Annotated in this window: 101 protein-coding genes, 3 rRNA genes and 9 pseudogenes (1 of these 113 only partly in view); 63 read left to right on the forward strand and 50 right to left on the reverse strand. The window is 58.4% G+C overall.

Features of this window, described 5'->3' with window-relative positions; all coding sequences use genetic code 11:
* Positions 1–124 precede the first annotated feature (124 nt).
* The 3 genes and pseudogenes from CES87_RS00005 to CES87_RS00020 all read right to left on the reverse strand — a co-directional run bounded on the left by CES87_RS00005 (position 125) and on the right by CES87_RS00020 (position 4664).
* A 16S ribosomal RNA gene (locus CES87_RS00005) occupies positions 125–1651 on the reverse strand.
* A 598-nt stretch (positions 1652–2249) separates the two neighbouring features.
* Positions 2250–3469: pseudogene (locus CES87_RS00015) on the reverse strand (CaiB/BaiF CoA transferase family protein).
* Positions 3470–3482: 13 nt separating this feature from the next.
* On the reverse strand, positions 3483–4664 hold the full coding sequence (locus tag CES87_RS00020) for an acyl-CoA dehydrogenase (protein WP_128604426.1): 1182 nt from the start codon (positions 4662–4664) through the stop codon (positions 3483–3485).
* A gap of 157 nt (positions 4665–4821) precedes the next feature.
* Here CES87_RS00020 and CES87_RS00025 point away from each other — a divergent pair, with 157 nt between their 5' ends.
* The 12 genes from CES87_RS00025 to CES87_RS32755 all read left to right on the forward strand — a co-directional run bounded on the left by CES87_RS00025 (position 4822) and on the right by CES87_RS32755 (position 16519).
* Positions 4822–5721 carry a LysR family transcriptional regulator gene (locus CES87_RS00025; RefSeq protein WP_128604427.1) on the forward strand — a complete coding sequence of 300 codons (900 nt, stop codon included), beginning with the start codon at positions 4822–4824 and terminating at the stop codon, positions 5719–5721.
* A gap of 434 nt (positions 5722–6155) precedes the next feature.
* On the forward strand, positions 6156–7277 hold the full coding sequence (locus tag CES87_RS00030) for a Re/Si-specific NAD(P)(+) transhydrogenase subunit alpha (RefSeq protein WP_128604428.1): 1122 nt from the start codon (positions 6156–6158) through the stop codon (positions 7275–7277).
* Positions 7278–7288: 11 nt separating this feature from the next.
* On the forward strand, positions 7289–7645 hold the full coding sequence (locus tag CES87_RS00035; protein WP_128604429.1) for an NAD(P) transhydrogenase subunit alpha: 357 nt from the start codon (positions 7289–7291) through the stop codon (positions 7643–7645).
* Complete coding sequence (locus CES87_RS00040) at positions 7642–9078, forward strand: NAD(P)(+) transhydrogenase (Re/Si-specific) subunit beta (RefSeq protein WP_128604430.1); 1437 nt, start codon at positions 7642–7644, stop codon at positions 9076–9078. Before CES87_RS00035 ends, CES87_RS00040 begins: the two co-directional genes overlap by 4 nt.
* Before the next feature lie 216 nt (positions 9079–9294).
* A complete protein-coding gene (locus CES87_RS00045) occupies positions 9295–10788 on the forward strand; it encodes an acetyl-CoA hydrolase/transferase family protein (RefSeq protein WP_128604431.1) in 1494 nt (497 codons plus the stop codon).
* 319 nt (positions 10789–11107) lie between these two features.
* Positions 11108–11323, forward strand: a complete 216-nt coding sequence (locus CES87_RS00050) for a DUF1127 domain-containing protein (protein WP_128604432.1) — start codon at positions 11108–11110, stop codon at positions 11321–11323.
* 338 nt (positions 11324–11661) lie between these two features.
* Positions 11662–11982, forward strand: coding sequence for a DUF2388 domain-containing protein (locus tag CES87_RS00055; protein WP_085716020.1), 321 nt, complete (start codon positions 11662–11664; stop codon positions 11980–11982).
* Positions 11983–12089: 107 nt separating this feature from the next.
* A complete protein-coding gene (locus CES87_RS00060; protein ID WP_128604433.1) occupies positions 12090–12407 on the forward strand; it encodes a DUF2388 domain-containing protein in 318 nt (105 codons plus the stop codon).
* 27 nt (positions 12408–12434) lie between these two features.
* Positions 12435–12755 (forward strand): DUF2388 domain-containing protein, encoded by a 321-nt coding sequence (locus CES87_RS00065; protein WP_008002141.1) that lies wholly within the window; start codon positions 12435–12437, stop codon positions 12753–12755.
* Positions 12752–14713, forward strand: coding sequence for a DUF4105 domain-containing protein (locus tag CES87_RS00070; RefSeq protein ID WP_128604434.1), 1962 nt, complete (start codon positions 12752–12754; stop codon positions 14711–14713). The genes CES87_RS00065 and CES87_RS00070 overlap by 4 nt, the downstream gene beginning before the upstream one ends.
* A gap of 559 nt (positions 14714–15272) precedes the next feature.
* Entirely contained in the window at positions 15273–16391 is a 1119-nt protein-coding gene (locus tag CES87_RS00075) for a DUF2515 family protein (protein WP_256590804.1), read from the forward strand.
* Positions 16388–16519, forward strand: coding sequence for a hypothetical protein (locus tag CES87_RS32755; RefSeq protein WP_256590805.1), 132 nt, complete (start codon positions 16388–16390; stop codon positions 16517–16519). The genes CES87_RS00075 and CES87_RS32755 overlap by 4 nt, the downstream gene beginning before the upstream one ends.
* A gap of 78 nt (positions 16520–16597) precedes the next feature.
* On the opposite strand, the gene CES87_RS32275 is transcribed toward CES87_RS32755, so the two are convergent.
* The 3 genes from CES87_RS32275 to trpB all read right to left on the reverse strand — a co-directional run bounded on the left by CES87_RS32275 (position 16598) and on the right by trpB (position 18960).
* Positions 16598–16777, reverse strand: a complete 180-nt coding sequence (locus CES87_RS32275; RefSeq protein ID WP_178081355.1) for a hypothetical protein — start codon at positions 16775–16777, stop codon at positions 16598–16600.
* A 120-nt stretch (positions 16778–16897) separates the two neighbouring features.
* On the reverse strand, positions 16898–17710 hold the full coding sequence (gene trpA, locus CES87_RS00080; protein ID WP_128604435.1) for a tryptophan synthase subunit alpha: 813 nt from the start codon (positions 17708–17710) through the stop codon (positions 16898–16900).
* A complete protein-coding gene (trpB, locus tag CES87_RS00085; protein WP_128604436.1) occupies positions 17710–18960 on the reverse strand; it encodes a tryptophan synthase subunit beta in 1251 nt (416 codons plus the stop codon). The genes trpA and trpB overlap by 1 nt, the downstream gene beginning before the upstream one ends.
* 124 nt (positions 18961–19084) lie before the next feature.
* On the opposite strand from trpB, the gene CES87_RS00090 reads away from it, so the two are divergent.
* Complete coding sequence (locus CES87_RS00090) at positions 19085–20002, forward strand: LysR family transcriptional regulator (RefSeq protein ID WP_128604437.1); 918 nt, start codon at positions 19085–19087, stop codon at positions 20000–20002.
* Here the strand turns inward: CES87_RS00090 and CES87_RS00095 are convergent.
* Positions 19975–20301: a YqjD family protein gene (locus CES87_RS00095; protein WP_128604438.1), complete on the reverse strand. Its 327-nt coding sequence runs from the start codon at positions 20299–20301 to the stop codon at positions 19975–19977. The two genes, CES87_RS00090 and CES87_RS00095, sit on opposite strands and share 28 nt — an antisense overlap.
* Before the next feature lie 157 nt (positions 20302–20458).
* Here CES87_RS00095 and CES87_RS00100 point away from each other — a divergent pair, with 157 nt between their 5' ends.
* Together CES87_RS00100 and CES87_RS00105 are read left to right on the forward strand one after the other, a co-directional pair.
* The gene (locus CES87_RS00100) at positions 20459–20674 is read left to right on the forward strand and encodes a dodecin (protein ID WP_008027736.1); all 216 of its coding nucleotides are present in this window, start codon (positions 20459–20461) and stop codon (positions 20672–20674) included.
* A 123-nt stretch (positions 20675–20797) separates the two neighbouring features.
* A complete protein-coding gene (locus CES87_RS00105) occupies positions 20798–21019 on the forward strand; it encodes a DUF1161 domain-containing protein (RefSeq protein ID WP_128604439.1) in 222 nt (73 codons plus the stop codon).
* A gap of 65 nt (positions 21020–21084) precedes the next feature.
* Here the strand turns inward: CES87_RS00105 and CES87_RS00110 are convergent, their stop codons facing one another.
* A complete protein-coding gene (locus CES87_RS00110; protein ID WP_128604440.1) occupies positions 21085–22086 on the reverse strand; it encodes an LLM class flavin-dependent oxidoreductase in 1002 nt (333 codons plus the stop codon).
* Between the two features lie 240 nt (positions 22087–22326).
* On the opposite strand from CES87_RS00110, the gene CES87_RS00115 reads away from it, so the two are divergent.
* Together CES87_RS00115 and CES87_RS00120 are read left to right on the forward strand one after the other, a co-directional pair.
* Complete coding sequence (locus CES87_RS00115; RefSeq protein WP_128604441.1) at positions 22327–22758, forward strand: OsmC family protein; 432 nt, start codon at positions 22327–22329, stop codon at positions 22756–22758.
* 184 nt (positions 22759–22942) lie between these two features.
* On the forward strand, positions 22943–23176 hold the full coding sequence (locus CES87_RS00120) for a DUF1161 domain-containing protein (RefSeq protein ID WP_128604442.1): 234 nt from the start codon (positions 22943–22945) through the stop codon (positions 23174–23176).
* A gap of 6 nt (positions 23177–23182) precedes the next feature.
* Here the strand turns inward: CES87_RS00120 and CES87_RS00125 are convergent, their stop codons facing one another.
* Both CES87_RS00125 and CES87_RS00130 read right to left on the reverse strand, forming a co-directional pair.
* Complete coding sequence (locus CES87_RS00125) at positions 23183–23602, reverse strand: hypothetical protein (RefSeq protein ID WP_128604443.1); 420 nt, start codon at positions 23600–23602, stop codon at positions 23183–23185.
* Between the two features lie 40 nt (positions 23603–23642).
* Positions 23643–24065: a hypothetical protein gene (locus CES87_RS00130; protein WP_128604444.1), complete on the reverse strand. Its 423-nt coding sequence runs from the start codon at positions 24063–24065 to the stop codon at positions 23643–23645.
* A 58-nt stretch (positions 24066–24123) separates the two neighbouring features.
* Here CES87_RS00130 and CES87_RS00135 point away from each other — a divergent pair, with 58 nt between their 5' ends.
* Positions 24124–25215 (forward strand): aminopeptidase, encoded by a 1092-nt coding sequence (locus CES87_RS00135; RefSeq protein WP_128604445.1) that lies wholly within the window; start codon positions 24124–24126, stop codon positions 25213–25215.
* A gap of 108 nt (positions 25216–25323) precedes the next feature.
* Here the strand turns inward: CES87_RS00135 and CES87_RS00140 are convergent, their stop codons facing one another.
* Positions 25324–25974: an HAD family hydrolase gene (locus CES87_RS00140; protein WP_128604446.1), complete on the reverse strand. Its 651-nt coding sequence runs from the start codon at positions 25972–25974 to the stop codon at positions 25324–25326.
* A 28-nt stretch (positions 25975–26002) separates the two neighbouring features.
* A complete protein-coding gene (locus CES87_RS00145) occupies positions 26003–26548 on the reverse strand; it encodes a gamma carbonic anhydrase family protein (protein ID WP_128604447.1) in 546 nt (181 codons plus the stop codon).
* Between the two features lie 62 nt (positions 26549–26610).
* Here CES87_RS00145 and prlC point away from each other — a divergent pair, with 62 nt between their 5' ends.
* Together prlC and CES87_RS00155 are read left to right on the forward strand one after the other, a co-directional pair.
* A complete protein-coding gene (gene prlC, locus CES87_RS00150) occupies positions 26611–28689 on the forward strand; it encodes an oligopeptidase A (protein WP_178081356.1) in 2079 nt (692 codons plus the stop codon).
* Complete coding sequence (locus CES87_RS00155; protein WP_128604449.1) at positions 28686–28967, forward strand: YheV family putative zinc ribbon protein; 282 nt, start codon at positions 28686–28688, stop codon at positions 28965–28967. The genes prlC and CES87_RS00155 overlap by 4 nt, the downstream gene beginning before the upstream one ends.
* Positions 28968–29017: 50 nt before the next feature.
* Here CES87_RS00155 and CES87_RS00160 read toward each other — a convergent pair whose 3' ends face one another.
* The gene (locus CES87_RS00160) at positions 29018–29665 is read right to left on the reverse strand and encodes a tyrosine-protein phosphatase (protein ID WP_128604450.1); all 648 of its coding nucleotides are present in this window, start codon (positions 29663–29665) and stop codon (positions 29018–29020) included.
* 217 nt (positions 29666–29882) lie between these two features.
* On the reverse strand, positions 29883–30185 hold the full coding sequence (locus tag CES87_RS00165) for a hypothetical protein (RefSeq protein ID WP_128604451.1): 303 nt from the start codon (positions 30183–30185) through the stop codon (positions 29883–29885).
* Between the two features lie 231 nt (positions 30186–30416).
* On the opposite strand from CES87_RS00165, the gene CES87_RS00170 reads away from it, so the two are divergent.
* The 3 genes from CES87_RS00170 to CES87_RS00180 all read left to right on the forward strand — a co-directional run bounded on the left by CES87_RS00170 (position 30417) and on the right by CES87_RS00180 (position 34048).
* A complete protein-coding gene (locus CES87_RS00170) occupies positions 30417–31475 on the forward strand; it encodes a PA0069 family radical SAM protein (protein ID WP_128604452.1) in 1059 nt (352 codons plus the stop codon).
* A 243-nt stretch (positions 31476–31718) separates the two neighbouring features.
* Positions 31719–32450, forward strand: coding sequence for a carbonic anhydrase (locus tag CES87_RS00175; RefSeq protein ID WP_128604453.1), 732 nt, complete (start codon positions 31719–31721; stop codon positions 32448–32450).
* Positions 32451–32542: 92 nt separating this feature from the next.
* Positions 32543–34048, forward strand: a complete 1506-nt coding sequence (locus tag CES87_RS00180; protein ID WP_128604454.1) for a SulP family inorganic anion transporter — start codon at positions 32543–32545, stop codon at positions 34046–34048.
* Positions 34049–34157: 109 nt separating this feature from the next.
* On the opposite strand, the gene CES87_RS00185 is transcribed toward CES87_RS00180, so the two are convergent.
* A complete protein-coding gene (locus CES87_RS00185) occupies positions 34158–34808 on the reverse strand; it encodes a hypothetical protein (RefSeq protein WP_128604455.1) in 651 nt (216 codons plus the stop codon).
* A gap of 371 nt (positions 34809–35179) precedes the next feature.
* On the opposite strand from CES87_RS00185, the gene coxB reads away from it, so the two are divergent.
* The 4 genes from coxB (at position 35180) to CES87_RS00205 (ending at position 39582) form a co-directional block, all read left to right on the forward strand.
* Positions 35180–36307: a cytochrome c oxidase subunit II gene (gene coxB / locus CES87_RS00190; protein ID WP_128604456.1), complete on the forward strand. Its 1128-nt coding sequence runs from the start codon at positions 35180–35182 to the stop codon at positions 36305–36307.
* Between the two features lie 82 nt (positions 36308–36389).
* Entirely contained in the window at positions 36390–37982 is a 1593-nt protein-coding gene (gene ctaD, locus CES87_RS00195; protein WP_128604457.1) for a cytochrome c oxidase subunit I, read from the forward strand.
* A 135-nt stretch (positions 37983–38117) separates the two neighbouring features.
* Positions 38118–38669: a cytochrome c oxidase assembly protein gene (locus tag CES87_RS00200; RefSeq protein WP_128604458.1), complete on the forward strand. Its 552-nt coding sequence runs from the start codon at positions 38118–38120 to the stop codon at positions 38667–38669.
* 25 nt (positions 38670–38694) lie between these two features.
* Entirely contained in the window at positions 38695–39582 is an 888-nt protein-coding gene (locus tag CES87_RS00205) for a cytochrome c oxidase subunit 3 (RefSeq protein ID WP_128604459.1), read from the forward strand.
* A 96-nt stretch (positions 39583–39678) separates the two neighbouring features.
* Here CES87_RS00205 and CES87_RS00210 read toward each other — a convergent pair whose 3' ends face one another.
* A complete protein-coding gene (locus CES87_RS00210) occupies positions 39679–39882 on the reverse strand; it encodes a twin transmembrane helix small protein (RefSeq protein WP_096514058.1) in 204 nt (67 codons plus the stop codon).
* 70 nt (positions 39883–39952) lie between these two features.
* Here CES87_RS00210 and CES87_RS00215 point away from each other — a divergent pair, with 70 nt between their 5' ends.
* From CES87_RS00215 to CES87_RS00235, 5 genes are read left to right on the forward strand one after another with little or no spacing between them, the layout of a single operon-like run.
* Positions 39953–40693, forward strand: coding sequence for an SURF1 family protein (locus CES87_RS00215; protein ID WP_128604460.1), 741 nt, complete (start codon positions 39953–39955; stop codon positions 40691–40693).
* Positions 40659–41252: a hypothetical protein gene (locus tag CES87_RS00220; RefSeq protein WP_128604461.1), complete on the forward strand. Its 594-nt coding sequence runs from the start codon at positions 40659–40661 to the stop codon at positions 41250–41252. The genes CES87_RS00215 and CES87_RS00220 overlap by 35 nt, the downstream gene beginning before the upstream one ends.
* Before the next feature lie 10 nt (positions 41253–41262).
* Positions 41263–42336, forward strand: a complete 1074-nt coding sequence (locus CES87_RS00225) for a heme A synthase (RefSeq protein WP_128604462.1) — start codon at positions 41263–41265, stop codon at positions 42334–42336.
* Positions 42324–43223, forward strand: coding sequence for a heme o synthase (gene cyoE, locus CES87_RS00230; RefSeq protein ID WP_128604463.1), 900 nt, complete (start codon positions 42324–42326; stop codon positions 43221–43223). The genes CES87_RS00225 and cyoE overlap by 13 nt, the downstream gene beginning before the upstream one ends.
* A complete protein-coding gene (locus CES87_RS00235; protein WP_128604464.1) occupies positions 43220–43855 on the forward strand; it encodes an SCO family protein in 636 nt (211 codons plus the stop codon). The genes cyoE and CES87_RS00235 overlap by 4 nt, the downstream gene beginning before the upstream one ends.
* A 146-nt stretch (positions 43856–44001) precedes the next feature.
* Here the strand turns inward: CES87_RS00235 and CES87_RS00240 are convergent, their stop codons facing one another.
* The 3 genes from CES87_RS00240 to CES87_RS00250 are packed head-to-tail and all read right to left on the reverse strand — an operon-like array spanning position 44002 to position 46517.
* Complete coding sequence (locus tag CES87_RS00240; RefSeq protein WP_128604465.1) at positions 44002–44775, reverse strand: MetQ/NlpA family ABC transporter substrate-binding protein; 774 nt, start codon at positions 44773–44775, stop codon at positions 44002–44004.
* A gap of 60 nt (positions 44776–44835) precedes the next feature.
* Positions 44836–45510 carry a methionine ABC transporter permease gene (locus CES87_RS00245; RefSeq protein ID WP_128604466.1) on the reverse strand — a complete coding sequence of 225 codons (675 nt, stop codon included), beginning with the start codon at positions 45508–45510 and terminating at the stop codon, positions 44836–44838.
* Positions 45510–46517 carry a methionine ABC transporter ATP-binding protein gene (locus tag CES87_RS00250; RefSeq protein WP_128604467.1) on the reverse strand — a complete coding sequence of 336 codons (1008 nt, stop codon included), beginning with the start codon at positions 46515–46517 and terminating at the stop codon, positions 45510–45512. Before CES87_RS00250 ends, CES87_RS00245 begins: the two co-directional genes overlap by 1 nt.
* Before the next feature lie 208 nt (positions 46518–46725).
* Here CES87_RS00250 and katE point away from each other — a divergent pair.
* Positions 46726–48863 (forward strand): annotated as a pseudogene (gene katE / locus CES87_RS00255) (catalase HPII).
* Positions 48864–48982: 119 nt separating this feature from the next.
* Here katE and CES87_RS00260 read toward each other — a convergent pair.
* The 4 genes from CES87_RS00260 to zur are packed head-to-tail and all read right to left on the reverse strand — an operon-like array spanning position 48983 to position 51785.
* Positions 48983–49699, reverse strand: a complete 717-nt coding sequence (locus tag CES87_RS00260) for a PA5502 family lipoprotein (RefSeq protein WP_128604468.1) — start codon at positions 49697–49699, stop codon at positions 48983–48985.
* 37 nt (positions 49700–49736) lie between these two features.
* A complete protein-coding gene (gene znuB / locus CES87_RS00265; protein ID WP_128604469.1) occupies positions 49737–50525 on the reverse strand; it encodes a zinc ABC transporter permease subunit ZnuB in 789 nt (262 codons plus the stop codon).
* The gene (gene znuC, locus CES87_RS00270; RefSeq protein ID WP_128604470.1) at positions 50518–51303 is read right to left on the reverse strand and encodes a zinc ABC transporter ATP-binding protein ZnuC; all 786 of its coding nucleotides are present in this window, start codon (positions 51301–51303) and stop codon (positions 50518–50520) included. Before znuC ends, znuB begins: the two co-directional genes overlap by 8 nt.
* A complete protein-coding gene (gene zur, locus CES87_RS00275) occupies positions 51303–51785 on the reverse strand; it encodes a zinc uptake transcriptional repressor Zur (protein ID WP_128604471.1) in 483 nt (160 codons plus the stop codon). The genes znuC and zur overlap by 1 nt, the downstream gene beginning before the upstream one ends.
* A gap of 66 nt (positions 51786–51851) precedes the next feature.
* Between zur and CES87_RS00280 the strand changes: the two genes are divergently transcribed.
* Together CES87_RS00280 and CES87_RS00285 are read left to right on the forward strand one after the other, a co-directional pair.
* Entirely contained in the window at positions 51852–52772 is a 921-nt protein-coding gene (locus CES87_RS00280; RefSeq protein WP_128604472.1) for a zinc ABC transporter substrate-binding protein, read from the forward strand.
* A 143-nt stretch (positions 52773–52915) separates the two neighbouring features.
* Positions 52916–53983, forward strand: a complete 1068-nt coding sequence (locus CES87_RS00285) for an IS110 family transposase (RefSeq protein WP_256590806.1) — start codon at positions 52916–52918, stop codon at positions 53981–53983.
* A 95-nt stretch (positions 53984–54078) separates the two neighbouring features.
* Here the strand turns inward: CES87_RS00285 and CES87_RS00290 are convergent, their stop codons facing one another.
* Together CES87_RS00290 and CES87_RS00295 are read right to left on the reverse strand one after the other, a co-directional pair.
* Positions 54079–55029, reverse strand: a complete 951-nt coding sequence (locus tag CES87_RS00290) for a homoserine kinase (protein ID WP_128604473.1) — start codon at positions 55027–55029, stop codon at positions 54079–54081.
* 57 nt (positions 55030–55086) lie between these two features.
* Positions 55087–55377: a DUF2782 domain-containing protein gene (locus tag CES87_RS00295; RefSeq protein WP_128604474.1), complete on the reverse strand. Its 291-nt coding sequence runs from the start codon at positions 55375–55377 to the stop codon at positions 55087–55089.
* Between the two features lie 94 nt (positions 55378–55471).
* Between CES87_RS00295 and polA the strand changes: the two genes are divergently transcribed.
* Positions 55472–58255: a DNA polymerase I gene (gene polA / locus CES87_RS00300; RefSeq protein ID WP_128604987.1), complete on the forward strand. Its 2784-nt coding sequence runs from the start codon at positions 55472–55474 to the stop codon at positions 58253–58255.
* Between the two features lie 411 nt (positions 58256–58666).
* On the opposite strand, the gene yihA is transcribed toward polA, so the two are convergent.
* Entirely contained in the window at positions 58667–59308 is a 642-nt protein-coding gene (yihA, locus tag CES87_RS00305; protein ID WP_128604475.1) for a ribosome biogenesis GTP-binding protein YihA/YsxC, read from the reverse strand.
* A 191-nt stretch (positions 59309–59499) separates the two neighbouring features.
* On the opposite strand from yihA, the gene CES87_RS00310 reads away from it, so the two are divergent.
* The 7 genes and pseudogenes from CES87_RS00310 to CES87_RS00345 all read left to right on the forward strand — a co-directional run bounded on the left by CES87_RS00310 (position 59500) and on the right by CES87_RS00345 (position 66832).
* Positions 59500–59790: a cytochrome c5 family protein gene (locus CES87_RS00310; RefSeq protein ID WP_128604476.1), complete on the forward strand. Its 291-nt coding sequence runs from the start codon at positions 59500–59502 to the stop codon at positions 59788–59790.
* A gap of 44 nt (positions 59791–59834) precedes the next feature.
* Positions 59835–60464, forward strand: coding sequence for a cytochrome c4 (locus tag CES87_RS00315; RefSeq protein WP_128604477.1), 630 nt, complete (start codon positions 59835–59837; stop codon positions 60462–60464).
* Between the two features lie 200 nt (positions 60465–60664).
* Positions 60665–61306 carry a thiol:disulfide interchange protein DsbA gene (gene dsbA / locus CES87_RS00325; protein WP_128604478.1) on the forward strand — a complete coding sequence of 214 codons (642 nt, stop codon included), beginning with the start codon at positions 60665–60667 and terminating at the stop codon, positions 61304–61306.
* Positions 61307–61320: 14 nt separating this feature from the next.
* Positions 61321–62199 carry an endonuclease/exonuclease/phosphatase family protein gene (locus tag CES87_RS00330; protein ID WP_128604479.1) on the forward strand — a complete coding sequence of 293 codons (879 nt, stop codon included), beginning with the start codon at positions 61321–61323 and terminating at the stop codon, positions 62197–62199.
* Positions 62196–64249 (forward strand): annotated as a pseudogene (locus CES87_RS00335) (diguanylate cyclase). Before CES87_RS00330 ends, CES87_RS00335 begins: the two are co-directional and overlap by 4 nt.
* Before the next feature lie 112 nt (positions 64250–64361).
* A complete protein-coding gene (locus CES87_RS00340; protein WP_128604480.1) occupies positions 64362–65141 on the forward strand; it encodes an N-acetylmuramoyl-L-alanine amidase in 780 nt (259 codons plus the stop codon).
* Positions 65142–65218: 77 nt separating this feature from the next.
* Complete coding sequence (locus tag CES87_RS00345; protein ID WP_128604481.1) at positions 65219–66832, forward strand: EAL domain-containing protein; 1614 nt, start codon at positions 65219–65221, stop codon at positions 66830–66832.
* Positions 66833–66838: 6 nt separating this feature from the next.
* On the opposite strand, the gene CES87_RS00350 is transcribed toward CES87_RS00345, so the two are convergent.
* Positions 66839–68629: a KinB sensor domain-containing domain gene (locus CES87_RS00350; protein ID WP_128604482.1), complete on the reverse strand. Its 1791-nt coding sequence runs from the start codon at positions 68627–68629 to the stop codon at positions 66839–66841.
* Between the two features lie 10 nt (positions 68630–68639).
* Positions 68640–69986, reverse strand: a complete 1347-nt coding sequence (gene algB / locus CES87_RS00355; RefSeq protein ID WP_128604483.1) for a sigma-54-dependent response regulator transcription factor AlgB — start codon at positions 69984–69986, stop codon at positions 68640–68642.
* 404 nt (positions 69987–70390) lie between these two features.
* Here algB and CES87_RS00360 point away from each other — a divergent pair, with 404 nt between their 5' ends.
* The 4 genes from CES87_RS00360 (at position 70391) to CES87_RS00375 (ending at position 74416) form a co-directional block, all read left to right on the forward strand.
* Complete coding sequence (locus tag CES87_RS00360) at positions 70391–70678, forward strand: hypothetical protein (protein WP_128604484.1); 288 nt, start codon at positions 70391–70393, stop codon at positions 70676–70678.
* A gap of 84 nt (positions 70679–70762) precedes the next feature.
* Entirely contained in the window at positions 70763–70927 is a 165-nt protein-coding gene (locus CES87_RS00365; RefSeq protein WP_020798027.1) for a DUF1328 domain-containing protein, read from the forward strand.
* 714 nt (positions 70928–71641) lie between these two features.
* On the forward strand, positions 71642–72973 hold the full coding sequence (gene gltP, locus CES87_RS00370; protein WP_128604485.1) for a glutamate/aspartate:proton symporter GltP: 1332 nt from the start codon (positions 71642–71644) through the stop codon (positions 72971–72973).
* 213 nt (positions 72974–73186) lie between these two features.
* Positions 73187–74416, forward strand: coding sequence for a nucleoside recognition domain-containing protein (locus CES87_RS00375; protein ID WP_128604486.1), 1230 nt, complete (start codon positions 73187–73189; stop codon positions 74414–74416).
* A gap of 133 nt (positions 74417–74549) precedes the next feature.
* On the opposite strand, the gene CES87_RS00380 is transcribed toward CES87_RS00375, so the two are convergent.
* The 9 genes and pseudogenes from CES87_RS00380 to CES87_RS00420 form a co-directional block, all read right to left on the reverse strand.
* On the reverse strand, positions 74550–75170 hold the full coding sequence (locus CES87_RS00380; RefSeq protein ID WP_128604487.1) for an ABC-type transport auxiliary lipoprotein family protein: 621 nt from the start codon (positions 75168–75170) through the stop codon (positions 74550–74552).
* Positions 75167–76104: pseudogene (locus CES87_RS00385) on the reverse strand (MlaD family protein). Before CES87_RS00385 ends, CES87_RS00380 begins: the two are co-directional and overlap by 4 nt.
* A gap of 1 nt (position 76105) precedes the next feature.
* Positions 76106–76909: an ABC transporter ATP-binding protein gene (locus CES87_RS00390; protein ID WP_128604488.1), complete on the reverse strand. Its 804-nt coding sequence runs from the start codon at positions 76907–76909 to the stop codon at positions 76106–76108.
* Positions 76906–78054 (reverse strand): ABC transporter permease, encoded by a 1149-nt coding sequence (locus CES87_RS00395; RefSeq protein ID WP_128604489.1) that lies wholly within the window; start codon positions 78052–78054, stop codon positions 76906–76908. The genes CES87_RS00390 and CES87_RS00395 overlap by 4 nt, the downstream gene beginning before the upstream one ends.
* Before the next feature lie 55 nt (positions 78055–78109).
* Complete coding sequence (locus tag CES87_RS00400) at positions 78110–79138, reverse strand: DUF5924 family protein (RefSeq protein ID WP_128604490.1); 1029 nt, start codon at positions 79136–79138, stop codon at positions 78110–78112.
* 191 nt (positions 79139–79329) lie between these two features.
* Positions 79330–80706: a pitrilysin family protein gene (locus CES87_RS00405; protein WP_128604491.1), complete on the reverse strand. Its 1377-nt coding sequence runs from the start codon at positions 80704–80706 to the stop codon at positions 79330–79332.
* A 189-nt stretch (positions 80707–80895) separates the two neighbouring features.
* Positions 80896–82554 (reverse strand): Na/Pi cotransporter family protein, encoded by a 1659-nt coding sequence (locus CES87_RS00410; protein WP_128604492.1) that lies wholly within the window; start codon positions 82552–82554, stop codon positions 80896–80898.
* Between the two features lie 316 nt (positions 82555–82870).
* The gene (locus tag CES87_RS00415) at positions 82871–83638 is read right to left on the reverse strand and encodes a TerC family protein (protein ID WP_128604493.1); all 768 of its coding nucleotides are present in this window, start codon (positions 83636–83638) and stop codon (positions 82871–82873) included.
* Between the two features lie 84 nt (positions 83639–83722).
* Positions 83723–85030 (reverse strand): CitMHS family transporter, encoded by a 1308-nt coding sequence (locus CES87_RS00420; RefSeq protein ID WP_128604494.1) that lies wholly within the window; start codon positions 85028–85030, stop codon positions 83723–83725.
* Between the two features lie 446 nt (positions 85031–85476).
* Between CES87_RS00420 and CES87_RS00425 the strand changes: the two are divergent.
* A pseudogene (locus CES87_RS00425) lies at positions 85477–85560 on the forward strand (GFA family protein); the annotation flags it as partial.
* Between the two features lie 16 nt (positions 85561–85576).
* On the opposite strand, the gene CES87_RS00430 reads toward CES87_RS00425, so the two are convergent.
* Positions 85577–85903, reverse strand: coding sequence for a DOPA 4,5-dioxygenase family protein (locus CES87_RS00430; protein WP_128604495.1), 327 nt, complete (start codon positions 85901–85903; stop codon positions 85577–85579).
* Between the two features lie 82 nt (positions 85904–85985).
* Between CES87_RS00430 and CES87_RS00435 the strand changes: the two genes are divergently transcribed.
* A complete protein-coding gene (locus tag CES87_RS00435) occupies positions 85986–86648 on the forward strand; it encodes an NAD(P)-dependent oxidoreductase (protein ID WP_128604496.1) in 663 nt (220 codons plus the stop codon).
* Here the strand turns inward: CES87_RS00435 and CES87_RS00440 are convergent.
* Positions 86645–87595, reverse strand: coding sequence for a LysR family transcriptional regulator (locus CES87_RS00440; RefSeq protein WP_128604497.1), 951 nt, complete (start codon positions 87593–87595; stop codon positions 86645–86647). The genes CES87_RS00435 and CES87_RS00440 overlap by 4 nt on opposite strands.
* Before the next feature lie 114 nt (positions 87596–87709).
* On the opposite strand from CES87_RS00440, the gene betC reads away from it, so the two are divergent.
* The 3 genes from betC (at position 87710) to CES87_RS00455 (ending at position 91872) form a co-directional block, all read left to right on the forward strand.
* Positions 87710–89224, forward strand: a complete 1515-nt coding sequence (gene betC, locus CES87_RS00445; protein ID WP_128604498.1) for a choline-sulfatase — start codon at positions 87710–87712, stop codon at positions 89222–89224.
* Positions 89225–89240: 16 nt separating this feature from the next.
* Positions 89241–90161, forward strand: coding sequence for a choline ABC transporter substrate-binding protein (choX, locus tag CES87_RS00450; RefSeq protein WP_128604499.1), 921 nt, complete (start codon positions 89241–89243; stop codon positions 90159–90161).
* Between the two features lie 142 nt (positions 90162–90303).
* Entirely contained in the window at positions 90304–91872 is a 1569-nt protein-coding gene (locus CES87_RS00455) for a SulP family inorganic anion transporter (RefSeq protein WP_128604500.1), read from the forward strand.
* A 106-nt stretch (positions 91873–91978) separates the two neighbouring features.
* On the opposite strand, the gene aroE is transcribed toward CES87_RS00455, so the two are convergent.
* Both aroE and hemF read right to left on the reverse strand, forming a co-directional pair.
* Positions 91979–92800 (reverse strand): shikimate dehydrogenase, encoded by an 822-nt coding sequence (gene aroE, locus CES87_RS00460; RefSeq protein WP_128604501.1) that lies wholly within the window; start codon positions 92798–92800, stop codon positions 91979–91981.
* Positions 92801–92813: 13 nt separating this feature from the next.
* Positions 92814–93728, reverse strand: coding sequence for an oxygen-dependent coproporphyrinogen oxidase (hemF, locus tag CES87_RS00465; RefSeq protein WP_128604502.1), 915 nt, complete (start codon positions 93726–93728; stop codon positions 92814–92816).
* A gap of 163 nt (positions 93729–93891) precedes the next feature.
* Here hemF and CES87_RS00470 point away from each other — a divergent pair.
* A pseudogene (locus CES87_RS00470) lies at positions 93892–94868 on the forward strand (NADPH:quinone reductase).
* A 113-nt stretch (positions 94869–94981) separates the two neighbouring features.
* Here CES87_RS00470 and CES87_RS00475 read toward each other — a convergent pair.
* The 3 genes and pseudogenes from CES87_RS00475 to CES87_RS00485 form a co-directional block, all read right to left on the reverse strand.
* On the reverse strand, positions 94982–95539 hold the full coding sequence (locus CES87_RS00475) for an L-threonylcarbamoyladenylate synthase (protein ID WP_128604503.1): 558 nt from the start codon (positions 95537–95539) through the stop codon (positions 94982–94984).
* Between the two features lie 54 nt (positions 95540–95593).
* A pseudogene (gene dprA / locus CES87_RS00480) lies at positions 95594–96696 on the reverse strand (DNA-processing protein DprA).
* Between the two features lie 81 nt (positions 96697–96777).
* Positions 96778–97803: a LysM peptidoglycan-binding domain-containing protein gene (locus CES87_RS00485; RefSeq protein WP_128604504.1), complete on the reverse strand. Its 1026-nt coding sequence runs from the start codon at positions 97801–97803 to the stop codon at positions 96778–96780.
* A 171-nt stretch (positions 97804–97974) separates the two neighbouring features.
* On the opposite strand from CES87_RS00485, the gene def reads away from it, so the two are divergent.
* From def to CES87_RS00510, 5 genes are all read left to right on the forward strand, one after another.
* Positions 97975–98481, forward strand: coding sequence for a peptide deformylase (gene def, locus CES87_RS00490; protein WP_128604505.1), 507 nt, complete (start codon positions 97975–97977; stop codon positions 98479–98481).
* Positions 98482–98551: 70 nt separating this feature from the next.
* Positions 98552–99511, forward strand: a complete 960-nt coding sequence (gene fmt, locus CES87_RS00495; protein WP_128604506.1) for a methionyl-tRNA formyltransferase — start codon at positions 98552–98554, stop codon at positions 99509–99511.
* Positions 99508–100818, forward strand: a complete 1311-nt coding sequence (gene rsmB, locus CES87_RS00500) for a 16S rRNA (cytosine(967)-C(5))-methyltransferase RsmB (RefSeq protein WP_128604507.1) — start codon at positions 99508–99510, stop codon at positions 100816–100818. The genes fmt and rsmB overlap by 4 nt, the downstream gene beginning before the upstream one ends.
* 22 nt (positions 100819–100840) lie before the next feature.
* Positions 100841–102214: a Trk system potassium transporter TrkA gene (trkA, locus tag CES87_RS00505; protein ID WP_128604508.1), complete on the forward strand. Its 1374-nt coding sequence runs from the start codon at positions 100841–100843 to the stop codon at positions 102212–102214.
* A gap of 134 nt (positions 102215–102348) precedes the next feature.
* The gene (locus CES87_RS00510; protein ID WP_128604509.1) at positions 102349–102663 is read left to right on the forward strand and encodes a tetratricopeptide repeat protein; all 315 of its coding nucleotides are present in this window, start codon (positions 102349–102351) and stop codon (positions 102661–102663) included.
* Here CES87_RS00510 and CES87_RS00515 read toward each other — a convergent pair whose 3' ends face one another.
* From CES87_RS00515 to tag, 3 genes are all read right to left on the reverse strand, one after another.
* Complete coding sequence (locus CES87_RS00515) at positions 102664–102903, reverse strand: PilZ domain-containing protein (RefSeq protein WP_128604510.1); 240 nt, start codon at positions 102901–102903, stop codon at positions 102664–102666.
* A gap of 70 nt (positions 102904–102973) precedes the next feature.
* A complete protein-coding gene (locus tag CES87_RS00520; protein ID WP_128604511.1) occupies positions 102974–103861 on the reverse strand; it encodes a lysophospholipid acyltransferase in 888 nt (295 codons plus the stop codon).
* 40 nt (positions 103862–103901) lie between these two features.
* The gene (gene tag, locus CES87_RS00525; protein ID WP_128604512.1) at positions 103902–104459 is read right to left on the reverse strand and encodes a DNA-3-methyladenine glycosylase I; all 558 of its coding nucleotides are present in this window, start codon (positions 104457–104459) and stop codon (positions 103902–103904) included.
* Between the two features lie 81 nt (positions 104460–104540).
* On the opposite strand from tag, the gene glyQ reads away from it, so the two are divergent.
* The 4 genes and pseudogenes from glyQ to CES87_RS00545 all read left to right on the forward strand — a co-directional run bounded on the left by glyQ (position 104541) and on the right by CES87_RS00545 (position 108929).
* On the forward strand, positions 104541–105494 hold the full coding sequence (glyQ, locus tag CES87_RS00530; RefSeq protein WP_003213601.1) for a glycine--tRNA ligase subunit alpha: 954 nt from the start codon (positions 104541–104543) through the stop codon (positions 105492–105494).
* Positions 105491–107545 carry a glycine--tRNA ligase subunit beta gene (gene glyS / locus CES87_RS00535; protein ID WP_128604513.1) on the forward strand — a complete coding sequence of 685 codons (2055 nt, stop codon included), beginning with the start codon at positions 105491–105493 and terminating at the stop codon, positions 107543–107545. The genes glyQ and glyS overlap by 4 nt, the downstream gene beginning before the upstream one ends.
* A 6-nt stretch (positions 107546–107551) precedes the next feature.
* Positions 107552–108084: pseudogene (gene gmhB, locus CES87_RS00540) on the forward strand (D-glycero-beta-D-manno-heptose 1,7-bisphosphate 7-phosphatase).
* Between the two features lie 66 nt (positions 108085–108150).
* A pseudogene (locus tag CES87_RS00545) lies at positions 108151–108929 on the forward strand (lysophospholipid acyltransferase family protein).
* A gap of 180 nt (positions 108930–109109) precedes the next feature.
* On the opposite strand, the gene CES87_RS00550 reads toward CES87_RS00545, so the two are convergent.
* A complete protein-coding gene (locus CES87_RS00550) occupies positions 109110–110639 on the reverse strand; it encodes a HAMP domain-containing sensor histidine kinase (RefSeq protein ID WP_128604514.1) in 1530 nt (509 codons plus the stop codon).
* A 165-nt stretch (positions 110640–110804) separates the two neighbouring features.
* Here CES87_RS00550 and CES87_RS00555 point away from each other — a divergent pair, with 165 nt between their 5' ends.
* Positions 110805–111524, forward strand: coding sequence for a response regulator transcription factor (locus CES87_RS00555; RefSeq protein ID WP_128604515.1), 720 nt, complete (start codon positions 110805–110807; stop codon positions 111522–111524).
* Positions 111525–111692: 168 nt separating this feature from the next.
* Here CES87_RS00555 and rrf read toward each other — a convergent pair.
* A 5S ribosomal RNA gene (gene rrf, locus CES87_RS00560) occupies positions 111693–111808 on the reverse strand.
* A 138-nt stretch (positions 111809–111946) separates the two neighbouring features.
* A 23S ribosomal RNA gene (locus tag CES87_RS00565) occupies positions 111947–112500 on the reverse strand (it continues 2337 nt past the right edge of the window).

Consider the following 112500-nt stretch of genomic DNA (forward strand, 5'->3'; position numbering starts at 1 on the left):
CACCCTTATCAGGGGTGCGCTCTAACCAACTGAGCTACAGACCCAATTCGGGCTGCTTCTTATCGTCTTCTTCAATGAATCAAGCAATTCGTGTGGGAGCTCATGGTACAGCTGAGTCGTCGATTAAGGAGGTGATCCAGCCGCAGTTCCCCTACGGCTACCTTGTTACGACTTCACCCCAGTCATGAATCACACCGTGGTAACCGTCCTCCCGAAGGTTAGACTAGCTACTTCTGGTGCAACCCACTCCCATGGTGTGACGGGCGGTGTGTACAAGGCCGGGAACGTATCACCGCGACATTCTGATTCGCGATTACTAGCGATTCCGACTTCACGCAGTCGAGTTGCAGACTGCGATCCGGACTACGATCGGTTTTGTGGATTAGCTCCACCTCGCGGCTTGGCAACCCTCTGTACCGACCATTGTAGCACGTGTAGCCCAGGCCGTAAGGGCCATGATGACTTGACGTCATCCCCACCTTCCTCCGGTTTGTCACCGGCAGTCTCCTTAGAGTGCCCACCATTACGTGCTGGTAACTAAGGACAAGGGTTGCGCTCGTTACGGGACTTAACCCAACATCTCACGACACGAGCTGACGACAGCCATGCAGCACCTGTCTCAATGTTCCCGAAGGCACCAATCCATCTCTGGAAAGTTCATTGGATGTCAAGGCCTGGTAAGGTTCTTCGCGTTGCTTCGAATTAAACCACATGCTCCACCGCTTGTGCGGGCCCCCGTCAATTCATTTGAGTTTAACCTTGCGGCCGTACTCCCCAGGCGGTCAACTTAATGCGTTAGCTGCGCCACTAAGAGCTCAAGGCTCCCAACGGCTAGTTGACATCGTTACGGCGTGGACTACCAGGGTATCTAATCCTGTTTGCTCCCCACGCTTTCGCACCTCAGTGTCAGTATCAGTCCAGGTGGTCGCCTTCGCCACTGGTGTTCCTTCCTATATCTACGCATTTCACCGCTACACAGGAAATTCCACCACCCTCTACCATACTCTAGCTTGTCAGTTTTGAATGCAGTTCCCAGGTTGAGCCCGGGGCTTTCACATCCAACTTAACAAACCACCTACGCGCGCTTTACGCCCAGTAATTCCGATTAACGCTTGCACCCTCTGTATTACCGCGGCTGCTGGCACAGAGTTAGCCGGTGCTTATTCTGTCGGTAACGTCAAAATTGCAGAGTATTAATCTACAACCCTTCCTCCCAACTTAAAGTGCTTTACAATCCGAAGACCTTCTTCACACACGCGGCATGGCTGGATCAGGCTTTCGCCCATTGTCCAATATTCCCCACTGCTGCCTCCCGTAGGAGTCTGGACCGTGTCTCAGTTCCAGTGTGACTGATCATCCTCTCAGACCAGTTACGGATCGTCGCCTTGGTGAGCCATTACCTCACCAACTAGCTAATCCGACCTAGGCTCATCTGATAGCGCAAGGCCCGAAGGTCCCTGCTTTCTCCCGTAGGACGTATGCGGTATTAGCGTCCCTTTCGAGACGTTGTCCCCACTACCAGGCAGATTCCTAGGCATTACTCACCCGTCCGCCGCTGAATCAGAGAGCAAGCTCTCCTCATCCGCTCGACTTGCATGTGTTAGGCCTGCCGCCAGCGTTCAATCTGAGCCATGATCAAACTCTTCAGTTCAAACATCTTTGGGTTTTGAGAAAACCCTAAACTTGGCTCAGCAATCGTTGGTTACATCTTTGATTTCTCGCGGAGTAACTTGTGATGCTGATAATCTGTTGACTAGCAGTCTGATACCACAAGCACCCACACGAATTGCTTGATTCAGTTGTTAAAGAGCGGTTGGTTAAGATCTTTCGTCTCAACCGAGGCGCGCATTCTACAGCAGCCTCTGTTGCTGTCAAGCGGTTATTTTCCGAAGTTTTCAAAGTTTCCTTTGCAACTTCAACCACTTGCGCTTTCGATCTCTCGTCAGCGGGAGGCGAATTCTACAGCGTTACTCGCTGCTGTCAACACCTCTTTTTCAACTTCCTTTCGGCTTCCTTTCGGCTTCGATGACCTGAAGCAACTCACTGCCGAAAACTGCGTAACTCATTGTTTACCAAGGAGTTTTCCGTTTCGACTGCGCCGGAAGTGGGGCGAATTATAGGCCTCCAGAATCTGCCGTCAATCCTTAATTTCAGTTTTCTTTCAATAAGTTACGGAAGGCAGGAAAACAGCCCGCTCCTGTGCAAGTCGTCAGGAGCGAAGCCAATTTTTCTATTATATAGAGGGAAACTTAGAGCACGCGGGACTCTTTGAAGGCAGCTACCGCACGAGCATCCAGCCCCAGCACCCGCTGCAGAACCTCGATCGTATGCTCACCCAACAAAGGAGGTGCAAGACGGTATTCCACTGGTGTCTCAGACAAGCGAATCGGACTCGCCACCTGAGGCACCATCCCGGCCAGCGCATGCGGCAACTCAATCGCCAACCCACGCGCCTTGACCTGCGGATCGTCGAACATCTGGGCAAGATCATTAATGGGCCCACATGGAACCCCCGCCTGCTCCAGCTGCGCCACCCATTCAGCGGTTGTCTTGAAAACGGTTGCCTGGCGAATCAAGGGTATGAGCACCGCCCGATTCGTCACCCGCAGCTTGTTGGTTGCAAAGCGCGGATCATCTGCCCACTGAGGCTGCCCGGCGACTTCCGCGAATTTGCGGAACTGCCCATCATTGCCCACTGTAAGGATGAAGTCGCCATCCGCCGTAGGAAAATCCTGATAAGGCACGATGTTCGGATGAGCATTCCCCAAGCGCTTGGGCGCATTGCCTGTCGTCAGATAGTTCATTGCCTGGTTAGCCAGGCACGCCACCTGAACATCCAGCAATGCCATATCAATATGCTGACCGCCACCGACATTATTCCGATGCGCAAGCGCCGCCAGGATCGCAACCGTCGAGTAGAGACCAGTCAAAATGTCGGTCAGCGCCACACCCACCTTCACCGGCCCCGCACCCTCATCCCCTTCAGGTCGCCCCGTCAGACTCATGAGACCACCCAGCCCTGGATCATGAAGTCATAACCTGCGCGCTTGGCATAGGGACCGGTTTGACCAAACCCGGTGATTGAGCAGTAAATCAGATCAGGATTGATCGCCTTCAGCGATTCGTAGTCCAGCCCGTAAGCCGCCAGACCACCGACCTTGAAGTTCTCGATCAGGATGTCCGACTTGGCCGCCAAGTCACGCACCAGCTTCTGTCCTTCAGGATGCGTGAAGTCGATGGTCACCGATTGCTTGTTGCGATTGGCTGACAAGTAATAGGCGGCCTCGCTTGTGTTCTCGCCATAGGCGTCTTTCAGGAAAGGCGGACCCCAGGCACGCGTGTCATCGCCATTGCCGGGACGCTCGACCTTGATCACTTCAGCGCCAAGGTCGGCAAGGATTTGCCCGGACCAAGGCCCGGCCAACACCCGCGATAAATCCAGTACCCGTAGATGCGAAAGCGCGCCCATGGCCGTTCTCCTATTAATAGAACGCCTGGATGCCGGTTTGCGCACGCCCAAGGATCAGTGCATGGACGTCATGTGTACCTTCGTAGGTATTCACCACTTCAAGGTTGACCAGATGGCGAGCGACGCCAAACTCATCAGAGATACCGTTGCCGCCCAACATGTCGCGAGCCATGCGCGCGATGTCCAAGGACTTGCCGCACGAGTTGCGCTTCATCATTGAAGTGATTTCAACTGCCGCGGTACCTTCGTCCTTCATGCGCCCCAGACGCAGACAACCTTGCAGCGCCATGGTGATCTCAGTTTGCATGTCGGCCAGTTTCTTCTGGATCAGTTGAGTGGCGGCCAATGGGCGACCGAACTGCTGACGATCCAGGGTGTACTGGCGAGCGGTGTGCCAGCAGAACTCGGCGGCACCCAGCGCGCCCCAGGAAATGCCGTAACGTGCCGAGTTGAGGCAGGTGAAAGGACCTTTCAAACCACGGACGTCCGGGAAAATGTTCTCTTCCGGAACAAATACGTTGTCCATGACGATCTCACCGGTGATCGATGCACGCAGGCCGACTTTGCCGTGAATCGCCGGAGCGCTAAGACCTTTCCAGCCTTTTTCCAGAACGAAACCACGGATGTCGCCCGCGTCGTCCTTGCCCCAGACCACAAACACATCTGCGATCGGGCTATTGGTGATCCACATCTTGCTGCCAGTCAGGCTGTAGCCGCCTTCGACTTTACGTGCACGAGTAATCATCGCGCCCGGGTCGGAGCCATGGTTAGGCTCGGTCAGACCAAAGCAACCGATCCACTCGCCCGAGGCTAGTTTCGGCAGGTATTTCTGTTTCTGCGCTTCGGTACCAAATTCATTGATCGGCACCATCACCAGAGAGGACTGCACGCTCATCATCGAGCGGTAGCCGGAGTCGACACGCTCTACCTCACGGGCGATCAGGCCGTAGCTGACGTAGTTCAGGCCGCTGCCACCGTATTGTTCCGGAATGGTTGCACCCAACAGGCCCACTTCGCCCATTTCGCGAAAGATTGCCGGGTCAGTCTTTTCATGGCGGAAAGCCTCAAGAACGCGTGGTGCGAGGCTCGCTTGAGCGAACTGCGCGGCGGTGTCGCGAATCATGCGCTCTTCTTCGGTGAGCTGTTGATCCAGCAGCAGTGGATCGATCCAGTTGAAGCTAGCTTTACCGGCCATGAGTGTGTCCTCTCGAAACGGGTCAAATAACGTGGAGTGATCCTAGGCCGGGTTCGGTGTCTCGGCAAACGAGGATTTAGCATACTGTTGTGATAATTTCTCACTCCGAAACGTCGCAAACAGCATTTAGTGTGATGGATTAGTGAGGTTGACGTACATGCGCAGGAAGATACCCAGCACAACCGCCCTGATCAGCTTTGAGGCAGCCGCTCGCCATGAAAGCTTTACCAAGGCAGCCCAAGAACTTTCACTGACCCAAGGGGCAATTTGCCGGCAGATCGCCAGCCTTGAAGAGTTCCTCAGTGTTGAACTGTTCCGACGCTCGCGACGCGGAGTGAAACTGACAGAAGCCGGCCTCTCATACAGTCGCCGGGTCGCCACCCAACTTGACGCGGTCGAGCGGGACACTCTGTCCGTGATGGGCCAACAAGGTGCCAACGTGATCGAACTGGCGGTGGTTCCGACTTTTGGCACCCAGTGGCTGTTACCCCGCCTCAAGGACTTTCAGCAAAAACACCCCGAAGTGACGGTCAACCTGACGAACCGGACGCGCCCCTTCCTGTTTGCCGATACTGCCTTCGATGCGGCGATTTATTTCGGCGACGCAGACTGGTCAGGAACAGAGTCCCACCGCTTGATGGGTGAACATCCGCTTCCCGTGTGTAGCCCGAACCTATTGGGACAAAAGAGCAACCTGACAGCCAGTGAAATCGCCGAGTTGCCCCTCTTGCAGCAGACCACTCGCCCCTACGCCTGGCGACATTGGTTTAACTCCCAGCGACTGAATGTCCCTCGCGACATGACAGGACCACGTTACGAGCTATTCTCCATGCTGGCCCAGGCGGCCATGCATGACATGGGCATCGCTTTGATTCCACCGTTTCTGATACAGCGTGAATTGGCCGAGAAAAGATTGGTCGTTGCCAACCCTCAGGCGCTTTCGAGCATCAAGGCTTATTACCTGATGATTCCTGAGCGAAAGGTGGAATCTGCATCTTTAAGGGCTTTTCGGGATTGGCTGGTCAATCAGGCGCACAGCTACAGCCTAGAAGGGTAAAGGCTCAGAGGCATTAGCTGACCTCGTAGTCAGCAAAATAAAAGCCCTACAGATATAAGTATTTGTCGCATATTCGAAGACTGTACCCGAAAACAGTACAAACGTCCCGCAAGCGCCTGAACACATGGCTTTGCGCCGCTATTTCGAAGCAATACAGCATCATTCATATGGCCGATGTGAAAATTCTTAAATTTCGGCAAAATCACCTGAAAGGTACGTTATATAAGGGATTAAACCGAATTGATGCGACATTCAGTCACGGGGTGACTTGTAGTTAATTTTCCGTCACGCATCATAATCTCTTGAAGGGCACAAAGTTCGCCTGCAAAATGCCGCGCCCCGCCCTGATTTGCGGGATCGTGCTGATCGGCCGCCCCAGCCGCACCATCCGTAGTGCATGGGTTTACTTAATAAGATCACGCAGGAGATTTGACGTGCACATTGGTGTTCCTCTCGAAACCCAAACGGGTGAAACGCGGGTTGCTGCTACCCCGGAAACCATTAAGAAGCTGATCGGCCAAGGTCATAAGGTCACTGTTCAAAGCGGCGCTGGGATTAATGCCAGCGTTATCGACAGTGCCTATGAAGCGGCAGGCGCAACCATTGGCAGCGCCAGCGATGCGTTTGGTGCCGAGCTGATTCTCAAAGTGGTCGCCCCCAGCGACAGCGAACTGGCGCTGATTAAAAGCGGCACCGTTGTGGTTGGCATGCTCAACCCGTTCAGCAACGAAACCATCGCTAAAATGGCCGAGTGCGGCATTACTGCGTTCGCGCTGGAAGCCGCGCCGCGCACTTCCCGCGCCCAAAGCCTGGACGTGCTGTCGTCGCAAGCCAACATTGCCGGCTACAAGGCTGTGTTGCTGGCCGCGCACCACTATCCACGCTTCATGCCGATGCTGATGACCGCTGCGGGCACCGTAAAAGCTGCACGCGTGCTGATTCTCGGTGCCGGTGTTGCCGGGTTGCAGGCGATCGCTACGGCGAAACGCCTGGGCGCGGTGATCGAAGCGTCTGACGTGCGTCCTGCGGTAAAGGAGCAGATCGAATCCCTCGGTGCCAAGTTCGTCGACGTGCCTTACGAGACCGATGAAGAGCGTGAGTGCGCGGTCGGTGTCGGCGGTTACGCACGCCCAATGCCAGCCAGCTGGATGCAGCGTCAGGCCGTGGCCGTGCACGAACGCGCCAAGCAGGCAGACATTGTCATCACCACCGCACTGATTCCAGGCCGCAAGGCTCCGACGCTTTTAAGCGCGCAAACCGTGGCGCAGATGAAACCGGGTTCGGTGGTCATCGATCTGGCGGCAGCCCAAGGTGGTAACTGCCCGCTGACCGTGGCTGATCAGGTGGTCGTCGAAAATGGCGTGACCATCGTCGGTCCGACCAATCTGGCGGCTGCAGTCGCAGCTGATGCCTCGGCACTGTATGCACGCAACCTGCTGGACTTCATGAAACTGTTGTTCGATAAAGAAGGACAACTGGTGATCAACCTTGAAGACGATATCGTCGCCGCGTGCCTGATGTGCCGCGACGGCCAGATCGTGCGCAAGAACGGCTGAGGATAAAAACAATGGAAGACATGCTGATCTCTCACGGTATCTACAACTTGATCATCTTCGTGCTGGCTATCTATGTCGGCTATCACGTGGTCTGGAACGTGACACCTGCACTACACACACCACTGATGGCTGTCACCAACGCCATCTCGGCCATCGTGATCGTCGGCGCCATGCTTGCCGCCGCCCTCACCGTGACCCCGCTGGGCAAGACCATGGGTACCATGGCCGTGGCCCTGGCCGCGGTCAACGTGTTTGGTGGCTTCCTGGTGACCCGGCGCATGCTAGAAATGTTCAAGAAGAAAGCGGCTCCAGCAAAAGCTCCGGCAGCCAAGGCCGAAGCAGTCAAGGCTGAGGTGCAGCAAGCATGAGCATGAACCTGGTTACATCCCTGTATTTGATCGCCTCGGTCTGCTTCATCCAGGCGCTCAAGGGCCTCTCGCATCCAACCACGTCGCGTCGCGGCAACCTGTTCGGCATGCTCGGCATGGGCCTGGCGATCCTCACTACGGTCGGCCTGATCTACAAACTCGGTAGCGAACTGGCCCACGACGGCATCGTCTACGTGATCGTCGGCCTGCTGATCGGCGGCACTGCCGGTTCGATCATGGCCAAGCGCGTTGAAATGACCAAGATGCCGGAACTGGTCGCCTTCATGCACAGCATGATCGGCCTGGCTGCGGTGTTTATCGCCGTGGCTGCCGTGGTCGAGCCACAGTCGCTGGGCATCGTCCAGCAACTCGGCGACGCCATCCCGGCCGGTAACCGTCTGGAACTGTTCCTCGGTGCCGCCATCGGTGCGATCACATTCTCCGGCTCTGTCATTGCCTTCGGTAAACTGGCTGGCAAGTACAAGTTCCGCCTGTTCCAGGGTGCTCCGGTACAGTTCTCCGGCCAGCACAAGCTGAACCTGCTGCTGGGCCTCGCCACACTGGCTCTGGGCGTGACCTTTATGCTCACCGGCGACTACACCGCTTTCGGCGTGATGCTGGCGCTGGCCTTTGTGCTCGGCGTGCTGATCATCATCCCGATTGGCGGTGCCGACATGCCAGTAGTCGTGTCGATGCTCAACAGCTACTCCGGCTGGGCAGCGGCGGGCATCGGCTTCTCGCTGAACAACTCGATGCTGATCATTGCCGGCTCTCTGGTGGGCTCGTCCGGCGCGATTCTCTCGTACATCATGTGCAAGGCGATGAACCGCTCGTTCTTCAACGTACTGCTCGGTGGTTTCGGCAACACCGCGGATGCGGCCGGCCCTGCTGGCTCGAAAGAAGCCCGCCCGGTGAAATCCGGCTCGGCTGACGACGCGACCTTCCTGCTGACCAACGCCGACACCGTGATCATCGTTCCGGGCTACGGCCTGGCGGTAGCACGGGCACAACATGCGCTGAAGGAACTGACCGAGAAACTGACCCATCGCGGCGTGACCGTGAAGTACGCCATCCACCCGGTTGCAGGTCGTATGCCGGGCCACATGAACGTACTGCTGGCCGAGGCTGAAGTGCCTTACGACCAGGTATTCGAGATGGACGACATCAACTCCGAGTTCGGCCAAGCCGACGTGGTGCTGGTGTTGGGCGCCAACGACGTGGTCAACCCGGCCGCGAAGAACGATCCGAAATCGCCGATTGCCGGCATGCCGATTCTCGAAGCGTTCAAGGCCAAGACCATCATCGTCAACAAGCGCTCAATGGCCAGCGGCTATGCCGGTCTGGACAACGAACTGTTCTACCTGGACAAAACCATGATGGTGTTCGGTGACGCGAAAAAGGTCATCGAAGACATGGTCAAGGCTGTCGAGTAACTCTCGCCGGCAACAAAAAAAACGCCCCGACCTGTCGGGGCGTTTTTGTTTACGCAAACTGTCGAACAAACCGCTGCTTTGTTACTGATCCGGTAACGGTGTTTTGCTTGAAACCCGCGAAATAGACGCCTCTTTTGCGACCTTGGTCGCGGGACAGGGTCCGGCGAAATTCAATAGACTGCGCATCCTGCTACCCGTTTCCCGAGATAACAATCCATGTACCGTGACCGTATTCGCCTGTCTTCGTTGTTGGATAAAGTGATGAGCGCCGCCGAGGCTGCCGCTCTGATTGAGGACGGCATGACCGTCGGCATGAGCGGCTTTACCCGCGCCGGCGAAGCCAAGGCCGTGCCCCACGCACTGGCCGAGCGGGCCAAGGTCACACCGCTGAAGATCAGCCTTATGACCGGCGCCAGCCTGGGCAACGACCTCGACAAACAGCTCACCGAAGCCGGCGTATTGTCACGACGCATGCCGTTCCAGGTGGACAGCACCCTGCGCAAGGCGATCAACGCCGGGGATGTGATGTTCATCGACCAGCACCTCTCGGAAACCGTCGAGCAACTGCGCAACCAGCAACTGAAGCTACCGGACATCGCAGTAATCGAAGCGGTGGCCATCACCGAGCAAGGCCATATCGTGCCAACCACCTCCGTGGGCAACTCGGCCAGCTTCGCGATTTTCGCCAAGCACGTGATCGTCGAGATCAACCTGGCGCACAACCCGAACCTCGAAGGCCTGCACGACATTTATATCCCGACCTATCGTCCAACCCGCACACCGATTCCGCTGGTGAAGGTCGACGATCGCATCGGCAGCACCGCCATCCCGATTCCGCCGGAAAAAATTGTCGCGATCGTGGTCACCAATCAGTCCGACTCGCCCTCCACTGTGCTGCCGCCTGACGTCGACACCCAGGCCATCGCCGACCACCTGATCGGCTTCTTCAAGCAGGAAGTGGACGCCGGGCGCATGACCAACAAGCTCGGCCCGTTGCAGGCCGGGATCGGTACGATCGCCAACTCGGTGATGTGCGGCCTGATCGACTCGCCTTTCGAAGACCTGACGATGTACTCCGAGGTGCTTCAAGACTCGACCTTCGACCTGATCGACGCTGGAAAACTGAGCTTTGCCTCGGGCAGCTCGATCACGCTGTCGAGCCGTCGCAACGCCGATGTCTTCGGCAACCTGGAACGTTACAAAGACAAACTGGTGCTGCGGCCACAGGAGATCTCCAACCACCCGGAAGTAGTGCGTCGCCTCGGTATCATCGGCATCAACACGGCCCTTGAATTCGACATCTATGGCAACGTCAACTCCACTCACGTCTGCGGCACGCGGATGATGAACGGCATTGGCGGTTCCGGCGACTTTGCGCGCAACGCCCATCTGGCGATCTTCGTGACCAAATCGATCGCCAAGGGCGGCGCCATTTCCAGCGTGGTCCCGATGGTCAGTCACGTAGACCACACCGAGCATGATGTCGACATCCTTGTCACCGAAATCGGCTTGGCAGACCTTCGCGGCCTGGCGCCTCGGGAGCGGGCCCGCGCCATCATCGATAACTGTGTGCACCCGGACTACCGCCAGGCATTGAATGATTACTTCACTGCTGCATGCGCCCTCGGTGGTCACACCCCCCATATCCTTCGAGACGCACTGAGCTGGCACATAAACCTGGAAGAAACAGGGCAAATGCTCCCCGTGTAATTGGTACAGATAGCAGCTGGCGCAAACACAGTTTCGTCAGCTTGCCGTTGCCAAGCTAAAACTCGTCAAAAACTGTACTGCTGTACCGGTCATTTCCCACTGAAATCTCCTACACCCACTGACCAAATCTTAAAAAATGCACCACTGTAGTGCGGATAGGTACAGTTGCCTCAATTTAGACCAGTACACCCCCTATAAACAGTTAACTGAGCCCTCACAATACAAGTGAACTGTATCTACAGAGAGTAGGCAAACAAGAGGAACATGGGCACCAGTTAAACCACTACCTAATCCCGCCACAAGCGGAAGGATGAAAACCATGGAACGTACACTCAGTTCCGAACTGTTCTTCGAAGACACCTCTGCAAAAACCCAGGCTTCCATGCCTCTTCGTGTTATCGCGAACCTGATGCTGTGGCAGCGCCGCATCTCCAGCCGCCATCAATTGGCTCGCTTGGATTCGCGTCTGCTGGCTGACGCCGGGATTAGCGAATCACAACGCTACGAAGAGCTGAGCAAGCCGTTCTGGCGCTAAGTTAGCGTCGCTGGCTCTGACCTGAAAGGTCCACCGCCAGCAACCCGAATTGAACAAACAAAACCCGTCGTGGGAACCCACGACGGGTTTTGTCGTTTCAGGGATGGAAAAAGCTGGAACAAGTACAGTTTCAGAATAATAAAATCATACCTGTACAGTTAACCGATAAGCTCATACTCGCTAAAGGCTTCGCCAGATAATCGTCCACGCGATCAGATTGTCGAGGAATTACGCACCGGCCTACTATCCATTCAGAACGTGGCGAACTTTGAGTGTCTAACGTCTGACTCATTCGACACTGCGCATTTTTCAATTGGTTTACCCAAAGGAGTTACTCCATGTCCCGTCTTCGTCTGCTCAGTGCTGCAGCCCTGTTTGCCGTGGCTGCCAATGCCAGCGCTACCAGCTTCATCGTGACCACCGACGCTGTCGTCAACGCGCTCAAAGCCACGTCCGATGCGACCACCGACGTCGTCTCGTCGTCGTTCAAGGATGACAAAATCGTGCTCGCGGCCCGTGACGACGCTGCAAGCTTCGTCGCCAGCGAAGGTTCCATCCGCGGCGTGAAACTCGAAAGCGCCCTCGACCACATTCGCCACCAGGCACCTCAGTTGAACGCAAGCGACGCACAACTAGCGCAAGCGATCCTGACCATCTAAACGACTGCAAAGACTTGGGGCACGCACGGCGCGCCCCAGTGTTTCGGCGCTGGCCCCAGGCCGGACCTTGCGCTAGCCTTGGGACCCACTTTCAACTGTCGAGTCTCATGCGCTTTCCTTCAAATCTCTTGATCGCTCCAGTCTTTCTTACCCTTGGTTACTGTGGATCAACCCAGGCTTATGACGCCTTCAACCTGTCCACCCAAGGCATCGTCGCCAGCGGTTACGCCACAAGTTTGGTGACCAGCGCCCCCTTCGACCATAAAATGCTGTTCGCCGCCCAGGATGATGCGGCGGCATTCATTGCCAGTGACGGCCAACTGAGAGGCGCACGACTGGAGTCGGCCTTGCGATATCTGCGCCGAACCCAGGCAAAACTTCATGCCAGCGACCTTGAACTGGCACAAGCAATTCTCGTCCAATAGTTATCCCTGCTTTTCTGGAGTCGTTCCATGCGTAACCCGCTGATTGCTGCCACCTTAGGCCTGTTGCTGTTAGCCGATGTGGCCCAGGCACATACTCTGGTTGCCACCAGTAACATGCTGATCCGTGCTACCCAGCGCACCCTCGATTTCACCTCCGACACCACCACGTCCATTCGCGATTCGAAAATCGTGCGCGAAGCCCAGGACGACGCCGCCAGTTTCGTTGCCAGCAATGGCGACATTCGTGGCGCTCACCTGGAATCCGCTTTCGACTTGCTGCGCACCCGCGTGCCGGAAGCCCGTGACGCCAGTGATCAGGATCTCGCCGAAGCCATCCTCGCACTGTGAGGCGTCCAGGCGCCTGGCTGCTGGCCGGAGCCCTGTTGCTGCTTGGCAACACGGCCCACGCAGGCCTTCAGTTACATCTCAGGACCGAAGGTCTGACTCCCGCGCAACAGCAAGCCAGCCAGGCGTTGCTCGATGAAGCCACGCAGGCGCTGCCGCCACGCTTTATCGAGCAACTGGACCGGCGCATCGACGTCGGCTGGACCGACGACATGCCCGGCAACGCCTATGGCCAGGCATCGCTGGTATCCGAACTCGATTTGAATCGCAACCTGCTGGCCAGCCTCACCGACGGCAGCGCCGCGACCAAAAAAACCTATCGCCCCCACGGCACCGTGCGCCGGGAGATGCTGGCGACGGTGCTGCACGAACTGACCCACATTTATGATCGCTCACGCCTTTGGCCGCAGGCGGAGCGCAAACTGATTCAACGCTGCACCCAACGCCAAGGCAGTTCGGGGCTGATCGGTATCCCGGATCAGTGCCGGGGCCAGTCCGATCGGCGCTTTACCCTCAGCGACGACCCGCGCCTGCTCGACCTCGCCGGATGGCAGCAATACGTTGGCCGTCGTGGTGAACGCGAACAGCACAATCGCCAGATTGCCCGCAGTCCGGATATCTACGAGACCAGCAGTCCAAAGGAATTCGTCGCGGTCAACATGGAGTATTTCCTCCTCGACCCGAGCTACGCCTGCCGCCGCCCGGCGCTGTACCGCTATTACAAGGAACATTTCGGCTGGGCGCCCGCCGCCAAAGACACCTGCAGCAACACCTTCGCTTTCCTCAATGCCGGCAACGACTTCGCCAAGACACCTTTGGGCCAGGTCGATCCGGAGCGGGTCTATGCCGTTGACTATCTGCTGGCCGAGGCTAACCAGAACTTGTTCAGCCGCTGGGGCCACAGTATGTTGCGGTTGGTGATCTGCGCGCCGGGCCGACCACGCGGGCCGGATTGTCGGCTGGATCTGGACCAGCATCTGGTGCTGTCCTACCGCGCCTTCGTTGGCGACGTACAGCTGTCCAGTTGGGATGGTTTGGTGGGCAAATACCCGTCACGCCTGTTTGTCCTTCCGCTGGCCCAAGTGATCGATGAATACACCAAGACCGAATTGCGCAGCCTTGCATCCGTGCCCCTGAACCTGTCGCGCAACGAGATTGAAGACATGGTGGAACGTGCCGCCGAGATGCACTGGAGTTACGACGGCAACTACTTCTTTCTGTCAAACAACTGCGCTGTGGAAGAGCTGAAACTACTGCGCAGCGGCACTAACAATTCGCAATTGGTTGCTCTCGATAACATCATGCCAAACGGTCTGCTTGAAGTGCTGAAAGGCCGCGGACTGGCTGATACCAGCGTGCTCGACGACCCCCGGGAAGCCCTGCGCCTGGGATATCGCTTCGACTCCTTCCGCGATCGCTATCAGGCAATGTTCGAGGTATTGAAGAAACACCTGCCGATCAAACAGGAAAAAGTCGAAGACTGGTTATCTCTGACTGCAGCAGAACGCCGCCAATGGTTCGAGCAAGCTGACTTGCGCACGAGTGCAGCGCTGCTCCTGCTGGAACAAGCGAGTTTTCGCCAGCAGTTGTTGCTGGCCCAGGACGAGGTAAAACAACGCTACCTGGGTGCGCGAGAATTGAAAAACGGCGGAATGGACAAGGCTAACCAGACACTGAGGCAAATTCTCGATAACAGCGGTTTCCTGAGCCGGCCTGCGGAACTGCTCGGCACCGGCGGTTACGGTTTACCGCAACCGAGTGAATCGCAACATCTGGAATCGGAAAGCAGCCTGCGCCAGAAACAACTGCAGGCGCTTAGCGGGGAACTGGACAAGGAAGTGAGAGCACTGCTCGAACCGCAACGCGCAGCGGAAATGGCGGCCAACGAAGCCAACGTGAAGCAGATTGGTGAACATTTGCGCAAGTTGCACAAGGCAGCGGGTGGGTTGGAGTTGCCCTAGTGGCATTCAAGGCAAGGAGCGTGGGAACGCGGATGATCGAGCGCCCACCTCCACTCGTAAAACGTCGCTCGGCAGAGCTTGTTTAAGCGCCGTCAGATTTACTTCGTGAAAGCTACAACGCCTCGGGCCTCTGCCTTCAGTTAAGCCAGAATCCGCCGGTTTGTAAGCCTTGGGCCCTCTATCGTTTCCCTGCCACTGCCTATCAGTGGTCGGGTTTAGTCGCCGCCGTAGTCAAGACGCACAAAATCTCTATCAAGCAGGGCCTGTCCCTGCACTTGATGGTGGCTGTGCACAGGAAAGCACAAAACCCCGATGGGCATCGCCACCCACCGGGGTTTTTCTTTGGGCAAGCCACGGAGTCCAAGTGAAGTAAAAAACTCCCACAAATCTTCTTTTGATTTTCCTAAGTACATGTAGGAAACGTCCGGACTGGCCTCTGCCACCTCGAACTGCGTCTTTGCTCAAGCCTGCGCGTGAGGCCAACTGAATCCTGAGTCGGTGCTGAGCATCGTTAATAGCAACGCGCCCGTCCGGGCGTCAGTAGGCAGGAGTTCGATCAATGGTTAAGGGACACTTCATACGCTTGGGTAACAAGATCACCTGCGGTGGCGAGGCAAAGGAAAGGCCCGTTGTCTGCGAAGACCTCTGGCGCGGCTACCAGCAAAGAGCCGAAGCCATCGTGGCGCCGGGCGGCCGGCTGATCGCCGATCCCAAGGCGCGTAACAGCGCGATCAATACTGCCTACGCCAAGTTATGGCTTGATGATCAACGCTTCCAGTGGGCGGGGCTCGCAGCTTTCGCTTCCAGGCAAGTGGGGTGCGGCCTGCTGCACCCCGCCGATTCGATAGAGAGAATCCAAGACGAATACCAAGCGAAACAACGTCGAGAGGACGCGTTCAGGAAAAAACTCTCTGGGTTGTTCAGCGGGAGCAGCGATCGTGAAAAACAAGCGAAAGCTCGAGAGCTTGAGCAAGCGCAACGGGCATACGAGCAAGCCCGCCGCATCAACCCGACGCCGAGCTTCATCGATTACTGGAACGACGGTGAACATTTGTCGTTTGTACGCAAGCAACTCCGACACGTGTACGCGATGCTGGCAATGGGCAATACCGCGCTGTTTCTGGATGTCTTTCCGCTGCATGTTTTCTACAAGGAGCGAGGCTTGCGGGCACTCAAGACCTGCCTGCCTTCGCGCAAGAACATTTATGGGAGTGACCAGCATCCGGTGTTTTGGCCTACCAAGCAGGAAAAACTAAACTTTGGTATCAACCATCAGGAAATCCTGCAAACCTTCGAGGCTATTGAGGCAGGCAATGTCGCCCAAAGCGCTGTGTTTCTTGCTAAGCACGAACAGCAAAATATATTGCAACCGGCGATGTACAGCGACAGGCGGGTTGTAAAACTGCTTAAAGAAAATCAGTTCACCTTCGTCACCAACCTCCCCTCGGGCGATGCTACAGCCCTCGAATTGACGCTGGCCTGCCAGTGCCGCCCCAGCGAGGACGCACGCACGATAGGGCTCAGCGACGATTACTTTGCCAACCTGGCCGATATCAATCAGCGCATGCCTTTCGCTCTCAAAGCCGCCGAGCAGTTTGACAACTTGCTAAGGCGCTCCGATCGATATCTGGTCAAACAGGCGATTCTGGACATTGCCGAAGGCCGAGGCGTTCGATGAATCTGCTGCAATGGATAGGTTGGCGACGCAGGATCTCTAATACTCCAGGTTTTCCTGACAACGCAGCGATTCAAGCGCTTTCGGATGAACCGGAAATGTCGGCGATTATCGCCAGGCAGCGAATTTGAGCCCGCTGACTCGCGAAGTAGAACATCCCCGACGGGCATCGCCACCCATCGGGGGGTTTCTTTGGGCCCACTGGCCCGCTATTTCACCGTCACTTTCGATGATGAGCGGGTTGACGGCGTCGATATGTCCCCCCAAATCGAACCACTGTTGCACTCGGGATCGTCCTGGACCTTCAAGAGCAATGGCGTCGAGCCCAATTGCGTGGCACTGCGCATCAGTACGCCCAGGCCGGCAATCAGACGTTTCGGCATTTTCATGGGTCTTTCCTCACAACACACATAGCAAAAAGGGCTTCAGAACGTAGTCCTGAAGCCCTCTGTCTTGCTGGTTAGTCTGTGCCGGGGGGCTCTAATTCCTCTGTATCAGGAACTTTACCTTTAGCTGACACGGGCCTTACGCACGCCGTCTGCCAATGCCGAGCAAAGGCTCAGCACGCCATCGATCGCCTGATCCGGCGTCGAGGCATTGGCGATGTGATCGATCAGTGCCGAACCCACCACTACACCGTCCGCCAGACGCGCGATAGACGCTGCTTGCTCCGGAGTGCGAATGCCGAAACCGATGCTGATCGGCAGATCGGTGTGGCGACGCAAACGAGCGACCGCCTCTTCAACGTGCTCCAGTGTCGCCGCGCCAGCACCGGTCACACCGGCAACGGATACGTAATACACGAAACCAGAGCTGCCGTTGAGCACGGTCGGCAACCGTACGTCGTCGGTGGTCGGGGTGGTCAGACGGATAAAGTCCAGACCGGCAGCCTGGGCCGGATCACACAATTCGCCATTATGCTCAGGCGGCATGTCCACCACGATGAGGCCATCGACACCGGCCTCTTTTGCTTCGGCGATGAAGCGCGGTACGCCGTATTTGTGAATCGGGTTGAAGTAACCCATCAGCACCAGCGGCGTTTCGTTATTGTCCTTGCGGAACTCACGAACCATTTCCAGGGTTTTCGCCAGGTTCTGTTTGGCAGCCAGGGCGCGAATGTTGGCGAGCTGGATTGCCGGGCCATCCGCCATCGGATCGGTGAAGGGCATGCCCAGTTCGATCACGTCAGCGCCAGCGGCCGGCAAACCTTTGAGGATCGCCAGGGAAGTGTCGTAGCTCGGATCCCCAGCGGTAACGAAGGTTACCAGGGCGGCGCGGTTCTGTTCCTTGAGTTCGGCAAAGCGCGTTTGCAGGCGGCTCATCAGTGTTTCTCCTGCTTGGATTGCTCTTGTTGAGACTGCTCTTGTCGAGAGTGCTCCATGTGGTGCATCACGGTCTGCATGTCTTTGTCACCACGGCCGGACAGATTGACCACCATCAGGTGATCCTTCGGCAGGGTCGGTGCGCGTTTGAACACTTCGGCCAGCGCATGGGCGCTTTCCAGTGCAGGAATAATCCCTTCCAGGCGGCAGCATTTGTGGAATGCGTCGAGGGCTTCGTCGTCGGTCACTGAGGTGTACTGAACGCGACCGATGTCATGCAACCAGGCGTGTTCAGGGCCGATGCCCGGGTAATCGAGGCCGGCGGAAATCGAGTGAGCGTCGATGATTTGGCCATCGTCGTCCTGCAACAGGAAGGTACGGTTGCCGTGCAGCACTCCCGGTACGCCGCCGTTCAGGCTGGCCGCATGCTTGCCGGTTTCGATGCCGTAACCGGCCGCTTCAACGCCGATAATTTCGACGCTCTTGTCGTCGAGGAACGGGTGGAACAGGCCCATGGCGTTGGAACCGCCACCAATGCATGCCACCAGGCTGTCCGGCAAACGACCTTCCTGAGCTTGCAACTGGTCGCGGGTTTCCTTGCCGATGACGGCCTGGAAGTCGCGAACCATCGCTGGATAAGGGTGCGGACCGGCCACTGTGCCGATCAGGTAGAAGGTGCTGTCGACGTTGGTTACCCAGTCACGCAGGGCTTCGTTCATCGCGTCCTTCAGGGTGCCGGTGCCGGCCACGACCGGAATCACTTCAGCGCCCAACAGCTTCATGCGAAATACGTTGGCCTGCTGACGTTCGATGTCAGTGGTACCCATGTAGATCACACAGTCCAGACCAAAACGCGCGGCCACGGTGGCGGTCGCCACGCCGTGCATGCCGGCGCCAGTCTCGGCAATGATGCGTTTCTTGCCCATGCGCCGCGCCAGCAGGATCTGGCCGATGCAGTTGTTGATCTTGTGCGCGCCAGTGTGGTTGAGCTCTTCACGCTTGAGATAAATCTTTGCGCCGCCGCAGAACTCGGTCAGGCGCTCGGCAAAATAAAGTGGGCTTGGACGACCGACATAGTCGCGCTGGAAGTAGGCCAATTCTTCCTTGAATGCAGGATCTTCCTTGGCCGCTTCGTATTCGCGAGCCAGATCGAGAACCAGCGGCATCAGGGTTTCAGCGACGTAACGACCGCCGAACGCGCCAAACAGGCCGTTGGCGTCAGGGCCGTTGCGCAGATTAGTCTGGGTCATGGGACGCTCCAGTTGAATGCGTGAAGTGATGCGTAAAGAGATAGTGGGCTTCACTCTACCCCTGACGCCCCGACCTGAAAACCGATAAGATCGCCGTAACCTGTCAGGAAAACTCACAGATAATATGAGCCACGATCTCCCGCCTTTGAATGCCTTGCGCGCCTTCGAAGCCACTGCCCGCCTGAATAGCGTCAGTCAGGCAGCCGAACAGCTGCACGTCACCCACGGTGCGGTCAGCCGACAACTGAAAGTGCTTGAAGAACACCTCGGCGTGAGTCTGTTCACCAAAGAAGGTCGCGGCCTGAAACTCACAGATGCCGGCATGCGACTGCGAGACGCCAGCACTGAAGCCTTCGAACGCCTGCGTACGGTGTGCGCCGAACTTACCCAGACCACGGCGGATGCGCCGTTTGTGCTCGGCTGCTCGGGAAGCCTGCTGGCTCGCTGGTTTATTCCACGCCTGGGACGGTTGAATGCAGATCTGCCTGACCTGCGCCTGCACCTGTCGGCCGGAGAAGGCGATCTCGATCCCCGCCGTCCAGGCCTGGACGCCTTGCTGGTGTTTGCCGAACCACCTTGGCCGGCGGACATGCAAGTGTTCGAACTCGCCAGCGAACGGATCGGCCCGGTGATGAGCCCTCGGTTCGTCGGCTACGACAGGCTCAAAGCCGCGCCAGCCACAGCCCTGCTCAGCGAATCAGTGCTGCATACCACTTCACGCCCACAAGCCTGGCCCAGTTGGGCGCAACAAAGCGGCCTCGACGCCAAAGCATTGAAGTTCGGTCAGGGTTTCGAGCATTTGTATTACTTGCTGGAGGCGGCCGTGGCCGGGCTGGGTGTGGCGATTGCCCCTGAGCCGCTTGTGACCGAGGACTTGAAGGCAGGTCGACTGGTCGCCCCCTGGGGTTTCAGCGAAACCCCAGCGCAACTGGCGTTGTGGCTACCCAAGCGCGCCGCAGACGGGCGCGCCCGGCAACTTGCGCAATGGCTCAAAAACGAGTTGCGCCAGACGGATCAGTCACCGCGCTTAATCAGCAGGTAGGCGGCCAACAGACCTAATGCGCCTACGGCGACACCGGCTGTAGTCCAAGGGTGTTCCTGAGCGTAGTCCCGGGTAGCGATCCCGGTTTCCCGGGTTTTCACTTTAACTTCCTCATAGGCATCGGAGAGCAGATGCCGCGAATGCCTCAGCGCGTTCTCGGCGTTGCCTTTGAGCACCTTGAGAGTCTTACGCGACTCGTCCGAGGCGTCGTCCTTCAGGTTTTCCAGGGATTTGAGCAGACTCTCGATCTCCGCTTCCATGCTTTGCAATGAGGCTTTGCGTAACGAGCTGTTGGCCATGGTGGCTCTCCTGCATTGGTGATGAGTGGCGTGTGTTGGTTGGGACTTCATGGGTTCGAGAAAGTGCAGAAAATGTGAATTTCCATGTCGGACCGACCGACAGAAGTAAGTCAGAAAATCACTGCTAGGCTGTATTTCACACCCTTAGGAGAATGCAATGACTGACCATCACACCTACAAGAAAGTCGAACTGGTAGGCTCGTCCACCAGCAGTATTGAAGACGCGATCAACAACGCACTGGCCGAGGCCAGTAAAAGTCTCAAGTACATGGAATGGTTTGAAGTGACCGAGACCCGCGGACATATCAAGGACGGCAAGGCTGCGCACTTCCAGGTGACCCTCAAGGTCGGGTTCCGGATTGCCAGCAGCTGACTTTGGTCTAACACTCTGAACTTGCGCGCTGGCCGAGTGCCATAGGGAATGGCAAGGCGCTACTTGTATAAATCCGGCCTGTGGCTGGATGCCTCCTTTTGATCCGACCAGAGAATGCGACTGATGAAGAAGTTTATTTTGGCGGTAGGTCTATTGAGCCTGGTGGGTACAGCCTTTGCTGACGGCAAATCCTGCGAAGAGCTGAAAGCCGAGATTGCAGCGAAACTTGATGCAAAAGGCGTTTCCGGTTATTCGCTGGAAATTGTCGATAAAGGCTCCGCAGCTGGCGCAAAAGTCGTCGGCACCTGTGAAAAGGGCACCAAGGAAATCGTCTACAAACGCTAGTCGGGTGCCGCCGTATACGAAAAAGCCGACGCATAACGTCGGCCTTTTGTGTGCTGAACGAAACGTCAGCCTTTCATGACCTGCGCCAGCAGCTCGTAGGAATGCAGACGATCAGAATGTTCGTACAGATCGCAAGTAAAAATCAGCTCATCAGCCTGGGTCTGCTCGATCAACACTTCCAGTCTGGCGCGAATTTTCTGCGGGCTGCCAATCATAGCCAGCCCCAGGAAATCACTCACGGCTTCCTTCTCATGGGGCAACCACAAGCCATCCATGGTCTTCACCGGTGGGCGCTGCACAAGGCTCTGGCCGCGCATCAACGCGAGTATGCGCTGGAACACCGAGGTCGCCAGATAGTCGGCCTGTTCATCGGTATCAGCGGCCACCAGTGGCACACCGAGCATGACGTAAGGCTTATCCAGCACCGCTGAAGGTTTGAAGTGATTGCGGTAGACCCTGATCGCCTCGTGCATGTAGCGCGGTGCGAAATGTGACGCGAAGGCGTAGGGCAAACCGCGCTCGCCTGCCAGTTGCGCACTGAACAGGCTAGAGCCCAGCAGCCAGATCGGAACATTCGTACCGGTACCCGGCATCGCGATGACGCGTTGTTCAGGCGTACGTGGGCCAAGGTAACGCACCAACTCCGCCACATCTTCCGGAAAGTCATCGGCGCTGCCGGAGCGCTCGCGGCGCAGCGCACGGGCAGTCATCTGATCTGAACCCGGCGCACGCCCCAAGCCTAGGTCAATGCGACCCGGATATAGGCTTTCAAGAGTGCCGAATTGTTCGGCAATCACCAGTGGCGCATGGTTGGGCAACATCACTCCACCCGAACCAACGCGAATGGTCGACGTGCCACCCGCCAGGTATCCCAGCAGTACCGAGGTCGCGGAACTGGCGATGCCGTCCATGTTGTGGTGTTCGGCGACCCAGAACCGGTTGTAGCCGAATTTCTCGACGTGTTGCGCCAGGTCCAGCGAGTTGCGCAGCGACTGAGCCGCGTCGCCGTTTTCCCGCACCGGCACCAGATCGAGGGTCGAAAACTTGATATCGGACAGTCGTTTCATAAACCTGCTTCTCCAATTGAGGGCGCAGGTTTTTTCTTGCGAACGAAAACCTGCCGAATCCAAAAGCGTGTTTCATGCAATGAGGGCATATACCCGAGTTTCAATAGCGTGGGAAAAATTCCTACCCAAAAGAGGCCCGGATCGGATGAAGTGAACTTTGCTAGACGGTCTATCCTCAGAACCCTGGTAACCGAAACTACGCAGGCGCGACGCTTCGCGCCGGATCTTGAGGAGACAGACATGGCTATCATTAAGAAGGCATCGGCTCATTGGGAAGGTGATCTGAAATCCGGCATCGGCTCGATTTCTACGGAAACCGGCGTGCTCAGGGACGCGCCCTACGGCTTCAAGGCGCGCTTCGAAGGCGGTAAGGGTACTAATCCGGAAGAACTGATCGGCGCGGCCCACGCCGGTTGCTTCTCCATGGCCTTTTCCATGATTCTCGGCGATGCAGGGCTCAAGGCTGACAGCATCGACACCAACGCCGAAGTTACCCTGGACCAGGTGGATGGCGGTTTTGCGATCACGGCGGTGAAACTGATCCTCAAGGCGAAAATCCCGGGAGCCAGCCAGGCGCAGTTCGTGGAACTAAGCAACAAGGCCAAAGAGGGCTGCCCGGTTTCCAAAGTGTTGAACGCAAAAATCAGTCTGGATGCGACGTTGATCAGCTAAATATGCATTGAAACAAAAAGATCATCCGAACGCGGCCCGAGCCTTCGGCAGCACCTGCAGCGGTCTACCGAAGGTTTGGATCTTTTTTGTGTGGCGACAGACTTGCCCGGTAAAACTGTGGTCGAATAAATGACAGCAACCAAATCGCATGAACATGCGTGCTGCTTCAGAAGGAGCTTCAACCATGAAACGTTTTGCCTTGACGGTTATCTGCTGCGCACTGGCCACTTCGGCTCTGGCAGCTCCGAAACCCTGTGAAGAACTCAAGGCCGAAATCGAAGCAAAGATCCAGGCCCGCGGGGTTACGTCCTACACCCTGGAGATAGTAACCAATGATGAAGTGCACGATCAGAACATGGTCGTGGGCTCGTGCGAAAGCGGCACAAAAAAAATCATCTACCAAAAGAACGACCGCTGACAGGCCCTAATTCAAACAGTTGGCCTGGGTATCTTCGGCGACGATTTCACGTTTGGCGTTATACAGACGAGCTTCAGGGGTAAACGCCATGGAACGGGCTTGCAGCAGATAACGCTGACCGGCTTCGAAATGATCATACTTGACGATCAAGTAGCACAGCCGCTCCCTGCCACCGCCGAACATGTCCATGCCTCCACTGGGCACTTCAAAATCGAAGCGAACAGTCAATTCGTGGCTACCGGGAGTGACCTGGAAAAAACGCCCGTCGCGCAACCGCTGATTGTCCAGTCGCTCGGCCATCAGCAATTTATCGTTGGGGAATGGTGTAGAAAAGTCGACCCACGCCATTTGCGGATTGGCCGCCGGCATCGGCGTCGAACAGCCGACAACCGTACTTGCGACCAGAAACAGCATCAACCTGCGCATGATGAATGTCCCGATTACAGGATATTCAGAATAGCGCCGATCAGGTTCGTTGACAGCCTGCCGGTGTGCCTTGGCCAATCATTTTTCGCTGCTGATCGTAGAGTTTGGCCCAAGGCCGAAAACCGATATTCCCCGCTTGCAATTGATAACGCTCCCCAGCGTTGAAGCCGTTGAATTTCACATTCATCTGACAATCACGCCACAACGGTTCGGCGTCGGGACCGATATTGGTGGGCTGGACCGCAAACTGGTAGCGAACCGTCAACTCATGACTGCCAGGCTGCACCTCGAAATAGCGTTTATCGGTGGCGGCCTGGTTATCCACTTTCAGCGCTTGCAGCGCGGTATCTTCCTGATGCGTTTCCAGTTCGATCCATGCTTGTGTCGGATCCTGGTGAGGTAATCCGAATCCAGCACAACCGGCCAGCGTCAGCAGGCCTCCCGTCAGCATCAACTTGCGCATAGCGGAGCTCCAGTCAAGCGGGATAGTCTTGCGAGCAGACTCTCCAGGAATTTTTATTTTGATCAGGCCGCGTCCAAGCCTTGGGTTACTTGATCGCGTTTTGCGCGTTTTGTTTCCGGGTGTGTTGTTTTTGTTGCTCAACGGTTGTTCCAGCGTCAGCTACTACAGCCAATTGGCTAATGGCCAATTACAACTGCTGCGGGCACGGGAACCGGTTTCCGACGTGATCGCCGATCCCAATCGTGATCAGAAACTGCGTGCCCATCTGGCCCAATCACAAAAAGCCCGGACCTTCGCCAGCCAACAGCTGCATTTGCCAGACAATCAAAGTTACCGGTTGTACGCCGACATTGGCCGGCCCTATGTCGTCTGGAACGTCTTTGTCACGCCGGAATTTTCCCTGAAGCCACAGAACCATTGCTTCCCTATCGCCGGTTGCGTGGCCTATCGCGGTTACTACAGCCAGAGCGCGGCCCGTGGTGAGGCCGCTCTGCAACGTCTGCAGGGCATGGACGTGTCGATCGGTGGCGTCGAAGCCTATTCGACGCTGGGCTGGTTCAACGATCCGATCATGAGTTCAATGATGGCCTGGGGCGATGAGCGCCTGGCCACGCTGATCTTTCACGAACTGGCGCATCAGCGTATTTATGTGAAGAACGACACTGAATTCAACGAGTCCTTCGCCACCTTCGTCGAGCAGGAAGGCACTCGCCAATGGCGTGCCTACCGCAGTCTGCCGACAGACACCGGAGAGCAGGCGCAACATCGGGATCAGTTCATCGAACTGGTACTGAATACCCGCACCCGGCTCGAAAAGCTGTACACCCTGCCACTGCCCCCCGAACAAATGCGCCAGCGCAAAGCCGCGGAATTCGAGCGTCTACGCGGCGAGTACCGACAATTGCGTGACCGACAATGGGCGGGAGATAAACGTTACGACGCGTGGATTTATGCGCCAATGAACAATGCCCGACTGCTGCCGTTTGGCCTGTATGACCAGTGGGTACCGGCGTTTGAGGCGCTGTTTAAGCAGGTGGATGGGGATTGGGTGAGGTTTTTTGCCGAAGTCGAGAGGTTGGGGGCGTTGCCGGTTGAACAGCGTAAAGCGGCGTTGAAGACCCTGGTGGAGTCCCAAAGCTACAGTGTCTGAGCCGGCCTCTTCGCGGGCAAGCCCGCTCCCACAGATGCGATGTCGTTCACAACATCGAAACACAATGCAAAACTTGTGGGAGCGGGCTTGCCCGCGAAGACGATTTGACTAACTCCGCAAAAATGCCTGATGCATCTCGTCCAACGTTTCAAAATGATACGTCGGAACTTCGGCGCTCAACTCTTCCCGACTGCCAAACCCGTAACCCACCGCCACCGCGTCCAGTCCATTACTGCGCGCACCGATCAGGTCGTGCTTGCGGTCGCCGATCATCAGAGTGTTGGTTGGGTCCAGGCCTTCCTCGGCAATCAGGTGGGCGATCAGCTCGACTTTGTTGGTGCGGGTGCCATCCAGTTCACTGCCGTAGATCACTTTAAAGTGTTTGGCGAAGTCGAAATGCCGGGCGATTTCTCGGGCGAAAACCCACGGCTTGGACGTCGCGATGTACAGCTGGCGCCCTTGTCCGCCAAGGGTTTCCAGTAGCGGAGTGACGCCATCGAACACACGGTTTTCGTATAGTCCGGTGACCTTGAAGCGTTCGCGGTAGAAGTTCACCGCCTCCCAGGCCTTGGCTTCGTCGAACTCATAGAACTGCATGAACGCCTGCAATAGCGGCGGACCGATGAAATGTTCGAGTTTGGTCAGGTCGGGCTCATCAATGCCGAGCTTGCTCAAGGCAAACTGAATCGACCGGGTGATGCCTTCGCGCGGGTCGGTCAGGGTGCCGTCGAGGTCGAACAAAATGGTTTGGTAATGCATGAAAATTCCTGGGCAATGGTGAGACGCGTCAGATCTGGTCGTAGCCTTCAGCCAGATGCAGATCCTTGAGCTTCACGTAGTTCGCCGCGCTGTAGGTGAAAAAGGCTTGCTCCTTGTCAGTCAGAGGTCGGATCTGTTTCACCGGGCTGCCCACATACAGGAAACCGCTTTCCAGCCGTTTGCCCGGTGGCACCAGGCTGCCAGCACCGATGATCACATCATCGGCGACCACCGCACCGTCCATGACGATGCTGCCCATCCCGATCAGAACCCGACTCCCCACGGTGCATCCATGCAGCATGACTTTATGAGCGATGGTCACGTCATCGCCAATCAGCAACGGGAAACCGTCTGTGTTGAACGGCCCGGCGTGGGTGATGTGCAGCACGCAGCCATCCTGCACGCTGGTGCGCGCTCCGATGCGGATGCGGTGCATGTCGCCACGGATTACCGTCAAAGGCCATACCGAGCTGTTTTCGCCGATTTCGACGTCGCCGATCACCACCGCCGAGCTGTCGACAAATGCGCCTTTGCCGAGCAACGGCGTGTGGTTCTGGAACTTGCGAAGATTCACGATAGGGTTTCTCTCTGTCGCTGATAGCTGCGGTGAACGTCGATTGTAATTAAGATGGCTGCATGTTTCTTCCAGCCAAGGTGCCAACCGTGAGCGTGAACAACCCTCTTTTGCAGTCCTACGACCTGCCGCCGTTCTCCGCGATCCGAGCCGAACACGTGCAACCGGCCATTGAACAGATCCTGGCTGACAACCGCGCCGCCATTATCGAGATCCTCAAGACCCAGGGCAAACAACCAACCTGGGCCGGCCTGGTGCTGGCAATGGACGAGCTCAACGATCGTCTGGGCGCGGCCTGGAGCCCGGTCAGTCACTTAAATGCCGTGTGCAACAGCGCCGAACTGCGCGAAGCCTATGAGTCCTGCCTGCCGGCCCTGAGCGCCTACTCCACCGAAATGGGCCAGAACCGTGAACTGTTCCAGGCCTATGAAGCCCTGGCCAACAGCCCTGATGCCGCCAATTTCGACGTGGCGCAAAAAACTATCCTGGAACACGCCCTGCGCGATTTCCGTCTGTCGGGTATCGATCTGCCGGAAGCCGAACAGAAGCGTTACGCCGAAGTTCAGAGCAAGCTCTCCGAGCTGGGCAGTCGCTTCTCCAACCAGTTGCTCGATGCGACCCAGGCCTGGACCAAGCACGTTACCGATGAAACCACTCTTGCCGGCCTGACTGATTCGGCGAAGGCGCAAATGGCCGCCGCCGCCCAGGCCAAAGATCTCGAAGGCTGGTTGATCACCCTGGAATTCCCAAGCTACTACGCGGTGATGACCTACGCCCACGACCGCACCCTGCGCGAAGAAGTCTACGCTGCGTACTGCACCCGTGCGTCGGACCAGGGCCCGAATGCCGGCCAGAACGATAACGGCCCGGTCATGGAAGAAATCCTCGACCTGCGTCAGGAGCTGGCAAAGCTTTTGGGCTTCGCCAGTTTCTCGGAGCTAAGTCTGGCGACCAAAATGGCCGAATCCAGCGATCAGGTGCTGAGTTTCCTGCGCGATCTGGCCAAGCGCAGCAAACCGTTCGCCGCTCAGGATTTGCAACAACTCAAGGCTTACGCCGCCGAACAAGGCTGCCCGGACCTGCAAAGCTGGGACAGCGGTTTCTACGGCGAAAAACTTCGCGAGCAACGTTACAGCGTTGCCCAGGAAGCTCTGCGTGCCTATTTCCCGATCGATAAAGTGCTGAGCGGCTTGTTCGCCATCGTGCAACGTCTGTATGGCATCGAAATCGCCGAGCAGAAAGGCTTCGACACCTGGCACCCGGATGTTCGCCTGTTCGAAATCAAGGAAAACGGCCAGCACGTCGGCCGTTTCTTCTTCGACCTCTACGCCCGCGCCAACAAGCGCGGCGGTGCCTGGATGGACGGCGCCCGCGACCGTCGTCGCACCGCCGAGGGCGTGCTGCAAAGCCCGGTTGCCAACCTGGTGTGCAACTTCACTCCGGCCGACAGCGGCAAGCCTGCGCTGCTGACCCACGATGAAGTCACCACCCTGTTCCACGAGTTCGGTCATGGCCTGCATCATTTGCTGACCCGCGTCGAGCATGCCGGCGTGTCCGGCATCAACGGCGTGGCCTGGGATGCGGTCGAACTGCCGAGCCAGTTCATGGAGAACTGGTGCTGGGAACCGGAAGGCCTGGCACTGATTTCCGGTCATTACGAAACCGGCGAGCCGCTACCTCAGGACTTGCTGCAAAAAATGCTCGCGGCAAAGAACTTCCAGTCCGGCCTGATGATGGTGCGCCAGCTGGAATTCTCGCTGTTCGACTTCGAACTGCACGCCACCCACGGTGACGGTCGCAGCGTGCTGCAAGTGCTCGAAGGCGTACGTGACGAGGTTTCGGTGATGCGTCCGCCGGCCTACAACCGTTTCCCCAACAGCTTCGCCCACATCTTCGCTGGCGGTTACGCCGCGGGTTACTACAGCTACAAATGGGCAGAAGTGCTGTCAGCCGATGCCTTCTCGAAGTTCGAAGAAGAAGGTGTGCTTAACGCCGAGACCGGCCGCGCCTTCCGAGAAGCGATCCTCGCTCGTGGTGGTTCTCAGGAACCGATGGTGTTGTTCGTCGACTTCCGTGGCCGTGAGCCATCGATTGACGCACTCTTGCGCCACAGCGGCCTGAGTGAGGGCGCGGCAGCATGAGTGAGGGTCCTGTGATTACCAAGCGACGTTTTATCGCCGGTGCGGTTTGCCCGGCCTGCAGCGAGCCGGACAAGTTGATGATGTGGAACGAAGACAGCGTGCCACATCGCGAGTGCGTGGCCTGCGGTTACTCCGACACGCTGAATGAACAAGGTCTGTCGGTACCCAAGGAGTTGGGCACGCGGGTCACTACATCTGCCCTGAAGGTACCGGACACCAAAGTTCAAGCCGTGCAGTTTTTTCCGAATCCAAAACTGAAGAAAAAGCCTGACGCATAGCACCGAGTGGCGAAACACCCTTCCATTGCGCAATGCGGTGGAAGGGGCTGCTACTGGATATGAGCCGACTGTAACCAGCTCTTCATCGAGCACGCCGCGAACGGACTCGTGCTGCAATCGCCATTGGCCAACGCCGTGCGAAGTTTGTCGACGTCAGCCTTCATCATGTAACGCACGCCATCCTTGAAGTGGGTGCTGTCACCAAAGCCACCTTGGGTCATTTCGCTCAACGCGTCTTCCTTGCTCCAACCCTGCACCACCACCCGATACATGGCCGCCATCAGACCGGTCCGGTCAGAACCGTGCTTGCAATGCATCAGCACCGGGCCTTTGGCTTCGGCAGTTTGAATGGCACGCAGTGCCTTGAGTACATCGGCGTCATCGACATGATTGGTGCGATAGGGCAGTTGCACTTGGGCGACATCGGGTTCGCTCAACCAGAGTGAATCCGATTCGGGCAGAAAAGTGATCACGGTTGCGACTTTGAGTGTTTTCAGTAACGGCACCGCTCCGCTGTCGGGCAGCGCGCTGCGGTAGAGCGTTGGTGACATCTGAAACAGGTTGTATTGCACCTCGACCGGTTGCGCCCATTCCGCAGGGCGGGGCAACGTGGCTTCGTCGGCATGGACGAGAGACAGATTGAAAAATGCAAACAGCGACAACAGAAACGTCGCGGGTAAAAGACGTGATAAGGACATACTCGGACGACCATTTGGGGAGGCGTGAATGGTCGTAGCTTCGCTGCTGGATGGTTAAAGACCTGTGAGGACCCCGTCAAAGAATTGTGAACTGGAGGGTTCTGTTGGAAAAACCATAAGAAGTCGGAATAAAGAACGGCACGAATTGATCGTGCCGTTCTACCTTATAAATTACTCAAACTGATCCTTTTAAACGAGCTGAGTACTCGCAACCAAATCAGGGGTTAATGATTTTTGAATAAGCTTTTGCCAGCCCAATCAAAACTGCCTTGTCCTGCAAGTCGATGTCGCCATCACCGTCCACGTCCGGGACATTTTTCATCGTGAACGTCGCGCCCCCATCATTTGATACGGCCTCGTGGATATTCGAGTCCAGCAAAGAATAGGAAACGTCCCTGTTTACCGGGTCGTAACCTTCTTCCTTAAGGGCAAACTGCATGGAAACCCTGACTTCTTTTGGACTAACGATAGACGGGCGCAATAACTGAAGAAAAACGCCGCGTTGATTGTAGTTCGACATTATCTAAATCCTTTTAATAATGAGCACACGAACACTTCGTGTGAAAAGGATGGTACTGATGAAACCGAAGAACACTACTGGCTATATGTTTCCCGTCATGACATGAAAACTTTCAGAAGAAACTCACGAAAGGAGCCAATCCGAACCTGAAACCGGGCGGGTGCCGAACGGCACTGGCGGACGCCTTCAAACCCTTATACTGTATGCACATACAGCCAAAGGATCGCATAGATGGCTACTCCCCTGCCTCCTCGCGGACGCGGTACCGCGAATAATCCACACAACCGCTTCGCGCCGAACCGTTCGGTGGCTGAGGACGACGGCTGGTATCAGGAAGCGCCGATGACCCAAGGCACCGAAGTGCGCATCGAAACGGCGAAGACCATCATCACCCGCAATAACTCGCCGGATCTGCCCTTTGATCGCTCGATCAACCCCTACCGCGGTTGCGAACACGGCTGCATCTATTGCTATGCGCGCCCCAGCCACGCCTATTGGGACATGTCGCCAGGGCTCGACTTCGAAACCAAACTGATCGCCAAGACCAACGCCGTGGACGTGCTGGAAGCACAGCTGTCCAAACGCGGTTATCAATGCGCGCCGATAAACCTTGGCTCCAACACTGATCCCTATCAACCGATCGAGCGCGAATATAAGATCACACGGCAAACCCTCGAAGTGCTGTTGCGTTATCGCCATCCAGTCACCATCGTCACCAAGGGTTCGCTGATTCTTCGTGATCTGGATTTGTTGACCGAACTCGCCAGGCAAAATCTGGTGGCAGTGATGATCAGCCTGACAAGCCTGGACGACGAACTCAAACGCATTCTCGAACCGCGGGCTGCTGCGCCAAAGGCCCGGTTACGGGCGATCAGGGTCATGCGCGAGGCGGGAATACCGGTGGGAGTGCTGTGTTCGCCGATGATCCCGATGATCAACGACAGCGAACTCGAAAACCTGCTCACCGAAGCCCATGCGGCAGGGGCCCAAAGCGCTGCGTACATGATGTTGCGCCTGCCTCTGGAGGTAGCACCGCTGTTTGAAGAATGGCTGGCCGCGCATTATCCGCAACGGGCGGCGCATGTACTGAGTCTGATTCGTCAGAGCCGTGGCGGTGAGCTCTATGACAGTCGCTTTGGGGCGCGGATGCGTGGCGAAGGGCCCTTTGCCGACTTGCTCGCGCAGCGTTTTGCCAAAACTATCAAGCGCCTGGGTCTCAATCGAAGGGAAGGTTTCAACCTGGACTGCGAAGCCTTTTGTCCGCCGGGTCGCCAAATGTCATTGATTTGAAGACAATTGGCCTATCGTTGAGTACTGGGAAACACACGCAAACGCTAGGCTGGTCACGTTTTTTTTGACCTGGAACGCACGTTCTAGAGCGCTCGATTCAGTTTGAGTTAAGATTCGGCCGCTACCTTGTTCATCGAGTGACTGATGGGTCGAGCTTTTTGACCTGGATGTTTTTTAAACAGCCACTGGCTTCACACCGGACAACATGGGACAACTCCCTGAGCCCGCCAAAGAGGATGAATCATGAGTGACAAGGATAAACAGCCGTTGGCTGCGTCGGCTTCTGCGCAACCTGACGCGGAAACCGCCGATGCAGCGTTGAAGCATATCGTTGACGGCTTTTTGCATTTTCATCATGAGATCTTTCCGCAGCAGGAAGAACTCTTCAAGAAACTCGCCACCGCCCAGCGGCCGCGAGCCATGTTCATCGCTTGCGCCGATTCGCGCATCGTTCCTGAATTGATCACCCACAGCGCCCCCGGCGACCTGTTCGTGACCCGCAACGTTGGCAACGTCGTACCACCTTATGGACAGATGAACGGTGGCGTTTCTACCGCCATCGAGTACGCGGTCCTGGCGCTGGGTGTGCAGCACATCATCATCTGCGGCCACTCCGATTGCGGCGCCATGCGTGCGGTGCTCAATCCCGAGAGCCTGGAAAAAATGCCCACGGTCAAAGCCTGGCTGCGGCATGCGGAAGTCGCGAAAACCATGGTGCAAGACAACTGCAACTGCGCCGACGAAAATGAGCGCATGCATGTCCTCACCGAGGAAAATGTCATCGCCCAATTGCAGCACTTGCGGACCCATCCCTCGGTAGCCTCGCGCATGGCGAACGGTCATCTGTTCATCCATGGCTGGGTCTACGACATCGAAACCAGCGAAATCAAAGCCTACGACGCCGATAAGGGTTGTTTCCTGCCGCTCAATGGCAGCCTGCCCATACCGGTGGCGACGCCCAAAGCGCGCTTCTAAATACTCCTAAAAATCCCCGTGTGGTTTGGCGAGGCTGCTGATCAAGCAGCCTGGCTTTGCCATGCCTGAAGAAAACTTCGGGAGAATCACTTATGCGTGCTGCGCAATTCAAAGCTGTTCTGCCACGAGAGTTATTGGCTTCAGTGGTTGTGTTCCTGGTCGCTCTGCCCCTGTGCATGGGCATTGCCATCGCTTCGGGGCTTCCCCCTGCCAAAGGCCTGATCACCGGAATCATTGGTGGCCTGGTCGTGGGCTGGTTGGCGGGTTCTCCGCTGCAAGTCAGCGGCCCCGCCGCAGGTTTGGCTGTTCTGGTGTTCGAACTGGTGCGCCAGCACGGTGTGGCCATGCTCGGGCCGATCCTGCTATTGGCAGGCTTTCTACAATTGTTGGCCGGGCGCTTCAAGCTCGGTTGCTGGTTCCGCGTCACTGCACCTGCGGTGGTGTACGGCATGCTCGCCGGGATTGGCGTGCTGATCGTGCTTTCGCAAGTGCATGTAATGCTCGACGCCGCACCGAAACCCTCCGGCCTGGATAACCTCACGGCGTTCCCCGGCACGGTGGCCCAGGCACTGCCGTCGTTTGGCTGGCAGGCCGGTCTGCTCGGACTTTTGACCATCGCCGTGATGTGGCTGTGGGAAAAATTACGCCCGCACTCGTTGCGCTTCATTCCCGGGGCGTTGCTTGGGGTCGGTCTGGCGACGATCGCCAGTCTGATGCTGGCATTGCCCGTCAAACGTGTTGAAGTTCCAGCCAACCTGGCGGAGGCCATCGACTGGCTCAAACCTGCGGACCTGCTCAATCTGGCCGACCCCACGCTTCTGATCGCAGCCTTCGCCGTTGCTTTCATCGCCAGCGCCGAAACCCTGCTCTCCGCCGCAGCCGTGGATCGCATGCACAGCGGCCAACGCTCAGACTTCGATCGCGAACTGACAGCCCAGGGCGTGGGCAATATGCTTTGCGGATTGCTCGGCGCATTGCCGATGACCGGAGTGATTGTGCGCAGTTCCGCCAACGTTCAGGCCGGTGCAACCACCCGCTACTCGACGATTTTCCACGGGCTCTGGCTGCTGGGGTTTGTGCTGCTGTTGTCGAGCGTGCTGCAAAGCATTCCGGTGGCGAGCCTGGCCGGTGTGTTGGTTTACACCGGTTTCAAACTGGTGGACCTCAAGGTCTTCCGCGGTCTGGGTCGCTATGGCCGGATGCCGATGTTCACCTACGCCGCGACGGCATTGGCGATCATTTTTACTGACTTGCTCACCGGCGTGCTGATCGGTTTCGGCCTGACCCTGGTGAAACTGGCGCTGAAGGCTTCACGGTTGAAAATCAGCCTGATCGACCTGCCTCAGGACGGCGAAATGGAGTTACGCCTGATGGGTGCGGCGACTTTCCTCAAAGTGCCGGCGCTGACCCGGGTGCTCGATAGCATTGCGCCGGGCACGACGGTGCATGTGCCACTCAACAACCTGAGCTACATCGATCACTCGTGTCTGGAGTTGCTGGAGGAATGGGGTCGGGCAAATGCGGCCAAGGGCTCAAAGTTATTGATTGAGTCGCGTGGGTTGAAGCGCAGGCTTGAGGGGCGGCTGAGGACCGCATAGATAACCTGTAGGAGCGAGGCTTGCCCGCGAAGAACGATGACGCGATTTATCTGGCTGACTGCGTTATCGTTCTTCGCGGGCAAGCCTCGCTCCTACAGAGGTTGTGGGGTTATGCGACTGGCTGATCCAGCTCCAGGCCCACGCCCAGACGACGGGACATGCACGGCCAGCGCTTCCACGCGGCGCCGGTGTCCGGGCTGCTGAGCTTATCGCGATACGCCTCGACCGATTCCAGCGCAAAGCTTTCGTCGTTGAGCATCTCGTCCACGGCGTGGTGCACCGCCTCGTCCAGTTGGTTGGCAAATTCCTCACCGATCAATTGGTGGGCAATGAGGTTGGCGACAGTCATGTCCAAGGGGATCAGTGGCTGGCCAAAATGCTTGATGTACAGGTCGTTGACCTCTTCGACAAAACGATGCGCCAGATAGGCTTCATCCAGCAGGCTGTCGAGCCCGACGTGCCCGGCCATGATCGCTGGTGGCTGAAGGAAGTACTGTTCGGCGATTTTCAGCACCGGTTTGATCTGTGACTCGATGCCCGCTTCCCTGGCGACTTCATTGGCTGCTTCCAGCAAATCAGGAACGTCTTCGATATAGGCGGCGACAAAACGCGTCAGCACGCCGTTGGCGTCCGTCTCCGGCAATTGGATCGCCGGGTGTAAATGAGGCAGTTTGCCTTCCAGCTGACGAGTCAGCAGGCCGGTTTCAGCTTCGTGTTGTTGGGCTTTTTGGATCTGCTCGCGCAATGCGGCGGTGTTCATGAAAACTCCAGGAAACAAAGGCAATGAATTAGGGAAGACATAACTTAGCTGGCATACGAAAAATGCTAAGACGCATTTGTCATAATTGTTTCATCCTTGAGACGTCTCCGTTATATCGGTTTGCCACCACTCGTCTGCATCCTTCTCCATTCGTGACCTGCAACGCAAGTTAATGCTGTTTCAGACGATTTACGCCTTCACATTGCGAGGTGAGAGTCGCTGTCTATACTCGGGTTGGAATGGAGTTAGCTGATGACGCCCGACTGCAAATGCAGCAAGGCCAGGCGATTCAAGTTCGTAGTCTGATGCAGCCGCTCCCTTGCCGCAGGTGAAAGCCGGCGGGATAACAAGAACGATAAGGGGAACCCGCAATGATGCGACATCCACATGTCTGGATGGGCCTCCTGTTGTGGTCGATTTTCAGTCAGGCGCAAGCGGCCTGGACTGTGAATATGGCGCCTGGAGCGACTGAAATCAGTCACGCTGTATTTGACCTGCACATGACCATCTTCTGGATCTGTGTAGTGATCGGCATCATCGTCTTTGGGGCCATGTTCTGGTCGATGATTCTGCATCGCCGCTCGACCGGGCAGGTCGCCGCAAAATTTCATGAAAGCACTACTGTCGAAATTCTCTGGACCATCGTGCCCTTCATCATTCTGGTGGCCATGGCGGTTCCGGCGACCGCGACGCTGATCAAGATGTACGACGCCAGTGAGCCGGATATCGATATCCAGGTCACAGGCTATCAGTGGAAGTGGCACTACAAATACCTGGGCCAGGACGTTGAGTTCTTCAGCAACCTGACCACTCCCGCCGATCAGATCCACAATAAGGAAACCAAGGGCGAGCACTACTTGCTCGAGGTCGACAAGCCGTTGGTGCTGCCGATTGGCGCCAAGGTGCGCTTCCTCGTGACGTCCGCCGACGTGATCCACTCCTGGTGGGTGCCGGCCTTTGCGGTCAAGCGCGACGCAATCCCGGGGTTCGTCAACGAAGCCTGGACCCGCATTGACAAGCCCGGCATCTACCGTGGCCAGTGCGCCGAGCTGTGCGGTAAGGATCACGGATTCATGCCGATCGTGGTCGAGGTCAAGCAAAAGGCCGATTACGAAAAATGGCTGGGCGAGCGCAAGGCTGAGGCCGCGCAACTCAAGGAGCTGACCAGCAAGGAATGGACGCTCGACGAGCTCAAAGAGCGCGGCGACAAGATCTATCACACCACGTGCGTGGCCTGTCACCAGGCCGAAGGCCAGGGTCTGCCGCCGATGTTCCCGGCACTCAAAGGCTCGAAAATCGCCACCGGACCGAAAGAAGCTCACCTGAGCCTGGTCTTCCACGGCAAGCCCGGCACCGCCATGGCCGCGTTCGGCAAGCAGCTCTCGGAAGTCGACATAGCGGCGGTCGTGACCTACGAACGTAACGCCTGGGGCAACAACAAGGGCGACATGGTCACTCCAAAAGAAGTGCTGGAGCTGAAACAGGCGCAAAGCAAATGACCCGGTCTATTGCGTACACCAGGAACCGGTCGGGGCAACGCGCCCCAACCCACCCAGTCCATCTGTTTGCAGGAGACAGAACATGACTGCTGTAATCGATGACCCTGTTCATACCCACACGGATCACGCCCACGGCCCTGCCAAAGGCCTGATGCGCTGGGTGCTGACCACCAACCACAAGGATATCGGCACGCTGTACCTGTGGTTTGCGTTTTCCATGTTCCTGCTTGGCGGCTCGTTCGCGATGGTAATTCGCGCTGAGTTGTTCCAGCCTGGGTTGCAAATCGTCCAGCCGGAATTCTTCAACCAGATGACCACCATGCACGGTCTGGTGATGGTGTTCGGCGCGGTGATGCCGGCTTTCGTCGGTCTCGCCAACTGGATGGTCCCGCTGATGATCGGCGCACCGGACATGGCGTTGCCGCGGATGAACAACTTCAGCTTCTGGCTGTTGCCGGCGGCGTTCATTTTGCTGGTTTCGACCTTGTTCATGCCGGGTGGCGGGCCGAACTTCGGCTGGACGTTCTACGCGCCGCTGTCGACGACCTACGCGCCCGAAAGCGTGACTTTCTTCATTTTCGCCATCCACCTGATGGGGATCAGTTCGATCATGGGCGCGATCAATGTGATCGCCACCATCCTCAACCTGCGCGCCCCCGGCATGACGTTGATGAAAATGCCGCTGTTCGTCTGGACCTGGCTGATCACCGCATTCCTGCTCATTGCAGTGATGCCGGTGCTGGCTGGTTGCGTGACGATGATGCTGATGGACATCCACTTTGGCACCAGCTTCTTCAGTGCCGCCGGTGGCGGTGATCCGGTGTTGTTCCAGCATGTGTTCTGGTTCTTCGGTCATCCCGAGGTGTACATCATGATCCTGCCGGCCTTCGGTGCCGTCAGCTCGATCATCCCGGCCTTTTCGCGCAAACCGCTGTTCGGCTACACATCGATGGTTTACGCCACCGCGAGTATCGCGTTCCTGTCGTTCATCGTCTGGGCGCACCATATGTTCGTGGTCGGCATTCCGCTGGTGGGCGAGCTGTTCTTCATGTACGCGACGCTGCTGATCGCGGTACCCACCGGAGTGAAGGTGTTCAACTGGGCCAGCACCATGTGGCAGGGCTCACTGACCTTCGAGACACCGATGCTGTTCGCGGTGGCGTTTGTGATCCTGTTCTCCATCGGCGGTTTCTCAGGGTTGATGCTGGCTATCGCCCCGGCGGACTTCCAGTATCAGGACACCTACTTCGTGGTCGCGCACTTCCACTACGTACTAGTGCCGGGAGCGATCTTCGGGATCTTCGCTTCGGCCTACTACTGGATGCCGAAATGGACCGGCCACATGTACGACGAAACCCTCGGAAAGCTGCATTTCTGGCTGTCGTTCATCGGCATGAACATGGCCTTCTTCCCGATGCACTTCGTAGGGCTGGCGGGCATGCCGCGGCGGATTCCGGACTACAACCTGCAATTCGCCGACTTCAATATGGTGTCGTCGATCGGCGCCTTCATGTTCGGTGCCACGCAGATCTTCTTCCTGTTCATCGTGATCAAGACCATTCGCGGCGGCCCGCCAGCACCGGCCAAACCGTGGGACGGAGCCGAAGGCCTGGAGTGGAGCATTCCGTCACCGGCGCCGTATCACACCTTCACCACGCCGCCGGAAGTGAAATGAACACCTTGGCTGCCGCCACTACTGTAGGAGCGAGCATGCTCGCGAAAAAACCGAGAGCGCCGTGGGGTTTCAGGCACCCAGCGTCATCGTTAACGACCATCGCGAGCATGCTCGCTCCTACAGGGGTCTGAAATCATGGCTGACTCGATTTCGATGAAGAAACTGGTCACCCGGCTGTTGCTGGTGGTCGTAGCGATGTTTGTCTTCGGGTTTGCTCTGGTGCCGATCTACGACGTGATGTGCAAGGCATTCGGCATCAACGGCAAGACCGCTGGGCAGTACGAGGGCGAGCAGACGGTCGATGCCTCGCGGCAGGTTCGCGTGCAGTTCCTGACGACCAACTCCGTCGACATGCCCTGGGATTTCTATCCGAAGAGCGATGAGCTGACGGCCAACCCGGGGGCGGTGAGCGAGATGATCTTCATTGCGCACAACCCCACCGACCGCCCGATGAGTGCCCAGGCCGTCCCGAGCATCGCGCCCAGCACGGCGGCGGCGTACTTCCACAAAACTGAATGTTTCTGCTTTACCCAGCAAGTGCTGCAGCCCGGTCAACGGATCGAGATGCCGGTACGGTTCATCGTTGACCGCGACATGCCCAAGGATGTGAAGCACCTGACGCTGTCCTACACGCTGTTCGATATCACCGCCCGACATCCACCGGTCGCTGTAAACACTGGCGGTTGAGCGTGCCCGATAAGGAGAACAATAAATGGCAACTCATGAACACTATTACGTTCCGGCCCAGAGCAAATGGCCGATCATCGCCACGGTCGGTATGGTCACCACTGTGTTCGGCCTGGGCACCTGGTTCAACGATCTGAAAGCCGCGCGGCCGGAATCCCATGGCCCGCTGATCTTCTTCGTTGGCGGCCTGCTGCTGGCCTACATGTTGTTCGGCTGGTTCGGCACGGTGATCAAGGAAAGTCGCAGCGGGTTGTACAGCGCTCAAATGGATCGCTCGTTTCGCTGGGGTATGAGCTGGTTCATCTTCTCGGAAGTCATGTTCTTCATCGCCTTCTTCGGCGCGCTGTTTTATGTGCGCCACGTTTCCGGCCCCGCGCTCGGTGGCGAAGGCGTAAAAGGCATTGCACACATGCTATGGCCAAACTTCGAGTTCACCTGGCCGCTGCTAAACAATCCGGACTCCAAACTGTTCCCCCCACCCAAAGAAGTCATCAGCCCCTGGGGTCTGCCGCTGCTCAATACCGTATTGCTGGTCAGCTCCAGCGTCACCGTGACCATCGCCCACCATGCTTTGAAAAAAGGCCATCGCGGCGCGTTGAAGCTCTGGCTGGCGCTCACCGTGCTGCTGGGCTGTGCGTTCCTCACCTTCCAGGCTGAAGAATACATGCACGCCTACCACGAACTGGGCCTGACCCTGGGCTCAGGCATCTATGGCGCCACGTTCTTCATGCTCACCGGGTTCCACGGCGCGCACGTGACCATTGGCACCATCATCCTGTTCGTGATGCTGATGCGGATCATGCGCGGGCACTTCGACAATGACCATCAGTTCGGTTTCGAGGCGGCGAGTTGGTACTGGCACTTCGTGGATGTGGTGTGGATCGGGCTGTTCGTTTTCGTTTATGTACTGTAGGAGCGAGCTTGCTCGCGAAGAACCCGAGAAGATCGCGGGGTGTCAGGTTCTCAGCGTTATCGTTGGCTACCATCGCAAGCAAGCTCGCTCCTACAGCTACCACGGTGCGTGAGAGACAAGCTGGCCGCTGAAAAAACCCCAGGCTATTAAGCCAACGGTACAGGCGGCCAAGGCAACACGGACACTCAAGGCAATGACGAGGCGGTTTGAACTACTGTCGTCCTTGACCAGAAAAAACAGGCCGCTGAACAGGCTGACAACCGTGGCAATCAGCATCAGGACGATAGCTGCTTTGAGCATGGTGGAACTCCGGGGGACAAGCGATGCATTTGAGTATAGCTATCGCGCTGACCGACTTTCTGGCGACGCCATGAAGCGCTTTCGGCCGGGCGTTGTACCGACACTGGTGGTTGCACTCCTGCTGCCGCTGTTGATGTCGCTCGGGTTCTGGCAATTGAGCCGGGGCGCGGAGAAAAGCGCGCTGCTGCAAAGCTACACCGAGCGCCGGGCAGCCGAGCCGATGGCCAGTACCGAACTGCAACACCGCTCAGATCCGGCCTTCCGCCGGGTTCGCCTGCACGGCCAGTTCGATGCAACTCACAGTCTGTTGCTGGATAACCGTCAGCGCGACGGCAAGGTCGGGGTGGAGTTGCTGCAACCGTTTCAGGATCAGGCGACCGGGCTGTGGCTGCTGGTCAACCGCGGCTGGCTGCCATGGCCGGACCGTCGTACAGCGCCACAATTCACTACGCCCGCGGACACCTTGAGCCTCGACGCTTGGGTCTACGTTCCCCCCGGCGCGACCTTCCAGCTCCACGCCGACCCAAGCACCAGCACCTGGCCAAAACTGCTGACGGCCGTTGACCCGAACACACTCTGGAAAGCCCTGGGCCGCGAAGGCTTTGCCTACGAGTTACGCGCAGAAAACGGACCCGCGACTTACCGGGCCGATTGGCCCGTCGTTGCCATGGGCCCCGAAAAACACATCGCTTATGCCGTGCAGTGGTTCGCCATGTCGATCGCCCTGTTCGGCCTTTATGTCTACCTCGGCTGGCACAACGCAAAGGAGAAACACCATGGGAGCGGCCATGAATCCACCCAGCATGTCTGAGGCAAAATCGCCAGCGAGTCGGCGCAAGGGGCGTTTGCAGCTGCTGCTGATCGTGCTCGGCGTGGTCGGTCCGATGATCCTCGCCACCGGCATGTACAAATTGCAGTTCTGGGTGCCGGACGGCCGCAGTTATCACGGCGAGCTGATAGGCAACGGCCAGACCCGAGCCAACCTCGGCGTGCAGGCCGATGAACAACGCTGGCAGTTGCTGGTGACCGCGCCCAAGGAGTGTTCCGTGGATTGTCAGCAACTGGTTTATCTGGCGCGGCAGATTCAGATCGGCCTGGGCCCCGATACCGGGCGAGCCAGTCATGCAATCGCCTCGGCACAGCCGCTGAGCGGTGATTACGACGCCAAGCTGACTCGGGAGTATCCTCAGTTACAGCGCTATCCGCTGGACCTGACCACCTTCAGCAAGGCCATGGGCGAGAAAACCGCGCCGCAACTGTGGATCATCGACCCCCACGGCAATCTGGTGCTGCGCTACGACCCGTCGGTCAAAGGCAAGGATTTGCTCAATGACCTGCGGCACCTGCTGAAACTGTCGAACATCGGATAAGGGCATCGTCATGGCCAAACCTGGATTTCGCCTCGCGCTGTTTGCCACCTTCCTGGCACTGATTGTGGTGTTGCTCGGCGCCTACACCCGCCTGACCCACGCCGGCCTCGGCTGCCCGGACTGGCCCGGTTGCTATGGCTTTATCAGCGTGCCGAAAAGCGAAGTCCAACTGGCCCATGCCGAACTGCATTTCCCGGACGCTCCGGTGGAGGCTCATAAGGGCTGGAACGAGATGGTCCACCGCTACTTCGCAGGCACCCTTGGCTTGCTGATTTCGGTATTGGCCGGTCGGGCCTGGGTCCATCGTCGGCATCCGGGGCAACCGGTGAAGCTGCCGCTGTTCCTGCTGGCGGTGGTGTTCGCCCAGGCAGCGTTCGGCATGTGGACGGTGACGCTCAAACTCTGGCCGCAAGTGGTGACCGGGCATTTGCTCGGCGGGTTCGCCACGTTGAGCCTGTTGTTCCTGCTGACTTTGCGCCTGTCCGGCGTGCTGCCGGCGCTGACGGTGCCACGTCGCTTGCAGTACTGGGCGACCGCCGGGCTGTTGCTGGTGATCGGGCAGATCGCCCTCGGCGGCTGGGTCAGTTCCAACTATGCCGCCGTGGCATGCATCGACTTTCCGACTTGCCACGGGCAATGGCTGCCACCAGCTGATTTCGCAAACGGCTTTCACCTGACTCAGCACATCGGCCCGAACTATCTCGGCGGGCAACTGGACAGCGATGCCCGCACCGCGATTCACCTGACACATCGCATCGGCGCATTGCTGGTGACGCTGGTGTTGCTCGGCCTGGCCTGGCAATTGAAGGTGGTCGGCATGACGCGCCTGGCGGGACTGGTATTGATCGCCCTCGCCGCTCAAATCACCCTTGGCATCAGCAATGTGCTGTTTCATCTGCCGCTACCGGTGGCAGTGGCGCACAACGCCGGCGGCGCGGCGCTGTTGCTGACGATGGTGCTGGTCAACTATCACGCGCGAACCAGTCTGGTTCGGGTCAAGCAGCCGACTCGCTGGCGCTTCAGCCCGCGTAAACATTCAGCCGGGCCTATAACAATAAAAGGAGAGATGCCATGGCGATTCTGATCGGCGAGCGGCACAGTCAGGCGATCTGGCGTGACTACCTGGAACTGACCAAGCCCAAAGTGGTGGTGCTGATGCTCATCACTTCGCTGGTGGGGATGTTCCTCGCGACCCGCGCCGGGGTGCCATGGACCGTGCTGGTGTTCGGCAATCTGGGGATTGCGTTGTGCGCGGGCGGCGCGGCAGCGGTGAATCACGTGGTGGATCGGCGGATCGATGCGGTGATGGCGCGCACCCACAAGCGGCCATTGGCCGAAGGGCGAGTATCACCGACTGCTGCACTGACGTTCGCATTGGTGCTGGCGGTACTTGGGCAGGGTCTGCTACTGGCGTTCACCAACCCGCTGACGGCTTGGCTAACGCTTGCTTCACTGCTCGGCTATGCCGTGGTCTATACGGGGTTTCTCAAACGCGCGACGCCGCAGAACATCGTCATCGGCGGCCTCGCCGGTGCTGCCCCGCCACTGCTGGGCTGGACCGCCGCCACCGGCCATGTCAGCGCTGAACCATTGTTGTTGGTGCTGATCATCTTCGCCTGGACCCCGCCGCACTTCTGGGCGCTGGCCATTCACCGCAAAGAGGAATACGCCAAGGCTGACATCCCGATGCTGCCGGTGACCCACGGCGAGCATTACACCAAGGTGCATATCCTGCTTTATACCGGCGCTCTGCTGGCCGTCAGCCTGATGCCGTACGTGATCCACATGAGCGGCCTGCTCTACCTGATTTGCGCCATCGGCCTGGGCGCGAGGTTTCTGCAATGGGCCGTGGTGCTGTACCGTGGCACTCGGCCGCACGCGGCGATCAGCACCTTCAAGTACTCTATTTACTACTTGTTCCTGCTGTTCATCGCCCTGCTCGTAGACCACTACTTATTGTTGAACCTATGACCCGAACCCAAAAAACCGTCTTCATTCTTGTCGCCCTGATCGCGCTGGTCCTGGGCCTGACTATCAATAAAGTGCTGTCCGGGAAAGGCCAGGGTGACCCGACGGCGTTGATCGATGCTGGCATCATCCTGCTGCCGCAAAGCCGCAATCTGCCGGATGTGACGATGACCGATCAGGACGGCAAACCGGTGGCGATCAACGAGCTCAAGGGCAAGTGGTCACTGTTGTTCTTCGGCTACACCTTCTGCCCGGACATTTGTCCGACCACCCTCGCCCAGCTGCGCCAGATCAAGAGCGAACTGGCGCCCGAAGCTGTGAACAAGTTGCAAATCATCCTGGTCAGCGTCGACCCAAACCGCGATACGCCCAAGCAACTCAAGCAGTACCTGGGTTATTTCGATCCGCAATTCATCGGCCTGACGCCGACGTCGACCGAGGAGCTGCAAAAAGTGGCCAATGCTGTGAGCATCCCGTTCATTCCGGCGGACACCAGCAAGCCAAACTACACCGTCGACCACAGCGGCAACCTCGCGGTGATCGGGCCGGATGGAACGCAGCGTGGGTTCATTCGGGCGCCGTTGAACAACCAGAAACTGGTGGCGCAGTTGCCAGTGATGCTTAACCGTAAATAACCACCACACCCCTGTAGGAGCCGGCTTGCTGGCGATGGCAATCTCACAGACGCCTTCGCCGACAAGCCGGCTCCTACAGAGGGTGTAGTGTTTCAGCACAAAAAAGGGGACGCTCATGGCGTCCCCTTTTTCGTTGCATCAGCAGATCAGAACGCCGGCACTACCGCGCCTTTGTACTTCTCGATGATGAATGCCTTCACTTCCGGACTGTGCAGTGCAGCAACCAGTTTCTTCATCGCGTCGCTGTCCTTGTCGTCCGGACGGGCAACGAGGATGTTTACGTAAGGCGAGTCGCTGCCTTCGATGACCAGTGCGTCCTTGGCCGGATCGAGCTTGGCTTCCAGCGCGTAGTTGGTGTTGATCAGCGCCAGATCGACCTGGGTCAGCACGCGCGGGATGGTCGCGGCTTCCAGTTCACGGAATTTCAGGTCTTTGGTGTTCTCGGTGATGTCTTTGACGGTCGACAGGATGTTGTTCGAATCCTTCAATTTGATCAGGCCGGCCTTGGCCAGCAGCAACAGCGCGCGGCCGCCGTTGGTGGCGTCGTTCGGGATCACTACAGTGGCGCCACCAGGCAGTTCGGTCAGCGCTTTGTACTTGCTGGAGTACGCGCCCAGAGGTTCGAGGTGCACGCCGGCAACCGACACCAGATTGGTACCCTTGGCCTTGTTGAACTCGTTGAGATACGGCTGGTGCTGGAAGAAGTTGGCGTCCAGACGTTTTTCCGCCACCTGCACGTTCGGCTGGATGTAGTCGGTGAAGACCTTGACCTTCAGGTCCACGCCTTCCTTGGCCAGAGCCGGTTTAACGAACTCGAGGATTTCCGCGTGCGGGACTGGTGTGGCTGCGACAGTCAGGGTATCGGCAGCGTGGGCGGAAAAGGCTGCGACGGCAGCGAAGGCGACGAGTAGTTTTTTCATTCAGCTAACTCCTTGTGAGGCGCCCGTTTGGCGCCTGCCAGCGAATGGCCGGCTCATGTCTTATTTACGGGAAAAGTGGACGACCAATTTGTCGCCGACGGTTTGCAGGACCTGTACCAGCACTAGCAACAACACCACCGTGACCACCATCACGTCAGTCTGGAAACGCTGGTAACCGAAACGGATCGCCAGGTCGCCCAGACCACCGGCACCCACCACACCGGCCATTGCCGTGTAGGACACCAGTGTAATGGCTGTCACCGTAATCGCCGCAAAGATGCCCGGACGGGCTTCCGGCAACAACGCATTGGTGATGATCTGCCGCGTGGTCGCGCCCATCGACTGGGTCGCTTCAATGATCCCGCGATCCACTTCACGCAGCGCGGTTTCCACCAGTCGCGCGAAGAACGGCGTGGCGCCCACCACCAGCGGCGGGATCGCACCGGCGACACCCAGCGAGGTGCCGGTGATCAGTACGGTGAACGGGATCATCACGATCAGCAGAATGATGAACGGCAGCGAACGCAGGATGTTCACCACCAGGGACAACATCGCATAGACGCCTTTTGCTTCCAGCAACTGACGCGGGCTGCAGAGGAACAGCAACACACCCAGCGGCAGGCCCAGCAACACGGTGAACAACAGCGAGCCGCCAAGCATCAGCATGGTGTCGCCGGTGGCCAACCAGATTTCGAACCAGTCGATGTTGGCGAAGAAACTTGTCAGGGCTTCCATTAACGCAGCACCTCCATGTGGACGTCGGCTGCGGTGAAGCGGGCGAAGGCCGCTTCCATGTCACCGCCGGTCACGGCCAGGGTCAGTTGCCCGTAAGGGATGTCTTTGATGCGATCGATACGACCGGCAAGGATGCTGTAGTCCACACCCGTTTCGCGGGCGACGGTACCCAGCAGCGGCGCGTAGGTCGCTTCGCCCTGGAAGGTCAGACGCACGATGCGTCCGGGCACGTGAGCGAAGTCGTCGCGCTGTTCGCCTTCGTCGATCTGCTCGTCTTCCTGGACGAAGCGCTTGGTGGTCGGGTGTTTCGGATGCAAGAACACCTCGGCCACCGAACCCTGCTCGACGATCACGCCAGCGTCCATCACGCCTACCTGATCGCAGACCCGGCGGATCACGTCCATTTCATGGGTGATCAACACGATGGTCAGCTTCAATTCGCGATTAATCTCGGCCAGCAATTGCAGGACCGACGCCGTGGTCTGCGGGTCCAGTGCACTGGTGGCTTCGTCGCACAGCAGGATTTTCGGCTTGGTAGCCAGGGCGCGGGCAATGCCGACACGCTGCTTCTGCCCGCCGGACAACTGCGCCGGGTATTTGTTGGCGTGATCGGACAAACCGACCCGCGACAGCAATTGAGCAACACGCTGGTCGATGTCGCTGCGCGACAGTTCACCGGCCAGCGTCAGCGGCAGTGCAACGTTGTCAGCTACGGTCTTGGAGGCCAGCAGGTTGAAGTGCTGAAAAATCATCCCGACCTGTTGACGGAAACGACGCAAACCGTTGGCGTCGAGCGCGGTGATTTCCTCGCCATCGACAATGATCTTGCCGCCACTGGAGTTTTCCAGACGATTGATCAGACGCAGAAGGGTACTTTTTCCCGCACCGGAATGACCGATCAGGCCAAAAACCTGACCGTTCTCAATCGTCAGATTGGTCGGGTGCAGGGCGGGGATATCCTTACCGGCGACGCGGTAGGTTTTATGGACGTTTTGAAACTCGATCACGTAGCGAACCTTGTGGGGCGCGTTGGAAAAGGATCAGCGGTTAGCCGGGCGCGCATTTTAGCCTGTCCGTATAGAGGTTCTTAGCATTTATTTCGCTTTCAACCTGTCATTTGGCAATAACGCGATCAAAGGTCAGAAAAAAGGAACGGCTAAAAACCTCGTCAGTCACTACGTAAGCAGCTCGAATAAGCCTAAGGAGTGACGCCTGATGAGTACTAAGAAGCCTGCCGCGTCCCAGAGCGACCTGGCCGGGACCGATACCCTGGATCGCAGCAACACCAACGCCAAGCTCGATAGCCTGGAAAAATTCCGCTCCGACGCCACCGGCCAGGCCCTTCGCACCAATCAAGGCGTGAAGGTGGCGGACAATCAGAACACCCTGAAGGCAGGCGCACGCGGGCCGTCGCTGCTGGAAGATTTCATCATGCGTGAAAAAATCACGCACTTTGACCATGAGCGCATACCCGAGCGCATCGTCCACGCGCGCGGCACCGGCGCCCATGGTTACTTCCAGAGTTATGAGAACCATAGCGTTTTGACCAAGGCCGGTTTCCTGCAGGACCCTGGCAAAAAGACTCCGGTGTTCGTGCGCTTTTCTACGGTCCAAGGTCCTCGCGGGTCAGGCGATACCGTGCGCGATGTACGAGGTTTCGCTGTGAAGTTTTTCACCGACGAAGGCATCTACGACCTGGTTGGCAACAACATGCCGGTGTTTTTCATTCAGGACGCCATCAAGTTTCCGGATTTCGTACACGCGGTGAAACCTGAACCGCACAACGAAATACCCACCGGTGGCTCAGCCCACGACACCTTCTGGGACTTTGTCTCGTTGCAACCGGAATCGGCGCACATGGTGATCTGGGCCATGTCCGACCGGGCGATCCCCAAAAGTCTGCGCAGCATGCAGGGCTTCGGTGTGCATACCTTTCGCCTGATCAATGCCGAAGGAAAATCACGCTTCGTCAAATTCCACTGGCGCCCCACCGCCGGCACCTGTTCGCTGGTGTGGGATGAAGCGCAAAAGCTTGCGGGAAAAGACGCCGACTACCACCGTCGCGATCTCTGGGAATCCATCGAGATGGGTGACTATCCGGAGTGGGAACTGGGTGTTCAGGTCGTGGAAGAGGAAAACGAACACGCATTCGAATTCGACATCCTCGATCCGACCAAAATCATTCCCGAAGAAATCGTGCCCATCACGCCGCTAGGCAAAATGACCCTGAATCGGAACCCAGACAGTTTTTTTGCCGAAACAGAGCAGGTCGCTTTCTGCCCTGGACATGTCGTGCCGGGGATCGACTTCTCTAACGATCCGCTACTGCAAGGTCGGTTGTTTTCCTACACCGATACGCAGATCAGCCGACTCGGCGGGCCGAATTTTCACGAGATTCCAATCAACCGTCCAGTAGCACCGTTCCACAATGGCCAGCGGGATGGAATGCACCGCACCACGATCGACAAGGGGCGCGCGGCCTACGAACCGAACTCCGTCGACGGCGGCTGGCCGAAAGAAACTCCGCCCGCTGCGCAAGATGGCGGCTTCGAGAGTTACCCGGAGCGCATCGACGCCAACAAGATCCGCCAGCGCAGCGAGTCATTCAGCGACCACTTTTCCCAGGCACGACTGTTTTTCCACAGCATGAGCAAGCACGAACAGGAACACATCATCTCGGCGTACAGCTTTGAGCTGGGCAAGGTTGAGCGTGAGTTCATTCGGGCGAGACAAGTAAATGAGATCCTGGCAAACATCGATCTGGAACTGGCCAAACGGGTTGCGCAGAATCTGGGCCTGCCTGCGCCGAAAGCTGGAACGGTCGACGTTCCGAAAACTTCCCTGGAGCGCTCGCCGGCCCTGAGCCAGGCCAACTTGCTACCCCAGACATCAAAACCCGCAAAGTGGCGATTCTGGCGGCCAATGGTGTCGACGGCGCAGCGATTGATGCGATGAAGAAAGCGCTGGAGGCTGAAGGGGCGCATGCCAAATTGCTCGGTCCGACCTCGGCGCCAGTCACAACCGCGGATGGCAAGTCGTTGCCGGTAGACGCATCCATGGAAGGTTTGCCCTCAGTGGCGTTCGACGCGGTGTTCGTGCCCGGGGGCGCGGCGTCGATCAAGGCATTGAGTACTGACGGCGTGGCGCTGCATTACCTGCTGGAGGCTTACAAGCACCTGAAAGCGATTGCTTTGCATGGCGAGGCGAAACAGTTGCTGGATGTGCTGAAGCTGGAGGCCGATGCGGGGCTGATCGTGGGTACGGACGCCAAGTTGTTCAAGGCGTTTTTTACCGCGATCGGACAGCATCGGGTTTGGGATAGGGAGCCGAAGGCCAAGGCGATTCCGGCCTGAGGTCTTTATCGGTTGGGAGGACGCCTTCGCGGGCAAGCCTCGCTCCTACAGGATCGGGTCGTTCGCCAATATTGTGAACGACCCGATCCTGTAGGAGCGAGGCTTGCCCGCGAAGCTTTTTAGGGTTTACGTGGGCTTAAAACCATCTGCGCCGGAACGCTGCGAATAATCTGCCGCTCAAGGCTCAGATCAAACTGCGGATCAAGCTTCTTCACCCGCTTGGTCAGCAAATTAGCCAACCAGGGATAATCATCAGTACGCGGCGCCTGAATGCTCACGTCGCACTGATAGTTCACTACATCGACGGCGATCGCATCCAGTTGACGGCGCAACTTGGCCATATCGGTGATATTCAAAGCTACCGTGGTGCTTTCGGCCGCTGGGTCAATGACCTTCGCTTTTGGCTTGGCTTCGGCTGCCTTGAGAGCAGCTTCGGTTTTTTCCAGTTCAGCCTTGCGGGCTTGAGCGAGGGCACCATTGACCCCGCCTGTCAGCGCCGGAGCCTTGGGCATCAGGGCGCGGGCACGGGCCAGGGCAGTGGCAGCAGCGTTGACGTCACCTTTTTGCAGCACGATCTGGCTGCGCATCAGATAGGCTTCGGCCAATTGTCGCTGGTATTGCTCCAGGGATTGATCGTTGGGCGATTCAGCCTGCAAGGCTGCCAGTTGATCTTCAGCCGTGGCCAGTTCGCTGCTGGCCAGGCTTTGCTCAAGCTGTGCAATGGCCGTCGCCCGCGCATCCGGAGCCTCGGTGGCCGCCGGTGGCGTGCTTTGGCAAGCGCCCAGCAGCAAAGAAAATGCGACAAGGAGCAGATAACGGGAGGGGAACGACTTCATTCCTGCGACTCTCTATATGCGCAAAAAACGAGCAAGTCTACACCCCTCGGCGGGGCAGAACAAAACTCAGCAGAAACAGCGCGGCGGCCGTCACCACAATCGATGGGCCGGCCGGAGTGTCCTTGAACCAGGACAGCGCCAGCCCGCCACACACGGCGAGTACGCCCAGCAGGCTCGCGCCCAATGCCATCTGTTCTGGCGAGCGGGCGTGACGTTGTGCCGCAGCCGCCGGGATGATCAGCAACGAAGTGATCAGCAACACACCAACGATTTTCATCGCCACGGCAATCACCACGGCTATCAGCAACATCAACGCCATGCGCAATCCCGCTACGGGCAGGCCTTCGACCCTGGCCAGCTCTTCATGCACGGTGATCGCCAGCAAGGGTCGCCACAACGTCACCAACAACACTAGCACCGCCGCGCTGCCGCCGAGAATCCAGGCCAGATCGGTCGGGCTGATCGCCAACAGGTCGCCGAACAGATAGGCCATCAGGTCGATCCGTACTTCGTGCATGAAGCTTAGTACCACCAAGCCCAAAGAGAGGGTGCTCGGTGCGAGAATTCCTAAAAGCGTGTCGGACGCCAGTGGCTGACGCTGCTGCAACGTCACCAGCAACACCGCCAACAACAAGCAGCCGACTGTGACCGCGACGGTCGGGCTGACATCCAGCAGGAAGCCCAACGCCACACCCAGCAACGCCGCATGGGACAAGGTGTCGCCAAAATAGGCCATGCGCCGCCAGACCACAAAAGAACCCAACGGCCCCGCGACGACTGCCAAAGCCAGACCTGCAAGCAGGGCGTAGAGCAGAAAATCAGCCATGCTTGCAGCTATCTCCATGAACATGGTTATGGCCCGACGTGGGCGCCTTGACCACCGAGCCATGCAAATCGTGGGCGTGGTCGTGATGGTGGTGATAAATCGCCAGGCTTTGTGCGTTTTTTCCGAACAGCTCGACGAATGCCGGATCGCCGCTGACCTGCTCGGGGTGGCCGGAGCAGCAGACATGGCGATTCAGGCAAACCACCTGATCGGTGGTGCTCATCACCAGGTGCAGATCGTGAGAAACCATCAACACACCGCAGCCGTGACGGTCACGCAGGCGGGTGATCAGGCTGTAGAGTTCGGCTTGGCCGGCAACATCGACGCCTTGTACCGGCTCGTCGAGCACCAGCAGTTCCGGTTCGCGTAATAGTGCTCGGGCCAGCAAGACACGCTGCATCTCACCACCCGAAACACTTTGCACGGGGCTGTCGATCACCTGTTCAGCGCCGACTTCCTTGAGCGCGGCCAGGGCCATCGCACGGTCCACGCCCGGTACCAGACGCAAGAAACGCAGTACCGAGAGCGGTAGGGTCGGATCGACATGCAGCTTTTGCGGCATATAGCCGACCCGCAGTTTCGGTTTGCGCCAGACACTGCCGCTGTCAGGCTTCAAGAGCCCGAGCACGGCGCGCACCAGGGTGGTCTTGCCGGCGCCGTTTGGGCCAATCAGGGTGACAATCTGCCCAGGCTCGACGCTCAGCTCGATGTTATCCAGCACACTTTGTCCGGCAAACGTGACAGCAACCTTCTCGAGGCGGATCAGCGCGTTGCTCATCAAGCCCCCTGGCAACCCGAGCAGAGACCGACCACTTCGACGGTCTGGCCTTCGACGACAAACCCGACGTCCTTGGCGCTGGCGATGATCGCGTCGCTGATGGATTTCTGTTCGAGCTCAATGGCAGCGTGGCAATCGCGGCAGATCAGGAACTGCCCCTGGTGCGCGTGTTCCGGATGATTACAGCCGATGAAGGCATTGAGCGATGAAATCCGGTGCACCAGGCCGTTTTCCAACAGGAAATCCAGCGCGCGGTACACCGTTGGCGGCGCTGCGCGGCGGCCATCCTGCTCGCTGAGCACCGCGAGAATGTCGTAGGCGCCCAACGGCTTGTGGCTTTGCCACACCAGCTCCAGCACCCGCCGACGCAACGCGGTAAGGCGCAGGCCCTGACGCTCGCACAGGGCGTCGGCCTCTGACAGAGCGCTGTGTACGCAATGAGAGTGGTCGTGGGGGCGGCTGGCAATCGGAGTTTTAGGCATGAGCGGCGACGATTTTTGTGAGAGACGTTATTATGTTACCCGTTCTCGCCTCTTCGAGTAGTCATCGTGTCCCGACTTTTTTCTATCTTTGTCGCATTTGTCGCAAGTTTTCTGCTGATCGGTCCCGCGCAAGCCGAGGTCAAGGTGCTCACCAGCATCAAGCCGCTACAGTTGATCGCCGCTGCGGTGCAGGACGGTGTAGCGATCCCGGAAGTCTTGCTACCGCCCGGCGCTTCGCCACATAACTATGCCTTGCGCCCTTCCGACGTACGGAAGGTGCAATCGGTGGATCTGCTGTACTGGATCGGGCCGGACATGGAAGGGTTCCTGCCGCGCGTGCTGAACGGTCGTACGCTGCCCAGCGTTGCCGTGCAGGATTTGCCAGGCATGAAGCTGCGTCGTTTCGCCGAAGATAGTCACTCCCACGCCGAAGAAGCCGATGAGCATGACCACGATCACCGTCCGGGTAGCCTGGACGCACATTTGTGGCTGTCGCCGATCAACGCGCGGGTCATCGCCACGAAAATGGCCTCTGACCTCAGCGCGGCTGATCCTGCCAATGCAGCGCGCTATCAGAGCAACCTCAAGGCATTTGATGAGCGCCTCGATGCCCTCGACCTGCGCTTGAAGAAACGTCTGGCTGGTGTTGAAGGCAAACCTTACTTCGTGTTCCACGAAGCTTTCGATTACTTCGAAGACGCTTACGGCCTTAAGCATGCGGGTGTATTCAGTGTCGCTGCCGAAGTGCAACCCGGCGCCCAGCACGTCGCGGCGATGCGTGCGCGATTGCAGGAAGTCGGCAAGACCTGCGTGTTCAGCGAACCGCCGCTGCGTCCGCGCCTGGCAGAAACCCTGGTGGCCGGCCTGCCAGTGAAACTGGCGGAACTGGATGCTCTGGGCGGGTACACCCCGGCGACTGCTCAGGGGTATGAGCAGGTATTGGAGAAGTTGGGAAATGATTTGGCGGGGTGCCTGGAGTCGTTGTAACTCCAGAAATCGAGTCGCCCCATTCGCGGGCAAGCCTCGCTCCTACAGGGGTTACGACACAACCCCTAATGAAATGGTTACCCCCGCCGCCCCCTGTGATCGCGCACTAAGCTTTCGCAGGGGGCCCACCGGAGACCATTGTCATGAACAACAAAGTAGCTATTGCCGCCATCGACCTGGGTAAACACACCTTCCACCTTCACGCACAAGATGATCGTGGTCATGAAGTTCAGCGCAAAAAATTCAATCGAACGGCGCTCATCCAGCATCTGGCGAATCTCGATCCCTGCACCGTTGTAATGGAAGCCTGTGGTGGCGCTCACTTCATGGCCCAGGAGATCGCAAAGCTGGGCCATACGCCCAAACTCATTGCCCCTCATCTCGTGCGTCCCTACGTGAAAAGCAACAAGAACGACTTCGCCGATGCCGAAGCGATCTGCGAGGCGGCGACTCGCCCGACGATGCGCTTTGTGCCGCCCAAAACCCAAGCCCAACAGGCGCTGGCCATGTCCAACTCGATACGTGAATCGTTCATCAAAGACCGCACTGCGACCGCCAATCGGATTCATGCCGCTCTTCTGGAGGTCGGCATCAGCCTGGCCCCCGGCTTCAAATCGATCAACACGCTGCCGGCGCTGCTTGAGGCGAGCTCAATCTCTCAGCCCTTCAAAAAAAATCTGACAAAGCTGTATCAGCACTTCAAGTATTTGGATGAGGAGGTCAAGTCGCAGGACAAAGACGTGGCATGCCAGGCCGCTGAAGATGATCTGGCTGCGCGCTTGATGACCATGCCGTGTGTCGGCCCGATCACCTCCACCGCCTTGGCTGCAGAGTTGGGCGATGGCAAACAGTTCAAATGCGGCCGAGGCTACGCGGCATCGATCGGGCTGGTACCTAAACAGCACGGTACGGGCGACAAGACTGTGCTGTTGGGCATCAGCAAGCGTGGCGATCGAAACCAGAGGCGCTTGCTCATCCAGTGTGCCCGCGTTTACGTGATGCATCTGGACCGCCAGAAAGGCCGGCTGGCGGACTGGGTCCGCCAGCTATTGGCGTCCCGCCATCACTCCAATCTCGTGGTCTGCGCGCTGGCCAACAAGCTGGCGGAACTGGATGCTCTGGGCGGGTACACCCCGGCGACTGCTCAGGGGTATGAGCAGGTGCTAGAGAAGTTGGGTAATGATTTGGCGGGGTGCCTGGAGTCTTTGTAACTCCAGAAATCGAGTCGCCCCATTCGCGGGCAAGCCTCGCTCCTACAGGGGTTACGACACAACCCCTGTAGGAGCGAGGCTCGCCCGCGAAGCTCTTAGAGGGCGAAAGGCAACGGCGTGCTGACTGTCTGCCGCTGCGCCAACCGCTGCTGAAACTCCATCGGATCGTGAATCAACACATCCTGCCCGGCAAATGACTCCGCCGCGATCAGCCGCGACAACCAGAAGCGCACACACGCCACCCGCAACATCGTCGGCCAAAGTTCAGCCTCGGCAGCCGTGAACGGACGCAACGCGGCATAAGCACCCAGCAATGCCCGCGCCCGAGGCCCATCGATCAAACCTTTGTCGTCAGAACACCAGTCGTTCAAGGCAATCGCCACGTCGTAGAGCATCGGCCCAGAGCAGGCATTGTAGAAATCGATCAGGCCGGTCAGGTGCGTGCCTTCGAACATCGCGTTGTCGCGGAACAGATCTGCGTGGATGTTGGCCCGCGGCAGTGCCAGAATTTTCTCTTTCTGCTGGGTGATTTCATCCAGCGCCCGTTTCAGCAGGTCTTTCTGCTCGGCATTCAGGTGCGACAGAAACTGCGTGCCCTCTTCCAGCATCCAGTCCAGGCCACGATCGGTTTTACGCTTGATCATGTTGGCCTGGGTCGCCACGTGCAGGTGAGCAAGCAACTCGCCCACTTGCGCGCAATGCTGCGCATTGGCTTGTTTGATGTGCTTGCCGGCCAGGCGCGGTTGCAACAGCGCAGGCTTGCCTGCCAGTTCGCGCAACGCGACGCCGTCGGTGGTACGCAGGGCGTAAGGCACCGGCAGATCGGCTTCGTGCAGCACGTCGAGCAATTCGATGAAGAACGGCATCTCCTGGACCGGGCCACGCTCGACCAGCGTCAGGACAAATTCGCCCTGTTCCATACTGATAAAGAAATTGGTGTTTTCGCTACCGGCGGCAATCCCCTGGAAATCAAGCAGGCGGCCGAGGCCATAAGGGGCGAGAAAGGTTTCCAGCTCGGGCCGAGCCAGGGGGGTGAACACAGACATGTTTAAACTGCCAGTACGGGCGCTGCTGTTGAGCCAGCGCCGATTGAAATTAAGAAACTATTTCCACTCAAAGATCTTCCACGACGGAATCAGCATATCCGGCTGATCCGAGCGGATAAAGTTCGCATCTGTACCGTCCGCGCGCACCAGAAAATACGGTGGTGCGCCCTTCGGTGTGACCTTGATTGCATAGAGGAAACCGTTTTGGCGGTATTCCTGAATGACTTTGTCCCCTTCCGTGCGGATCGTGACTTCCGGTTCTGGAGTCGGCGCACCGTCCGCCGCCATGACGGCCAATGGTGCAATTGCAAACAACCCAGCCAGCAACAGGCGATTTAGTGTGCGCATGATAACCTTGTCCCTTTGTCGTCAACGGTCCCGCTATTCTAGCGCCGGACCCGCCGAAAAGGTTGATCCTGCTCATGAGCCAAGCCCCCTCGTCCTGGTGGACGGTTCTTCTTACCTGTATCGCGCCTTTCACGCGCTGCCACCACTGACCACCTCTAAAGGCCTGCCAACCGGTGCGGTCAAGGGCGTGTTGAACATGCTCAAGAGTCTGCGCAAGCAGTACCCGGATAGTCCGTTCGCAGTCGTTTTCGACGCCAAGGGTGGGACATTTCGCGATGAGATGTACGCCGAATACAAGGCCAATCGTCCGAGCATGCCTGACGACATGCGCGTGCAGATCGAACCGTTGCATCAGAGCGTGATCGCCCTGGGCTTCCCGCTGCTGTGCGTCGAAGGCGTCGAAGCCGACGACGTGATCGGCACCCTGGCTCGCAGCAGCGCCGCCGCCGATCGTCCGGTGGTCATCTCCACCGGCGACAAGGACATGGCGCAACTGGTCGACGGCCACATTACCTTGGTCAATACGATGACCGGTAGCAGCATGGACGTGGAGGGCGTGAAGGAGAAATTCGGCGTCGCTCCGGAGCAGATCATCGATTATCTGGCGCTCATGGGCGATTCTTCCGACAACATTCCGGGCGTTCCGGGCATTGGTCCGAAAACCGCTTCCGGCCTGTTGGTCGGTGTAAATGGCGGCCTGAGCGAGCTCTACGCGCAACTCGACATCGTCCCGACCCTGCCAATCCGCGGCGCCAAAACCCTGCCGGCCAAGCTCGAAGAACACAAGGAGATGGCGTTCCTCTCCTATCAACTGGCGACGATCAAGGTCGATGTGCCGCTGGACATCGGCCTCGATGACCTGCAAATGGGTCAGGAAGATCCGGTAAAACTCACCGAACTCTACAACCTGCTCGAATTCAAGAGCTGGCTGAACGATCTGCAACGGGATGCCAAGCGTATAGAGCTGAGCGCTGCTGACGAGCCTGCACCCGTCGTCGATCTGTTTAGCGCCGCCGAGGCCGAAGCGCCGGTTGTGACGCCTGAAACCCGATACGAAACCATCCTAGATCAGGCGCGTTTCGATGCCTGGATGGAAAAGCTGAAAAACGCCCCGCTGTTCGCCTTCGACACTGAAACCACCGGCATCGACGCGCAACAGGCGCAACTGGTGGGTCTGTCGTTTGCGGTGAAGGCCAACGAAGCGGCCTACATCCCGCTGACCCATTCCTACATCGGCGTACCCGAGCAACTGGATCGCGACACCGTCCTGCGCGCCCTCAAGCCGATTCTGGAAGACCCGAACAAACTCAAGGTCGGCCAGCACGCCAAGTTCGACATGAACATCCTGGCCAACTGCGCCATCGGCGGCGATCAGGCCAACGGCATCAACGTGCGCGGCATTGCCTTCGACACCATGCTCGAATCCTACGTGCTCAACTCCACGGCCACCCGCCATGACATGGACAGTCTGGCGCTGAAGTATCTGGACCACACCACGGTGAGTTTCCAGGACATCGCCGGCAAAGGCGCGAAGCAGCTGACCTTCGATCAAATTGCCCTTGAGCAGGCTGGCCCGTATGCCGCGGAGGACGCCGATATCACCTTGCGTCTGCACCAGGCTCTGTTCGAGAAACTCACTGCGATCCCGAGCCTGGCCAGTGTACTGACCGACATCGAAATCCCGCTCGTGCCGGTGCTCGCGCGTATCGAGCGCCAAGGGGCTTTCGTCGATGCCGCGCTGCTCGGCGTGCAAAGCATCGAACTGGGCGAAAAGATGGTGGCGCTGGAGCGTGAAGCCTTCGAGATTGCCGGGGAGGAGTTCAACCTCGGTTCGCCCAAGCAACTTGGCGTCATCCTTTACGAGAAGCTCGGCCTGCCGGTATTGAAGAAGACCGCCAAGGGCCAGCCGTCTACCGCCGAAGAAGTGCTGGCCAAATTGGCCGAGGATGACTACCGGCTGCCCAAGGTGCTGATGCAATACCGTTCCATGAGCAAGCTGAAAAGCACCTACACCGACCGCCTGCCGGAGCAGATCAACCCACGCACCGGACGGATTCACACCTCGTATCACCAGGCAGTAGCGTCAACCGGGCGCCTGTCTTCCAGTGACCCGAACCTGCAGAACATCCCGGTGCGCACCGCTGAAGGGCGTCGCATCCGTCAGGCCTTTGTGGCCCCGACCGGTTACAAATTGCTGGCGGCGGACTATTCGCAGATCGAACTGCGGATCATGGCGCACCTGTCCCGGGACGAAGGCCTGATGAACGCTTTCCGGCACAATCTGGACGTGCACACCGCGACCGCCGCCGAGGTATTCAAGGTCGAACTGACAGAGGTGACCTCCGATCAACGCCGCAGCGCCAAGGCGATCAACTTCGGCCTGATCTACGGCATGGGCGCGCAGAAGCTCGGCAAAGACATCGGCGTCGATACCAAGACCGCTAAAGCCTACATCGATACGTATTTCGCCCGTTATCCCGGCGTGCGCGAGTACATGGACCGCACCCGCGCGCAGGCAGCGGATCAGGGGTATGTGGAAACGTTCTTCGGCCGTCGGTTGTATCTGCCGGAGATCAACTCCAACAAGCCGCAAGAGCGCGCCGCCGCCGAACGCACAGCGATCAACGCGCCCATGCAAGGCACCGCGGCCGACATCATCAAGAAAGCCATGGTCGCAGTGGACAACTGGCTGACGTCGTCCGGCCTCGACGCCAAAGTCATCCTGCAAGTGCACGATGAACTGGTGCTTGAAGTACGCGAAGATTTGGTCGATCAGGTTCGCGATGAAATTCGCGTTTATATGAGCGGCGCGGCGAAACTGGATGTTCCGCTACTGGTCGAAGTAGGCGTAGGCAATAACTGGGATGAGGCGCACTGAGCCATCTGAAAATTCGCGGCCCGTGTAGGAGCGAGCTTGCTCGCGATGGAGTGTCAGTCGAAATAGATTTGTCTGACCCACCATCGCGAGCAAGCTCGCTCCTACAGATAGTGCCGCGGCAGAAGGGTGAAGAGCGCTTAGTCCGAAACGTGCTTGAGGTTATTCCAAAGGCATTTGAAAAAATTCTGAACTAATCCGGCAAATCTCTACTCAGAGTTACTGAATGGCTGGTGAAGCCCTTCGATGCTCCTATGTTGTGTTAAGTGTTGGCAGATATCTGGACCCCGCCCTAGCGGTCTGGAACTTGAACCCCGGAACTTCCCCCTCCCCATAAGAAGTCCGGGGTTTTTTTTGCCTGAAAACTGCCTGTGACGCGCTCAAGCAAGGCAAAAGCGCATCACAGTCAGTTTTTTATCCGGCAACCTCGGCACCCTTGTCCGCCAGCTCCATCCAGCCTGCCAATACCGTGTAGGCGTCTTCCAGCCCCAAGCGTTTCGGCGCCGAAAACAGCTGAATCGTCACGCTGTCGCCCCAGCCCTTGCGGATTTCCGACTGAACCTTGAGCAGCGTGTTCTTGGCCGCGCCATAGGTCAGCTTGTCCGCCTTGGTCAGCAGAATGTGCATCGGCATGCCGGCCGCCACGGCCCAGTCGAGCATCAACAGGTCGAAGTCGGTCATTGGATGACGGATGTCCATCATCAGAATCAGACCCTTCAAACTCTCGCGCCCACCCAGATAAGCCTCCAGGTGACGCTGCCAGTGTTGCTTGAGCGGGATTGGCACTTTTGCGTAACCGTAGCCTGGCAGGTCGACCAGACGACGTTCATCGTCTAGCTTGAAGAAGTTCAACAGTTGCGTGCGCCCCGGAGTTTTCGAGGTGCGCGCCAGGCTGGCATGCGTCAGGGTGTTAAGCGCACTGGACTTGCCGGCGTTGGAACGCCCGGCGAAGGCGACTTCAAAACCTTCGTCGTCCGGACATTGGTCGACTTTGGCGGCGCTGAGCATGAAGGTGGACTGTTGGCACAGACCGAGGATGGGATTCTTGAGTTGCATGGGATTTCCGATGTGGGCGGCGCCGGGAATGGGCGCGGCAAGCAGTGTCGCTTCCGTTTCAGTGACGCCAGTATATAATGCCGCAGATTTTGTGTGCGCTTTGTCCCAGCGTAGGATGAAGTTCACGAGAGCGACAGACCTTGATTGCGCACTAGAACGCAGCACGCTCTCAACCCTGAAAAGGTCGTTTTATGACGAAATGGCTGCTAGCTGCCGGTGTCTTGATGCCGCTTTACAGCGCTCAGGCTACACAGGATCCGGAAGCTGTGTACAACCGTGTTTGTGGTGCCTGTCATTCCGGCCAACTACCCATGGCGCCCAAAAGAGGCGATCAGGAAGCTTGGACGCCGAGGTTGGCGAAAGGTATGGAGACGCTGGTGCAACACGTAACCCAGGGTTTCAAGGCGATGCCGCCGCGTGGTTTGTGCATGGACTGCAGTGCCGAGGATTACCGAGCCATCATCCAGTGGATGAGCGAGTAACCCGGCCCATAACTCTTAACCCTTAGCCGTAGTTGGATTAGCTGATGACCAAATTGATCGTGAGTCTGCTGTTGACCGTGGGAATCTCCGGCATTGCCCATGCTGCAAGTGAGCCGGTAAAACCTGGTGACGCCGCCGCAGGCCAGACAAAAGCCGCTTTGTGCGGCGCCTGTCATGGCCCGGATGGCAACAGCATGGCGCCAAACTTTCCAAAACTGGCGGGGCAAGGTGAACGCTACCTGACCAAGCAGCTGCACGACATCAAGTCGGGCAAGCGCACCGTTCTGGAAATGACCGGCCTGCTGACCAACCTGAGCGATCAGGACCTGGCGGACATCGCCGCCTACTTCGCCAGCCAGAAAGGCAGCGTCGGCGCCGCCGACCCGAAAGTCGTAGCTCGCGGTGAAGCATTGTTCCGTGGCGGTGATCTGGCCAAGGGTCTGCCATCCTGCACAGGTTGCCACTCGCCAAATGGCGCAGGCAACGCGGCCGCGGGCTTCCCGCATCTGGGTGGTCAACACGCTCAATATGTCGCCAAGCAACTGACCGAATTCCGCAAGGAAGAAGGCGGCCGGGCCAACGACGGCGATACCAAACCGATGCAGACCATTGCCAAGAAGCTGAGCGACGAAGACATCGCCGCAGTGTCCAGCTACATTCAAGGCCTGCACTAATACCGACGAATCGAGCATTGAGTAAGGCATACATATCTTGCAACGTTAACGCTCGATTAATCCGTCGCAGCAAGTATAAAAAGGGTGGCTTTGGCTGCCCTTTTTTGTGGCCGCTGCCGTTACACTACAGAACTCAGGCCCGCCATGATCTGTCTGAAAACAGGTCGCGCGAGGCGATAAAATTTGTCCAGGAGTAAAGCATGCGTAATCTGATCATCAGCGCCGCCCTCGTCGCTGCAAGCCTGTTCGGCATGACTGCCCAGGCTGCCGAAGCCCCCGCTGCCCCTTATGTTGAACTGAGCAATCCAGTTCCGGTAGCCGTTCCGGGCAAGATCGAAGTGGTGGAACTGTTCTGGTACGGCTGCCCGCACTGCTATGCGTTCGAACCCGTGATCAATCCTTGGGTCGAGAAGCTGCCTTCCGACGTGAACTTCGTGCGTATCCCTGCCATGTTCGGCGGCCCTTGGAACGCACACGGCCAAATGTTCCTGACGCTGGAAGCCATGGGTGTCGAACACAAGGTCCACGCTGCCGTATTTGAAGCCATTCAGAAAGAACACAAGAAGCTGACCGACAAGAATGACATGGCGGACTTCCTGGCCACCCAGGGCGTCGACAAGGACAAGTTCCTGGCCACCTTCGATTCCTTCGCCATCAAGGGCCAAATCGTCAAGGCCACTGACCTGGCCAAAAAATATGAAATCTCTGGCGTTCCAACCTTGATCGTCAACGGCAAGTATCGCTTTGACGTGGGTTCTGCTGGCGGCGCCGAACAAGCCCTGCAACTGGCCGACAAGCTGATCGACAAAGAGCGAGCAGCTAACAAGGCGGCCTCCAACTAAAGGCTGCACCCACCATGCGCCGCTGGGGAACTGAACGCATCGTTGGCCTGCATGATCCGCGGGTCAACGAGCATCATCTGGAATCGACGGGCTTGCCCGAAGACAGCCGTTTGCGTTTGCTCAGTTTCAATATCCAGGTCGGCATCAGCACCGAGCGCTATCGGCATTACCTGACCCGGGGCTGGCAACACCTGTTGCCGCACACCGGGCGCGCCGACAATCTGCAGAAAATCGGCAGTCTGCTGGGCGACTTCGATCTGGTCGCCTTGCAGGAAGCCGATGGCGGCAGCCTGCGCTCTGGCTACGTCAATCAAGTCGAACATCTGGCCCAGCTCGGTGCCTTTCCTTACTGGTATCAACAACTCAATCGCAATCTCGGACGCCTCGGCCAGCACAGCAATGGCGTGCTGAGCCGCCTGCGCCCGTGGGCGATCGAAGACCATCCGCTACCGGGGCCGAAGGGTCGCGGGGCGATTCTGGTGCGCTTCGGCGAAGGTCCGGAAGCGCTGGTGGTGGTGATGATGCATCTGGCACTGGGCGCACGAGCCCGCAGCCTGCAACTGGCTTACATCCGCGAAGTGATTGGCGGCTACAAGCACCAGGTGCTGATGGGTGACATGAACACTCACGCCAGTGACTTGCTGCAAAATTCCCCGTTGCGCGACCTCGGCCTGCTCGCCCCGCAACTGGAAGCGACATTCCCCAGCTGGCGCCCGCAGCGCTGCCTGGACCATATTCTGCTGAGCCCGACCTTGACCCTTGAAAAGGTCGAGGTGCTGGCCCAACCCATTTCCGATCACCTGCCGGTCGCGGTAGAAATTCGTCTGCCGGGTTCGCTCACGGCCGATGCATTGCCCGCGTTGAGTCCTGCCCCTCGCGGAACCCCCGAATGAGCGACGAAGCACAGCGCTGGAAAGAGAAGTACCTCAAAAGCATCGAACAACAGGAAAAACTCGAACGTCGTTGGGATGCCCGCCTCGACTTGCTGCGTCGCGGACTGGTACGCAGCACCCTGGCGGCGGAAGGCACCGACCGAGCCGTTGACCAATGCATGAAGGAAATGCGTGAAGTCGTGCGTACCGATGAAATGGACGCCGGCCTGGCCGCCCTGATCCCGCGCCTGGAAAAAGCCGTGCTCGACTCCGAGCAGCGTCGGGAAACCCGAGTGAACCAGACCAGCGCGGCACTGACCGCACTGGTCACTCAGCTGCAAACATTGCCGCTGCCTCGGGAAGTCAGCCGACCACTGAAGAATTTCGCCAAACAACTGGATAACCGTGTCAGCCAGGCTCGAGAAATTCCGTTACTGCTCAGTGAACTGAGCGGTTTGCAAGGCAAAGCCTTGAGTCAGCTGGATAGCCCCGCAGAACCCGGTCGCCCGGGTCTGTTGCAACGGCTGTTCGGCCACCGCGAGGCCGATGATGCAGCCATGCAGGTTGCCCCTGTCGCTGAACAAGCCCCATCGCAACGCCTGTCGAAGCAGGCTCGGCGCCGGCTGCCGCGACATTGCCAACAACCGGCGAACTCGCAGCGGCCGTCGATCAAACGTACGTAGACGTTCCAGACCTGATTATCGTGGCCGCCGAGCCACAAGCTATCCAGGCATCACCCGATATGCCGCAGCCCGCTGCTGCCCCGGCGCTTGCTCCACAAGTCCTCGATCCGCAACATGAATCCGCATCACTCCCCGCAGCACAAACCCGAGCGGATCAAACCGACGAATCAGCGATATCCGCCGAGTCACCCGCGCCCCAGGTCGAGCCGGCAATCAATCCCGACGAGTTGACGCATGCAGAGCTTCCCGCCCCGCTGCCACTGCCTTCAGCCATGGCTCCCGGCGAGCCGGAGCAGCCCGGGCACGACATGCTCTACGCGCTGCCAGACTCCCCCGAGCCGTCATACAGCTCGGTGGCCAAGCACATCGAAGACACATTGCTCGGCCTGCTCGACGATCTCACGCTCCCAGAGCGTCATCGCCCGCAAGCCGAGTCGATGCGCGACCGATTGAAAAACGGCTTGAATTGGTACGAGTTGCTGCCGATCCTCGATGATCTGGCTACCTTGATGCTGGCGATCTCGGACAGCGGCCAGCATGAATTCGAAGCCTATTTACAGCATCTCAACGAGCGCCTCGAATCGTTCCAGAGCAACCTGCAAGCTGCCAGCGCCGGCCATGCCGACAGCCGTTCCGCCGCACAGGCCATGGACACGCAGATCCGCGAACAGGTCGACGGCCTGCAGACCAGCATGCACGAAGCGGCCAGCCTGGACGATCTCAAGCACGTTCTGGAAAATCACCTTGAAGCCCTGCTCGGTACCATGGACCAACATCGCAAGCAGCGCGACGAGCGCGAGCAAGAGGTCACAGGCCGACTGCACAGCCTGGCCGAAAGGGTGGCTCACATGGAGCAGGAAGCCCTGGGTTTTCGCGAACATCTCGAGGAACAGCGCCAGAAAGCCCTGATCGACCCTTTGACCGGACTGCCTAACCGCGCGGCCTGGAGCGAACGGCTAGACCAAGAAATCAGCGAATGGCAACAACACGGCAATACATTGATGCTGGCCATGCTCGACCTCGACCACTTCAAACGCATCAACGATAACTACGGTCACCTGGCGGGTGACAAAGTGCTGAAAATCATCGCCACTGTGTTGCGCAAGCGTCTACGCGGGACGGATTTCATTGCCCGGTTTGGCGGTGAAGAGTTTGTACTCTTGCTGCCGTCAACGGTGCCGGCGGCTGGCATGAAACTGCTGGAACACCTGCGTGCGTCGATCGAAGCCTGCCCATTCCATTTCAAGGGTGAGCGGGTGACGGTCACCATTTCAATGGGCCTTACCGCGTTCAAACCTGGTGAACATAGCGATCTGGTGCTCAAAAGAGCCGATCAGGCGCTATATCGCGCAAAAAATGCGGGGCGCAACCGGGTGGAGCTGGGTTAGGCGGCAGGCTGAGGGATAATTGTTCCATTGTGTTGAAAACTGCGCGATTGCCCGCCGTACGCAAGGCAGTACGTTACACTGTTGCATTACTGTCTTGCGTGTATTGCCCGCCATGAAATTTCTCGCTCTCATTTTGTCGCTGCTTCTACTGGCCGGTTGCGCCAACGGCCCCCGCTACGACACCAGTCATCCCTCAGCCAACCACGACAGCCGCATCCAGTTCGTGGTGGTGCATTACACCAACGCCTCACTGGAACGTTCGCTGCAACTGCTGACCCATGGCGAGGTCAGCAGCCATTACCTGATCGGCGATGACAAAAACGCGACTATCTACAAACTGATGGATGAAAACCAGCGGGCTTGGCACGCAGGGGAAAGCCAATGGCAGGGCCGGACCTGGCTGAACTCCAGCTCCATCGGCATCGAAATCGTCAATCCGGGCTTCAAGGACACCCCGACCGGGCGCCTCTGGTTTCCCTACAGTGAAGCGCAGGTCCAGTCCTTGATTGTCCTGCTCAAGGACATCAGCAAACGCTACGCCATCAGCCCTCGCAGCATCATCGGCCATAGCGACATCGCGCCACTGCGCAAGCTTGATCCGGGGCCTCTGTTTCCATGGAAGCGTCTGGCAGCGGAGGGTATTGGCATCTGGCCGAACGAGCAAAGTGTGGCGCGATTGCAAGTACAGTTCGAACTACAGCTGCCGAGCATCGGTTGGTACCAGGCACAGCTGGCCCGCGTGGGTTATGAGATTGCGCAGACCGGTGAACTGGATGTCGCCACGCGTCATGTGATCGCAGCGTTCCAGATGCATTTCCGACCGTCCCGCTTCGACGGCACGCCAGATGCGCAAACGGCGGCGCTGCTTCAGGTGTTGAATCAGACAAAATAATGACGCCCGCCCGACGGTCAGCGCTTTTTCCCAATCAGCAGCTATAACTCATTGGTAAATTGTCGGAAATTTCCATAATGCCTGCTGCTCGAGAGACATTCCGTAGGTGGTTCCATCGTCCTTGGTTTTTGGCGATGCTGGCGGCTGTCCTGAGTACAACTTTACTGATGGCGGGCAGCCTGTTCATCGCCATGCATCAAGTCGAGCAGAATGAAAGTCAGGAAATGAATGCCCAGGGCGAACGCTTCCTCGCCCGTCTGGAGCAACTGTTCGGACAATTGCGCGAAAGCCTCGACGACCTGGAAGCCCAACCGCTACGCAGTTGCGATGATGAAATGATCGCGACGCTGCAACAGGTCAGTTTCAATTACCGTTTCGTATACGAAGCCGCTTACATGGACGCCTCGCGGATCTGCTCCAATCGTCCGCGCCAGGAAGGGTTGTCGCTGATACGAGCCCCAGACATCAAAGGCCCTACCTACAGCTACTGGCTGAACACCACCACCGAACCCGATGAAAACCGTGCCGCGCTGATGCTCGGGCGCGGCAATTTCCGTGTGGCGACATCGCGCGGGCATTTGACGGATATGGTTGACCTGTCTCCGGGAAGCAGCCTGCTGGTGGTACTTGACCACGGCACGCGGGCGATTCCGGTGCTGGGGGCGCCGCAGTCTTGGCCGCCGACCGAGCAGTGGCCGCCGAAAAGCCGTGATGCGCTGCAAGTTACCCAGACGCGTTTGATTTACCGCATGCCTACCGACAACCCGGAATACCAACTGGTGTTGATCAGCCCGCGCGGTGGCAACCATATACCGCCGGTGTGGTGGTGGTTGTTGCCGGTCTGTGTGGGGCTTGCCTTTTGTGTGGGTTTTCTGGTGTTTCTGTTGGTACGCCAGCGGCAGTCTTTGGACGCTGAGCTGACCGGCGCCATACGCCGGGGCGAACTGCAGGTTTTGTATCAGCCGATCTTCGACCTCGACAGTCGCAACTGCGTCGGGGCCGAGGCCTTGCTGCGTTGGCGTCGGCCGGACGGGACACTGACCAGTCCTGACCTGTTCATTCCGATGGCGGAGAACACCGGGCAGATCCGCCAGATGACGGATTTCGTCCTGCAACGTTTGCTGGAGCAGCTAGGGCAATTGCTGCGCGCCAACCCACAGCTGTATATCTCGGTCAACCTGGCGGCTTGTGATGTGATGGTGCCGCGCATCGGTCAGGTGATGGCGCGCTTGCTGACCCTGCATCGGGTCGCCGCCAAACAAATTGCTTTTGAGGTCACCGAACGCGGGCTGATCGATGTGGTGGTGGCCCGGGAAAACCTGCAAGCCTTGCGCGATGTCGGGCATCAAGTGCTGATCGATGACTTTGGCACAGGCTATTGCAGCCTCGCCTATCTGCAAACGCTGCCCGTGGATTGCCTGAAGATCGACAAAGCCTTTATCGATGCGCTCGGCCATGACGCGGCCAGCAGCGGCGTCGCCCCGCACATCATCCACATGGCGCAATCACTGCACCTGAAGGTCATTGCCGAAGGCATCGAGCATGAAGCCCAAGCGGCGCTTCTGAGCAGTGAAGGTGTGAAGTTTGGTCAGGGCTGGTTATTCGCCCATGCGCTGAGCGCCGCGCAGCTCATCGAGCTGATTACCCGTGGCCGCCGGTTGACCAAGCGACGCCTGGATGATGAAGCGTAAAGCGCGCTACACCGTTAATGCCATGTAGAACTGCGTGCCCTGCCCCGGTCGCGAATAGACGCCCATCCGCCCGCCGTGCAACTGCACGATTTCCTTGCATAACGCCAGGCCGAGCCCGGCCCCGCCCTTTTTACGACCGACCTGCACAAAGGGCTCGAATATTCGTCCTTGCTGCCCGTAGGCAATGCCTTCACCGTTATCTTCAACGCTGATGATCACCCGATCGCCATGGCGCCGGGCCTGCAAGCGTATGAGACCGCCCGCAGCAGTGTGGCGCAGTGCATTGTCTATCAGGTTGTCGAGGACACGGTCCAATTGCGGCTGATCGGCCTGCAAGCGCGGCAACGGCCCCTGCACTTCCACCAACAGCTTGATGCCTCTCTCTTCAGCAACGCTGGAGAAGCGTATCTGCGCCTGCTCCAGCAAATCTTCGATGGAACACGGCGCCAGGGTGAGTTTCTGCAAGCCGTTCTGGTACCGCGAGAAATTCAGCAGGTCGTTGATTAACTGCATCAGGCGCTGCATTTCTTCATTCACCGTGTCGAGCAGATCGGCTTCACGAGAGTCCGCGGCGAAATGCGCGCGCTCGCGGAACAGGCCGAACGCCATGTGCATGCCGGTGACCGGCGTGCGCAGCTCGTGGGAGGCACGCAGCACGAACTCGCTGCGCACTCGTTCAAAAGCGCGCTGCTCGGTGACGTCATGCAGCACCATCACCGCACCGAGAATATGCCCCTGGGTATGACTGACCGGTGTCAGGCTGAAGGTCAGTAACCGCGTCTCGCCATCGACCTCGATGCTCAAGTCTTCGGGCGCCCGTTCCAGCGTGCCGCCGCGCAACACCAATTGCAGCTGTTTATCAAGCTCAGGACGCTGTAGTGCCGCGCCCAGCCCGTGACCGACCCGATCGTCATCCCAGCCCAATTGGCGCTGCGCCACGGGGTTGAGGTGCTCCAGATGCCCTTGGCGATCGATCATTAGCAAGCCGTCGTCAATGCTGTCGAGCACTGCCTGCAGGCGCTGCTGACCGGCAAACAGCTCATCGATGTTGGTGGCCTGATGCTCGCGCAACGCCTCGGCCATGAACCCGAAGCGTTTGGTCAACTGGTTGAGTTCAACCGCCGAGGAAACCGGCAACGTAACGTCGAAATTGCCCTGGCCGATGTCGTCCGCCGCCTGCGCCAGAGCCTCAATGGGCTCGCCAAAACGCCTCGCGATGGCATGAGCGGTCACAAAGCCGATGATCAACACTGCCAGCCCCACCAGGCCGAGCAGGCCAGCGATCAGCAGTGCACGTTCACGGGCTTGGCGCTCGGTATCGCTAATGTTATCCAGCGCACGCTTGTGTTCGGCAATCAACCCGTTGCGCAGGGCGTTGAATTTTTCAGTGAGCTCATCGTTGCCGCCCAGCATATGTGTTGTATCAGGCGAAACTTCGTATGCCCTGATAAAGCTCAGGTAGTCATCCTTGGCTTTTTTGAAACCGTATTCGTTGCCGTCGTTCGCCGGTTCTTGGGCGATGCCTTCTTCCAGCAGTTGGAAGTAATGCTGCTTGGAGGCTTCGAAGGCCGACGGATCAGGTTGCTCGCTGAGCATGATGATCAACTGGTCACCCAGCGTTTGACGCAGCTTGAGCCCGATATCGAGGGTGATGAAGTTGTTGCGCACCAACGCTTCCTGGGTGCCGGCCATCTGCAACACGCTGACAAGTCCGAGCAGCAGCCCGAGCAGCGCCACGGTGATCAGCGCGGAAATGCTCAGGAAGAGCCGGGTCCGCAACTTCATCGCCAGTTTCATCGGCGGCGGCTCACAAGTTGTACTGTTTGCGTTTGCGATACAGTGTCGACGCGTCGATGCCGAGGGTCTTGGCGGCCTGGTCCAATGTTCCGGCAGTGGCGAGCACCGCGCCGATATGGGCTTTCTCCAGCTCATCCAGACTCAAGGCAGCGCCGATGCGCGGTGCATTGTTGACCGGTGCTTCGGCCATGCCCAAGTGGCTGATCTCAACCCGCTCCTGTGGACAAATTATGCTCGCCCGCTCCACCACGTTGCGCAATTCGCGAATGTTCCCCGGCCAGCGATAACCCAGCAACGCTTCACGTGCCTCATCACTGAAACCCCGGGCCGGGCGTGCGTACTCTTTGACGAAGCGCGCCAGAAAGCGGTCGGCGAGATTAATAATATCTTCCCTGCGCTCGCGCAACGGGGGCAGGTGTAAGGTAATGACGTTCAGACGATAGAGCAGGTCTTCCCGAAAACGACCGTCGCGGACCATGTCTTCGAGGTTTTGGTTGGTGGCCGCGAGGATGCGCACGTCGGCGCGGCGGGTGATGGGGTCGCCCACACGTTCGTATTCTTTATCCTGGATGAATCGCAGCAACTTTGGTTGCAAAACTAGCGGAAAATCGCCGATTTCGTCGAGAAAAAGCGTGCCGCCATCAGCTTGATTGACACGACCCAAGGTGCTCTCGCTGGCCCCGGTGAATGCTCCCCGACTATGGCCGAACAGTTCGCTTTCCATGAGCTCTGCGGTCAGCGACGGGCAGTTGATGGTGATGCAGGACTTCTTCGCCCGCTTGCTCCAGCCGTGAATCGCCTGAGACAGCTCGCCCTTACCTGTACCGGACTCGCCTAGAATCAAGATGTTGGCATCAGTGCTGGCGACCTGGCGGGCCGTTTCCAGCACTACTTTCATGGCCGGGCTGTGGGAGTCCAGACCATCCTTGGGTTTGCGCACCTCGCCTTCCAACGCTTCCAGGCGCGCCGACAGTTGCCGTACTTCCAACTGCTTGGCGGTGGCCAGGCGCAATTGATCCGGGCTGCATGGTTTGACCAGGTAATCGGCAGCGCCTGCCTGAATGGCATCTACGGCGGTGTCCACAGCCGAATGCGCGGTGACGATCACCACTCGCATCCAAGGCGCTTGAATACGCATTTGCGCCAATACATCGAGGCCGTTGTCTTCACCCAGGCGCAAATCGAGAAAGCACAGGTCGAAAACCTGACGTTGCAGCAACGCGTCGGCTTGTGCGGCGCTGTTGGCAGTCGCCACGCTATAGCCTTCGTCCTCGAGGCAATAGCGGAAGGTACGCAGGATAGCGGACTCATCATCCACCAAAAGAATACGGCCTTGATGCTCAGTGGCGGATTCCATTTTCCTGCACTCCTTAATGAATGATCTTGGTTAGTCCCGTAAAAATCGGGCAAGTTGCATGGTTCATTCTGATCCATTTCCCGGTTTTCGCCTGATTTTGTGAGCCTTTTATAGATAGCTTCGTTTCAGACGATGAATTACGTCTTTTTCTGACAGCTACGCCCTCCTATCAATTCAAAAAAATTGTGATGCAAGCCCAATCGATCGTGCATTACGCACGACCACGTCAAGGCCCATCGTGCAGGATGCGTCCGAACAGCCTTGCTACGCCATTCTAAATTATTGATTTATATATATTTTTCTCCACAAAAAATCTGGCACGCCCGCTGCAATATTTTGAATAACGCAGGGCAATAACAACACGCCCTCAACCCGATTACCCCCAGAGTGGGAGGAGCTTCAGGATGAATCGCCAACGTGCCACCCAATTGCAGCTCTCGCCACTGCATCTGCAGCAAGGCTTGTTTGCCGTATTGGCGCTGTTGATCACCTTGATCGGCGGTCAACAGGTTCTTCGCTGGGAGCAGAGCCAGCAGCAAGAAGGGCCAAGCGTTTCGTTTCAGCACTCGACCCAGACCCACTTCAGCGCCGCCAGCAGCGCAATGGTCGACAGCACCTCGATGCGAATGATGGACGTCGACCAACACCAGGCGTTGAATGAAACGCCTCGCCAGGAACGCTGGGTGTTCTAAGTTCACACGCTTGGCGCGCTCGCTGCGCCGGGAAACGCACCACCACTAGCAGCACCTCTAAATAGAAGTGTAAGGAGAATCACCATGTTGAGCTGGGCAATTACATTCTTGATCATTGCCATTGTCGCCGCCGTACTGGGCTTCGGTGGTATCGCGGGCACCGCCACGGGTATCGCCAAGATTCTCTTTGTCGTGTTCCTGGTGATGTTCATCGCTTCCTTCTTCTTTAGCCGTCGCGGTCGAGGCTGAACAGAATCAAGAAAGACGCGCATTGCTTCTTTCCCATTGCGTCTACCCGAGGAAGGCCGGCGCATGACCAAGGGGTCGGGATGTTCTGCCTGCTTCAGGGGCGGAGTGACCTACGGGTACAGGGAGTACCTGCGCGAGGGCCGGGTCAGGAAAAGCTGCGACGCAAGTTCGCCAGTCAATTGCGACTTGACGGACTTGCGAAGAGCTTGATTGCGCAAACCGTTGAGTTAGAGCTATTCATTCGTTCCACCCTCCCCCCCCCCCGCAATTCGCCTGTCTCGATGGAAAATACTTTTCCCGGTGTTTCACCATCGACCGTATATCGAGAAATATAGCGTTTCTTTCGCCGTAATTAATCCGACCGCGCTCTGGGATTTTCCCGAAATTCTCCCTCTCTTCGACTGATCAAAAAACATTCAATCTGCGCTGTGATGACCGGTTCACGGCACTTATGCCTGCCGAATTGTCGTATTCGAACCGGTTGGGACGCTAGTTTCTGGATAAAAACCTCATGCCGATTCGGCATAGGGTAGGCGTTTACGGCATTAGACGCCGCACCCGTGCATCGGAATAGTTGCGCCTTTTTTCGCCTGCCAGAGAGCCATAACAAGCGCTCCGGGGCTCCTTATACGGGGGCAGATGCACACGACCTTTTCGCCACAAGCGTTGCAGTTCGTGCATTTGTCCGAGTCAAACTGAAGTAAGGGTAAAAATATGAAGAAGGCAAAACTTAGCCTCGCCTGGCAGATCCTCATCGGTCTGGTATTGGGGATTGCAATTGGTGCGCTGCTCAACCATTTCAGTGCCGAGAAAGCCTGGTGGATCAGCAACGTTCTGCAACCGGCAGGCGATATCTTTATCCGTCTGATCAAGATGATCGTGATCCCGATCGTGATCTCCTCGCTGGTTGTCGGCATTGCCGGCGTTGGTGATGCGAAAAAGCTCGGCAGCATCGGCCTCAAAACCATCATTTATTTCGAAATCGTCACCACCATCGCGATCGTCGTCGGTCTGCTACTGGCCAACCTGTTCCATCCGGGTGCCGGCATCGACATGAGCACCCTGGGTACTGTGGACATCTCCAAGTACCAGGCTACGGCGGCTGAGGTTCAGCATGAACACGCGTTCATCGAAACCATCCTCAATCTGATCCCGTCCAACATCTTCGCGGCCATGTCCCGCGGCGAAATGCTGCCGATCATCTTCTTCTCGGTACTGTTCGGTCTCGGTCTGTCGAGCCTCAAACCCGAGTTGCGCGACCCACTGGTAACGATGTTCCAGGGCGTATCGGAAAGCATGTTCAAGGTCACTCACATGATCATGAACTACGCCCCGATCGGCGTTTTCGCATTGATCGCGGTAACCGTTGCCAACTTCGGCTTCGCGTCCTTGCTGCCGCTGGCGAAACTGGTGATCCTGGTTTACGTCGCCATCGCCTTCTTCGCCTTCGTGGTACTGGGCCTGATCGCTCGCCTGTTCGGCTTCTCGGTGATCAAGCTGATGCGCATTTTCAAGGATGAGCTGGTGCTGGCCTACTCCACCGCCTCCTCCGAAACCGTGCTGCCGCGCGTGATCGAGAAGATGGAAGCCTACGGTGCGCCAAAAGCCATTTGCAGCTTCGTGGTGCCGACCGGTTACTCGTTCAACCTGGACGGTTCGACCCTGTACCAAAGCATCGCGGCAATCTTCATCGCCCAGCTGTACGGCATCGACCTGTCGATCAGTCAGCAACTGCTGCTGGTCCTGACCCTGATGGTCACCTCCAAAGGCATCGCCGGTGTACCGGGCGTGTCCTTCGTGGTGCTGCTGGCCACCTTGGGCAGCGTAGGTATTCCACTGGAAGGCCTGGCATTCATCGCCGGCGTGGACCGCATCATGGACATGGCGCGTACCGCCCTGAACGTGATCGGCAACGCCCTGGCCGTGCTGGTCATCTCTCGCTGGGAAGGCATGTACGACGACGCCAAGGGCCAGCGCTACTGGAACTCCCTGCCGCACTGGCGCAGCAAAGAGAAGCTGCCGGCTGGCGAGACTTCCAGCAACTAACGCAAACCCCGTGTAGGAGCGAGCTTGCTCGCGATGGTGGCAGGGGCACCGCATTTATCCAGAATGCCCTCGTCATCGTTGACGTCCATCGCGAGCAAGCTCGCTCCTACATTGGTCCGTGCATATCGCACTAAACAAACCCCGGAGAAATCCGGGGTTTGTCGTTTCTGGCCACCCCGCTATCATTCGCCCATCTTTTGGGGGATTTGACTGATGCTTAATGGCCTGTGGCTTGGCTTCTTCATCGTGGCCGCCGTGTCGGCGCTGGTGCAATGGCTGATCGGCGGTAACGCAGGGATCTTCGCGGCGATGGTGGAAAGCATTTTCGCCATGGCCAAGTTGTCGGTCGAAGTCATGGTCCTGCTGTTCGGCACCCTCACCCTCTGGCTGGGCTTTCTGCGCATCGCAGAGAAGGCCGGGATCGTCGAATGGCTGGCCAAGGCCCTCGGCCCGCTGTTTCTACGTTTGATGCCGGAAGTGCCGCCCGGTCACCCCGCCATCGGCTTGATCACCCTGAACTTCGCCGCCAATGGTCTGGGCCTGGACAATGCCGCCACGCCAATCGGTCTCAAGGCCATGAAGGCGCTGCAGGAGCTCAACCCCAGCGACACCATCGCCAGTAATGCGCAGATCCTGTTCCTGGTGCTCAATGCGTCATCGCTAACCTTACTACCGGTGACCATTTTCATGTACCGCGCCCAGCAAGGCGCGCCCGACCCGACGCTGGTGTTCCTACCGATTCTGCTGGCCACCAGTTGCTCGACCTTTGTCGGCTTCCTGTCGGTGGCGTTCATGCAACGCCTGCGGGTCTGGGACCCGGTGGTGCTGGCCTATCTGATTCCCGGCGCGCTCGCCCTCGCCGGCTTCATGGCGTTCCTCGGAACGCTCTCGGCCACCGCGCTGTCCGGCTTGTCGTCGATCCTCGGTAATTTGACGCTATTTGGACTGATCATGCTATTTCTGCTGATTGGTGCACTGCGCAAGGTCAAGGTCTACGAAGCATTCGTCGAAGGTGCCAAAGAAGGTTTCGATGTAGCGAAGAATCTGCTGCCGTACTTGGTGGCAATGCTCTGCGCTGTGGGCGTACTGCGAGCGTCCGGGGCGCTGGATTTTGGCCTGGACGGTATTCGGCACCTGGTGGAATGGGCCGGTTGGGACACACGCTTCGTTGATGCCCTGCCGACCGCGATGGTCAAGCCGTTCTCGGGCAGCGCCGCGCGGGCGATGCTGATCGAAACGATGAAAACCTCGGGCGTGGACAGCTTCCCGGCGCTGGTGGCTGCGACGATTCAAGGCAGTACCGAGACCACGTTCTATGTGCTGGCCGTGTACTTCGGCGCGGTGGGCATCCAGCGCGCACGGCATGCTGTGGGGTGTGCGTTGCTGGCTGAGCTGGCGGGCGTACTGGGCGCCATCGGCGTCTGCTACTGGTTCTTCGGCTAACTACCGCCCCTGTAGGAGCGAGCATGCTCGCGATGGTCGTCAACGATAACGCTGGCAGCCTGACACCCAGCGGCGCTCTCGGGTTCATCGCGAGCATGCTCGCTCCTACAGGGAAGTCATTGGATTCATTGGCTCAGGGTCTCGGCGCCAGATTCTGTCCTTGCTCGACCGCCCAAGCCACCACCTGCGCGGTCAGTTGATCGCTCGCCTGGCCAAACCCGGCGACCACCGCCGGCACCTTCACATCGCTCAACGGCTGACGTACTTCAAAGCGACGGCTGGCGAGGATTCGCTGGTCATAGCCGCGCACCAGCAACGCATCCAGGCGCATCACCACGCCCGCGCTCGTGCCTTGGTATTCGGTCTGGAACGCCTGCAAGTTGCCGCCCAGCTCCAGGTCTGCCTGGAAGTTGCTGTCGTCGGTGCTGAGCAACGTCACCCGACCATCGCGCTGGAAACCATCAAGCAGACGATTACGCAGCAGCACCGGTGCAGGGTCGCTCCAGCGCGAGCCCTTGTAGCTGATGATCACATTTCCTTGGGGAATTACGGCAATGTTCGGGCTGTTCAATATCTCACTGGCCTGGAGCTTGTTCAGGCGCAGCGACCAGCGCTGCGGCGTGGTGTGACTGGCCGGCACGCTGCTTTGCGCCGACGGCAATCGATAGACATCGAACGGCTCGGACTTGGGCAGGATCGAGCACGAGCTGATCATCGTGAAGCTGGCGAGGAGGACGAGTGAGGTCAGCTTCATGGGGTGAATTCCTTGTTCTTGTCACTGCCCAGCAGGTAGCCGCTGGGGTTGGCCTCCAGACGTTGGGAGATGGTGCGCAAAGAGGTCAGGGTTTCCCGCAACTCGCGCACTGCCGGGGCCAGGCCATTGAGGCCCTGCATGCCGCTGTTGAGCGAATCCTGATTGGTGGTGAGCAATTTGTTGATCGTCGCGGTGCTCTGTTCAAGCGACTTCATGGCCTGATCGGCGCTGCCGAACACTTGCTTGCCCTGATCGTTGAGCAAACCGTTGGCGTTGCGCATCAGCGCCGATGTCTGTTCCATCATGGTGCTGGCCTGCTTGCCGACCGAAGCCAACTGCTGCATGGCCACGCGCAGGTCGCCGCGCTGCTCGGCGATGGTGCCGGTGGTTTGCTCCAGATGTTCAAGGGTATTGCTGATGCGCTCGATGTTTTCCGTCGAAACATAAGGTTGGCGTTGTGCATCAACATGTTCACGCCGGCCATCAAGTCGTTGCTGTCGTTGAGCAAACGGGCGATGGGCGAGGGCGCGGCCACGATGGTCGGCAGTTTGCCGTCCTTGCCCTTGAGTGTCGGGCTCTGTGGCGTACCGCCGCTAAGCTGGATGATCGACGTCCCGGTGACCCCGGTCAGCGCCAGTTTGGCCAAGGTGTCTTCCTTGACCGGCGTATCACCGCCAAGACGGATCCGCGCCAGCACCCGGCGCGGGTCTTGCGGGTCCAGACGCAGTGACACCACGTCGCCGACCTTGATACCGCTGTACTGCACGGAGCTGCCCTTGGACAGCCCACTGACCGCCTCGTTGAACACGACTTCGTAGTCCTTGAACTCAGTGTCGACGCTGGACTTGGCCAGCCACAAGCCGAAAAGCAGGGCGCCCGTCACCACAATCACGGTGAACAGGCCGATCAATACATGATGGGCTCGGGTTTCCATGTCAGACCTCGTTGAGCTGTTGAGCGGCCGTCAGCGCCGCGCGGCCACGAGGGCCGTGGAAATATTCGTGAATCCACGCGTCGTCGGTTTCCGAAACGACATCAATGGCATCGGCCACCAACACTTTCTTCTGCGCCAGCACCGCCACCCGGTCGGTGATGGTGTAGAGCGTGTCGAGGTCGTGGGTCACCAGAAAGACACTTAACCCGAGCGCATCGCGCAGGGTCAGGATCAATTGATCGAACGCGGCGGCCCCAATCGGATCGAGACCGGCCGTGGGTTCGTCGAGAAACAGGATGTCCGGATCGAGTGCCAATGCCCGAGCCAGCGCCGCACGCTTGATCATGCCGCCGGACAAGGACGCGGGATATTTGTCCGCCGCCGACAGCGGCAGCCCGGCCAGAGCGAGTTTCACTGCCGCCAGATGCTCGGCATCGTTGCGGCTCAGACCGGCGTGTTCGATCATCGGCAGGGCGACGTTCTCGGTCACCGTCAGCGAAGAAAAAAGGGCGCCTTTCTGGAATAGCACGCCAAAGCGCCGTTCGACCAACGAGCGCTCCTGTTCGGAGAGTGTCGGCAGGTTTTTGCCGAACACCTTCACCACACCTTCACTGGGCTGGCGCAAGCCGACAATGCTGCGCAACAGCACCGACTTGCCGCTGCCGGAGCCGCCTACCACGGCGAGGATTTCGCCCTTGTACAAATCCAGGTCAAGGTTCTCGTGCACGCTTTGGCTGCCGAAGCGATTGCACAGCCCACGGACTTCGATCACCGCTTCGGCGGGCGCTCGGGGTACACGACTCACCAGCTCATCTCCATGAAAAACAGCGCGGCCACGGCGTCGAGCACGATCACCACGAAAATCGACTGCACCACGCTGGAGGTAGTGTGCGCACCGACTGATTCAGCGCTGCCGCTGACCTTGAAACCTTCCAGACATCCGATTGCGGCGATCAGAAAGGCAAAAACCGGCGCTTTGACGATCCCTACCAGAAAGTGCTGAACGCCGATGTCCGATTGCAACAGCGACAGGAACATCGCCGGCGAAATATCCAGCGACACCGCGCAGACTACGCCGCCGCCAACAATCCCCGAGACCATCGCAAGAAAGGTCAGCATCGGCAACGCGACCAGCAGCGCCAAGACTCGCGGCACTACCAGCAATTCCATCGGATCGAGACCCAGGGTGCGGATGGCGTCGATTTCTTCGTTGGCTTTCATCGAACCGATCTGAGCGGTGAACGCACTGGCGGTGCGGCCGGCCATCAGAATCGCGGTGAGCAATACGCCGAACTCGCGCAGGAAGGCAAATGCCACCAGGTCCACGGTAAATACACTGGCACCGAAAGTGGTCAGCACGGTCGCCCCGAGAAACGCCACCACGGCACCCACCAGAAAGGTCAGCAGGGCGACGATGGGCGCGGCGTCGAGGCCGGTCTGTTCAATGTGCGCGACCATCGGTGTGATACGCCAGCGTTTGGGGCGAAACAGGCCGCGGATGATGGTTTCCAGAATCAGGCCGACGAAACCCAGTAATTGCAGAGTGTCCTGCCAGACCGCGTCCACCGCGCGGCCGATGCGGGTCAGCAATTGAATGCCGACGCTGATTTCCGGTTCCTTGATGGGCACGCAGAAATCCGTCAGGGAGCGATAGACCGTTTGCAGCAAAGCGCGGTCGGCGGAGGAAATCGTGCAATCGGGGTGTTCGGCGGAGCGCCCCAGGCGCTCGGAGCCCAGCAGTTCCACCAGCAGCGAGGCACCCGCCGTGTCGAGGGCGCCGAGGCCGTTGAGGTCGATGCGGGTGCTGTCGTCGTATTGGCCTTCGAGCTTGCCGCTCAGGCGCTTGAGGTCGGCGTAATGGGCGAGCGTCCAGTCCCCCGTAACCCGTATCTGAGGCGGGGTGTGCGAGGTGTCCAGTTGGGCATTGCCGGCCACTGTGTCGCTGGTCATAAGCTCCGTGCTTTCTCGGCTATTTACGCAGATCTACGTAATAGCACGAACCGGATTACTTTTCTTTGATCGGTGTGCTGTCGGTGATCTGGAAGCGCAGCACGCCGATAACTTGTCCGTCTTCGGTCAGCACCCGGACCTGCCATTTACCTGCAGGGTTGCCGGGGAAGTTCTGCTTGTGGGTCCAGGCCCGGTAGCCTTCCTTGCGGCCGCCGTGGATGTCCAGCGCAATGCGGTCGACCTCTTTGCCGTTAAACTGCCAGACGTGATAAATCCGCTCGTCGAGGCCGCGCGGGGCGTTGATCGCGGTGTAGGCGTACAAGCCGTCTCCACGGATCTGGTCGGCGCTGACCTCTTCCAGACTCTTGCCTGGCGTGCGGTCCTGCATTTGCGTGCTGATGGCTACGTCGGTCATCCACAGCGTCGCCGGCGGCACCCACGAGCGCAGCACCCAACCCACACCGCCAATGCCCAGGGTAATACAAAGGATCGCCAGGGCGTTGCGTACGGTGCGGATCGGGAAGATTGAAGCGAGGCTCGGGAATGACAACAGCACAGCGATGCCCAGCGCCCATTTGAAACTCTGAGAGGTGGTCAGGTGCATGATCACGGGCAACGCGGTGAGCAGGGCGGCGAACAGGGTCAGCGTATGCAACGCCAGGAACGCCCAGCGCCGCGGCGCCAGCCACTTGTAGTACAGCGGATCGGTGATGGAAATCAGCGCCGCGATGCCCAGCAGCCCGGTGAAGAACAACTGGCCGCTGTTCCAGGTGGTGGTGATGAAAAAGAACGGCAGGACGAAGAACAGGCTTTCCTGATGGATCATCTGCGTCGCGTAACGCAGCAGCGGCTGGGGAATTTCTCGCTTGAAGATTTTGGTGAACAAGCGGGTCAGGCTGTTTTCCAGCATCAGCCAGACCCAACTGATCAGCATGATCGTGGTAATCCATGTCGCCAGACCCTGTTGCCGATCTACCAGAATGAAGCTGCCGACCCCGGAGATAAAACCACCGAGTGCGATGACCCCGGGGTAGCGCTTCATCAGTTCGAGGATGCGCTGTACGAAAAGGGTCAGGGTCGGCATTCGGCGGTTCACAGTAGTCGTAGGAAAAATCCCCGACAGGTTACCGCCGGCGGGGCGGTGTGGCGAGGGCCACATCGCCCTGTAATTGGATGGACTCGCCCAAGCCAAGGCGTCAACGATAACGCGTGTTTACTGGATAAACGCATCGCCTGTAAGTCCTTCGCTGGCAAGCCAGCTCCTACAGGGGGCATTTATCGGCTGCGATGAATGCGCCAACCCACCAGTCCAAGCACCAGCAGCCCCAACACCCCGGCAATCGCCCACAACAACTGATCATCACTGAGCAACGGCTTCTCGATCCGTACATACCCCGGTTGCATGAGCAATTCGCGCATCGCCTTGTTCGCTTCCTCAAGAGTCACCCCTTGCAGCTCTCTGGCCGGGTCGGCGAAACGGCCGTCCTCGTAGTCCCCGATGGCGCTCCAGTAGTAATCTGCCAGCGCACTGTTGCCTTGCACCGCCCACGCCTGGCGGGCGATGGCGGCCTGTTTGAGGCGGTTGAAGGTCTGGGCATTCAGGCCGTCCTTTAGCAACCCGGCCTTCAATTCATCCAGCACCTTTAATGCCTCGTCCACATCGTCGCGCTCCAGATCGGCATTGAGGCTCATGAAGCCGACACCGCCAAATACCTCACGCTCGGCCCACGGTCCGTAGGACAAGCCGTGCGCCAGGCGCAACTGGCGATAGAGCGCCCAGTCCAGATAGTCCTTGAGCAGATCGAAGGTTTCGTCGTGCTGATCCTCCAACACGGGTTCCGGTACCAGCCAGTGCAGCTTGGCCCCACCGCCGACAAAGCCGAGTGTCAGGTTGCGCTCATGGGCGGCGCTGGCCTGAATTTGCGGCAGCGCCGGGTGATCGGTCGGTACGATCGGCTTCAGCGCGCCATAGGTCCGATCCAGATAGGCCGGCAGCAAGCGGTCAAGATCACCGACCACAATCAGCGTCATGTTGTTGGGTGCGTACCAATCCTCGCGCACCTTCTCCAGTTGTTCGCGGGTCAGCTGACCGACCTGCGCGCGCTCGGAACATTTGAGACCCAATTCAACGGCCAGTTGATTGCTGGCGGTATGACCCAGGTCCTGGCGATCCAGCCAGCGCTGCAAATGCGAGTAATGGCCGCCGTCCTCGCGCTCGACTACTTGCTTGGCGGCGCTGATGGCGTTGTCATCGAATCGGGTCTGAGTCAGCAACGCCAGCAGCAGGTCGAGGACTTTACGCTGGTTTTTTGCCGGGGCTTCGATCACGAACGTGGTGTCGGCGTTGCTGGTGAAAGCGTTCCATTCGCCACCCAGCGCTTGCATGCGCTCCTCCAGGCCGCCTTCACCGCTGGCGTCGACGCCGCTGAACAGCAAGTGTTCGAGCAGGTGCGGCAGCTCTTTCTCGGCACAGCTGAAATCATCGATACCGACACCGACAACCAGCCGAATCGCCACGTGCCCACGTTCGGCGCCGGGTTTGAGCAGCAATTGCAGACCGTTACGCAGAGGGTAGCCTTCGACCTGGAAGCGATCCAGGGCAAACGAGGGGAATGAGCCAAGCAACAGACAGGCGAACAACAGACAACGCATAACGAGCTTCCATACGGCTGATTGGAGATCCGTGTCGTCAGTCAGGCCGTCTTCGCGAGCAAGCCCGATCCCACATTGAATCGGGTTGATCTCAGAAGAGTGACCAACTCGAAACCTGTGGGAGCGGGCTTGCTCGCGAATGACCTTCAAGCCGAACCAATGCTACTGACCGACCACACTGCAAGACGTTCAAGGCGAATGCGTGATGTCAGCCAAATCATCAACAACCAGTGCACCCGTGTCGGACGTTTCCAACACCACGTAGGCACTGCTGCAAAACAGCGAATTCAGACGCTTCATATCGGCGATCAACTCCAGGTGCAGGGAACTGGTCTCGATACTCTGCACGATCTTACGTTGCAGACGGCTGACATGTGCATGGGCCAGGCGGCGTTCCTGTGCGCGAAAGCGACGTTTCTCACGCAGCAACTGACGGGCACTTTCCTTGTCGGCGCTGAGAAATACCGACAAACCCAGGCGCAGATTGGCAATCAACTGGCTGTGCAACCCCGCCAGCTCTTCCAGACCCACTTCGGAAAATGAGCGGTGCTGGGAGGTTTTCTGCTGCTGAACCTTGCGCAGCATGCGTTCGATCAGATCACTGGCGAGTTTCAGGTTGATCGCCAGCTCGATGATTTCCGCCCAGCGCCGGCTGTCCTGGTCGCTGAGGTCTTCTCGGGGCATTTGCGCCAAATACAGCTTGATGGCGCTGTACAGTGACTCCACATCGTCGGTCAGGCGACGCACTTCCTGGGTGACGGCGGTTTGTTTGCCGTGCAGCACGTCGAGCATGGTTTCAAGCATGTTGTCGATCAGGTCGCCCATGCGCAGAGTTTCCCGGACCCCGTTGGCCAGCGCCAGGCTGGGGGTGACCAGCGCGGTTGGATCAAGGTGGCGCGGCTTGGCCATGCCATTGATTTGCGGACGCTCCGGCAGCACCCACGCACAGAACCTGGCCATCGGCCCGACGCTGGGCAGCAAGATCAGACAGCGCGCCGTGTTGTAGAGCAGGTGGAAGCCGATGACCATTTCCTGGGGGCTGAAGTTCAGGCTGTCGATCCAGTGAACCAGCGGACCGAGCACCGGGATGATCAGCAACAGGCCGATCAGTTTGTACAACACACTACCCAACGCCACCTGGCGTCCCGCGGCGTTCTGCATGCTGGTGCTGAGAAACGCAAGAATGCCGCTGCCGATATTGGCGCCAATCACCAGCCCGATGGCTACCGGGAGGCCGATCACCTTGGCGCCGGCCAGGGTCGCGGTCAGCAGCACCGCCGCCAGGCTGGAGTAGGAAATCATCGCGAACAATGCACCCATCAGGGCATCGAGCAGGATATCGCCGGTCAGAGAGGCAAAAATCACCTTTACCCCTTTGGCATGGGTGATCGGCGCGGCGGCCTCGACGATCAGTTGCAGCGCGAGAATGATCAACCCCAGACCAATCGCGACACGGCCCATTTGGCCCAATCGAGTCTGTTTGCGCGACAGGAAGAAAATCACCCCGAGAAAGATCAGCAGCGGCGACAGCCAGGACAGGTCGAAGGTCAGCACTCGCGCCATCAGCGCCGTACCGACATCGGCCCCGAGCATGGTCGCCAGCGCCGGGGTCAGCGCCATCAGGCCCTGACCGACGAACGAGGTGACGAGCATTGCCGTGGCGTTGCTGCTCTGCACCATGGCGGTCACCACGATCCCCGAGAGGAATGCCAGCAAGCGTTTTGACATGTTCCGGCCAATGACGTGGCGCAGGTTGGAGCCGTAGACCCGCAGGATGCCGGTTCGGACGATGTGCGTGCCCCAGATCAACAAGGCCACGGCTGAGAGCAAATTGAGCAGGGTGAGCATGCAGGCCCCCTGTGGTGGTAGCGCCCCAAAGGAGCAAGTCGACGGTACCGTGCGACGTTCTACGTTTTGTACTTAAGCTGTAGTTGGCTAACGGTCTGGGCGCCAGCATCGCATAGCTAAAGAAGTGATTGAAACAAAACTGTCATGAAAACAGCTTGATGCAGGCAAGCAAAAGGGGTCCGAAGGCCCCTCGCAATTCGCTTTCTGTAGGAGCGAGCATGCTCGCGATGGAGGAGTGCTCACCGTGGGGTGTCAGGCACCCAGCGTCATCGTTGACGACCATCGCGAGCATGCTCGCTCCTCCATAGGCCCCGGTTTATTGACCCGGAATGTCCTTGCGCAGTTTCACTGGATCCTGCTGCGTCTTCTTTTTCGCAATCGCGGTACGCATCTTGATGTTGATCGCTTCAACCGCCAGCGAGAACGCCATGGCGAAGTAGACGTAGCCTTTTGGCACGTGCACGTCAAAGGATTCGGCAATCAGCACGGTACCAACGATCAACAGGAACGAAAGCGCCAGCATCTTCAGCGAAGGGTGCTTGTCGATGAACGAGCTGATGGTGCCGGAAGCCCACATCATCACCAGCACGGCCACGATGATCGCCGCGACCATCACTGGTACGTAGGAGACCATGCCGACGGCGGTGATCACCGAATCCAACGAGAACACGATATCGATGATCGCGATCTGGATGATGGTGTAAAGGAAGTTGCCACCCTTGCCGCCCGGCTCCTCGTTGGTTTCGTCTTCTCCTTCCAGCGCGTGGTACATCTCTTGGGAGCTTTTCCACAGCAGGAACAGGCCACCGAAGAACAGGATCAGGTCACGCCCGGAAATACCCTGGCCGAACGCTACGAACAGGTCGGCGGTTAGGCGCATGACCCAGGTGATTGACAGCAGCAACAGAATCCGCGTGACCATGGCCAGCGCGAGGCCGAAAATCCGGGTGCGCTGTTGCATGTGCTTGGGCATGCGGCTGACCAGGATCGAAATCATGATGATGTTATCGATGCCCAGGACGATTTCCAGGGCGGTCAGGGTGAAGAAGGCAACCCAGATCTCAGGGTTGGTCAGCCATTCCATGTGTATTCCTTTGAGCGAGTGTTAACCACAAAGGGTCCGGGCTTCAAACAGCGAAGCCTGGACCCCGAGTGGTGAATCTAGGGCTTATAGAGTGCTGAACAGTGGAAAAACCCCCATCAGCAATGCGGCGACCAGTATGCACATGCACACCAGCACTGCCCATTTCAGGGTGAAGCGCTGATGGTCACCAAAATCGATGCCGGCCAGGGCCACCAACAGGTAGGTCGATGGTACCAGTGGGCTCAGCAAGTGGACGGGCTGACCGACAATCGAGGCACGTGCCATTTCAACGGCGGTTATACCGTAGTGGCTAGCGGCTTCGGCAAGTACCGGTAACACGCCGTAATAAAATGCATCATTCGACATGAAGAAGGTGAACGGCATGCTCACCAGCGCCGTGATCACCGCCAGGTATGGGCCGAGGAAATCCGGGATCACCGCCAGCAGGCTTTTCGACATCGCGTCAACCATACCGGTGCCGGTCAGGATACCGGTGAAGATACCGGCCGCAAAGATCAGCCCGACCACCGCCAGCACGCTACCGGCGTGGGCCGCGACGCGATCCTTCTGCTGTTGCAGGCTTGGATAGTTGACGATCATCGCGATACTGAAAGCCACCATGAACAGCACCGGCAGCGGTAGCAAGCCAGCGACCAGCGTGCCCATCAGGCCCAGGGTCAGGGCGCCGTTGAACCAGATCAGGCTCGGACGACGGGCATCCGGGAACTGCGATACGCTGATTTCGCTGTGATCGATTTCGTCACCGACCAGGTGCAATTCGCCCAGACGGGCACGTTCACGTTTGCCGTAGAAGTAGGCGATGGCCAGGATGGCCAGGACACCGAAAGCCATCGCCGGAATCATCGGTACGAAGATGTCCGACGGGTCGACGTGCAGCGCACTGGCCGCACGGGCGGTCGGGCCACCCCATGGGGTCATGTTCATCACGCCACCGGCGAGGATGATCAGACCAGCCATGATCCGCGGGCTCATGCCGATACGGCTGTAGAGCGGCAGCATGGCAGCCACGCAGATCATGTAAGTGGTCGCGCCGTCACCATCAAGGGAAACGACGAGCGCCAGTACGGCGGTACCGACCGAAACTTTCAGCGGGTCGCCCTTGACCATTTTGAGGATCTTGCGCACGGCCGGGTCAAACAGGCCGGAGTCGATCATCAGGGCGAAATAAAGAATCGCAAACATCAGCATCACACCAGTCGGCGCGAGCTTGGTGATGCCTTCGAGCATCATCGGGCCGATTTTCGGGGCGAAACCACCGAACAGGGCGAAGATGATCGGGATGATGATCAGAGCAATCAGCGCGGAAAGGCGCTTGGTCATGATCAGGAACATGAAGGTGATGACCATGGCGAAGCCAAGGAAAGTCAGCATGGGAATACTCCAGGCGTAGCGCGGCTAGGGAATGAGCGGACCGGGTGGGATCAGCGCAAGACGGGAAGCACGAGACGTACGGGCGGAGTTGCAGCGAAGCGGCGGGTAGCAGAGGACATCAGGATCACCATTGTTGTTGTTAAATGGACCTGGCGAGCAATCGAACACCCGCATTGGCCAACCGGTCTCTTGCCGGCAGTGAGGGCGATCCTAATCGGGGAAGCTTTCAGCCAGCTTTCGGCGATGAAAGCGTTGACCGAAAGTACGACCGGTCGTCGGACCGAGTCGAGGCCTTCGCGAGCAAGCCCGCTCCCACATTTGATCTCTGTCGTACACAAAATCTGTAAGCACTGGAGATTAAATGTGGGAGCGGGCTTGCTCGCGAAGACGTCAGTCGATAAACAGCAGGAGGGCATAGCATGGCCAACATCCACACAGGCGGCTACGAGCGACACATCTGGACCGACAGCCGCTTACCGTGGCTGCACCTGGATGAGCATTTGCCCGGCGAGCCCGAAGAAGTTCTATAGTTTTATAAGCGTCTGGTCAAAAAATAGTCAGATCCAGCGGGCGAATCGCGCCCATCCAAATCGCATGCTCGCTGTGGTCCAGCAAATCATCGCCGGTGTCCGGATGCAGGAACACCACCAGCCCCTTGCGGTTGAGCGCCAGCCACGGCAGAACGTCGCCGATCAGCTCCGGCCCGAACGCCAGTTGGCAACTCCAGTCCGGATGCGGGCCAACCGGGCGCTCGTGCACGCGGCCCATTTTCAGCGGGAACAATTGCGCTGCCTGCTCGCACAGGGTCCGCGCCTGATCGATGCTGCTGGCGTCGAAATACACGTGGGCGTGATAGCCCTTAATCGTTTGCATCTGTAGCCCTCTGAATAGGTTCGAACCCTCGGTGTTTCCTCCAGGTCACACATCATATACGTGGGAAACAAGGAGCCCGACCATGAAAAATGCCGAAACCTCGGTGGTGAAAGTGGCGCTTTATGGTGCCATGAGTAGCTTGGGCAGTGCGCTGATGGCTGAATTGCTGCGGCGCCAGCATGAAGTCATCGCGATCGTCGATGACCTGACGGCACTCGCGCCACGACCAGGTTTGCGCACCAAAAACGGCGATCTGTTCGAGGCCGAACGGGTGAAACAAAGCGTGGCGGGCTGCTCGGCAGTCATCTGTTTATTAGACGCACCAGGGTTGCCGTTCAGCAGTGAGTACGTGGAAAAAACCAACGTGCCCGGACCGGTCGAGCAGGTGTTGGCGGCAGATGCATTGATCGATGGGATGCAGGCTGCGGGCATTGCGAGGCTATTTCTGGTGGGGGATTTCGACGTGCTGGACGATCCGGATACATTCGATCCACTACAACGTCATGCCGCTGAGGAAATCCGCGAGGCCCTGCAAAGCAGCTCCTTGAAGTGGACTTTGGTGAATGCTCCCCGAGGTGTGCCAGGAATGACCATCGAGCACTTCAGTCAGATCAGCAGCACCCTGGAGCCCGGCCTTGCCAAACCTCTGGAGCGCCTGATCCGGACAGCAGTGGGGATCGCTGATGAATTGCATTTGAATCTGCACATTGGTGAGCACGTGAATTTCGTTGCAACTGACAGCTAAACCGCGATAGAGGGAAGTGTCAGGCCATTAAGTGATTGCGCACTACTGGCCTGCTCGGCCATCAACCAATCGACAAACCGCTGAATCAACGCCCCGCGTCGTTTGCGTTGCGGCAGTACTACGTAATATCCCAGCCTGGACATCACGGTTTCGGCAATCGGTCGACATAACAATCCTTGCGCCAGCAAGTTATCCACAAGGTGCCGCCAGCCAATGGCCACGCCCTGACCAGCAATCGCGGCCTGAATCAGCAGGGTGTAATTGTCAAACCGCAACTGCCCAGGGGCGGGAGGCGAGGTGATCCCCAACTCGCGAAACACGCCGCTCCAGTCAAACCAATTGCTGCTGTGCTCCCCGCGCAAGTGCAGCAGCGGCAGCTCCAGCAATGCCTGGATGGGTAAGGGCAGGGGACGTTCATTCAATAGCTGTGGGCTGCATACGGGGAATACTTCTTCACTGAACAGCCAATGGCATTCGCCCTGCTTGAAGCGGCCATCGCCGAACAGCACCGCCACATCAATATCAGTACGAAGCATGTTGTGGCTGCGCTCACTGGTCACCAGGCTGACATCCACTTGTGGATTGGCCGCGTGAAAACGGTGAAGGCGAGGCATCAACCAATACGCGGCAAAGGCAAAATCGGTGGCGACTTGCAGCACTTCATGTTGTTGTTGGGCGCTGATCGCACTTAATCCAGCGTCGATATTCTGCAAACCGAGCTGAACTTGCTCGAAAAGAATCATCCCGGCCTCGGTTAGTTCAATGCCGCGATAGATGCGATCAAACAATCGAGTCGCCAGTTGTTCCTCCAGTCGCTTGATCTGCTGGCTGATGGCCGGTTGCGTGGTACCTAACTCAACTGCCGCCGCCGTGAAGCTGCGTTGCCTCGCCGCAGCTTCAAAAGCACGGAGCAAATCCAGAGACAGATCACCGAGGGCGTCATACATAAGCTGTGCTTATCCTAGTCATTGCCGCGCATGGGCTTTACCGCAAAGTGCGAGGGTTACATCCTCGATCGCAGCACTTTCGCATAAACATCCACTATGGAATGCCGCGATCACATGAAGCGCAAGAACATTCTTTTCATCATGGCCGATCAAATGGCCGCGCCAATGTTGCCGTTCTACGGCCCTTCGCCTATCAAACTGCCTAATTTGAGCCGCCTCGCCGCCCAAGGCGTGGTGTTCGACTCCGCATACTGCAACAGCCCGTTGTGCGCGCCCTCGCGCTTTACCTTGGTCAGCGGCCAGTTGCCAAGCAAGATTGGCGCTTACGACAACGCGGCGGATTTTCCGGCCGATGTACCGACTTATGCGCACTATCTGCGTCGTCTGGGCTATCGCACCGCGCTGTCGGGCAAGATGCATTTCTGTGGTCCGGACCAGTTGCATGGCTATGAAGAACGCCTGACCAGCGACATCTATCCGGCCGACTACGGTTGGGCGGTGAATTGGGATGAACCGGATGTGCGGCCGAGCTGGTATCACAACATGTCATCGGTGCTGCAAGCGGGGCCCTGCGTGCGCACTAATCAGCTGGATTTCGACGAAGAAGTGGTTTTCAAGGCCCAGCAGTATCTTTTCGATCATATCCGTGAGGATGGCGATCAACCGTTCTGTTTGACGGTCTCGATGACTCACCCACACGATCCGTACACCATCCCCAAACACTTCTGGGACATGTACGACGATGCTGACATCCCATTACCTGTAACGCCGGATCAGCATGAGCTCGATCCGCATTCCCGGCGGTTGCTTAAAGTTTACGACCTGTGGGACAAACCGCTGCCTGTGGATAAGATCCGCGACGCACGCCGCGCCTATTTTGGTGCGTGCAGCTATATCGACAGCAACGTCGGCAAACTCCTACAAACACTTGAAGATACCGGGCTGATCGATGACACCATCATCGTGTTCTCCGGCGATCACGGCGACATGCTCGGCGAGCGTGGCCTCTGGTACAAAATGCACTGGTATGAAATGGCTGCACGCGTCCCCCTGTTGATAAGTGCGCCGGGTCAATTCGGTGCCGGACGGGTCAGCGCCTCGGTATCTACCGCAGACCTGCTGCCAACTTTTATCGAGCTGGCGGGCGGCTCGCTTGAGCCTGGCTTACCGCTGGACGGCCGCTCGCTGGTCCCGCATCTGCAAGGGCAAGGAGGTCACGACGAAGTGTTCGGCGAGTACATGGCCGAAGGCACTATCAGCCCGTTGATGATGATCCGCCGTGGGGCCTACAAATTCATCTACAGCGAAGACGATCCTTGCTTACTCTTCGACGTGCACAACGATCCGCGCGAGCTGGAAGAACTCAGTCAATCGCCGCAACATCGCCTGCTGTTCGACGATTTTCTCGCTGAAGCTCGGGCTAAATGGGACATCCCGGCAATACACCAACAGGTGCTCGCGAGCCAGCGCCGCCGGCGTTTCGTCGCCGACGCCCTGACCATCGGCAAGCTGAAGAGCTGGGATCACCAGCCGCTGGTGGACGCCAGTCAGCAGTACATGCGCAACCACATCGACCTCGACGATCTGGAGCGTAAAGCACGTTATCCACAACCCTGCCAAAACCAATAACGTTAAGGGGAAGTCCATGCAAAGGCTATCCACAGCACTGACGGTCGGGCTCCTGGCTCTGGGCAGTGCATCGGCGTATGCCGATCAAAGCTGCGAGACAGTGAAGATGGCCGACCCTGGCTGGAGCGACATCGCCGCGACCAACGCCATCACCGGGTTTCTGCTGGACGGCATGGGCTACAAGGCCAAGGTCGACACTCTCGCGGTGCCGATTACCTTTGGCGGACTAAAGGACGGCCAGGTCGATGTGTTCTTGGGTAACTGGATGCCGGCGCAACAGAGCTTCTATGACAAGTTCGTGGCCACCGGCGATGTCACGCAATTGGCGAAAAACCTCGACGGCACCGAATTCACCCTCGCTGTCCCGGACTACGTGTGGGATGCGGGTGTACATAACTTCGCCGACCTGAACAAATACGCGGACAAGTTCGACAAAAAGATCTACGGCATCGGTTCCGGCGCACCGGCAAACATTTCTCTGCAAGAAATCATCAAGAAAAACGATTTCGACATGGGCCAATGGAAACTGGTCGAGTCCAGTGAACAGGCGATGCTGGCCGAAGTGTCCCGCGCAGTGAAGAAGCAGAAATTCGTCACCTTCCTCGGCTGGACCCCACACCCGATGAACGTGCAGCTGAAAATGCATTACCTCAAGGGCGGCGAAAAGTACTTCGGCGATACGGGCAGCGTTCACACCCTGACTCGCAAGGGTTATGCACAGGCTTGTCCGAACGTTGGCAAGCTGTTGACCAACCTGAATTTCACTCAGGAGATGGAGAACAGCATCATGGCCGAGGTGGTGAATAAGAAGGTCAGCAATGCCGATGCGGCCAAGGCGTGGATCAAAGCCAACCCGGCGGTGCTGGATAAATGGCTCGATGGCGTGAAAACCGTGGATGGCAAGGATGCGTTGCCGGTGGTCAAAGCCAAGCTCTGAACCAAATGTGGGAGCGGGCTTGCTCGCGAATGCGGTGGGTCAGGCAACTTCAATGTTGACTGACCCACCGCATTCGCGAGCAAGCCCGCTCCCACAAGTAGTGTCCTGATATTCTGTGGAAAACCCCCAACCGAGAGGCTTCATGGCCCTTCCCAGCCGCCATTCACTCTTCCCGTTCCTCAACTGGCTGCCCCGGCAAACCCGCGCCAGCGTCGGCCGTGATTTGATCGTCGGCCTCAACGGCGCAATTCTCGCGTTGCCGCAATCCATTGCCTACGCCCTGATCGCCGGTCTCCCACCGGAATATGGCTTGTACGCGGCGATTATCCCTGTACTGATCGCTTGTCTCTGGGGTTCTTCGTGGCATTTGATCTGCGGTCCCACGGCGGCGATCTCCATTGTCTTGTACGCCAGCGTCAGTCCTCTGGCCGTTCCGGCGACACAGGACTACGTCACCCTGATCCTGCTGCTGACGTTTCTGGCCGGAGTTTTCCAATGGCTACTAGGGCTGCTGCGTTTTGGCGCGCTGGTGAATTTTGTCTCTCATTCGGTGGTGCTGGGCTTCACCCTCGGAGCGGCGGTGGTGATTGCCGTCGGCCAATTGCCCAATCTGCTGGGTCTGGATTTGCCCAGCCAGGCCACCGCTCTGGACAGCTTCATCACACTGCTCAAGCACCTCGACGAACTCGATAAACCGTCGCTGACACTGGGGTTGGCGACCGTGGTGGTGGGCATAATCCTCAAACTGTGGTTGCCGCGTTGGCCAACACTATTGATCACCCTGGTACTGGGCGCGTTGTTGGTCTGGCTCTGGCCATCGATGCTCGGCCATGTGGAGCTAGTCAGCGCATTCACCGGAAAGTTGCCACCCTTCAGTCCGTTGCCGTTGGACCTCGACCTGATCCTGCGCCTGCTGCCGAGTGCCGTGGCGGTGGGCATGCTCGGGTTGGTCACCAGTCTGTCGATTGCCCGATCTCTGTCGGCACGCTCGCAACAGTTGCTCGACGCCAATCAGGAAGTCCGCGCCCAGGGTTTATCCAACATTGTCGGTGCGTTTTTTTCCGGATCGCTGTCGGCCGGTTCCTTCACCCGTTCGGGCCTGAGTTACGAGGCGGGAGCCTGCTCACCCTTGGCGGGCATTTTTTCAGCGTTGTGGGTGGCGCTGTTCGCGATCTTCGGCGCGCAGTTGATTGCACACATTCCGATCCCAGCCATGGCCGGCAGCATATTGCTGATCGCCTGGGGCCTGGTGGACCATCGCGGCATTCGCGCATTGCTGCGGGTCAGCCGCGCCGAGTTCCTGGTCATGGTCCTGACCTGTGTCGCCACGCTACTGCTGGAACTACAGACGGCGATCTATGCCGGGGTGTTGGCGTCGCTGTTCTTTTACCTAAAGCGCACTTCGCAACCTCGGGTACAACATGTGCGTGACGGCGATGAAGATATTCTGCGGGTGGGCGGTTCAATCTTTTTCGGCGCCAGCCATTACCTGCAAGTACGCCTGCAAAGGATGCACGGCGCACGCGTGGTGATCGAGGCGCAGCAGATCAACTTCATCGACTATTCAGGGGTGGAAATGCTGCATCAGGAAGCGCGGCGCCTGCTACGTCAGGATCGCAGCCTGACCCTTCGCCGGGCACGGCCACAGGTGGTGGAAGAGCTGAGGAAGCTCGAAGGGGCGGAGAAATGCCCGATTCGTTTCGAAGATTAAACAAGATCACCTGTAGGAGCGAGGCTTGCCCGCGAAGCTTTTGGCGTACTTGAGGACGCCTTCGCGGGCAAGCCTCGCTCCTACAGGGGTTATGCATACAGGCGGGTTATGCGGCGAGTTGTCGGCGAAGTTCGGCCAGCACCGGCGCCGTGTCCGGGCGCACACCCCGCCACAGGAAGAACGCCTCCGCCGCCTGTTCGGCGAGCATCCCTAAACCGTCCATTGCCACCGCCGCGCCGTGTTCGCTGGCCCAACGGCAGAACGAGGTCGGCTCCTTGCCGTACATCATGTCGTAGCACACCGTTTTGCCCGGCTCGATCAGGCTGGCGGCAATCGGCGGCACTTCACCAGAAAGGCTCGCAGACGTCGCGTTGATGATCAGGTCCACCGATTCCTGCAACCAGTCGTATCCGCTGGCCGATACCGGTCCCAGATCGCAGAACAGTTCAGCCAGTAGTTCAGCCTTGTCCACCGTGCGGTTGGCGATGATCACCGACGCCGGCTGCTCGGCCAGTAAAGGCTCCAGCGCACCGCGCACCGCACCGCCGGCACCGAGCAGTAAAATGCGCATGCCCTTGAGGCTGAACCCGGCGTTCACCGTCAGGTCCCGCACCAGACCTGCGCCGTCGGTGTTGTCACCCAACAGGCTGCCATCGTCCAGCTTGCTCAAGGTGTTCACTGCACCGGCTCGCTGCGCACGCGCTGTCAGGCTGTCCGCCAGGCGGAACGCTTCCTCCTTGAACGGCACCGTCACATTCGCGCCGCGTCCCTCAAGGAAAAAAGCCCGGGCAAAGTCGGAAAAATTATCGAGCGGCGCCAGCGAAGTGCTGTAGTCCAGTGGCTGAGCGGTCTGCTCAGCGAATAGACGATGAATCAGTGGCGACTTGCTGTGGCCAATCGGATTACCGAAAACGACATAGCGGTCCATCAACATTCCTCGTTCAGGCTTCGGCCAACCAATCGCGGTCTTGCAGGAAGTACTCGGTCAGGCGCGCCTCTTCGCTGCCGGGCTCGGCTTTCCAGTCATAACCCCAGCGTACTTGCGGTGGCAGGGACATGAGGATCGACTCGGTACGCCCACCCGATTGCAGGCCGAACAAGGTGCCGCGGTCGTAAACCAGGTTGAACTCGACGTAACGCCCGCGGCGGAATTCCTGGAATTCCCGCTGTTGGGCTGTAAACGCATCGTCCTTGCGGCGCTGCACGATCGGCAGATAAGCATCGATGTACGCATCACCTATGGCGCGCATGAAAGCGAAACTAGTGTCGAAGTCCCACTCGTTCAGGTCATCGAAAAACAGGCCGCCGATGCCCCGCGGTTCGTGACGATGCTTGATGTGGAAATAGCTGTCGCACCAGGCTTTGTAACGCGGGTAAACGTCCGGGCCGAACGGCGCGCAGGCCTGCTCGGCCACGCGGTGCCAGTGCACGCAATCTTCTTCATTACCGTAATAAGGCGTCAGGTCGAAACCGCCGCCGAACCACCAGACCGGCTCTTCGCCTTCTTTTTCGGCGATGAAAAAACGCACATTGGCGTGGGACGTCGGTACGTGCGGGTTGTGCGGGTGGATGACCAGCGATACGCCCAGGGCTTCGAAGCCACGCCCGGCCAGTTCCGGCCGATGGGCGCTGGCGGACGGCGGCAGACCACTGCCGAAGACGTGGGAAAAGTTGACGCCGCCCTTTTCGATGACCGTACCGTTTTCGATCACCCGCGTACGTCCGCCGCCGCCTGCAGGCCGGGTCCAGGCGTCTTCGACGAAGCGCGCGCCGACCTCGAAGGCTTCCAGGGCAGCACAAATACGGTCTTGCAGGTCGAGCAGATAGGCTTTTACGGCCTCGGTGCGGGTAGACATGGCATCACCTTGGATCGGGCAAAACTACGCGGCGCTCCATCGGAGCGGGGTCTGCGCAAATGGGCGCGTAGCATACCACCGCCGATGCGCTGATCGCAGTTGACGAAGATCAAGCTTATGAGTCCGATAGGACGCTTGGTAAAACAGTCTCAGGAGAGAGAAGATGGCAAAGCGTATTCAGTTCCGCGCCCATGGCGGCCCCGAAGTGCTCGAGTATGTGGATTACCAACCCGCCGAGCCCGGCCCGCAGCAGGTCCGTGTGAGCAACAAGGCCATCGGCCTGAACTTCATCGACACCTATTACCGTAGTGGTCTCTATCCAGCACCGTCCCTGCCTTCGGGTGTAGGGTCCGAAGGCGCGGGCGTGGTCGAGGCGATCGGCAGCGAAGTCACCCGGTTCAAGGTCGGTGACCGCGTGGCTTACGGCAGCGGCCCGTTGGGCGCCTACAGTGACGTTCACGTCTTGCCAGAGGCCAATCTGGTCAAGCTTCCGGACGCCATCAGCTTCGAACAGGCTGCCGGGGTCATGCTCAAAGGCCTGACCGTGCAGTACCTGCTGCGTCAGACCTATGAACTCAAGGGTGGCGAAACGATCCTGTTCCACGCCGCTGCCGGCGGTGTGGGCTCACTTGCCTGCCAGTGGGCCAAGGCACTGGGCGTAAAGTTGATCGGTACAGTCAGCTCAGCGGAAAAAGCGGCACTGGCCAAGGCCAATGGCGCCTGGGCGACAATCGACTACAGCCATGAAAACGTCGCACAACGCGTACTGGAATTGACTGACGGCAAAAAAGTCTCGGTGGTGTACGACGGTGTCGGCAAGGACACCTGGCTGACTTCACTCGACAGTGTGGCGCCACGGGGGCTGGTAGTGAGCTTTGGTAATGCGTCTGGCGCGGTGGATGGTGTGAATCTGGGATTTTGGCGGGGAAAGGTTCGCTGTACGTGACTCGGCCGACCCTGGGGACCTACGCCAACAACGCGGAAAACTTGCAGCGTATGGCCGATGAGCTGTTCGAGATGATCATCAGCGGCAAGCTGAAGGTGGATATCAGCCAGCGTTATCCACTGGCGGATGCGGCGAAGGCGCAGACCGAGTTGTCGGCGCGGCGTACGACCGGTTCGGTAGTGCTGTTACCTTGAGGGCCTCTTCGCGGGCAAGCCTCGCTCCTACGCTACCGCGCCCGACACATAATCGGGGAACGGCCGAAATTCTGTAGGAGCGAGGCTTGCCCGCGAAGAACGATGACGCGGTCTCAACCGGGGCGCACAACTTGCCCGGTTGCCAGATCGCGAATCACACTCGGGTTCTTGCGCCCGCCGAGATTCCCGCCCAGCACCAGATCAATCTGTCCACGGAAATACTGCTCGACACGAATTCGCGTACGCGCCGCCGGCCGGCCCTGCGGGTTGGCGGACGTCGACACCAATGGCCCAACGAGGGCGCACAAATCCCGCACCTGCGGGTGATCGCTGACCCGCAGGGCCACCGTTTCATGCACACCGGTAATCCACTGCGGCAACAAATTTTGATGCGGAACCAGCCAGGTGTTCGGCCCCGGCCAAGTGCTGGCCATGCGGTCCATCCACAGCTCGGGGAAGTCTTCGAACAGGAAGTCGAACTGACGAATGTTATCTGCGACCAGAATCAGGCCCTTATCCACCGCCCGGCCCTTGATCAGCAGCAAACGCTCCACTGCCTCTTCGTCCCACGGGTCGCAACCCAGACCCCAGACGGCTTCGGTTGGGTAGGCAATCACCGCCCCTGCGCGAACGGCTCGTGCGGCTTGTTGCACACGCCAACTGTTGACCATGAAAAACGCTCCAGATTAAGGCTCTGTGCAGTTTACCGATCTTCCTTGTAAAACCTAGCTCACCCGCGCAAACCAACGCCCGTTTTCGCAGACCGCGCGGCCCTCCATTTCCAGTTCAGTCAACGCCACCAGCACTTTGGGCAGGGCCCAGCCACTGGCGTCGGCCAGCGCTTCACTGGTGTGGGGCGCGGCGTGGAGCAACTTCAGCAAGGGGTGGATCGCTTTCGCCGGCGCCGCTATGGATAACGGCAGTTGTTGCCAGCCACGCAAGGCTTCAAGGATATGCTCGACGGTTTCCACCAGCACCGCGCCGTCGCGGATCAACTGGTGACAACCCCTGGCGCCGGGGTGATGTATGGAGCCCGGAATCGCATACACCTCGCGGCCCTGCTCCGCCGCCAGCCTCGCGGTGATCAATGAACCGCTGGCAACACTGGCCTCGACCACCAGTACGCCCAAAGACAAACCGCTGATGATTCGATTACGCCGTGGAAAGTTGCTGGCGGTGGGCCGGCGTCCAGCGGGAACTCGGAAAGTACCGCGCTGCCCGAAGCGATCATCGCGTCGGCCAGGCGCCGGTTGCGCTGTGGATAAAATTTTTCAAGGCCCGTGCCCAGCACCCCCACCGTCTGCCCGCCAACGTCCAGCGCCGCTTGATGCGCGACGGCATCGATGCCCAGGGCCAATCCACTGGTAATGACAAAACCGCCGCTGGCCAAGCTGCGGGAAAACGCGGCGGCGGTGTCCATGCCCGGTCTGGAAGCACGACGACTGCCAACCATCGCCAGCTGCGGTTTTTCCAGAATGCCAGGGTTGCCCGCCACAAATAACAGCGGCGGGGCATCGCTGATTTCCGCCAGCAGCGCCGGGTAGTCAGGCTGGTCCCACATCAATAAATGCTGGGCCGGACGCTCCAGCCAGGCCAGTGCATGGCTCGCGCCATCGCGAACTTCAGTGCAACGTCGAGCTTGCGCACAGGCCAAAGGCAAGCCCAGCGCACGCCAGGCACTGGCCGGCGCACTGATGGCTTTGGACGCTGAACCGAAGGCTTCCAGCAATTTCTTGAACCGCGCCGGGCCGAGCTCCGGCAAACGGTGAAGACGTAAACGAGCTTCCAGTTCCGCAGGGGAAACCGGTGTAACTGCAGGCTGTGACATGGATCATCCTTGATCGTTATAAGCACCCGTCCAAGCGGGAATAAGCTGTGGATAACTCTGTTGGTAACTTGTGAAGCAGGCTTACGGATTTCGCACCTTGTCCATCACCGCCAGCGAGCGCGATGCGTTAAGCACCAGTCCGTAACTAAGCTTGTCGTAGGTGCGGAAAACCATCAGAAGACCGGCGCGCTCATCGGGGATTTTCAAAGGTTGGCCGGTGATACGGTCACGTACGGTTTCGCCGGTCTTCATCACCACCAACACATTGCCTTCCGCCAAGCCATCGCGCTGGCCCTTGTTCAGCGTGACTACGTCCAGTGCGCCGATCTGGGTCACCCCGCGCGGCACATCGATGATCAGGCCATTGATATCGGTGCTGGGTGCGCTGGGCATGAACGTCGAATTGATCGAGCGTTCCTCACCGCTGAACAAGCGGTCGCCGAGGCGCACTTCCTGGGTCGTGCGCTGCAACGCCAGTGTGGCGACGTCGCCTTGGGTGGCAACGATCTCGCCACCACCGATGTCATCGCCGTTGATCCCCAGGAACTCCTGAGTCTGCGGGTCGGTGTAGACCTTGCCCTGACGGAAGATGCCGTACACCGGTTGCGCCGGGTCGAAGTGGCCGCGGGCGAAGATACGGTCACCTGTGCCGCTGAGCACGCGCTCGGCATCACCGGCGACGATGTACGGCGCCTTGTCGAAATCCTCGACCTTGTCGACGATGCGGTTGCTCAGCAAAAAGCTGTTGATCGATTTCAGTGGAATGCTCGGAATCGCATCAGCCACCGGGCTGCTGCGTACCCGCGGCGAGAGTTTGATGGTGCCCCGGGAGGCGCCGCGATTGAGTGTCAGACGTGGCTGACCATTGACGTAGACCAGCGAAAGCGAATCGCCGGGGTAAATGAGATTGGGGTTTTCGATTTGTGGATTGGCTTGCCACAGTTGCGGCCACTGCCAGGGTTCACGAAGGAATTTTCCGGAGATGTCCCAAAGTGTATCCCCCGATACCACCGTGTATTGCTGTGGAAAACCTTCCCTGAGTTGCACTTGCCCGTGCGCCCAACCGGCAGAGACCAGAAGGAGCAAGGCGAGTAGTGATTTCCTCATGCGGTGAATCCCTTTATTATGTACGTTCGCGTGAAACGCCAGAGCCATCAATGGCTCGCTCCCGGCTTGCTTATGAAAAGAAGGGAGCTACGTTTTACAACGGTAGCCTGCATCTTCGGACTCGCCAGGCCACCGACCCGACCTTACTTCACACGTGCAGTCATCAAGCTTATGGCCATTTTGAACATCCTCGAATTCCCTGACCCGCGCCTGCGCACTATCGCCAAACCGGTGGCCGTAGTGGACGACGAAGTGCGTCAGTTGGTCGATGACATGTTTGAAACAATGTATGAAGCACCGGGCATCGGCCTCGCCGCGACCCAGGTCAACGTGCACAAACGTATCGTCGTGATGGACCTTTCCGAAGACCGCACCGAGCCGCGAGTGTTCATCAACCCCGAGCTCGAGCTCCTGACCGACGATATGGGCCAGTATCAGGAAGGTTGCCTTTCGGTGCCGGGCTTCTACGAAAACGTCGATCGCCCGCTAAGGGTCAAGGTCAAGGCGCTGGACCGCGACGGCCAGCCTTACGAACTGCTCGCCGAAGAGTTGCTCGCGGTTTGCATCCAGCATGAATGCGACCACCTCAACGGCAAATTGTTCGTCGATTACCTGTCCACGCTTAAACGCGACCGCATCAAGAAGAAACTGGAAAAGCTTCATCGCCAGAACGCCTGATGCCCATCTTCAAAGGCTTGCCGCGGCAAGCCTTTTTCTTTTCAAGAAGCTTTGCAATAGAGAGCCACCCATGACCGAGCCACTGCGCATTGTCTTTGCCGGCACCCCGGAATTCGCCGCCGAACACCTTAAGGCCCTGCTCGATAGCCCTTACGAGATCGTCGCGGTTTACACCCAACCGGACCGCCCGGCAGGTCGCGGGCAAAAACTGATGCCGAGCCCGGTCAAGCAGTTGGCGCAGGAGCACAACATCCCGGTGCTGCAACCGCCGACGCTGCGCAATGAAGATGCTCAGGCCGAACTGGCCGCGCTGAAACCGGACTTGATGGTGGTGGTCGCCTACGGCCTGATCCTGCCGCAAGTTGTACTGGATATTCCGCGCCTGGGTTGCATCAACAGCCACGCTTCCCTGCTGCCTCGCTGGCGCGGCGCGGCGCCCATCCAGCGTGCCGTCGAAGCAGGTGACGGTGAAAGTGGCGTGACCGTGATGCGTATGGAAGCAGGCCTCGACACCGGGCCAATGCTGCTCAAAGTCACTACGCCGATCAGCGCCGAAGACACCGGCGGCAGCCTCCACGACCGTCTGGCGCAAATGGGTCCGCCAGCGGTGGTGCAAGCGATTGCCGGCCTCGCCGCCGGAACGCTGGAGGGTGAAGTGCAGGACGACAGCCTCGCCACCTACGCGCACAAATTGAACAAGGACGAAGCACGCATCGACTGGACTCGCCCTGCGGTTGAACTTGAGCGTTTGGTACGTGCCTTCAACCCGTGGCCGATTACCCACAGCACGCTGAACGGCGAAGCCCTTAAAGTCCTGGCCGCGAATATGGCTGAAGGGAACGGCGCACCGGGGGAAATCCTCGGCGCCAGCAAGGACGGTCTGATCGTCGCTTGCGGTGAGCAGGCGCTGTGTCTGACCCGTCTGCAATTGCCCGGCGGCAAGGCGCTGAACTTCAGCGACTTGTTCAACAGCCGTCGTGAGAAATTCGCCACCGGTACCGTTCTGGCTCAAACGGCGGACGTTCAATGAATCCACGTCTGGCTGCCGCCAAGGCACTGGCTGCTGTTCTTAACGGAAAAGCCTCACTCAACAGTTCATTGCCGACACAACTGGACAAGGTCGAGGACCGCGACCGCGGTTTCACCCAGGACCTGGCGTTCGGCACCGCGCGCTGGCAGCCCCGCTTGTCGGCGCTGGCGGCCAAGCTGCTGCAAAAACCGTTCAAGGCTGCCGACGCCGATGTCGAAGCGTTGCTGCTGGTCGGCCTCTACCAATTGCTCTACACCCGCGTCCCGCCTCACGCCGCCATCGGCGAAACCGTAGGTTGCGCCGACAAGCTGAAAAAGCCTTGGGCCAAAGCCCTGCTCAACGCCGTGTTGCGCCGCGCCCAACGGGAAAGCGAAGCGCTGCTGGCCGAACTGGAACATGACCCGGTAGTACGTACCGCGCACCCACGCTGGCTGCAAAAATCCCTGAAAGCCTTCTGGCCCGAGCAATGGGAAGCCATTTGCACAGCCAACAACGCACACCCGCCGATGATTCTGCGGGTCAACCGCCGCCATCACACCCGTGACGCGTACCTCGGCTTGCTAAGCGAAGCCGGCATCGCCGCCAAGCCGTGCGTTTATAGCCGCGATGGCATCATTCTCGATGCAGCCGCCGACGTGCGCAGCCTGCCGGGTTTCGCCGAAGGCTGGATCAGCGTGCAGGATGAGGCTGCACAATTGGCAGCCGATCTGCTCGACCTGGCGCCAGGCCAGCGCGTGCTGGACGCCTGCTGCGCACCAGGTGGCAAAACTTGCCATATCCTCGAAGCCGAATCGGCACTGGCCGGCGTGGTGGCGGTGGACCTGGAAGCCAAGCGTCTGGTAAGGGTGCGGGAAAATCTCGAACGCCTGGGCCTGAGCGCCGAATTGATCGCCGCCGACGGTCGCGACACTCAAGCCTGGTGGGACGGCAAGCCATTCCAGCGCATCCTGCTGGACGCGCCGTGCTCGGCCACTGGCGTGATTCGTCGTCACCCGGACATCAAACTCACCCGCCAACCCGATGACATTGCTGCGCTGGCAGCGCTGCAAGGCGAGCTGCTTGACGCCATGTGGAAAGCCCTGGAGGTCGGCGGCATCCTGCTCTACGCCACGTGCTCCACATTGCCGACCGAGAACACTGAAGTCATCGAAGCGTTCCTCGCCCGCACGCCAGGCGCCCGTGAGCTGGACCTCGCTACCACGGCCGGCATCAAGCAGCCCCATGGTCGCCAATTGCTGGCCCAGGAAGGCGGCCATGACGGGTTCTATTACGCCAAGCTGATCAAGATCGCCGCCGCGCGCGGTTAAACGGATTCAATGGAGTGACCGGATGAAAATCATCATCCTTGGTGCAGGGCAGGTGGGTGGTTCGCTGGCGGAACACTTGGCCAGTGAGGCCAACGACATCACGGTGGTCGACACCGACGGCGAACGTCTGCGCGACCTCGGTGACCGCCTGGACATCCGTACGGTACAGGGTCGCGGCTCGCTGCCGTCCATTCTGCGCCAGGCCGGCGCGGACGACGCTGACATGCTGGTTGCCGTGACCAACAGCGACGAAACCAACATGGTGGCCTGTCAGGTCGCCCACACGCTGTTCCACACACCGACAAAAATCGCTCGCGTCCGGGAAGCCGCGTACCTGACCCGCGCCGAACTGTTCGATAACGACGCCATCCCGGTGGACGTGCTGATCAGCCCGGAGCAGGTGGTCACCAACTACATCAAGCGCCTGATCCAGCATCCGGGCGCCTTGCAGGTGATCGACTTCGCCGAAGGCAAGGCGCAACTCGTTGCAGTGCGGGCTTACTACGGCGGGCCGCTGATCGGCCAGCAACTGCGGCAGTTGCGCGAGCATATGCCAAACGTCGAAACCCGCGTCGCGGCGATTTTCCGTCGGGACCGGCCGATTCTGCCTCAGGGCGATACGGTGATCGAGGCCGACGACGAGGTGTTTTTCATCGCAGCCAAGGCGAATATTCGTGCGGTCATGAGTGAAATGCGCCGTCTCGACGAGACTTACAAGCGCATTGTCATCGCCGGTGGCGGCCAGATCGGTGAACGTCTGGCCGAGGCCATCGAAAGCCGTTACCAGGTCAAGATCATCGAGATGAACCCGGCACGCTGCCGTCATCTCTCGGATCACCTCGATAGCACTGTCGTGCTGCAAGGCAGTGCCTCGGACCGCGATCTGCTGTTGGAAGAGAACATCGCCGACGCGGATATCTTCCTGGCCCTGACCAACGACGACGAGGCCAACATCATGTCGTCGCTGCTGGCCAAGCGCCTGGGTGCGAAGAAGGTGATGACCATCATCAACAACCCGGCCTACGTCGACCTGATCCAAGGCGGCGACATCGACATCGCGATCAGCCCGCAACTGGCAACCATCGGTACCTTGCTGGCCCACGTTCGGCGCGGCGATATCGTCAGCGTGCACTCACTGCGCCGGGGCGCGGCGGAAGCCATCGAGGCCATTGCTCACGGCGATGCGAAATCGAGCAAGGTAATTGGCAAAGCCATCGAGAACATCGGCCTGCCGCCGGGCACCACCATCGGCGCGATCATTCGTGACGAAGAAGTGATCATCGCCCACGACGACACGGTGATCCAGACCGGGGACCATGTGATTCTGTTCCTCGTGGATAAAAAGCATATTCGCGATGTGGAAAAGCTGTTCCATGTGGGGTTGAGCTTTTTCTGATCCGAGGGCCCCTTCGCGGGCAAGCCTCGCTCCTACAGGATTAGCGCCATTTCTGGATTGGCGCAGGCCCCTGTAGGAGCGAGGCTTGCCCGCGAAGGCGATTTCGAACCTCCTACATAATGAAAGGCGTCCCAATGATCGAATCCCTGGAAAAAATGCTCGCCAAGGGTGTGGATAACTCATTGCTGCGCTTCGGCCTCGGCAAGGGCTATCTGGATCTTGGGGAAAACGCCAAGGCTGCGGAGCATTTTCAGCGCTGCGTCGAAATTGATCCGAAGTATTCGGCTGCCTGGAAACTACTGGGCAAGGCCCATCTGGCGCTGGCGGACTTTGCAGCAGCGCGCCAGGCTTGGGAGAGTGGACTGCAAGCCGCCCGAAACCACGGCGACAAGCAGGCCGAGAAGGAAATGACGGTGTTTCTGAAGAAGCTCGAACGCCAGGCGCACTGATCAGAGATAACGCAAGCCGCTGCCTTCGGCGTCCACCTGCACCACTTCCATACGTACCCGCGGCGCACCTGTGGGTAAGTCCTGCACCTGCCCGTAAACCACCGCGCCTCTGGGCAATGTCGACAATGCCGGATGCTTGACGTAGACACCCGTGGTCGACAGATTGCGTGTCTGGCCCAGGCATTCGCCAAAGCTTTCATGACTGATCTTGATGCGAAACGATTTGCGATGTTCGGACATTCTGCGCCCTTGCATTAACGGTTGTGGATAACCCGGAACCCCAGGTTATCCACAGATCATGCCAACCGACTTAGTACCAGCGTTCCTCACCCGGAGGACGCTTTTTGAAGCGCTTCATGCTCCACATGTATTGGCTCGGATACGCCCGCACATAGCGCTCGACCACTTTGCTCATGGCCGCACAGGAAGTGGCGGTATCGGTGCTGTACATGGCCTCGGGCGCGGCTTCCAGAATCACCTTGTAGCCCGAACCATCCGGGAGCCGCAGGGCGTGAAGGAACACGCCGACCGCTTTGCCGCCGGCGAGCATGTTCGGCACAAACTTGCTGGTCAGGGCCTGAGTGGCGAAGAACGGCACGAAAATCCCGGCGGATTCGGCCGGTTCCGGGTCAGCGGGAATGCCCACTGCACCACCTTTGCGCACTTCCTTGATGACGCTGAGGATACCTTCCTTGGTTGACGCCGCAACCTTGTTACCCAGTTGCACTCGCTGCTTTTGCAGCAATTCATCCACAGCCTTCAATTTCGGAGGACGGTAGAAAATGATCGGTTTGCACTGGCTGCAATAGAAGTGGTTGAGCACTTCCCAGTTGCCCAGATGGCTGGTGATGCCAACGACGCCTTTGCCAGAGGCGAGGGCGTCCTTCAATACGTCGAGTCCTTCGACTTCGCGCACCAGGTCGATGGAACGCTGGGCCGGCCAGATCCAGGCGCAGGCGCTTTCGGTCAAGGACTTACCGATGTCTTTCAGGCTTTGGCCAACCAGACGCTCGCGTTCGGCGGGGTCCATATCCGGAAAGCATTTGGAGAGGTTGATGCGCACTACGTCGCGGGAACGGTTGGGGGTTTTCCACATCACCCAGCCAATCGCCGAGCCGACTGCCTGTACTGCCCGCCACGGGAGCAGCGCAAACAACCGCAGAGCGCCTACCAGCAAGGCGCCTTTAAACTTATCCACAGGTCACTCCTGATCTTGTGCTGTGCGCGAGGCGGCTATTCTAACCGCCGTTCGCCAGCATCGCGTAGCGATCGCAATCGCGCGTGTGGTCCATGACCATGCCCGAAGCTTGCATCAGCGCATAGCAAATGGTCGGGCCAACGAAGGTGAAGCCGGCTTTTTTCAGGCCTTTGCTCATCTCCACCGCTTCGGGCGTGATGGCCGGCACTTCGGTGCGATCCTTGAAATGATTGATCTTGGGTATGCCATCGACAAACGACCAGAGAAACGCCACCGGATCCTCCAGCGCCAGCCAGGCCTGGGCATTGCGTCGGGCTGCATTTAACTTGAGACGATTGCGAATGATGCCCGGATCGAGCATCAATTCATCGATTTCCGCGTCGCTCATCTGTGCCACGCGTTGAACGTCGAAACCGAACATCACCTGGCGATAATGCTCGCGTTTGCGCAACACCGTGATCCAGGAAAGGCCGGCCTGGAACCCTTCGAGCAAAAGCAACTCGAACAAACCCTGCGCATCGCGTAGCGGCGTGCCCCACTCCTGATCGTGATAAGCCATGTACAGCGGATCTTCGGAACACCAAAAGCAGCGTGGCATAAGGCTCCAGGGGGCGTGCGCAGTAACGAATCGGGTATACTCCCGCTCTTTAAATCGCAGCCCAAGAAACAGGTGAATTTCGTGAGCCAGCCTACGCCAGCCGTGCGTACCTTCCAAGACTTGATCCTCGCCCTCCAGCAATACTGGGCCGAGCAAGGTTGTGTGGTACTTCAGCCCTACGATATGGAAGTAGGCGCCGGCACTTTCCACACTGCTACATTCCTGCGCGCCATTGGCCCGGAAACCTGGAACGCCGCCTACGTGCAGCCAAGCCGTCGTCCGACTGACGGCCGCTACGGCGAAAACCCAAACCGTCTGCAGCACTACTACCAGTTCCAGGTCGTCCTGAAGCCGAATCCGGACAACTTTCAGGAGCTGTACCTAGGTTCCCTCAAGCATGTGGGCCTGGACCCGTTGGTTCACGACATCCGCTTTGTCGAAGACAACTGGGAATCGCCGACCCTCGGCGCCTGGGGTCTGGGCTGGGAAGTCTGGCTCAACGGCATGGAAGTGACGCAGTTCACTTACTTCCAGCAAGCGGGCGGCATCGAATGCTACCCGGTGACCGGCGAGATCACTTACGGTCTGGAGCGTCTGGCCATGTACCTGCAAGGCGTGGACTCGGTCTACGACCTGGTCTGGGCTGACGGTCCGTTCGGCAAAGTGACCTACGGCGATGTGTTCCACCAGAACGAAGTGGAACAGTCGACCTACAACTTCGAGCACGCCAACGTCGAGAAGCTGTTTGAACTGTTCGATTTCTATGAAAGCGAAGCCAAGCGCCTGATCGAGCTTGACCAGCCGCTGCCGTTGCCGAGCTATGAAATGGTGTTGAAGGCTTCCCATACCTTCAACCTGCTGGATGCGCGCCGGGCGATTTCCGTGACCGCGCGTCAGCAATACATTCTGCGTGTTCGCACCCTGGCGCGTTCCGTTGCGCAAGCCTATCTGCTGGCCCGCGCCAAGCTGGGCTTCCCGATGGCGACCCCGGACCTGCGTGACGAAGTACTGGCCAAGCTGGAGGCTGCACAATGAGTGCTCTGGATTTTCTGGTTGAACTGGGCACTGAAGAGTTGCCACCCAAAGCCCTGAACACCCTGGCCGAGGCGTTCCTTGCCGGTATCGACAAAGGCCTTGCTGCCGCAGGCCTGAACTACGAGACCAAAACCGTCTACGCCGCGCCGCGTCGTCTGGCTGTGCTGATCACCTCGCTGGCCACCCAGCAACCGGATCGCAGCATTAACCTCGATGGCCCGCCACGTCAGGCCGCTTTCGATGCTGAAGGCAATCCGACTCAAGCGGCACTGGGTTTTGCCAAGAAGTGCGGCGTCGACCTGAGCGAAATCGATCAGAGCGGCCCGAAACTGCGTTACAGCCAAAGCATCGCCGGCAAGCCTACCTCAAGCCTGCTGCCAACCATCGTCGAAGATTCCCTGAACGACCTGCCGATTCCAAAGCGCATGCGCTGGGGTGCGCGCAAGGAAGAATTTGTTCGCCCGACCCAATGGCTGGTGATGCTGCTCGGTGACCAGGTCATCGACTGCACCATCCTCGCCCAGAAGGCTGGTCGCGATTCCCGTGGTCACCGTTTCCACCATCCGGAAAACGTGCGTATCGGTTCGCCGTCCAGCTACCTGGCCGACCTGCGCGCCGCTTATGTGCTGGCCGATGCCAATGAGCGTCGCGACATCATCAGCAAGCGCACCGAAGAGCTGGCGACCCGCCAGGAAGGCACCGCTATCGTGCCACCGGACCTGCTCGACGAAGTGACCGCGCTGGTTGAATGGCCGGTGCCGCTGGTGTGTTCGTTCGAGGAACGTTTCCTCGATGTGCCGCAAGAAGCGCTGATCACCACCATGCAGGACAATCAGAAGTACTTCTGCCTGCTGGATGTCGACGGCAAATTGCTGCCACGTTTCATTACCGTGGCCAACATCGAGAGCAAAGACCCGCAGCAGATCATCTCCGGTAACGAGAAGGTGGTTCGCCCACGTCTGACCGACGCCGAATTCTTCTTCAAGCAAGACAAGAAGCAGAAACTCGAAGACTTCAACCAGCGCCTGCAAAACGTGGTGTTCCAGGAAAAACTCGGCAGCGTCTATGACAAGGCTGAGCGCGTTTCCAGACTCGCCGCTCATATTGCTGCGCGGATTGGTGGCAACGCTTCCTGGGCCGCTCGTGCAGGCTTGCTGTCAAAGTGCGACCTGGCGACCGAAATGGTTGGCGAGTTCCCGGAGATGCAAGGTGTCGCTGGCTACTACTACGCCCTCAACGATGGCGAGCCGGAAGACGTCGCCCTGGCCCTGAACGAGCAGTACATGCCGCGCGGTGCTGGCGCTGAATTGCCGTCCACCCTGACCGGTGCGGCCGTGGCCATCGCCGATAAGCTCGACACTCTGGTCGGCATTTTCGGCATCGGCATGCTGCCTACCGGTAGCAAAGATCCGTACGCCCTACGCCGTGCTGCACTCGGCGTGCTGCGCATCCTGATCGAGAAACAACTGGATCTGGACCTGAACGACGCCGTGGCTTTCGCCGTGAATGCGTTCGGGGCCAAGGTCAAGACGGCCGGTCTCAACGACGCGGTGCTGGAGTTCATCTTCGACCGTCTACGTGCGCGTTACGAAGACGAAGGCGTTGATGTCGCAACTTACCTGTCGGTCCGCGCCCTGAAGCCCGGTTCGGCCCTGGACTTCGACCAGCGCGTGCAAGCGGTACAAGCGTTCCGCAAATTGCCGGAAGCGGCTGCGCTGGCGGCGGTGAACAAGCGTGTGTCGAACTTGCTGAGCAAGGTCGAAGGCTCCGTGCCTACCGTCGTGGAAGCGAAGTACTTCGATAACGCCAACGAGTTCTCTCTGTACTCGGCGATCCAGCAGGCAGACCAGGCCGTTCAGCCGATGGCTGCGGCGCGTCAGTACAGCGCATCCCTGGCACGACTGGCTGCCCTGCGTGAGCCAGTGGATGCGTTCTTTGAAGCGGTGATGGTCAACGCTGAAGATGCCAAGGTCCGCGCTAACCGCTATGCGCTGTTGGCGCGCCTGCGTGGCTTGTTCCTCGGCGTCGCCGATATTTCATTGCTGGGGTAAGTCTGTTTGAAACTGCTGATTCTCGATCGGGACGGAGTGATCAATTACGACTCCGACGCTTACATCAAGTCGGTGGAGGAGTGGATTCCACTTCCCGGTTCGATCGAAGCCATCGCGCAGTTGAGCAAGGCCGGCTGGACGGTAGCGGTCGCTACCAACCAGTCGGGCATCGCTCGCGGCTATTACGACATCGCCACCCTGGAAGCCATGCACGAGCGCTTGCGCTCGCTAGTGACGCAGCAGGGTGGGGAAGTCGGGCTGATCGTCTATTGCCCGCACGGGCCGGACGAGGGCTGCGAATGCCGCAAGCCAAAACCCGGAATGTTGAAAACATCGCCGCACATTACAACGTATCGCTGACTAATCTATGGTTCGTCGGCGATAGTCTCGGTGACCTGGAAGCCGCCAAAGCCGTCGATTCTCAGCCAGTTTTAGTTAAGACCGGGAAAGGCGAAAAGACTTTGGGCAAGACCCTACCGGCAGGCACGTTGATTTTCGACGATCTGGCGGCAATCGCCGCAGAACTTATCCACAATTAGAGCGCTTTCGACAGTTCGGGAGTGCGCTTGAACAGTCGGGCAGTGCCCGTAACGGTAAACGTCGCCATGTCGATACTGCAGGCCATCAGAACCTTCCTCTTTTACCTGCTGCTGGGCACCAGCTCCTTGCTTTGGTGCAGCCTGAGCTTTTTTATCGCGCCCTTTCTGCCGTTCAAGGCGCGTTATCGTTTCATCAATGTTTACTGGTGCCGCTGCGCCTTGTGGCTAAGCAAGGTATTCCTAGGTATTCGCTATGAAGTGAAGGGTGCCGAGAATGTGCCCGACCGGCCGTGCGTGATTCAGTCGAACCATCAGAGCACTTGGGAGACGTTCTTTCTCTCTGCCTACTTCGAACCGTTGAGCCAGGTGCTCAAGCGTTCATTGCTTTACGTACCTTTTTTGGCTGGGCGATGGCCATGCTGCGACCAATCGCCATCGACCGTGAAAATCCGAAAGCCGCGCTCAAGCACGTAGCGAAGAAGGGCGACGAACTGCTCAAGGACAATGTATGGGTGCTGATCTTCCCCGAAGGCACCCGTGTTCCTTTTGGCACTATCGGCAAATTCTCCCGAGGCGGTACCGCGCTGGCGGTCAACGCCGAGCTACCAGTGCTGCCGATTGCGCATAACGCCGGCAAGTTCTGGCCCAAGAGCGGCTGGGCAAAGAAGCAGGGGGTGATTACCGTAATCATCGGCGCACCGATGTATGCCGAAGGCAGTGGACCGCGCGCTATCGCCAATTTGAACGATCGCGTCCAAGCCTGGAACGAGCAAATGCAACGGGAAATGGGCTCGCTGCCACCAGCACCTCAAGCCCCGGTTTCCAACGACCAGGTAGCCGTTTGAGATTCTGTGGATAACCTGTGTACCGTTTTTGAGAAAAGCGTTGTAATGTGATTTTAACTTAATGATTTATATAGATATTTCTTAAACAAATAAATTCCTGAAAAACGTGCATAAGTTTTTTTCGGGCGCAAAAAAACCGGCTGATATAGCCGGTTTTTTTATACCTGTAATTCGTCTGTTTCAATCTTCGAACAGAGGCAGGTGCAGAATGAAACAGGTACCTTCTCCAACCACGCTTCGGCACTCGATCCTCCCACCGTGTCGATCTACCACTGCCCTGACCATCGACAGCCCCAAACCCACGCCATCGATACCTTGAGCCGAGGAAAAGCGTCGGTATTGGCTGAACAAATCGGGCAACTCCTCTGGGGTGATCCCCTTGCCTTGATCCATGAGCTCACAGGTCAACCATCCTTCGCTGCAGCTGACCTGCACATTCACCCGGGTCCCGCTGGCGCTGTACTTGATGGCGTTCTCCAGTAGATTGAACACCGCTCGGGTCAGCAGCGCCTGATCCGCCATAATCAAACTTTCCTGTGCTTGCTCATCAATCTGTTGGAGCAATTCGATCTGCTTCTGCTGGGCAATCGGCAATGCCTGATCGAACACATCCAGCACCAGCATCGCAAACAGGCTTGGTTGAAACTTATAGGCTTCGGACTCGGCTTTCGCCAGTTGGACGAAGCCGTCAGTAAGGTCCAGTGCCCGGCGTACCTGTAACTCGATCTGGTCAAACAACGGTGCATGACCGCCAACCTGATGGCGATGCACATCCAGCAGGGCGAGAATCGCCGAGTGGGGGGCTCGCAAGTCGTGTGACAGGAACCGCAGCATCACACTGCGTTGTTCTTCCGCCTCCCGCTCGACGCTCAGGTCAGTCAGGCTCAATAGCCAACCGATCGGTGTATCACCATCCACTGGCAGCAATGGCGCGCGGTCCAGACGCAGACTGCGCTCCTTGATGTCGCGGAACTCCAGCAGTGGTAGCTCGGACAACAGCACCGGCACGCCCGGAGTCAATGCCGGATACCCCAATCGTGCCAATTGCTCAAGAACGTCATGCCCCACCAAATCGCTGGTGCACAGCTCGCGGGCCTTGCGGTTACCCAACAGGACCCGGCCTGTCGGGTCGCTGATCAACGTAGCGACTGGAAGATACTCCAACCCATCCGCAATGAAACGATGGGTATCGCGAGTACGACTCATGGCTTGCTCAAGTGCAATTATCTGGCCCTGCAGGCGGTCATCAGTGGGGAAGTGCGGACGGCGGCGTTCCGGTAAGATTTTCGGTTCGCTGTCCAGGCGTGCTAACTCCCATCCGAAATAGGTCAACACCCCGCTGAGGCGCCGCCAGTTCCAGACCAGATAACCTAGCAGCATACCCAGCATACTGGGGATCGGTGACCACCATCTCTGTAGTTCTGCTAAGCCGGCACTAGTCAACAACGCACAGCCGATACCTGCCAGGGTCAGCCACAGCGCCAGGCGGGGTAACCACAGCAGCAATCCCAGGATGCACGTCACCAGTGCAACAGCGAGCAAGGCGCCCAAGCCAGGAGTGTCATCGTGTAATTTAACTTGAATGGCATAGGACAGCAGTGCAGTCACCGACAACAGCACGAAACTTATACACAACCATTCGCGCACCAGTTGCCTGAACAGCCGTTGGACTTGAGTCGGCTCACGACTTTCCCAGCGCTCATTCATCATCGGCATCACTGATGGAACAGAGAAATTCGCTCATGGGTCACAGGTCTGAATGGATGACTGAAATCATAGCGGACCAACGGCAAGTCGCTTTCTTTCACTCTTGCTACCGAGTGGCTATCGTCTTAATAACAGCGGAACGCTCCCAGAGCCAAGGAATCACCGCCCATGCGTGTCGCGATACTGGACGATGAACCGGCCGAACTGCGCCGGGTGGAACAGACCCTGCTTCAAATGGCCGAGCCGGGGGAGGACGCCTGGTCCTTGCAAAGCTTCGCGAGGGGAGAGGACTTATTGCGGGAACTGCGCCGGGAAACCTATGACCTGCTTATCCTCGATTGGCAACTGCCAGACCTCAGTGGCCTGGAACTCTTGCGCTGGACCCGCGAACATATGGACGCGCCACCCTCAGCCATCATGCTCACCAGTCGCGACACCGAGAGCGACATCGTCCAGGCCTTGAATACAGGGGCAGATGACTACGTCAGTAAGCCCTTCCGCCCCAATGAATTGAAAGCACGTGTCGCGGCGGTGTTGCGTCGGCAAAGCCAGCAACGAAACGCTGCCGCCGAAGTGTTGAGTTTCAATGACTTGACATTCGTCGATGCCGAGCTGACCGTGAACCGCTCAGGTAGCCCAATTGTTATGACCGAACGGGAGTATCGCCTGGCGAAGTGTCTTTTCACTAATCTGGGTCGACCGCTGTCCCGAGAGTACCTTTACCAGCGGTTCTGGCCGCACGAAGAGATAGAATCGTCACGGCCTTTGGATACGCACATTTACCGCCTGCGCAATAAGCTTGGGCTGACGGCTGATCGTGGCTGGCAGCTGCTGACGATCTATGGTTATGGGTACCGGTTGGAGAGTGTGGTTACAGCACCTGAATGAAGCATGACCGTTCGTTGTGTAGGGCCACAAAATAGATGATTCGGCAGCCTCAGCAAAGCTGGAAGAAAATCATCTTTTTGTGTTGCATAGAAATCCGGCAAGACAGATTTTTCCGCGCACAAAACAAAACCCCTACCTGCATACGCAGATAGGGGTTTCGGAATTTAATCTTGACGATGACCTACTCTCACATGGGGAAACCCCACACTACCATCGGCGATGCATCGTTTCACTGCTGAGTTCGGGATGGGATCAGGTGGTTCCAATGCTCTATGGTCGTCAAGAAATTCGGGTACCGAACCGTCTTTCGACGCTTCAGCAAATTGGGTATGTAATAGATTTGTGTGTTGTGCGAACTTTCGGTTCATTGCGTCTTCACACACCGCAATCTGGCCTTTCGACGCAAATTGCTTGGGTGTTATATGGTCAAGCCTCACGGGCAATTAGTATCGGTTAGCTCAACGCCTCACAGCGCTTACACACCCGACCTATCAACGTCGTAGTCTTCGACGGCCCTTCAGGGGACTCAAGGTCCCAGTGAGATCTCATCTTGAGGCTAGTTTCCTGCTTAGATGCTTTCAGCGGTTATCTATTCCGAACATAGCTACCCGGCAATGCCACTGGCGTGACAACCGGAACACCAGAGGTTCGTCCACTCCGGTCCTCTCGTACTAGGAGCAGCCCCTCTCAAATCTCAAACGTCCACGGCAGATAGGGACCGAACTGTCTCACGACGTTCTAAACCCAGCTCGCGTACCACTTTAAATGGCGAACAGCCATACCCTTGGGACCGGCTTCAGCCCCAGGATGTGATGAGCCGACATCGAGGTGCCAAACACCGCCGTCGATATGAACTCTTGGGCGGTATCAGCCTGTTATCCCCGGAGTACCTTTTATCCGTTGAGCGATGGCCCTTCCATACAGAACCACCGGATCACTAAGACCTACTTTCGTACCTGCTCGACGTGTCTGTCTC

It is taken from the genome of Pseudomonas sp. ERMR1:02 (assembly GCF_002277815.1).
Lineage (GTDB): Bacteria > Pseudomonadota > Gammaproteobacteria > Pseudomonadales > Pseudomonadaceae > Aquipseudomonas.

Excerpts from the sequence above, each read along its gene's own strand:
- CES87_RS00075 (WP_256590804.1), top strand. The coding sequence starts at position 15,273 with ATGGTTAAGGGACACTTCATACGCTTGGGTAACAAGATCACCTGCGGT.
- CES87_RS00365 (WP_020798027.1), top strand. The coding sequence starts at position 70,763 with ATGTTGAGCTGGGCAATTACATTCTTGATCATTGCCATTGTCGCCGCC.
- CES87_RS00245 (WP_128604466.1), bottom strand. The coding sequence starts at position 45,510 with ATGGAAGCCCTGACAAGTTTCTTCGCCAACATCGACTGGTTCGAAATC.
- CES87_RS00175 (WP_128604453.1), top strand. The coding sequence starts at position 31,719 with ATGAGTGACAAGGATAAACAGCCGTTGGCTGCGTCGGCTTCTGCGCAA.
- CES87_RS00550 (WP_128604514.1), bottom strand. The coding sequence starts at position 110,639 with ATGATGAATGAGCGCTGGGAAAGTCGTGAGCCGACTCAAGTCCAACGG.
- tag (WP_128604512.1), bottom strand. The coding sequence starts at position 104,459 with ATGCCACGCTGCTTTTGGTGTTCCGAAGATCCGCTGTACATGGCTTAT.
- choX (WP_128604499.1), top strand. The coding sequence starts at position 89,241 with ATGCAAAGGCTATCCACAGCACTGACGGTCGGGCTCCTGGCTCTGGGC.
- CES87_RS00140 (WP_128604446.1), bottom strand. The coding sequence starts at position 25,974 with ATGCATTACCAAACCATTTTGTTCGACCTCGACGGCACCCTGACCGAC.
- betC (WP_128604498.1), top strand. The coding sequence starts at position 87,710 with ATGAAGCGCAAGAACATTCTTTTCATCATGGCCGATCAAATGGCCGCG.
- CES87_RS00100 (WP_008027736.1), top strand. The coding sequence starts at position 20,459 with ATGACTGACCATCACACCTACAAGAAAGTCGAACTGGTAGGCTCGTCC.
- CES87_RS00160 (WP_128604450.1), bottom strand. The coding sequence starts at position 29,665 with ATGTCCTTATCACGTCTTTTACCCGCGACGTTTCTGTTGTCGCTGTTT.
- yihA (WP_128604475.1), bottom strand. The coding sequence starts at position 59,308 with ATGCAACTCAAGAATCCCATCCTCGGTCTGTGCCAACAGTCCACCTTC.
- CES87_RS00350 (WP_128604482.1), bottom strand. The coding sequence starts at position 68,629 with ATGAAACTGGCGATGAAGTTGCGGACCCGGCTCTTCCTGAGCATTTCC.
- CES87_RS00050 (WP_128604432.1), top strand. The coding sequence starts at position 11,108 with ATGGAACGTACACTCAGTTCCGAACTGTTCTTCGAAGACACCTCTGCA.
- CES87_RS00115 (WP_128604441.1), top strand. The coding sequence starts at position 22,327 with ATGGCTATCATTAAGAAGGCATCGGCTCATTGGGAAGGTGATCTGAAA.
- CES87_RS00060 (WP_128604433.1), top strand. The coding sequence starts at position 12,090 with ATGCGCTTTCCTTCAAATCTCTTGATCGCTCCAGTCTTTCTTACCCTT.
- def (WP_128604505.1), top strand. The coding sequence starts at position 97,975 with ATGGCCATTTTGAACATCCTCGAATTCCCTGACCCGCGCCTGCGCACT.
- coxB (WP_128604456.1), top strand. The coding sequence starts at position 35,180 with ATGATGCGACATCCACATGTCTGGATGGGCCTCCTGTTGTGGTCGATT.
- CES87_RS00485 (WP_128604504.1), bottom strand. The coding sequence starts at position 97,803 with ATGAGGAAATCACTACTCGCCTTGCTCCTTCTGGTCTCTGCCGGTTGG.
- CES87_RS00215 (WP_128604460.1), top strand. The coding sequence starts at position 39,953 with ATGAAGCGCTTTCGGCCGGGCGTTGTACCGACACTGGTGGTTGCACTC.
- CES87_RS00510 (WP_128604509.1), top strand. The coding sequence starts at position 102,349 with ATGATCGAATCCCTGGAAAAAATGCTCGCCAAGGGTGTGGATAACTCA.
- CES87_RS00025 (WP_128604427.1), top strand. The coding sequence starts at position 4,822 with ATGCGCAGGAAGATACCCAGCACAACCGCCCTGATCAGCTTTGAGGCA.
- CES87_RS00380 (WP_128604487.1), bottom strand. The coding sequence starts at position 75,170 with ATGAAGCTGACCTCACTCGTCCTCCTCGCCAGCTTCACGATGATCAGC.
- CES87_RS00400 (WP_128604490.1), bottom strand. The coding sequence starts at position 79,138 with ATGCCGACCCTGACCCTTTTCGTACAGCGCATCCTCGAACTGATGAAG.
- CES87_RS00360 (WP_128604484.1), top strand. The coding sequence starts at position 70,391 with ATGAATCGCCAACGTGCCACCCAATTGCAGCTCTCGCCACTGCATCTG.
- CES87_RS00410 (WP_128604492.1), bottom strand. The coding sequence starts at position 82,554 with ATGCTCACCCTGCTCAATTTGCTCTCAGCCGTGGCCTTGTTGATCTGG.
- rsmB (WP_128604507.1), top strand. The coding sequence starts at position 99,508 with ATGAATCCACGTCTGGCTGCCGCCAAGGCACTGGCTGCTGTTCTTAAC.
- CES87_RS00340 (WP_128604480.1), top strand. The coding sequence starts at position 64,362 with ATGAAATTTCTCGCTCTCATTTTGTCGCTGCTTCTACTGGCCGGTTGC.
- hemF (WP_128604502.1), bottom strand. The coding sequence starts at position 93,728 with ATGTCTACCCGCACCGAGGCCGTAAAAGCCTATCTGCTCGACCTGCAA.
- trpA (WP_128604435.1), bottom strand. The coding sequence starts at position 17,710 with ATGAGCCGCCTGCAAACGCGCTTTGCCGAACTCAAGGAACAGAACCGC.
- CES87_RS00105 (WP_128604439.1), top strand. The coding sequence starts at position 20,798 with ATGAAGAAGTTTATTTTGGCGGTAGGTCTATTGAGCCTGGTGGGTACA.
- CES87_RS00405 (WP_128604491.1), bottom strand. The coding sequence starts at position 80,706 with ATGCGTTGTCTGTTGTTCGCCTGTCTGTTGCTTGGCTCATTCCCCTCG.
- CES87_RS00435 (WP_128604496.1), top strand. The coding sequence starts at position 85,986 with ATGAAAAATGCCGAAACCTCGGTGGTGAAAGTGGCGCTTTATGGTGCC.
- aroE (WP_128604501.1), bottom strand. The coding sequence starts at position 92,800 with ATGGACCGCTATGTCGTTTTCGGTAATCCGATTGGCCACAGCAAGTCG.
- algB (WP_128604483.1), bottom strand. The coding sequence starts at position 69,986 with ATGGAATCCGCCACTGAGCATCAAGGCCGTATTCTTTTGGTGGATGAT.
- dsbA (WP_128604478.1), top strand. The coding sequence starts at position 60,665 with ATGCGTAATCTGATCATCAGCGCCGCCCTCGTCGCTGCAAGCCTGTTC.
- CES87_RS00125 (WP_128604443.1), bottom strand. The coding sequence starts at position 23,602 with ATGCGCAGGTTGATGCTGTTTCTGGTCGCAAGTACGGTTGTCGGCTGT.
- CES87_RS32275 (WP_178081355.1), bottom strand. The coding sequence starts at position 16,777 with ATGAAAATGCCGAAACGTCTGATTGCCGGCCTGGGCGTACTGATGCGC.
- fmt (WP_128604506.1), top strand. The coding sequence starts at position 98,552 with ATGACCGAGCCACTGCGCATTGTCTTTGCCGGCACCCCGGAATTCGCC.
- CES87_RS00415 (WP_128604493.1), bottom strand. The coding sequence starts at position 83,638 with ATGGAATGGCTGACCAACCCTGAGATCTGGGTTGCCTTCTTCACCCTG.
- CES87_RS00020 (WP_128604426.1), bottom strand. The coding sequence starts at position 4,664 with ATGGCCGGTAAAGCTAGCTTCAACTGGATCGATCCACTGCTGCTGGAT.
- prlC (WP_178081356.1), top strand. The coding sequence starts at position 26,611 with ATGTTTCTTCCAGCCAAGGTGCCAACCGTGAGCGTGAACAACCCTCTT.
- CES87_RS00455 (WP_128604500.1), top strand. The coding sequence starts at position 90,304 with ATGGCCCTTCCCAGCCGCCATTCACTCTTCCCGTTCCTCAACTGGCTG.
- CES87_RS00295 (WP_128604474.1), bottom strand. The coding sequence starts at position 55,377 with ATGCGCACACTAAATCGCCTGTTGCTGGCTGGGTTGTTTGCAATTGCA.
- znuC (WP_128604470.1), bottom strand. The coding sequence starts at position 51,303 with ATGAGCAACGCGCTGATCCGCCTCGAGAAGGTTGCTGTCACGTTTGCC.
- CES87_RS00045 (WP_128604431.1), top strand. The coding sequence starts at position 9,295 with ATGTACCGTGACCGTATTCGCCTGTCTTCGTTGTTGGATAAAGTGATG.
- CES87_RS00130 (WP_128604444.1), bottom strand. The coding sequence starts at position 24,065 with ATGCGCAAGTTGATGCTGACGGGAGGCCTGCTGACGCTGGCCGGTTGT.
- trkA (WP_128604508.1), top strand. The coding sequence starts at position 100,841 with ATGAAAATCATCATCCTTGGTGCAGGGCAGGTGGGTGGTTCGCTGGCG.
- CES87_RS00225 (WP_128604462.1), top strand. The coding sequence starts at position 41,263 with ATGGCCAAACCTGGATTTCGCCTCGCGCTGTTTGCCACCTTCCTGGCA.
- CES87_RS00055 (WP_085716020.1), top strand. The coding sequence starts at position 11,662 with ATGTCCCGTCTTCGTCTGCTCAGTGCTGCAGCCCTGTTTGCCGTGGCT.
- CES87_RS00035 (WP_128604429.1), top strand. The coding sequence starts at position 7,289 with ATGGAAGACATGCTGATCTCTCACGGTATCTACAACTTGATCATCTTC.
- glyS (WP_128604513.1), top strand. The coding sequence starts at position 105,491 with ATGAGTGCTCTGGATTTTCTGGTTGAACTGGGCACTGAAGAGTTGCCA.
- CES87_RS00185 (WP_128604455.1), bottom strand. The coding sequence starts at position 34,808 with ATGAACACCGCCGCATTGCGCGAGCAGATCCAAAAAGCCCAACAACAC.
- CES87_RS00315 (WP_128604477.1), top strand. The coding sequence starts at position 59,835 with ATGACCAAATTGATCGTGAGTCTGCTGTTGACCGTGGGAATCTCCGGC.
- CES87_RS00260 (WP_128604468.1), bottom strand. The coding sequence starts at position 49,699 with ATGAAGTCGTTCCCCTCCCGTTATCTGCTCCTTGTCGCATTTTCTTTG.
- CES87_RS00515 (WP_128604510.1), bottom strand. The coding sequence starts at position 102,903 with ATGTCCGAACATCGCAAATCGTTTCGCATCAAGATCAGTCATGAAAGC.
- ctaD (WP_128604457.1), top strand. The coding sequence starts at position 36,390 with ATGACTGCTGTAATCGATGACCCTGTTCATACCCACACGGATCACGCC.
- CES87_RS00555 (WP_128604515.1), top strand. The coding sequence starts at position 110,805 with ATGCGTGTCGCGATACTGGACGATGAACCGGCCGAACTGCGCCGGGTG.
- CES87_RS00180 (WP_128604454.1), top strand. The coding sequence starts at position 32,543 with ATGCGTGCTGCGCAATTCAAAGCTGTTCTGCCACGAGAGTTATTGGCT.
- cyoE (WP_128604463.1), top strand. The coding sequence starts at position 42,324 with ATGGCGATTCTGATCGGCGAGCGGCACAGTCAGGCGATCTGGCGTGAC.
- CES87_RS00395 (WP_128604489.1), bottom strand. The coding sequence starts at position 78,054 with ATGACCAGCGACACAGTGGCCGGCAATGCCCAACTGGACACCTCGCAC.
- CES87_RS00475 (WP_128604503.1), bottom strand. The coding sequence starts at position 95,539 with ATGGTCAACAGTTGGCGTGTGCAACAAGCCGCACGAGCCGTTCGCGCA.
- CES87_RS00110 (WP_128604440.1), bottom strand. The coding sequence starts at position 22,086 with ATGAAACGACTGTCCGATATCAAGTTTTCGACCCTCGATCTGGTGCCG.
- CES87_RS00430 (WP_128604495.1), bottom strand. The coding sequence starts at position 85,903 with ATGCAAACGATTAAGGGCTATCACGCCCACGTGTATTTCGACGCCAGC.
- CES87_RS00220 (WP_128604461.1), top strand. The coding sequence starts at position 40,659 with ATGGGAGCGGCCATGAATCCACCCAGCATGTCTGAGGCAAAATCGCCA.
- CES87_RS00205 (WP_128604459.1), top strand. The coding sequence starts at position 38,695 with ATGGCAACTCATGAACACTATTACGTTCCGGCCCAGAGCAAATGGCCG.
- zur (WP_128604471.1), bottom strand. The coding sequence starts at position 51,785 with ATGCCTAAAACTCCGATTGCCAGCCGCCCCCACGACCACTCTCATTGC.
- CES87_RS00155 (WP_128604449.1), top strand. The coding sequence starts at position 28,686 with ATGAGTGAGGGTCCTGTGATTACCAAGCGACGTTTTATCGCCGGTGCG.
- CES87_RS00290 (WP_128604473.1), bottom strand. The coding sequence starts at position 55,029 with ATGTCTGTGTTCACCCCCCTGGCTCGGCCCGAGCTGGAAACCTTTCTC.
- CES87_RS00065 (WP_008002141.1), top strand. The coding sequence starts at position 12,435 with ATGCGTAACCCGCTGATTGCTGCCACCTTAGGCCTGTTGCTGTTAGCC.
- CES87_RS00120 (WP_128604442.1), top strand. The coding sequence starts at position 22,943 with ATGAAACGTTTTGCCTTGACGGTTATCTGCTGCGCACTGGCCACTTCG.
- CES87_RS00440 (WP_128604497.1), bottom strand. The coding sequence starts at position 87,595 with ATGTATGACGCCCTCGGTGATCTGTCTCTGGATTTGCTCCGTGCTTTT.
- CES87_RS00310 (WP_128604476.1), top strand. The coding sequence starts at position 59,500 with ATGACGAAATGGCTGCTAGCTGCCGGTGTCTTGATGCCGCTTTACAGC.
- CES87_RS00240 (WP_128604465.1), bottom strand. The coding sequence starts at position 44,775 with ATGAAAAAACTACTCGTCGCCTTCGCTGCCGTCGCAGCCTTTTCCGCC.
- CES87_RS00235 (WP_128604464.1), top strand. The coding sequence starts at position 43,220 with ATGACCCGAACCCAAAAAACCGTCTTCATTCTTGTCGCCCTGATCGCG.
- znuB (WP_128604469.1), bottom strand. The coding sequence starts at position 50,525 with ATGGCTGATTTTCTGCTCTACGCCCTGCTTGCAGGTCTGGCTTTGGCA.
- CES87_RS00210 (WP_096514058.1), bottom strand. The coding sequence starts at position 39,882 with ATGCTCAAAGCAGCTATCGTCCTGATGCTGATTGCCACGGTTGTCAGC.
- CES87_RS00285 (WP_256590806.1), top strand. The coding sequence starts at position 52,916 with ATGAACAACAAAGTAGCTATTGCCGCCATCGACCTGGGTAAACACACC.
- gltP (WP_128604485.1), top strand. The coding sequence starts at position 71,642 with ATGAAGAAGGCAAAACTTAGCCTCGCCTGGCAGATCCTCATCGGTCTG.
- CES87_RS00345 (WP_128604481.1), top strand. The coding sequence starts at position 65,219 with ATGCCTGCTGCTCGAGAGACATTCCGTAGGTGGTTCCATCGTCCTTGG.
- CES87_RS00040 (WP_128604430.1), top strand. The coding sequence starts at position 7,642 with ATGAGCATGAACCTGGTTACATCCCTGTATTTGATCGCCTCGGTCTGC.
- CES87_RS00165 (WP_128604451.1), bottom strand. The coding sequence starts at position 30,185 with ATGTCGAACTACAATCAACGCGGCGTTTTTCTTCAGTTATTGCGCCCG.
- trpB (WP_128604436.1), bottom strand. The coding sequence starts at position 18,960 with ATGACCCAGACTAATCTGCGCAACGGCCCTGACGCCAACGGCCTGTTT.
- CES87_RS00420 (WP_128604494.1), bottom strand. The coding sequence starts at position 85,030 with ATGCTGACTTTCCTTGGCTTCGCCATGGTCATCACCTTCATGTTCCTG.
- CES87_RS00330 (WP_128604479.1), top strand. The coding sequence starts at position 61,321 with ATGCGCCGCTGGGGAACTGAACGCATCGTTGGCCTGCATGATCCGCGG.
- CES87_RS32755 (WP_256590805.1), top strand. The coding sequence starts at position 16,388 with ATGAATCTGCTGCAATGGATAGGTTGGCGACGCAGGATCTCTAATACT.
- CES87_RS00095 (WP_128604438.1), bottom strand. The coding sequence starts at position 20,301 with ATGGCCAACAGCTCGTTACGCAAAGCCTCATTGCAAAGCATGGAAGCG.
- CES87_RS00170 (WP_128604452.1), top strand. The coding sequence starts at position 30,417 with ATGGCTACTCCCCTGCCTCCTCGCGGACGCGGTACCGCGAATAATCCA.
- CES87_RS00375 (WP_128604486.1), top strand. The coding sequence starts at position 73,187 with ATGCTTAATGGCCTGTGGCTTGGCTTCTTCATCGTGGCCGCCGTGTCG.
- CES87_RS00090 (WP_128604437.1), top strand. The coding sequence starts at position 19,085 with ATGAGCCACGATCTCCCGCCTTTGAATGCCTTGCGCGCCTTCGAAGCC.
- CES87_RS00200 (WP_128604458.1), top strand. The coding sequence starts at position 38,118 with ATGGCTGACTCGATTTCGATGAAGAAACTGGTCACCCGGCTGTTGCTG.